This window comes from Marinitoga sp. 1135, assembly GCF_013363245.1.
Lineage (GTDB): Bacteria > Thermotogota > Thermotogae > Petrotogales > Petrotogaceae > Marinitoga > Marinitoga piezophila.
This window is the reverse complement of record NZ_LBEZ01000018.1, coordinates 57672-145013: the sequence shown is the minus strand read 5'-3', so window position 1 is coordinate 145013 and position 87342 is coordinate 57672. Positions and strand designations below refer to the sequence as shown.

Here is an 87342-nt window from a genome sequence, read left to right as displayed (position 1 = left end):
GAATCCAAATTGCAATAATCCTAAGAATCCACTCAGTATTCCCAATACTGCCTGTGTTTTGTAGCTTTTCCATATTAATATATCCCTTACCAGAAAATACAGGAATTTTTTTATTGTTTTCATGGTTTCACCTAGTATTTTAAATTTTTTAAAATATTACTTTTACCTAATTTCCTTGATTGGTTATAACAATCTTATCTATACGTCTCATTGATAAATATGTAAACAACCCAATCCATATTATCCCATAAATAAAAGCTTCTTTCGATTCTGTTAACCAGATCATATCTACTATGATTTTTAATATTTCATTTTCCTGAAATAATATCATTAAAATATTTGTTATTTTCATTATAACAAATATTATTCCAACTGATATAATACTTCCTAACATTAATTTTCCAGGTAAAAATGTGGTCATTAATATTGCAAATGATATGAATACTAATGTTTTTAGAACATTTATAATTATTGGAAAAATTATTTTTATTATTCCAGTATTTTCATTAAGTTCCATTGTTCCTAATGTAAAGGAACCCGTTATTATTCCTGCACTAACTGTTATTAAAATAAACGCTATAAAAAATTGTATAGTTATAAAAAGATAAAAATTGTATAGCCTATTTAGTATCCATTTTCTTCTGCTTTTACCACACAACAAATGTGTTAAAAATGTTCCTTCTACATATTCTATGTTAAAAGCTAAATCGGCTAACATCAACATTAATATTGGAATCAATAATTCCTGAGTATTAGATATGAAATGCATACTTATCGCTAGCCCACCAGCCACCTGACCTTTAATTATTTTTCCACTTGCTTTTAAAATAAAGACTGTTAATATACCTACAATAACATATATTGATTGAATAATTATCCAGTGTTTATATTTGAATAAAATTTTCATAAAATCACCTCTTTTTCTATTACTATATCCACGAGGTTTTTATAAATTTCAGGATTTGTTCCAGCGATTATACATGTCTTTCCTTTTTCTTTATAACTTTTAAGGATTTCTAACAATGTATTGATTCTTTTTTGATCAAGGGCAAGCTCTGGTTCATCCCATACCAATAGTTCTGGTTCATTTATTAATGAAAAGGTTAGTTTTGCTATTTTCCTCATTCCATGCGAGGATTTTTTGTATTTCCTATTAAAATCTATTTCCCAGAGTTTTTCATATTTTTCTATTTCTTTTTTTGCATATTCATATGTAAGACCTTTTTCTTTTGCAAAATATATTATATTTTCTTTTAAACTCAACTCTTTATATAATCCCATACCATCAACTACCATTCCCACGCTTTTTAAAACTTCTGGTTCCTTATATGGTTCTTTTCCTAAAATTTTTATTTTTCCATTTTTAGGTTTAATTATTCCTCCAAGTAATTTCAGAATTGTGCTTTTTCCGGAACCATTTGAACCTTTTATATAAACAAATTCTCCTTTGGTTATCATCATGGAAAATTTTTCAACAATTTTTGGTCCATCATTAAAATGAAACTGAATATCCTCCATAACAACTACATCCATACTTTCACCTCATATATATTTTTATAAATAGTGTTTTAAATTTTTTAAAAGTCTTTTTTTTGGCAAATCACCTTTACCCACAGATTAATTATATAGAGTAGGTAAAGGTGAAAAACATAAATAGTAATAAAATTATATAAATAACTTTGGACTTATTATTTTGTATTTACTTTAACTTCAAACTTTCTATTATTTAAAACATTATTTTTAATCCATAATGAAAGCTCGTTTTTTAATGTCCATTTATATTCACTACATCTTTTTCCAAGAGTATCACCATCTTCTGGAAATAGTATTCTATACGGACATCCACCATTACATAATGGCAAAATACTACACTCACTACATTCTTTTATATCCAATGGATCAAATGCCATCCATTTAATATATCTTGAATAATTTGTTATGCCTTCACTTACTGTTCCAATACTTTTTTCTTTTTGTCCAACTTCATTCCAGCATTTATATATATTTCCATCTGGATCTATAACAAATGAGTTTTTCCTTACAGCACCACAACTTCCAAAAGTTAAAACTGGATAGTTAGATAAATAAGAATATTCATCTTTTTCTTTTATTTTTAAATATTTCAAAGCAAATTCTTCTATATGAAAACAAGTTTTAGCAAAATTATTGTGATGAATATTGTCCAATGAAACAGGCGCTATGTATGGATGAATATTTAAATTTAACTTTTTTAATTCTTCTAACAAATCAGGAACTTTTTCTTCATTAGTTTTATCCATATTAATTCTAACTAATATTCTTTTAAAATATTGAGAGATGTTTTTTAAATTATTTATAATAATATCATAAGATTCCCCATTTTTATGTGGACGACGAATATCATGAATTTCTTTAGGTCCGTCTAAAGTAATCTGAATTGTTTCTACATTACAGTTTTTAGATAATATTTTTGCATATTCCTCATTTAAAAGATATCCATTCGTTATTATTGAAGATTTAAATTCTATTTTTTTATTATCTAATAGTTTTTTTATTTTCTTTGATAAATATTCTATTATCTCGATATTAAGAAGAGGTTCTCCTCCATACCAATTAATATGCAAAAATCGAATATTAGGTGTGATTCTTTTGTCGATAAAATCAAAAACTTTATCAGCCGTTGATTTATTCATATATGATTCTTGCTTATATTCTTGCTGATAACAATAAAAACATTTAAAATTACAATCTAATGTAGGAGCAATTGTTAAAGATAGGTTGTTTTGTAAAAATTTTGCTTCCCAATTTTTTAGTTTAACATAATTCTTTTCATCAAAATCTTCAGAAACTATATACAAAGCCTTTTTTAATTCATAAAAAACTTCAGGATATAATTTCTCTAAACTCTTGAAATCTTTTTTTATTAATATTTCATATGATTCATTTTTTAATTCGCATAACCCATTATTTAATGCATTATATGCATATATTTTATTTTGTATAACAAAAAAAGTTAAATATCTTCCAATTCTCATACTCATATGTCTCACCCTTTAAGATATACAAAGATTATTTAATGTACATATATTACGCATATATGCTTTGAACAATCTTGAGTTGTGCAATTTTGAACAAAACACCAATTTCCACACCAATCAATTCCGCATCCTTCAACTATATTTTCATCATTATTAATGGGTTCTATAATCCATAACATAAATAACACCTCCTAAATTCCTTGATCTACAGCTTTACAAAGATTAGAACCGCAAACGGGTGGTGAAAAATGACATGAATAAATCCAGCTACAACTATGCGAAGGATTATTACATGGACAATTTGTATAACAAAAAACTAATAAACAAAAACAACCTAATTCATCACCTTCATCTACGGGTTTCATTATCCATTCCATTATTACACCCCCACTAAGATCAAAATTACTATTTTAAATATTAAAAATGCTTTTATGGTATAATTTCATAGTAAATAAATACTAATAATTTTTCTCTGACACCAGGATAAAAACAGCCGACTGAAAAATTTAAATTTTTGATATAATATCTACGTAGATATAAAATAGAAAATAGATTTTAGTTGATTACTCAGAAAATTCAATTTGGATTTGAGGATTGATTGAATTTGTTGAAGAGTAATCTTCTTCATCTCCTGCAAATACAATACCCGTTAATAATGAAACTATAATTAATGTTATTACCAGAAATTTTTTCATTTATGCCACCTCCGATATGAATTTTACTATTTCTAACATGATTTTCAAGTGTTACCACAAAGTTAACAGGTTGCTGTTTATCAGGATTTATTTTAAATATTAGATTTAATTATTATTACCATATAATTTGTAACATTACTTGTGAAGTATAAAATATCTTTAAATAGTTTATTTTATCTTGTTTTTATTTTTATTTCACATTTTGATAATTAACAATATTTCTAAAGTTAAGAAAAGGTAAATATTGTAACAGTTTATAAAGGTGATTAATTATGAATATTAATAAATTGTTTCTCAAAAACATTGTAGAGATAATTGAATATGGAAAATTTTCTATACCTATTATTAATTATTTTGAAAATAATAATAAAGATATTTCTTTAAAATATTATTTTCACTTATTAAAATCAAAATGGAAAAAAGATTATTATTCTGCTATTGAATATGCAAATAAAGTTATTTCAACAACAACAACAATATTGAGGGAACTTGCAAGATATGAACTCGTATTAATTTATTCAAGAATGAAGAATTTTGATAAATCAAAAGAAATTTTTGTTTTGTTAAAAAACAATATAAGCAATATTTCTCCCTATGTAAGAAAAATAATTATACCTGGATTAAAAGCTTTAGCTGAAAAGTTAAATCAAGATTTTGAAGTTCTGAAATGTTATGGTGATTTATATGAGGAAAGTTATGTTCAAAAAGCAATAATTGAATATTCAAAAGCCAGGAAGTTATTAAATGAAAATAAATATAATAAAGCTTATAACTATTTTATTAATGGTTTTTTATATGCCAAAAAATTTAATCATCCTTCAATGATATGTGCAGGTTTAAATTCTGCTACCTGGTGGATAAGAAAGAATAATAAGAAAAAAGCATTATATACTGCAAATTTGTTGGAGTATTATACTGGTTATTATTTTGAGGATTTTAATTATATGTATAATTGGTTCGATACTATTATGAATATAAAAATATTGAATAATGATATAAGAATATATGAAATTGAAAATATTTATAGATATTCAAAGAAAAGTTCGAATGTAAAAGCATCTCTTGAAAATAATCAATACCCTGACTTTAAAATTGAGAAATATACATTAAATAAAAATTTGAGTTATTTTATATATAAAAAGAGCAAAAAAAGATTGAAAACTAAAGATATAAATTCAAAAAATCTAAAGGATTTCATTCATAAATATAAATTATCATATAAGAAAACATATCCAATTGAAATAAAAAATGAGTTGTATAAGATGCATATAAATAAAACCTTTAAGGAAAATACAATTAAATTTAGAAAACAAAAAGAAGTAAATATTCCTGTATTATTTTTTTCAACATATACAGCATTAATAGAAAAACCATTTTTTACAAAGAGTCATATTTTAAAATTGATTTTTGAAGGAGATAAAGATAAAATCATTAAATACCTCTCAAGAGATTATGAGAAAATGTATTTTTTTAACTTAATACTTTCTGAGTTTAATGTTAAAGAAGCTGAGAAAAGGTTAATGAATCCTGTGGATTTTGAGGAAATAAAATCTGATGTATCTCCATTTTTTATAGCGAGAAAAAAACTCATCACTGAGCTTTTTAAGAAGTCGAAGAATTTTAAAGACTTTGTTCTTCATTATTTTGAGCTCAGTGATGAGGAAATGAGAATATTTGATGTGTTTTTAAGAAATTGCGTTCGATACGATATTAAATGGCCCATTACTCCTTATCCAAAAGGAAAGGTTCGTGATTTTGCCCTTAAATATGGTTTAGGCTATAAGCGTGTTGCTCTTGGTTATTACTCTTTTGAAGATGATGAAAGAGCTTTGATTGATGAGATTATTGAGAGGTTTTTAAAATAACCCTTCCAGAATTTCTGGAAGGGTTATTTTTAACTTCTCAAATTTTTTTATTCCCATGAAATAAGTAACTTGTGAATTTTCTTTGTTTCCTTTACAATTAGATATATTGTAAGGCAGAGTAGAAATATTGGTATCCCAGCGCCTATGAAATGATATAAAAATGACGAATCAAAAAGCCAGTCTATAAATTTGTCTTTCATTGAAGGATTTTTTAATGACGCAATATAAAGATTTCCAAGAACAAAAATTCCCATTGTTAATCCCAGTGTTATACCTTCAAGCATAAAGACTTCTTTCCCATTTAATATATTTTTTTGAGACAAATCTCTTTTTGGGTTAGATAAATAAAGTTTTATACCAAGTATTGACGAATATATTAGAATTAAGGTTATTGGAAATACGCTATAAAATATTATAGTAGATGATTTTTCCATTGTTATTATAATAATCGCCAGAGCTATATATTCCAGAACAAAAATTATTACCGGTATAGCAACTTTCGAAAAAACTAATTCCTGAGATTTTAAAGGATATAATTTGGGATTTGGCCAAATTTTTCCTTCATAAGATAACGCATAAATAGCAATCATTGCTGCGTACATTCCAGATAGCATTATAAATATTGTTCCTATCATTTCAAGAGAATCAGATGTAAAAATCATTATTAGTGGCAAAAAGATAGGATATAAAATTAAAAAGAATGTCTGTGAATCTCTAAATAACAATTTGAAATCCTTTTTGAACATTGGAAATTTTGAATGTTTGAAATTTATTTCTACACTTTTCTTTTTCTTTTTTGATTTATTTGAAGAACTAAATTCTATTTTATCTGAAATTTTATAGATAAAGTATCCCAATATAAATGTAGCCCCATATAATATAGCCATTGAAATTAAATCGCCATTCATAGCTTTTAAGAACCATGTATGAGGCCAGAAATCATTTAAAATAATATTCAGTATCTTTTTAATAACATCCACAAAGTAATTCATATCCCTTCCAACACCTATTGATGGCATCATATTAACGCCACCTACATATAAGAAGATATTTATAAAATACATTATCATTGTCCATCTTTTAGCTGAGGTTTTTGTAAGATATCTTGATAGTATGGAACCAAACAAATTTGCAATAAAAAGCAACAATAATATATACCCAATACCAGATAAAATTGTAAAAAAGATATTTGTTTCTCTTAATATGGCATATATAACAAATACAGGTATCATCATACCTATTGGAATTCCAGCCATTATAAAACTATCTACAGCACTGGCTACATATATCTCAAATCTTCTTACCGGCATTACCAGTAATAGCTGAGTAATTTCACTTTCAAAGAGATTCGCAACTATTGCAGGAGCGTAATTTAAAACAAACATAAATCCCATTGTAAGAAACCAGCCACCAAATATAAGGTCTAATAAATTCCATGTAGTTTCTATTCCAAGTTCAGATAGAGGAAAATTTAAACTTTTAAACATCATATAAAATATTGGAGCAAGCATTCCACCAAATAATATTGGCGGGAATAAATATGCAAGTAATGCGCTCCATGGCCCTCTTCTTTTAATAATACCTTTTTTATTTTTTCTGGGTCTTACTTTATTTTGATATGAATATTTTAATATTAACCATATTTTGCTTTTCATTTTTTCACCCCATTATAGCTCTTTTATTATGTCATCCAATTCCCCAGCACCTGTTAATTCGAGGAATAAATCTTCAAGTGATTGTTTTTCATCTGTTTCAGATAAATGCTTTAATTCTTCCAATGTACCTTCGGCTATAAGTTTTCCTTTTGAGATAATCCCTATTCTATCACACATTTTCTCTGCTATTTCTAAAATATGTGTTGTCATAAATATGGTTGCACCTTCTTTAGCATACTTTTCTATTAACATTTTTAAAAGTTTTGCCGATTTTGCGTCAAGTCCAACTGTAGGCTCATCAAGGAATATTACTTTCGGTTTTCTCATTAATACAGAAGCCACCATTAATTTTTGTTTCATACCATGTGAATAATCTCCTATAAATGAATCGAGATAATTTATTTCAAATATTTCACATATTTCGTCAAATCTTTTTTTTGCTTCTGTTTTATCCACTTCATATATATTCATTATGAATTCTATAAATTCTGTTCCTCTAAGATTTTCGTACATTCTTGGTTCATCTGGAACTACTCCTATATTTGCTTTTATTTCAATTTCTTTTTCTTTCATGTTCATGTTCAATATTTCAACTTCACCACTTGTAGGTCTTAAAGTACCTGTTAGCATTCTTATAGTTGTTGTTTTTCCTGCTCCATTTGGTCCAAGAAATCCATAAATTTCTCCTGGTTTAATATTAAGACTTACATTATCAACTGCTGTAAAATCTCCAAATTTTTTTACTAAGTTTTTTGCTCTTATCACTAATTACACCCCCAGAATTTATTAAAATCCAAATTTTTCTTTTAATTCATGCAAATAGCTTCTTCCTATCTTTAACTCTGTGTTTTTTAAATCATTTAATTCAACGATATATTCTCTTATAAATAATCGTTTGAATTTTTTTATATAATTTATTGAAACTATATAGCTTTTATGTATTCTTATAAATACTTCTGGATCTATTTCACTTTCTAGTTGCTTTAATGTTCTGTTGTAATAATATTCCTTATTTTTGGTGCATAAAAAGACGTATTTTTCTTCCGCTTTAAAATATACTATATCCTTTTCCGGTATTACCAGTATTTCATCATTATCTTTTACTGTAAAAATCTTCTGGTAGTTCGCTTTTTTATTTATGAATTCATCGATTTCAACAATTTTTTCTTTTTTAATTCTTGGTTTTCGTTCATATATTCTTTCAATTGAGCTTTTTAATCTTTTTAAATCAAATGGTTTTAATAAATAATCTATAGCATTTTCTTCAAATGCTTTTATAGCATATTCCTGATATGCCGTTATAAATATCACAAATGGTTCATAGGAAATGGATTTTAAAACTTCAAATCCATTTTTTCCAGGAAGATTTATATCTAAAAATACAAGTTCTGGTCTTTCTTTTTCGATAAGTTCAACGCCTTCATCTCCATCAAATGCTTTACCGCATATCTGTATATCTTCAAAATTTCCCAACATCTTTTCAAGCCTATTTGAAGCATGAATTTCATCTTCAATTATAACACATTTTATCATTGTTCATTCCCCTTTATATTTTTCATTAAAATAATCACTTTTACGCCAGAAGGTTTATTTTTTAATATTTTTACTTCAGCATTATTTTTATATATAAGATTTAATCGCTCTATTACGCTGTTTATTCCAAAACCATACTGAATATTTTTATGTGTTCCTGAACCATTATCCCAAATTTCAAGAAAAAGCGTATTTTTTTCTAAGTATGTTTTTATTGTTATGATTCCTCCTTCTTTTTTTGGAGATATTCCATGAATAACCGCGTTTTCAACAAAAGGTTCCAGAATAAATGGAGGAATTTTTAATTTTAATGTTTCTTTTGAAATTTCAAAATTACATTTTAATCGACTTCCAAATCTAATTTTTTCAATTTCAAGATATTCTTTTATCAAAGATATTTCTTCCTCTACTGTACAAAAATCCTTATCTGATGAATATAATACCTTTCTATATATATCTGAAAGGTTTATCACCACCTGTTCAACCTTTTCTGGTGATGTGTACGCAAGATCAATTATGGTATTTAACGTGTTAAATAAAAAATGCGGATTTAGCTTTGAACGCAATGCTTTTAATTCAGCTTTTAACTTTTCCTGTTTTAACTTTTCATTTTCCTCTATCTTATTTTTAAGCTTATAATATATTATTATCAAAAGTAAAGTTAATATCAATACAATTATGCTATATATTAAAAGAACATACTTCTCCGTAGAAAAAAAAGTATATGATAGCAATCTTGAAATGAGGTCTTCAGCAATAAATACCCCTGAAAAAAAGCTAAATACAAAAATAAGAATTTTTATTATACGTCTTAAAAATTTTATTTCTATTTTTACTGTATGAAACAACATTTCTGTTGAGATATAGTATATTACACCTATAGTTGTAACAAATAATTCCGTAATAATCAGACTAATTTGTATATTAAAATATGGCGTATAAAGATATATAAAATATGTAATTGATAAGGCTATTAATTGTGTTATCAACAAAACCTTTAATAATCGTCTATTTTTCATCATACACCCTTTTATAATATATAGAATTTTTATACTCTTTTAATTCGTTAAAATATTTTTGAGATTTTATAGGAGAAACTTTTTTATATAATATTCCCAATTTATATAGTACTTCTCCAAAGTCATACCTTTTTAAAAATTCTTTCTTTTCCTGAACTCTTAAATATATGTATTCAAAATCTTTTAATGAAATTTCATGTGCAAAATTATATTCGGATATATCATATGCTGTTTTTGCACGAATATATCTATATGTTAAATTATCAAAATCCTCTTCTATTACATGTTTCATTTCAAGCATCCCGGTATATATATAATAATATTTTAAAGGTAAGAACCATTCATATTTTGCTTTTTTTACCAATAAGCTTCCCCTGATTTCTTTTAAAATAGCATATGAACAGGTATCTATTATTTCACTGTTTAACTCAAGCAATTTATCTATTAGTGATATATTTAAATCATTAAAATTCTTTATGTAAAAATCTTCCAGATCCTTTATGTATTCTTTTTTAAAAGGATTACTTTTAAGATTATTTTCTATTTTTTCAAACTCTTTTTCAATTGGAGTTGAAAAGGTAATAATATTTATCAGATATATAATTAAAAATATATAAATATTTTTATTTTTCACTTATCCATCCCCTTCTAAAATCCCCACATTACACCTGCACCTATTGTGTAATAATAATAATTAGTTGGTAATGTATCTTTTAAATTATATGTATTTTCTATTTTCCAGCCATCTGATGAAAAGCCATATATAAAATTACCATGTACTATTATACTAAAAAATTCAGCAAGATTTAAATATATTTTAGCCTGTGTATTTAATGCAAACATATCTGTATTTAAAGATACTATATAAGGCACTTTTTGAGGTGAATTTACGAAATCATCTATAGTATTTGCATCTCCATCAACAAATTTTTTTATTGCTATTTCGCTTCCACCAAATCCCAGACCAACTTCAAAAGATAATATTTTAAATGGATTTAAATGTGTTCCGAACATAAAGAAACCCTGATTTATACTAATTTCATATTCGCCTGTTCTTAAACTACCAGATTCACCCTGGCCTCCAATATAAATTCCATTTGCAATTCTTCCTGCACCACTGCCACCATATAATACCATTCCTCCATTAATTTTTAAATCATTTAAAGGTATTAATTGTTGCAACGAGCTTTCTGGAATAAACTGTATCTGGGAACCTCCCCAACCAAAATTAAATGCGAAAATTATACTGGTAGAAAGAATCATCATTAAAATTATTATATTTTTTTTCATAGAATTCACCTCTTTAATATTTTTTTATTTTTCCCTTGAAATCAATTATTCCGGGATTTTCTTTTTTTACATATATAATTAAATTATTTGAAATTTCATTACTTTCTAATCTACGAATTCCATCCCACATATCAAGATAATATATTTCACCACTAAGTGTTGTTGATGAAATTTTTATATTTTTTAAATTTTTACATTTAAAGTTAAGTTTAACACTTGTTCCATCTATATATAATTCATGTACATTTATTTCCCCTTCAACACTAATAGTTGTTCCATCAAGATCTATTAAATCAGCTGTTATTAGAGTATTTAAAAATTTTAAAGATGTTGTATCCATATATATCTTTTTGGTTTTAATATAACTGTTGATTATAGAAACGCTTGTTCCATCCACTTTAAATTCTGTATTGTTATTAATTTCAAAATCTCGAAATTTGATGTTCATAGAATCAATATCAAAAAATTCTGTATTTAACTTTCCATATATCTCTGCTGAAGCTGTATCTATAATTACATTTTTATATCTTTTTTTAGTCCCGATAACAATTTCAATAATGTTCTGACTTCCAAATAATGACGGGTTACTACTTCTTACTTCAACCATATTTTCTTTTTTCACAAGTATTATTTTATCTGAAAAATATATTTTATTACTTTCGGGATCAAATTTTATCCTAACCGCTGGATAATTAATCTTTATAATATCTATTCCATTAATTTCAATTGATTTATTCGGTTGTATTACCTGAGAACTCACATTATAATTTTCCAGATTAAAAGAGAAAATCATTAATATTAATGCTGTTATCGGAAATAAAAACCAATATTCTCTGATATTCATTTTGTTCCCTCCTTAATATAAGGAACCAATTTCAAGAAAGACAGAAATATCATACCATTTTAAAAAGTTATTCGTTTCACTGCTATCTCTTACTATATACAATGAAGGATCATCTTCAAAATACCATCCAGATTGAGAATATCCAAAATTATATGCTCCCTTTAAAAATAATCCAAAATGTTTTGTAAAATAAATATGCATTCCCATTGATGGAGATAATATATAATAATCTTTCGAAAGCTTTATATAATGAATAGCAGTATTATTTTTAAAATCTTCTAATGTCTTCCCACCATCAACTACTTTTAGAAAACTTTGAGTGTAATGTCCTCCTAATATCCCAAGATCCACTCCTATTTTGTTAAATATATTAAAAATATATCCAACTTTTCCTCCTTCATAAGATATTTGAAGACTATTGGTATTATTTTCCATATCCATAGTTCCTTCAATACCAAAATAAAATTTATCTACATTCATCCTAAAACCATACAAAGGATATAATACTCCATCATGTAAATCAATTGAATTATCAGGACTTTTTATTTCTGATACAGGAATATACGACATTCCCAAATAAAATCCACTGCTTCCTCCAAATACGATAAGTGATAATAAAAATATTATAATCAATAACCACTTAGGCTTCATTTTATCACCTCCACAATTACTATAATATATAAAAAATATTTTTAAAAACTTTTTCTGATATTCTGTCATTTATTGGAATAAAATTATTTTATTTCTTTTTATTCTGTCATAATACATAAAAACCGGTTTTATCACAACCGGTTTTTATGTGGAATTATTTACACTAACTTTCCTATTTCAACAACTGGAAGACTTATAGCTTTTTTTAATTCTGGAATATTTTCTTTTTTTAATGTAACCAGCACACATGTCGAAGGTCCTGCGCTTTTTGATAAATCTATTTTTATGTTTTTATTAAAAACAAATTTGTATTTCCCTGATTTTTCAATTTCCTTTATTTCATGAGTTATTCCTTTTGAACCAACTGGTATCATCTCATGCACAAATTCCAGATTTCTTATTTTTAATATATCTTTGATTGTCACAATATCCCTACTTTTTAGCACTTCTTCTCCAACACGCGGAATTCCAATTGCAACGCAATAATCATTTTTATTTGATACAAATTCTATACCTTTATTGGCAATTCCTATAATTGTCACACCTATTCCGGTTTGAACGGTAGGAAAATTTTCTTCGGTACTGCCTGTTATAATATTTTCTTCAATATTTATTTCCTTTAATAATTTTTTTATTCCATTTATAATCTTTTTTCCTGTATTATTCATTTCAACAGAAAGAGTATTAACTACAACTATTGGTTTAGCGCCATAAGAAATAATTTCAGCCATTGCAACATGAGTAGCATAATATCCAACTATTTCAGGTTCTGTTTTTACTATATCAAATTCTTTATCACCTACTGCCCCTGAAGAATCGCAGGCTATTACAAGTTTTTTATTTTCCATATCAATAATAGTTAAATCTCTAAATTTTTTTATTTTCATTTTATATTCACCTCTATATATTTTCCATTTTCACATTGTATCTCCCACATTTTATCAATATCCCAATTATATATTTTTGTTAATATTACTCTAATTACACCAAGATGAGTAACTATTAGATATGTCTTATTTGCACCTTTTTCGATGCTTTTCAGGAAATAAGAAATTCTTTCATTAAAATCTTCAAAACTCTCACCTTCAGGAAATTTAAAGGTTTTATAATTATCCAACCATTGTTTACATTCATCAGGAAATTCTTTTTCTATTTCCTGAAAGGTTTTGCCTTCAAAATTTCCAAAATTAATTTCTCTTAACTCTTCATATACTCTTATTTTAATTCCTTTCTGTTCAGCAATTGTTTTTGCAAGATTATATGCTCTTGGCAATGGGCTGGTAAATACCCTATCAACAGGTATTTTTTCCAATTCTTTTACTATATTTTTCATCTGTAATTTCCCTTTTTCAGTTAATGGATAATCTTTCCAACCATTAAATATACCTTTTATATTTGCTACTGTTTCTGGATGTCTTAGCAATAATAATTTCATTAATTTACTCCTAATAAAATTATATATGATAAAAATAAATATATTCCTTGAGATGATTCTATAATTAATCCTGCTATATCTCCTGTTATTCCGTTTATTCTTTTTTCGATATACTTTAAAATCATATACGAAAATATGTATGTTCCTATAACGGCAAAAATTAATTTTATGTTTATGAAAACAGCTACTAAAATTACCATTAAAAATGAAATTATGGATTTTTTTAAATCACAATTGTCTATAAAAATATTTCCTAATCCATCTTTTTTGCCTGCATATGTTGTTATTGAGGATATAAATATAAGCACACTTCTACTAACCATAGGCATTATAATTACAGAATATGTTGAATAATAACTCATAAGGATTTCAAATCCCAAAACAATTAATAGCCCAATCACTCCAAATGTTCCTATTCTACTGTCTTTCATAATTTCAAGAATTCTTTCTTTTTTTCTATTGCTAAACAGCCCATCAAAACTATCTGCAACACCATCAAGATGTATTCCACCTGTAATCCATATATAAAAAATCCATGTAAAAAATATCACTATACTTTTATCTAGATAATTTGATAGTCTTAATATCAAAAACATCATTATACCTATAAATAATCCTACAATTGGAAAAAATATTATTCCCTTTTTAAAGTACTTTTCAGAAAATTCAAATTCATATTTTATTGGTATTCTTGTAAAAAAGGTTATTATAAGAATTATCCCTTTCATAATATCTTTCATTTTTACACCCCTATTTTAATTTAAGTGGTATACCTGAAATAGTGATATATACTTCATCTGCTCTTTTGGCTATATATTGATTCACTCTTCCTGCAATATCTCTGAAAATATTTCCAGACATATATGCCGGGACTATACCCATTCCCACTTCATTTGTTACTATTACTATATATTTATTATATTTTCTCACTAAATCCAATATAACCTCAACTTCTTTTATAATCTTTTCTTCTATATTTTCAAGCTTTTTATAGTCAATGTTTTCAAAATCTATCTTTTCATCCATTAAAATATTGGTTATCATTAGAGTAATGCATTCAAAAATAATCCCATTTGCATTTAAGAATTCTGGTTTTCTCTCAATATTTTCAAAGTTTTTGTATTGTTCTATTGTTTTCCATGTTTTTGACCTCATTTCCTGATGTTTTTTTATTCTATCTTTCATTCCTGCATCAAAAGGTATTGCAGTGGCTATATATAAGATATTTTTATATTTTTTGCTTATTATTTCCTGCGCAAATGTACTTTTTCCACTACGAGCTCCGCCTGTAATTAAAATAATTTTGGCCATTTTTCACCTCTTTATTTTATTATTAACTCATTTATTTTTCATTTAATCAACTAATATTATATCATGAATATTCAGTTTATGTATATAATATAAAAAATCCCGAGAATAAAATATTCTCGGGATTTATGTTAATTGTTATTATTACTCTTCTTCTTCAACAACATCTCCGTATTTTTCTTCTGCTTCTACTTTAGCTTTTGTTACTTCTTCTACTGCATCTACAACTTCTTCTTCTGCTGCTTCTGCTGCAGCTTCTTCTCCCATTCTTCCTTCTCTTCCTTCGATGTATGCATCTGCAATTTTTGAAGAAATTAATTTTATTGCTCTAATTGCATCATCGTTTCCTGGAATTACTATATCTATTGGATCAGGATCACAGTTTGTATCAACTAAAGCAATGATAGGAATACCTAACATATTTGCTTCAGCAACTGCAATTTGTTCCTTTCTTGGATCGATTAAGAATAATAAGTCAGGAATTCTTTTCATTCCTCTTAAACCACCAAGGTTTTTGTCAAGTTTTTCGTATGTTTTCTTGATTTTACTCTGTTCTTTTTTAGGTAATTTTTCAAATTCTTCTGAATTTACAAATTCATCTAATTCTTCTAATTTTTTAATTCTCTTTTTGATTGTTGGGAAGTTTGTTAATAACCCACCTAACCATCTGTTATTTACGTAGTATGCTCCTGCTCTTTTTGCTTCTTCAGCAATAATTTGCTGTGCCTGTTTCTTTGTACCAACGAACATAATAACCTTACCTTCTGCTGCTTGATCTCTTACAAATTCGTAAGCTTCTTCTACAGCCTTTAATGATTTTTGTAAGTCAATGATGTAAATGCCTTTTCTTTCTGTGAAAATATAAGGTTTCATTTTAGGATTCCATCTTCTTGTTCTGTGACCGAAGTGAACACCTGCTTCTAATAACTGTTTCATGCTAATAACTGCCATTTAAAAACACCTCCATTTTGGTTTTTACCTCCGCCGTTTTTCTGGCTTCCGACCCTTTTAAGGGCACCGGGGAAACCATATACCCGGCGTGCGAGGTTAATCTATTTTAATTCTTTCTGATTCCACCCATAATCCTTCTAAATCATAAAATTCTCTTGCTTTTTCACTAAATAAATGAACAACTATGCTACCGCCATCAACTATAATCCAATCTGTTATTCTATCTCTATCGTAATATAATAATTGATGATCATTTTTCTTAAACTCTTCAACAACAGCTTCTTTTATTGCATTTAAATGTGTTTCTGAATTTCCTGTTGCAATTATAAAGTAATCAACAAGAAGAGGGCTGTTTTTCATATCCAATACTTTTATATTTATTCCGTCTTTTTCATCAATTACTTTATATATTTTTTTTGCCAATTCAAAAATTTCCTCTTCTGATTTTATCTTCACTAATTTTCACCTCCATTACTCTACTGTAACACTTTTGGCAAGGTTTCTTGGTTTATCAGGATCTAACTTCCTTAATACTGCTACATAATATGAGAATAACTGTATAATCGGCGCTATTACTAATGGATATAACGCTTCTTCTGCTTCTGGTACAAATAGATATTCATTTGTAAGTTCTTTTATTTCGTCATTTCCTTCTGTTGTTATTGCTATTATATTTGCGTTTCTTGCTCTTGATTCCATTAAGTTTGATTTCATTTTTTCATATAATGAGTCTTTGGGTATTATTGCAAATACTGGAAATTGTTCATCTAATAATGCTATTGGTCCATGTTTTAATTCTCCTGCCTGATATCCCGCTGCATGTATATAACTGATTTCTTTGAGTTTTAACGCTCCTTCTAATGCTGTTGGATATCCAAATCCTCTTCCTATATACATCATGTGCTGATAATTTACATATTCTCTTGATAGTTCTTTTACTTTTTCTGCATTTTTTAATACTTCTTCATATATTTCTGGCATTTTTTCTATATCTGATAATATTTTTTCTATTTCTTCTGTTAATCCTTCTGTTATTTCTATTATTTTTGCACCCAATGCATATAATATTGCTATTTGTGCTGTATATGTCTTTGTTGCTGCTACTCCTATTTCTGGTCCAGTATTCATGTATATTGCACCATGTGATTCCCTTGGTATTGTTGATCCAAATACATTGCTTATTGTTACTACTTTACTTCCTTTTTCTTTTGCTATTCTTATCCCTTCTAGTGTATCTATTGTTTCTCCTGATTGGGATATTGCTATTACTAATGTATTTTCATTTACATGTGGATTCATGTACCTGAATTCTGAGGCTACTTCTATATCCACGTCTATTTTTGAATATCTGTTCATGAAGTATTTAAATGCTAATCCTGCATGATAACTTGTCCCACAGGCTACTATGAATATCTTTTTTAAATCTTTTTTTATGAATTTTTCTAATTCTTTTATTTCTGATATTATTGGTTTCCCATTTTTTATCCTTCCAGCTATTGCCGATTTTAATGCTTCTGGTTGTTCAAATATTTCTTTTAACATAAAGTGTTCGTATCCGCCTTTTTCTGCTGCTGCTTCATCCCAATCTATGTGTACAGGTTCCTTTTCTATTTTTTCACCATTTACGTTATAAAATTCTATCTTTCCTGGTTCTAATACCGCCATTTCATTGTCATTCATAAAATATACGTCTTTTGTATATTTTAATATTGGTGTCACGTCTGATGCCAATAATGAATAATTTTCATTATGTGCAACTACTAACGGACTTCCTTTTCTAACTGATACTATTTTCTTTTCTTCAGCATGTATTACTCCTATGGCATATGCCCCATCTAATCTTTTTATTGCTTTTAATACCGCTTCAAATAAATCTCCCTCATAATATTCTTCGACTAAATGCGCTATTACTTCTGTATCTGTTTCTGATTTAAATTTATGTCCTTTTTCTTTTAATTCTTCCCTTAATTCCTGAAAGTTTTCTATTATTCCATTATGAACTAATGAAATTTTTCCTGTACAATCTGTATGTGGATGTGCATTTTCATCTGTTACTCCTCCATGCGTAGCCCACCTTGTATGTGCGATACCTATATTTATTTCTTTTTCTAATTGAGAGTTTAATTCTTTTCTTAGATTTTCTATTTTCCCTGTTTTTTTAACAAGCTCTACCTTCCCATTATTTGAAAATGCTATTCCTGCAGAATCATATCCTCTATATTCTAATTTTTGTAATCCATTTATTATATCCTTTACTTTTGCTTCTTTTTTCCCTACAAGTCCCACAATTCCACACATTTTTAATTCCTCCTATAACAATTCCTTTATCTTTGACACTATATCTTCTTTCACTGCTTTTTGAGCTACTTTTAGTGCATTTGCAATGGCCTCAGAATCAGAAGAACCATGTGCCTTTATAAGTATTCCGTTAATCCCTAAGAAGAAGGTTCCTCCGTATTGTCTATAGTCAAGACTGGATTTTAAGCCTTTTAATGCATTTTTCATTAATAACGCACCTATTTTTGCAAAAAATCCACCTTTTGATATTTTTTCCTTTAATTCAGAAAGAATATAATATGCTGTTCCTTCTACTGTTTTTAAAACAGTATTTCCAGTAAAACCATCTGTAACTATTACATCTACATTTTCTTCAAAAATGTCTCTTCCTTCAACAAATCCATCATATACTATTTTTGAATCTTCTTTAAATATTTCTGAAACTTCTTTAACCAATTTTGTTCCTTTTTCCTCTTCGGTTCCTATATTTAATATTTTTACTTTTGGATTTTCTATTCCCAGAAACTTTGCAAAGGCAATTCCTTCTTTTGCCAACGAAACAAAATGTTTTGGTTTTAATTCTGCATTTGCTCCACCATCAACAAGAACTCTTACCTTTCCTTTTTTTCCAGGTAATGGTATTACCAATGCTGGTCTATCAATTCCCTTAATTCTACCACAAACAAATGTTCCCGCTGCCAATAAAGCGCCTGTACTTCCAGCACTAACAAATGCATCTATTTCACCATTTTTCATCATTTCATTACCTATATAAATAGAACTTGTTTTTAGTTTTAATACATCTGTTGGTTTGGTATTATTGGTAACTGTGTTTTCTGCTTTTATAAATATAAATTTTTTATGTAATTCTTCTGGTATTTTTTCTTTTAAACTTTGATCTCCCCCAATTAAGTATACAGAATCGACAAAGTTATTTTTTAATGCAAAAATCGCGCCCTCAAGTGTAGCGTTGGGCGCGTTATCTCCACCAAATAAATCCAAGCCGATTCTGGCTTTTTCAGGCATTATTATTCTCCTATTTCTAAGATCTGTTTTCCGTTATAGTATCCGCAGTTTAAACATACTCTGTGGGGGAGTTTTGGTTCGCCACAGTTTGGACATTTTACTACATTAACCTTTACTGCTTTGTATAAATTTGCTGCTCTTCTTCTGTGTGTTCTTGCTCTTGATGTTTTTTGCTTAGGTACAGCCATTTATAATCCCTCCTAAAATTTATTTATTTTTATTATTCTTCGTCGCCAAATATATCAAGCAATTTAGCCATTCTTGGATCTATATACTGCTCTTCATGTTTATGATCTGGATTTTCGTTTAAATCTATCCCGCATATTGGACATAATCCTTTACAATCTTCTTTACACAATGGTTTTTCTGGAATTTCCATCATTATTGCTTCTATTATCCTATCGGTTATATCAACCTTCATATCAGAATAGAATATTATGTTATCCAGTGTTTCCAATTTTTCATTTTTGGTGAATATATCCTGAAGCCTATCGTCTATATAATATGCTTCTATCTCACCATTTATATCCTGCTCATATTCTTTTAAGCATCTTGAACAGACAAGTTTTACAGTTGTTTTTAGATTACCTTTTAATATATATCCCTGAGATGTTTTTGTTATATCAAATTGTATTTTTATAGGTTTTACTATATCCACTACACCTTCTGGTGTATCTAATTTTTCCCATGTTATTTCAAATGTATATTCTTCTTTTTCTTCTATTTTATCAAGATCATATATTAATTTTTGGTCATGTAATTTATCATTTAACATAAAATAACACCTCGCGCTTTATTTTACGACAATATCTTTTAATATATAACAAGAGTATGTTAATTTTCTGTTATAATTTTTCTATATTGACAATAGCTTTTTTAAAATCTTCTGGTAATGGTGCCACAAATTCCATCCATTCACCGGTTCTCGGATGAAAAAGACCTAATTTTAATGCATGAAGCATCTGTCTTTTTATTCCATATTTATAATCTTCATATGCTTTACCATATACTTCGTCACCAAACAATGGATGCCCAATATATTTAAAATGTACTCTTATTTGATGCGTCCTTCCTGTTTTAAGGTGTATCCATGCAAGCGACGCTTTATCTCCAAATTCTTTTATTATTTTATATACCGTAATTGATTCTTTTCCTCCCGGCACAACCGCCATTTTTATTCTTATTTGAGGATGTCTCGCAAGTGGTTGATTTATTTCACCCTGCTTTTTCTTTAAAATACCTTTTACCAAAGCTATATATGTTTTTTTAGTTTTTCTATCCTTAAACTGAGCACTTAGCGATTGATGTGCTCTATCATTTTTAGCAACTACAATTGCACCTGAGGTATCTTTGTCCAGTCTATGAACTATACCCGGTCTAATTTCTCCGCCTATTCCCTGTAAATCTTTGCAATGATAAAGTATAGCATTTACAAGTGTTCCACTAACCTTATTTGCAACTGGATGAACTATCATTGAAGGTGGTTTATTTATTACTATAATATCTTTGTCTTCATATATAATATTTAAAGGTATGTTTTCAGGTAACACCTCTATTGTTGGTGGTTTATCTGGAACTTCTATTGAAACCACTTCACCATTTTTTACTTTATATGATGGTTTTTTCAGTTCTCCATTTACTATTATTTGCCCCTGTTTAATAGCTTTTTGAACATATGTTCTTGATATCCAATCAGGAACCTTTTCCACTACAAATTTATCAAGTCTCCACCCATCTTCTCTATTAGTTACCAGGAAGTTTTCTTCCACGTATAATTTCTCTCCTTTTTTATAAAATATATTGCCAGTAAAATACCTCCAATTGTAACAAATGAGTCAGCAACATTAAAAACTGAAAAGTATTTTACACTAAACATATCAACAACATATTCAAATCTTATTCTATCATAAAGGTTTCCCATAGCTCCCCCTATAATAAAAACCGTGGCTATGTCAAATAATAACGACTTGTTATTATTCATATAAATTTTTCTATAAATATATATAATTGTCACAATTATCGTTGAAACTAATCCAAGATAAAAGGAATGGCCTTTTAACATTCCAAACGCCATTCCTGTATTTGTTACATATGTTAATGTTATATAATCTCCTATTATCTCTATGTTTTTTCCAATAAGATATTCTCTGGCAAGTACTTTTGTAATTTGATCTAAAAACAAGATTATAGGTATTAACCAGTCCAAGTTTAATCACTCACTTTTTGATAGAAGAACGGTTCAATTACTTCGAGGCCAAGACTTCTATAATTAAAAATTCTTTCTGTTGAACCAACGAATAACACTCCACCTTTTCTTAATGAAGCTGCAAAATTTTTATATAATCCATTTTTAGCTTCCATATCAAAATATATTACAACATTCCTACATACAATAAGATCAAGATTTTTTTCAAATGGATCCATTAATAAATTATGTTGTTTAAATACAACTCTTGATTTTATTATTGGAGATACTTCATATGAATCAGGCCCAACCTTTTTAAAGTATTTATTCTTTAGATCTTCTGAAATATTCACGAGCGATCTTGAAGAATAAACTCCTCTTTTAGCTTTTGCAATAACAAATTTATCAAGATCTGTAGCCATAACTTTTATGGTTTTTGGCGCTTTTAATTCTTCAAGTATTATGGATAATGTGTACGGCTCTTCACCTGTTGAACAACCTGCACTCCATAATTTGGTTTTTGATCCACTTTCTTTCATTAAACGCGGTAAAACATTTTTCTTTAAATATTCCCATTTTTCTGGATTTCTGAAAAATTCTGTAACGTTTATTGTGAGTTTATCAAGAAATTCATCCCATTTCTTAGGATCTTTTTTTAAGTCATTGAAATATGTTTTATAATCTTTATAAGAATATTTCCTCATAATCATGTCTATTCTTCTTCTAACCCTATGCTGTTTATAACCCCTTAAATCAAGTTCAAAATGTTTCGCTATGTTGTCCAATAGCCATTTATATTCGTTGTCATCATATGGTGATGTGTAAAGGCTTTTTTCGTTCATACTTATTCCTCCTACATTTCTAAATTAAAAGTAATTCCATAAACCTTTTTAGGCAGTATTGTAAAATATATTCTATCTTTTATTATTGGAATATTTATTTCAAATTTTCCAGAATTTATATTAAAAAATTCACTGTATATATTATTTTCATTTTTGGACAAAAATGTATATTTTAAATTTATATTTTTATTTATGATTTCTACATCTATCTCTTCTTTTGAAAAACCTATCATCCATGTATTTCCAACTACTAAAAAAATTCCATAATTATATTTTTTATTAATTGAATTTGAAAAAAAACCCACTTTAAGTTCAGATCCATTATAATAATATCCAATTGCTAATTCAGAAAAATTCGATGAATTTATCCAGTAATAAAAGTTGTTTTTTCCATTATACAAATTTAATCCCAACATTCCATTTGAAACTACATATGCCACTGGATATTTATAAAACGCATTTTCGAAAGTTATTATAAACGATTCATTTGCCCATTTAAAATAATTATAATCATCAAAATTTGGATTTTTATATTTATACTTTATACTAAAACCGGGTTGTGAGAAATCAAGATATTTTAAAACTTTGTTTAATTCAGAAACTTCAATATTATTTTCAAAATTTTCAGCCTTTAAATCTATATAAAAACTTAACCCGGCAACATATAAGTCTGTTGCTTCAAATGTAAAGTCAAATGTTGTTCTCAAATCACCATTATTTTTATATGTAAATTGTATGTTCTTTGAAAATGTAATTATTCCTAATGTTATCATTATTATTATAACAGATATTCTTTTCATTTTGACTCCTCATTTTATTTTTATTAAAAATAAAGGGGCATAGATGCCCCTGAATTATTGAAATTACATTTTTTGTGCTAATCTTTCCATTTCTTCATCATCAATTTCAAAATTTGCAAATACTTCTTGAATATCATCGCTATCTTCAAGAGCATCTATTAACTTTAACATTTTTTCAGCATCGCTACCTGCTATCTTTACTGTATTTTTAGGAATATATGTTAATGATGCTTTCACTGTAAAGCCTTTATCTTTTAATGTATCTCTTACCTGAACCATATCTTCTGGTGCAGCTATTACCTGTATTGTTTCGTCTTCTATAACATCTTCTGCTCCCGCATCTAAAGCTTCCATCATAAATTCGTCAAGATCTGCTACTTCTTCTTTTGGAACTGTAATCATAGCTTTTCTTTCAAAATTCCATGCAACAGCTCCACTTTCAGCAAGACTTCCTCCATTTTTTGAAAGAATATGTCTTACTTCTTGAGCAGTTCTGTTTTTGTTATCTGTTAATGCTCTCATTATTATTGCTACACCTGCAGGACCATAACCTTCATACATTATTTCTACATAAGAATCTGCATCTGTTCCTCCAGCACCTTTTTTAATTGCAGCTTCAATCTTATCTTTTGGCATATTTGCATCTTTTGCTTTTTCAATAGCTGTTCTCAATCTTGGATTTGCTTCTGGATCATCTCCACCTTCTTTAGCAGCAACTGTTAATTCTCTGATTAATTTTGTAAAGATCTTTGACCTTTTTGCATCCTGAGCTGCTTTTCTATGCTTTATATTTGCCCACTTGTTGTGACCTGACATAATAAAACCTCCTTATACTTTTGATTTAACTATCATTATTGTAGTATCATCGTGTTGTGGCGCCCCGCCAACAAATTCATCGAGTTTCTTTATAATTCGTTCCAGCGTTTCTTTAGAACTTAATTCTCTCGACTTAACGAATAATTCCGTGAGTCTCTCTAATTCAAATTCTTCTTTTTCCATATTTCTTGCTTCAGTTATACCATCTGTGTAAATAGCTATATTAATTTCATTCTCATATTCTAATGTTTGACTTTCAAAGAAAAAACCATCCATAATTCCAACAGGCATATATTCAGCTTCAAAACTAAGTAATTCTCCGTCTTTTATTATCAATGTCGGATTATGCCCACAATTTATCATTTCCAGTTTCTTTTCTTTGTAATCAAGAATAATGAATATTGCAGTAACAAACCTATCCTGCGGAATTTCTTTTGAAATGTAATTGTTTAATTTATATACTATAGTTGTTAGATCGTTATTAGACTCCAGTTCGTGCCTTAAAATAGATCTAAATGATGTCATAATCAATGCTGCAGGTACGCTTTTACCTGAAACATCTGCAAGAACTAAAAATGCCTTGTCATCATCCATTTTTACAACATCATAATAATCTCCACCTATATCATATGCTGGTCTATAAAATGCATGAATATCCACATTTTCAAATTCCGGTAAAGTTTTTGGAAGTAATGATTGCTGAATCTCCGAAGCTATTCTCAACTGTTCTTCTAATTTTTCCTGTTCAATTTTTTTGTTTAAGAAATCTAAAGTATCATAACTAAAAGCTATTTGTTCCGCAACAGATTCCATTATTTTTCTATTACCTGCTGTAAATAATCCTTTACTTGAACCATAAAAAAGGAAGAATCCCCATACTTTCATTCTGGATTCTATTGGTATAAACATTATAGGTACTTCTTCATGAGTTATTGGATGTTTTTCAAGAATTATAGGTTTTATTTTACCTTCGGCATTTAAGTAATCTATTATTTGAACTGTTTTTTCAAAATCCAATATGGTAAAATCAGCATGCAGTATACTAAAATCTTTTCGTGGAGGAAAATCGGAAAATTCTCCCACAATAATATCATTATAGCTTATTATATCTTTAATTCTTTTTATTATACTTTCCATCGAACCATGTGGATCTAATGTTTCATTTAAAATTTTACCTATATCAAGAACAGCGGTTAATTCTTCATATAGTTTGGATAACTCTTCAACCTGTGCTTCAAGTTGAAGCGAAAATTCCTCTAATTGCGTTCTATAACTTTCCCCTTCTTCAAAAAGCACATCTATCAAAACTTCTATACGTTTTTTTATTTCTTCTAAATCTTTGGGTTGATCTTCTTTTTTATAATATGCCAGCTTTTCGTTTAATTTGTTATATATTTCAAGTCCATACTGGGTACTTTTATCCATTTCCCCCCACCGCCTGTTTTATTATATCCACTATATTTTTAGGGCTAAATGGTTTTGTTGCAACTTTAAAAGCTCCTAATGAAAGAGCTAATTCCTCATCTTCTTCCCCACCTTTTGCTGTAAGAACAAGTATTGGAAGGGATATATTTTCTTCTTTTAATTTTTTTAAAACAGTAAAACCATCCATTTTGGGCATCATAATGTCCAAACATACTGCATCAGGTTTTAATTCTTTTATTTTTTGAAGTCCTTCTTCACCATCCCTTGCTTCGTGAACTTCAAAACCTTCTTTTTTAAAATTAAAATTTAATATTTTTCTCAACACATCAGAATCATCTACTATAAGGATTTTTTTACTCAATTTTCTCCCCCCAAATCGCATCATATACTATGGGATAAAACAAAAAGTCTTCTTTTGTATCGGAAAAAGTTTTCCATATATTATATACTTTATTGTACTCCTGTTTATATTTTAACACATAAATCCCTTTTTTGTTTATATAATATTCAAAATCAATAAATCGCTCTTTCATTTTGTTATATTCTTCAATAAATTTATCGAACAAATTTCTGGAAAGATAAACCCTGAAACTGTAATATTTTATTTTTATTTTAAAGTTATCCTCCACCTTTTTATAATCTAATAATCTAAATCCTTCTGACATAAAATCATTTAATCTGGAAAAATCATATTCTTCTATTGTATTAAGGGTTACATATAAGCTTCTATTTATATATCCCAGAGGAATAGCCTGGGCTATACTCATTTTTGGTTTTGAATGAAAACCTTTTGTAAATTCCATTTTTATTTTAGCACGTCTAAAGATACGTTCTATTTCTTCCAGTGTATCATTATGCGAAATATAAGCAGATTTCCCGGATTTCTTAAATCTCAAAAGATATTTCAAGTTCCCACTCCCAATATGATATAATATTAATAGCGTTTTTATTATATACTACTTTTATTAAAAAGTCTTTAAATATGGAGGAATATGCTTTGAAATATTTTTTTTCTGGTGTTATTGTCTCATTACTTATCAGTATTATACTACTTGGATACTCTTATTCTATATATAAATCACGTTCTATTTTTTCTATAAACAATAATTATAATACATATCTCTTTTCTGACGGAAATGAAATATTTCCACCTAAGTTTAAGTATATTGAGTTTAAAGATATTCCCGTAGATTTAACTTTTATATTATTATGGTCAGAAGATAGGGATTTTTATGGACATCCGGGGTTTAATTTAAAAGGGTTTACAAGAGCTATTATAACAAATATTTTGCACGGAACTTCATATGGCGGAAGTACCTTAACCCAACAAATTGTTAAGAATATTTATCTAACAAGAAAAAAAGTTATTACCAGGAAAATTATAGAAATATTCATCTCTTTCTGGGTTGAGAGAAATTACACAAAAAATGATATACTTGAAGCTTATATAAATACTGCTTATCTTGGTAATGATATAAATGGATTTGGCGCTGCAGCCAAAAGATACTATAATAAAGAACTAAAAGACTTAAATATGGCTGAAATTTCTGTACTCGTTGGAATATTAAATGCACCAGAATACTATAATCCTTATAAACACCCATTAAAAGCAAAAAAACAGGGACTTATTATACTTGACTCACTATTCACAAATAATTTTTTATCAAAAGAAGAATATAAAAATTATACTCAATTGTTAAATGAAATGACCTTTAAAAAACCTGATTTTGATGATAATAACTTACAACTTGTTCTTGCAATAAAGGAAGAAGCCGATAGATTGGGTATTAAAAATGGTGGGTATATTATTAAATCTACTATTAATAGAGATTTATTTGAAACAGTAAAAGATACCTGGGATGCTTCAAAAAATGCTATTTTATTAAATAACAAAACCGGAGAAATAATTTCTTTTTTTGGCAGCCAATATGATGTTTTTAAATCAAAACGTCAAATCGGTTCTAATATAAAACCTTTTTATTATTTACTGGCAATAGAAAAAGGTTTTTCTCCGGAAACTCAATTAATAGATGAACCTTTAAAAATTGGAAATTGGGCTCCTAAAAATTTTGAAAAGACATTTAGAGGCAGTGTATCTCTCAAAGAAGCTTTGATTCATTCTATTAATATACCTTCAATACAATTATTTCTAAAGCTTGGAAATAGTCCAACCGAATCAATAAAAATTGTTGAAAACTTTCTTAAAAATGAAATTGGTATGGACGCATATTATCCTGATGATATTACTATTTCTCTTGGAACTATTGAAAGTAATACCTACAATATAGCTCGCGCTTTTACAATATTCCCTAATTTTGGATTAATACCTAAAATTTATATAATCGATGAAATTATGGATAAAAACGGAAATGTTATTTATAAAAGACAACCTAAAATTGAAAGAAAGATTAAAACCATTTCTAATACTTCTTATAATACAATGAATAAACTATTAAAAGAGGTTGTTGAAGAAGGAACTGCCAGAAATTTATTTGCGTCTAAAAGAGATTTTTATGGAAAAACAGGAACGGCTGATAACTCTGTTTGGTTTTCTGGATTTGACGGAAAGATAACTATATCCACAAGAGTTGATGGAAAATTCTTATTATCAACAACACACGCAATACCAGCCGCCAGAAAGATTTTAGGAAATTATTATTCATATAATTCATTTGCACATGTCCCATATTATTATTTAGAATTAAGCAATAAACAGAATGATTCATTAACAACGTTTTTATCTACAAAATTTAATATTTCAGAGTTGAGATATAGTAAATCAGGATATATAAAAAATATTCAAAATTATGAATTCCTATTTCCAGATTACTATTATAAATCAAACAAATTATTAAACAAAGATAGTAATCCTCATATTTTCGAATATGAAAATATTCCTAACCAAACACAAATAGACAAAGATTCAACTGATATATTATTCATGGATACAGAGTTTCCTGATTTATATTTTAAAATTAGAAGGTGATTTTATGAAAGACTTTTTTAATCCTGGCGAAGTAATTTTAAAAGAAAATGAAACGTATAATTTTTGTTATTATATTATCTCCGGAAAGGTTATGACTTCTTTAAAAAACAACGAATTACAGCCAGGTGATTTTATAGGTACAATGAGTTTTATTACTGGAAAACCTTTGCTTGAAAGTTATATAGCAAATACTCGGGTTGAAGTTTTAAAAATAAGCAAGGAAACGCTTATAAAATTAATTGATGAAAAAGAATTCGAAAAATTTTTTGAGCATATTTCAAATCTTTACATAAATTTATTTTATAAAAGTGTTTTTGGAGTTATTCCTGATATTTCAGAACTTTTAAAAATGAAAGCTCGCGCCCTTAATAAACGCGATGTATTGGATGATTTAATTTTAGATGAAACAGACGCATTATTATCAGAATTAGATCAAATCTTAAATGCCGGTGAAATATTTGAAACTGAATTGCCGGATGATCCTGATGTTGCAGCTGAAAGTTTTAAGGCTTTATTTGATAAAGATAATTTAGACCTTCCCGGAATAATAGTATATACAACAAATTATATAAGAAAGAATTTAAGCAATAATGTATTGTGTGAGGACTTAATATATGCTTTTGAGAAATCAATAGAAATAGAAGACAGAGCGCTTGTAAAATATTTTTTATATCTATCTACCATTTTTTGTAAAGATAGAGAAAGAATACAGGAAATTTTAGAAGAATACCTTGAAATATTGCGTTTCTGGGGGATTCCTTCCTGGGGAGAAATGTTAATTAGAATAGAAAATTATGAAATGTATCTTAACTTATTTAATAAAAAGAATGAAGGTGAATAATCATGGAAGTTTCTTTAATTACAAACCTTTCAAAAGAAGTTCAGGAAATTGCATATATACAAAGCGGCGTTGTAATTTCTGTATTAAAATATGGAAATGATGAAAAGATGGGGCAGGTATTTTGCGAAGATGATTATTTTGGTCTTGATTCATTAATTTTTGGATTAAATATTATTGATTATTATAAAGTTGGAAAAACTCGTTTTAAAAAAGATTCTTATTCTTTATTTAGAGACCTTTTAAAGGATCCAAATTACATGGAACAATTCTTTTTTAATTTAAAAATAATCTTTATGGAAATAGCTTCTTTTATGAAAAAACCAGAAGAAGAAATATTATTATTAAATTTAAAAAAATTACATAATAGAAGTCAAAAAATAAAAGGATTACCCAAAGAATTTGTTTTAACATATATTTCTCAGGATAAAATACAAAAATTACTATCCAGCGAGCTAATTACTGAAGATGAAGAATTGTATTATTATAATCCTAAGTAAATCACACATATTTAACCTTCATTGTTTTTTAAAACATCTAATTGCACGTAACCTGAAAAAAATGACATTGAAATTTTTTTCATTTTTGCGATAAACTTAAAGTACGAAAACTAAAAAGGATGGTGAACTCTGTTGGGAACAATGAAGGCTATTGTCAAAAAAGAACCTGGAAAAGGATTTTCGCTTGAAGAAGTTGAAATTCCTGAAATTAAAGAGCCAAATGATGTAAAGGTTAAAGTTTTAAATGCTTCCATATGCGGAACTGATTTACATATCTGGAAATGGGATGAATGGTCACAGCAAAGAATTAAAACTCCACAAATTGATGGTCATGAATTTGTTGGTGAAGTTGTTGAAGTTGGTCCTATGGTAAAAGGATTAAAACCGGGAGATATTGTTGCTGCAGAAACACATATTCCATGTGGCGTTTGTAAACAATGTAAAACTGGTAAAATGCACATATGTAAAAATATGCAGATATTAGGTGTGGATAGAGACGGTGTTTTTGCAGAGTATGTTGTAGTACCTGAAATTGTGTTATGGAAACTTGATCCATCTATACCAAGAGAGTTTGCTTCTGTTATGGAACCCCTTGGAAACGCTATACATACAGCTACTGCAGTTGATTTAAGAGGAAAAACCGTTTTAATTACAGGTGCAGGTCCAATTGGAGTTATGGCTGTTCAGGTTGCAAAGGTATCTGGTGCTGCTACAATAATAGTAAGTGAACCTTCAGAATATAGAATGAATATGGCTAAAGAAATGGGAGCAGATTATATTATAAACCCTCTTGAAGAAAATCTTGTAGAAGAAGTTATGAAATTAACAAATGATGATGGCGCAGATGTTTTACTTGAAATGTCAGGTAATCCTAATGCTTTAAATCAAGGAATAAATGCTTTAACTAATGGCGGAGATGCTGTTATACTTGGCGTTTTTCCAACTAATCCTGTTCCATTTGAAATGAATACTGCCGTATTTAAAGGTATAAATATACATTGTATTACAGGAAGAAAAATGTTCGAAACATGGCAAATAGCATCAGAATGGCTAAGAACAAAAAAACTCGATCTTTCAAAGGTTATTACACATGTATTACCAATGGAAGAATTTGAAAAAGGTTTTGAAATTATGAATTCTAAAAAAAGTGGTAAAATAATCCTTAAAATCTCTGAATAAGGGGGAGAGAAAATGAATTTCTATGAACAACTTGTAGCTGAAATGAATGAATTAAAGGAAAATGGATTATTTGTAACTATTAGAACACTTGAAAGTGCTCAGGGTGCATGGTTTGAAGTTGATGGAAAAAAAGTTTTAAATCTTTGTTCAAATAATTATCTTGGTTTCGCGAATAATGAAAGAATGAAAAAAGCTGCTATAGAAGCAATAGAAAAATATGGAGTAGGTCCTGGTGCTGTAAGAAGTATTGCAGGTACAATGGATATACATACACAACTTGAGAAAGAACTTGCTGCATTTAAAAAAACTGAAGCAACTTTAGTTGTTCAATCAGGATTTAATGCTAACCAGGCAGTTATTCCTGCAATTACAACTAAAGATGATGCAATATTATCAGATGAATTAAACCATGCAAGTATTATAGACGGTGTAAGATTATCAAAAGCAAAAAAATACGTATGGAAACATAAAGACGTTAAGGATCTTGAAGAAAAATTAAAAGAAGCTAAAGAAGCTGGAGCAAGAAGACTCTTAATTATCACAGATGGTGTTTTCAGTATGGATGGCGATTTAGCTCCATTACCAGAAATTGTTGAAGTTGCTGAAAAGTATGATGCTATTGTTATGGTTGATGATGCACATGGAGAAGGAGTTCTTGGTGAAAGTGGAAGAGGAATTGTAGACCATTTCCACCTACACGGAAGAGTTCATATAGAGGTTGGTACTCTTTCTAAAGCATTTGGTGTTGTTGGAGGCTTTGTAGCTGGTAAAAAGGAATTAATAGACTATTTAAAACAAAAAGCAAGACCTTTCTTATTTAGTAGTTCATTATCCCCAGCAGAAGCAGGCGCTGCTCTTGAAGCTGTAAGAATACTTGTTGAAAGCGGAGAAGTTGTAGAAAGATTATGGGATAATGCAAAATACTTCAAAGAAAAATTAAATGCACTTGGGTTTGACACATGGCATAGCGAAACACCTATTACACCTGTAATGTTATATGATGCAAAGGTTGCAAAAGAGTTTAGTTTAAAACTCTTTGAAGAGGGTATTTTCGCTCAATCAATTGGATATCCTACAGTACCAAAAGGATTAGCAAGAATCAGGGTTATGATTAGTGCAGCACATACAAAAGAAGATCTTGATTTCGCTGTTGAAAAATTTGAAAAAATCGGTAAAGAATTAAATATTATAAAATAAATAAAATAGCAATGCCTTTGGCATTGCTATTTTATTATAATTTTAATCATCTTCTTTCAACATGTGATAGAGATAAATAACTTATAAAAAAGGCTATAATTGTAAATCCGACCATAATGAATATATCTTTTTGAATCATAGAAAGATTATAATTTAATAAAGCTACTTTTCTTAAAGAATCTATGGAATATTTTATAGGTAATGCATATGACCATTTATACCATACAGATTCCTTAGGAATGGAGATTAATACATCGCCAAATAAAATCATAACTCCAATAAATATAGCGAGCATAAATGTTGTTGTTCTTGTAGTTTTGGCAATAGATGCTATTAACAGCCCAAAAGTAGCAAACATTATTACATTTAATGTTATTAAAATTACTAAATTAATTTCACTCCCAGCAAAATTTGTTCCATAATGTTCAAAAACATACCAGGTTATAAAACTTGAAATTAACCCAAGAAATACATATGTCAATAACTTATATACTGAAAATTCCCAGATTTTAAGCCCATTTGCTCTATATATATCAAGTAATCCATTTTCTCTTGTTTGTGAAACAGATATACCAATTCCTCCCATTGAAAATATCAATATTAATACGAGTATTGATGATGGAGCTAGCATATCCTGAAAATCCAATGATGCACCTTTAACATTTTTTAAAGATCCATCTTTTATATCGGGGATCTTTATGGTAATTTCCGGAGGTACTCTATCCTTATCTACTGAAATACCTCCTTTTAAAACAAATTGCGTTGTTGAACCAACTGAAATTTCAGGAATTCCTGCCAATTCATTAAATAATGCTTTTACCACGGTATAAATAGCAACACTGCTATTTAAATCGTTCGGGTTGGGAACAATTATTAATTGTGTTTTTTTGTAATTCTTTAAATCATTCATAAATCCTTTTGGAATAATTAGAATTGAATCAAATTTATTTTCTTTAATGGCTTCTGTCATCTCTGTTTTAGAGGAAAGCTGTACAGCATCTTTCCATTTAAAAAATTGACTTAAAAACATAAATCCAAATTTACCCAAAAATGAATTATCCTCATTATAAACAGCAATTTTATAATCTGCCAGCATATTTTCTGGAAACAAATTAGAACCAAGATATGCTAACAAAAACGGAATTAGAATTATTGATATAATAAATCCTTTATTTCGAAAAATTTTTATGAGTTCATATTTCATCAGGCTAAATATTTTCATTTTTTTCCTCCTTCTAATTTGACATCATCTTTTTATATTTTATCAAAATTTTTTCACACTTCCAAGTATATTTTATGATATAATGTTAAAGAATTTAAATATAGGAGGTTAAAGTTATGGATTTTAAAAACCTTACTGTGGTAAACCACCCTTTAATCAAACACAAACTTACAATTATGAGAAACAAAAACACCGGTCCAAAAGAATTTAGAGAATTATTAAATGAAATAACTCTATTATTAACTTACGAAGCAACAAGAAATCTGCCAACAATAGATGTAGATGTAGACACACCTATTCAAACAACAACAGGTCAAATGGTTGAAGATAAAAAAATCACCATAGTTCCAATATTAAGAGCAGGTCTTGGTATGATGGATGGTATTTTAAGCCTTGTACCAAATGCCAGTATAGGTTTTCTTGGAATCTATAGAGATCCTGAAACCTTAAAACCTGTAGAATATTATTTAAAATTTCCACCATTTACAGAAAATCACTATGTTTTCATAGTTGATCCAATGCTTGCAACAGGATTCTCAATTAAATATGCCATTAAAAAAGTTAAAGAATTTGGAGTTAAAAATATTATTGTTATGTCATTGTTAGCCGCTCCAGAAGGAGTTAAAAATGTAGAAGAGGAACATCCAGATGTTAAGATTTTTACTGCTGCAATGGATGAAAAATTAAATGATCACGCATATATTATCCCTGGACTCGGGGACGCTGGAGATAGGTTATTTAGAACAAAATAAAAATTAAATTAAAATAAGGGGTTTTAAAACCCCTTATTTTTTATATTTTATTTTATTAAGCCAGCTTTCAAATAATTTTTCCTCACTTATTTTATCGTTTAAATATTCCACAAATTCATTGGAAAAAAATTCATATAATATATAATCTGTGTTTTTATCTATTTTAACTGCATCTTTTAATTGTGAGGCTACAATATTTCCACTTTTCTCCAATCTTTCTATTAACCCTTTATTTGGCATCAGTGTACTGTTATATTCATAAAACTTTTCTGCAACATAATTAGAACCCAAATACTCAAATGCTTTCTCGGTATATTTATTATCTTTCAATAATACCCATTGCTGCCCACCCATAGGTGAAAATCTTCCAGAAAATCCACGAGGTGTATAATAAACTTTAAAATCTTTACCTTTTTCTCTTAAAGTTGAAAAACTCCATGGACCATTAAATATTATTTTTACATCACCAGAAATAAACATTCTCATCATTTCTTCATAAAAATCCGAACACACTCTCGGAATTAAACCATTTTTGTAATAATATTTTATTCTTCTTGATATAGAAATAAAATTTTCCTTATCGGCATTTTCCGTCAAAAAATTCCTATCATTACTTCCATATAAAACACTCATCCACCACCCAGAAACATATGGAATATAAACTGCATATTGCATAATTTTATCTTTATCAAAACCTTTATCCTTAATTGTCTTTCCATTAATATCTACAGTATTATTTTCAATAAAATCAAAAAAATCATTAATAGTTTCTGGCGGTTTTATTTTATCATTCGCATCATAAATCATTACAAGCGTGTCCACTGCCTGCAATACAGGTTCTGATTTTACATATTTTTTAAACCACTCCGGCATTTTTATATCAACACGTGCAATATCAATATTAATATTTTGTTTTATCATTTCCTGAATTCTTGAAAAATGGCCGGAAAAAGGAACTCTTATTATATTAAATTTAATAAAATGAAACATCTCATAATGTTTTAATATTTTTTCTAATCCTATTATTTCTTCTTCAGACATTTGAGTTACAATATTTATATTTTTTCTTGGATATAATATATATACCCCTATTAATACTAAAATCAGAGCTATTCCAAGAATTTTTTTCATTCTTTTTCCCCCATGTTTTTATACAGGTTTCTAATTTTATCTATGTTATTCACAAAAATCTCAACTATTTTCGGATCAAAATGTTTTCCTTCACCGCTCATAATTATTTTTACACCTTCTTCAAATTCAAAAGCTTTTTTATACGGTCTTTCTGATAACAAAGCATCAAACACATCACAAACCGCTACTATTCTTCCTTCTATAGGTATTTCTTCTCCCTTTAATCCTTCTGGATACCCACTCCCATCGTATTTTTCATGATGATATAAAGCTATTTTACTTGCCATTTCAAATAATTCATCATCAACCTTTTTTAATATTTCATATCCTATTGTTGTATGCTTTTTCATTATTTCAAATTCGTCATCATCTAATTTTCCGGGTTTTTGCAAAATTGAATCAGGAATACCTATTTTTCCAATATCATGTAATTGTGCAGCATAATAAATCATTTCTACCTTTTTTTTATCTTCAAATACCTCTTCTGCAATTATTCTTGAAACTTTTCCTACTCGTATTATGTGGTTTCCTGTTATTTCATCTCTAAATTCCGAAATATTTCCAAGGAGTTTTAAAATTTCCTGAATAAGCTTCTTATTTTTTTTCATATATTCTATATTTTGCAAAAACATCATAAATAATGTTTTCCCTATATCATCTATTTCTTTTATATTTGTCTTAGGCACTTCAAATTTTGTATCTTCACCATGAATTAATTTTTCTCCTATAATCTTTGATTTTTCAGAAAATTCTTCTATATTCCTTCTAATTTTTTCATAATGTGATTTTTCTATATAAAAAACAATTATAAATATAATAAGTAATATAGCAATCCATTGTATAGAAGTTTTTATAATATAATCCCATATATGCACATTAATATCTATTAATAAATAAAACGGATAATATGTAAATGTATCATTATTAAATCTCGAATAATAAAATGCATCACCTATTTTTACCAAACCTTTTAAATTAAGATTTTTATCTTTTAAATTTACGTTTTTTTCTATGTTAGAATAAATTATTTTTTTATTATAATCTACAACCATAAAATTCTCTTCAAACTCTAATTTCCTTGCCACATTTTTTATTATATTTGGAAGAAAAACTCTTTTTACATAGTAACTATCATTAACTTTATAAAACGTAAGCAGTTCCTTATCTTTAATTACCGAATATCCACCTAAAGATCCCACATCTTTTAATGCATTTTCAATATTATTTTCTACTATTGAGACCTTTTCAGCCTTTTCGGTTAATAATTGATTATTTATTTCTCTTGTAATTTCTGTAAAAAAGAAATTTGATATTTTATCGTAAATTTTTTCCTTATAACATGTTTCTTTTCTTATATTCATGTATATATTCGGTGGCAGTAAAAGAAGCATTATCAAAAATAAAAATATTAAACTCATTCTATCAAATAGCTCTCTTACTGAGTACTCTCTTCTCATTTTTATACCCCTTCAAAATAATATATATACGCCTCGTGATTTCCATTTATTATTTTCTTTTTATTCTTTGCTTTACTTCCAAAAAAATCTTCAAATTCTTCATGTGAAGTAATGATAGTATATTTAAAATCAGGATATTTTCTTTTTAAATATCTCATCTGTTCATAGATTTTTTCTGCATGATCTTTATCCTTTAATCTATCGCCATACGGCGGATTTGTAATTATATGTCCTTCTTTATAATCAAGATTTATACTTTCCATATTTGCTTTTACAAAGGTTATATATTTATTTATATCAAAATTTCCAGCATTTTTTCTGGCAATTTCTATCATTTTATATGCTTTGTCATAACCATATATTTTTAACTCTTTATTATAATCAATTTCTTTTAATAACTCTTTTTTCATTCCATCAAAAAGATTTGAATTAAAATTATACCAGTCATTAAATGAAAAATCTCTATAAATTCCCGGCGGAATATTTAAACCATACAATACACCTTCAATAGGAATTGTTCCGGAACCACAAAATGGATCTATTAAAGGATATCTTCTTTTCCATCCACTTTTTAATATCATCGCCGCTGCAATTGTTTCTCTCAATGGCGCTTCGCTCACATATTTTCTATATCCCCTTTTGTGCAAGCCATCTCCTGAAGTATCGAGCGCCAAGGTTACTTTATTGTTTTTTATATATACCCTTATTTTATATACGCCTTTTTCTTCATTATACGTGTTTATTTTATATCCTTTTTTTAAATTTTCAATTATTGATTTTTTTACAATTGATTGAATTGTTGATTTATTATATAACTTTGATTTTGAGCTTCTTACCTTGTCAATAATTATTTTTCCATTTTTTGGTAAATACTGTTTTAAATCAATATCCAAAATTCCATCAAATAATTCGTCAAACGTTTCTGCATAAAATTCTCCTATTTTAATCATAACTCTTTCTGCAGTACGCAATAAAATATTTAATTTATAATAATCATATTCTTTACCATAAAATTCAACAATTCCATTATTTGCATTTTTTAATTTATATCCCATTTTTTTCAATTCATTTGAGAGAATTTTTTCCAAACCTATTGAACATAACACCATATATTCCATAATATCACCACACTTAATTTTTTCTATATTATAACATATTTCTTTGTAAAAAGTATGGTAAAATAGCTATTTTTATGTTATAATTATTAAGTATCAACGTTTAAAAGGAAATATATAAAAAATTTACTTATTTTAAGGGAGGGACACCATGAAATTCATCGGCAAGGCATTGTTGTACTCATTTATCGCACTTCTAAATGCCGGATTAATCTGGACTATATTTATTTTATCTGGATTGGGAAATTACGGTCTGGCAGTTGTTATTGCAGCATTTACTATACTCGCAAATATTGCAATATTTTCAAAAAAAGGATACCCATATCGTTATACCTTACCTGCAATGTTTTTCCTATTTATTTTAACAGTATACCCTATTTATTACACAGTAAAAACTGCTTTTACCAATTATGGAACAGGACATTTATTTACAAGAGATCAGGCTATTCAAATTTTATTGGAAGATCCAAATTATTTATATGAACCACAAAATGGTGAAAATTTTAATTTTAAAGTATTTGTTGTTATGAAAGATTTTAAACCAACAGAAGATTTTTTAATACTTTTATATAACGATGATAAATTACTTTTAGCACAAAAACCTTCTGAAATAAAAACAGATGCAAAGGGAAATACCAAATTAGCAGTTTCAGAATTATATGAAATTTCTAAGGATAAATTAAAAGCAAATATTAATGGCGAAATTTATACAGCATTCACAAGAATCGCTATAGACGAAACCTTCAAAGAATTGCCTTTAGAAAAAAAGGCCGAAGAAATTATAGGATTTGAAACGGATTCTGGAAAGAAATATGTATATTTTTATTCACCTATAGACAGAGAAACTTTCAAAAATGCCGCGTTTTATAATTCTGTTCTCAGGCAAAAGTATATAGGAGCTCTTGAATTAAAAACACCAGAAGGAAAAAGTTACAGACTGTCTTCGAGATACATATATAAGAAATTTAATGAATCGTATAGAATATATGAATTAAGAGTCAAACCTATATACAAAAATAATAAAAAAACATACAAAACTATTATATTTAATACCAGAACCAATAGGGAATTAGTAGAAAAAGATGGTGCTTTCTGGGATTATAATGAGAACGGAAAATTAGAAAGACTTATAGGTTATTCGCATTTTGTGGGAGCATATCAATTCAAGCGTATAAAAGATGACCCAAAGATTTCCGGTCCATTTCTTAAAATCTTTGGTTGGACATTTACTTATGCAGCTTTAAGCGTGTTGTTTAGTTTTATTATAGGTATGATTCTGGCTTTAATGCTTAATGATAAAAATATGAAAGGTAGAATATTATATAGAACTCTTTTAATAATACCCTGGGCAGTTCCGGCATTTATTTCTGTATTAATATGGAGAAACGGCTTTTTCAATGAAACATATGGTATATTAAACAGATTTGTTATTACAACGTTGGGACTGGAACCTATAAAATGGTTAAATGACCCATTTTGGGCAAAGGTAGCTGTGTTGATTGTAAATACATGGCTTGGATTTCCATATATGATGACAATAACCTTAGGTGCTTTACAGAGTATTCCAGATGAACTTTATGAAGCAGCTTCTATTGACGGAGCAACACGTTGGACACAATTTAAAAAGATTACTTTACCATTATTAATGGTTTCCCTTACACCTTTACTTGTAAGCAGTTTTGCATTTAATTTCAATAATTTTGTTAATATATATTTGTTAACAGGTGGTGGCCCTGCAATGCCAGGAGCAACAACACCTGCAGGTTCAACAGATATACTCATCTCATATACATATAAATTGGCTTTTGAAGGTTCTCGAGGTCAGGATTTTGGTTTTGCAAGTGCTATTTCAATATTAATCTTTGCTATAGTATCCGGTATTAGTTATTTCAACTTTAAATTATCCGGTGCATTTGAAGAGGTGAGCAGATAATGGCTATGATACAGAAGAAAAATTATATATTAAGACATATATTTCTTATTATAATCACTATAATTGTGCTTTTCCCTTTAGTTTGGGTTGTTACAACATCTGTAAGACGAGATAATGCAGCATTTTCTCCAAAATTATTTTCATCAAGAATTACATTTAATTATTATAGAGATTTATTGTTCCCAAAAGCTACTGTTCCGGAATTAATAAAAGATATGAACAGTACTGCACATTTTATCGGTGAAAATTCTTCTCTTTCATTTGATGAAGCCAGAGAAAAGTTAAATACACAAATCTCTGATTTTGAAACATATATATCAGAAACAAAACAATATTTCGAAGATATAAATTTAAGATTTGAAAATATCCTTACTAATATTAACTCAAAATACTCAAATGAAATATTAAATGACATTAATACTGCAAGAAATAATGAAGTAAAAAATCTTTCCGAAATTGAAAAAGAATTAGTTAGGGGAATGGATTTATCAGAAATAAATGAAAATATATCCTCTTTAAAAACTAAAATCAATGAATATTTGAAGCTTAGAGATGAAGCAAGAACCATATTAAACAAAATCTCTATAACTCCAAAAAATAAAACATATATATCTAAAACTTTTGATACAATATATGGCTTAAAACCAGGCTATACGCTCTGGAACATAAGAGTATATAAAAAATGGAAAAAGTTACAACCTGATAATTCAGAATTACAAAAATTACCAGCGATTATAAAATCACTATATGCAAATTGGAAGGATATTACTAAAACAGCTGAACAAGTTGATGATTACTTTGCAACTCTTGAAAATGAAAAATACGGTAATGAGCTTTCAAAACTAAAAGATTATGAAAGTAAAATTAGTTCTTTACAGAAAAAATCAAATGAATTATCTTCAAAAATTAGCGAAAAGAATAAAGAAATATTAAAATTAAATGGTGACTTAAATGCATTATTGGAAATCTACGCTCCATATGGCGAAAAACTTTCCTCGGCAGTTGATATATTTAAAAAGTACAATTTAAAGGAAAAAAAGATTTATACATTGGAAATGCAAAAATTAATGGATAATGCAAAATATCTTTCAAATGCATTTACTACAATAAATGAAAATTTTGTATTATTCGATGATTTTAAAGAATACAAAACCTACATTGAATCATTTGCCAGTTCTTTCATATGGATAAATGATAATGCAGTAAAAATTTATTCAAATAAAGATGTGGAATTTTTAAATCCCGCATATAAAACAATTACAGGTGTAATTGAAGCTATTAATCCAACAATAAAAACCTTTGAAAATCTTGTTTTAACCTTAGCAACGAATATAAAAGAAGCTGAAACATTGGATAGCGAGTATTCAAGGATAAAAACTGAATTAGAAAAATACAATAATGAATATAACACTTTATACAATTCTCTTAAAACTGAATTTGATAAATTTGATAAATTAAAGAATTATGGCGAATTATTAATGGTAAAGGAATTTATAAACGCTGATGTTAATAATTATGAAGAAGCACAATTTATTTCAACGTTATTAAATTCTAAAATATTTAAATACTACAAGCCAGATAAGAAGGATATAAACATCTTCACATTAAAAGAAAATATTGAAGAAGCCAATGAAAAATTCCAGAAAAGTCTTGTTTCATTTAATAAAATAATAGAAGAATTTGAATCACAATTAGCAGAGTTGAAAAACAATTCTGATGATTACTTAAAATTAAATTATGGTGGATATACAGCAGATATTTTGCCTATTATGCAAATTTCATCTATATACAACTCAAAATACGGTCCTGCAAAGGCTGATCTCTCAAGATCCTCAAGAATTGTATCAGACCTTTCTGATTCTGTAAAATATAAGGCTTTAAAATCAGATTTAAGAAAAATAGATGGAAATATATATAATCTACTTGACAAATGGAATCCAAAGCAAAGAAAGCCTTTCTTAAGATGGCTCATGAACTCTATAATCGTGGCTGGAATTACTGCAATACTAACAGTTTTAATGACAGCTGTTGCAGCTTATCCATTTAGTAGAATGAGATTTAAAGGAAGAAAAGAAGGGTTATTATATTTAATGCTTATTCAAATGTTCCCTGCAATTATGTATATGGTTGCATTATATGGAATCCTTAAATTCATGGGTGATTATTTTGGATTTATAGGTCTCGATACGTTATCAGGGTTGATATTTGTTTATCTTGGTGGTGTTGCATTTAATATGTGGCTTATAAAAGGGTATTACGATACTATTCCAGATTCTCTTGAAGAATCTGCCATGATTGATGGCGCTACAAGATTCCAGACTTTCTGGTTAATTGTATTGCCTCTTGCATCACCAATTTTAGCAGTTGTAACTATATTATCATTTATGGGAACATTCAATGAATTTGTTATGGCAAGAATAGTTCTTGCAAGTGAACAGAACTTCACATATGCTGTCGGATTACAAACATTCTCATCAGGTCCATTTGAAACTGAATGGGGTCTATTTACAGCAGCAGCATTATTAGGTGCAGTTCCAATGGTTATTCTATTCCTTTCCATGCAAAAATATCTTGTAGGTGGATTAACTCAGGGTTCAGTAAAAGGATAATTCACATAACATAAATAAATCCCCGTGTAATTACACGGGGATTTATTTTATCAAATTTGATATCATTTTTCATTGCTATTTACTGTTAAATATTTTTCAATATCAATAATCTTTCCCAATTTAGTTATGTCATCATCATGTGTAGAAATTATAGCTATTTTGTTTTTGAAAAACTCGTTTAATCTATCCAATATTTTTTGTTTTGTTTTTTTATCAACTCCGGTTAAAGGTTCATCAAGCAATATTACTTCTTTTTCTTTAGCTATTAATGTTCTGGCAAGTAATATTCTTGATTTTTGCCCCCCGGATATATTTTTCCCATTTTCTTCTAATTCATAATCTAAATCAAAATCTTTTAAATCTAAAATTTGTAAAATCCTTTCCACTTCTTTTTTATCTATATCTCTTCCAAGAGATATATTTTCATATATACTTTCTTTAAATATATAATCATTTTGATTCATATATGCAGTTTTGTTTAATATACTTTCTTTTAATTCTTTGCCATTAATTCTTATTTTACCATCTAACAACGGAAGATTCCCCACTAATACCTCAAAAAATGTAGTTTTTCCACTACCGCTTTTTCCTTTTAATATAATCACTTCATTTGATTTTGCTTTAAACGTTAAACCTTCTATTATTTTTTTATCCTCATATCCATAACCCGCTTTATCAATTTCCAATGATTTTATACTCTCATTAAACTTTTCTATTTCATTTTTTTGTGAAATATCTGTAATTTTTTCTATTTCATTTTTGGTTGGAATGCTTATATATTCCTGTAAAATTTTTTTGGTTGACAATGCTTTTGAAATTTCACCTGTTATTAATGATAATTGCGATGCAATTATCAATATTGTTCCTGAATAACTCATTATCATCTGAAAGGTTCCAAAGGTTATTTCTCTCTTTATTAATTGATTAATTGATATTATTAAAATCAATACAAACGCTGTATTTCTAATAAATTCAGGAAACATATTTATATATTTATGATTAATTGAATATGCTTTTTTTGCTTTTTGAGTATAGCTTCCAAACCTATTATTCAATTTAACATCAAAAAAATGTTTTATCTTATTAAACAAATATAGATCAACCCTGGCTTTCAATAAATTTTCTGTATATGCTTTTATTTCCCTTTCTTCATTTCTTAATTTTTCAAAACCTTTTGAATTTATTTCCCAGGCTTTTCTGAAATACATAAATACTACTATTATATAGGCTATTAAAATTACTGTGTAAACCTTATTTATCTGGAACATTATATAACTTGATAATATTATATATATTATAGACAAAACACTTAAAACAATTCTTGGATTCATTATTGATAAAAATGTTTCTATATCAGTAAATATTATTGCCTGTATATATCCTATTCCATTTTTAGATATCTCCTCTCTTTTGTTTTCTATAATATTTTTTAATATTCTTTTTCTTAATTCCTTTTCAGATAAAAGTTGAGAATATACAGATAAAACCTTTGAAATTGATTCTGATAGTTCTGATAATATATAATATAAAAATAGCATAATTATCAAATTTAATTCAAAATTTTTATTTTGAATTACTCCATCCAGTATTTCTTTTATTTGCATTGGAACCTTCACCTGAAAAATCATACTTGATACTCCAAATATTACTGAAATAAAAAAGAGAAACAGATTTTTATATCCAACATTTTTTATAATTTTCCACATACTCTCACCCTAACTCCAATATTTTGTCAGCTTTAGTATCAAGGATATGATCATGAGTTATTACTATACACATTTTCTTCTCTTTTATTTTTTCCAATATCTCAATTATTAATTCTTTATTTTTATTGTCTATATTTACAAATGGTTCATCAAAAATTACTATTTGAGAATCGTCTATTATAGTTCGCCCAATTAATACACGTTTTAATTGTCCTCCTGAAATATTTTCTCCGTTAAAATCTATTGTATAATTTACATCTAAATCTTCTAAGCCCGTTTTTCGCATTGTTTCTTTTATTTTCTCTTCTTCATGATTTCTTCCAAAATCTATATTTTCTTTTATTGTTCCTCTAATATGATAACTATCCTGCATCAAAACCTTTATATTTCTTTTCAGATATTCCGGACTAACCTCTTTTATATTTTTCCCATTTATTAATATATTTCCGTATTCTGGCTCAAAAAATTTTAATAGAATTTTTATCAATGTACTTTTTCCTATTCCACTTTTTCCTCTTATTAAATATAATCCTGGCCCTGAAAATTTAAAATCTAAATTTTCAAATATTTTATTCTTCCCATTATATCCAAATTTTAATTTTTCAACTGCAATTTCAGGCTTTTCTATATAATCATTTCCTACTATTTCATAAGTATTTTCCGTAGAAATTTCCTCTATTTCTTTAACTTTTTCTCTACTTACTTTTATCTTTTTAAATTCGTTTAATAAGAAATATAATACTTCTGGTGGATCTGTTATATCTTCTTTAAACTGGAAAATCATAAAATATGTTCCAAGAGTTAAAATTCCAGTTTTTATGTCATTTACCAATAAATATACCATCATTACATTATATATTACTGTTGATATTGAATTTAAAAGATTTCCAAAAACATATTTTATATAATATTTCATTTGCTCTTTTATATTCTTAATTTCATGTTTTTCCTTTAACTTATAGAAGCTATCAAATATATTATATTGGTATATAACCTTATTTCCAGAAATAAAATCCAGATAATGATCCATAAGATTTTTATATGCATTATTTATTTCGTCATACTTTATTTTATGAATAATATATGAATTTATTCCCAATACTGCTAAATATATCAATGATATTAAAAAATATTTTAATCCGGCTATATACCAGATTATTCCAAAAGCTATAAATGTTTTTATTAATCTTGCATATAGCATTGCAAAGAATATCTGTGTTGGTTCAACTACATTATATGAATCATCAAATATTATATTTATTAATTTTCCATTTTCATGTTTTTTGTTTTTATCATATAATCCCTTTAATATTAAACTTTTTATTTTCTCAGTATAAAAATGTGGCCATATATGCCTATTCTTCACTCCAAAATATAACAATAACATCAACTCAATAAGCACCATTGCTGAATAAATATACGCTCCGTACAATGCCTTTTCAGGACTTTTTATTGACATATCTATTATCCACTTTAGTAATAAGGGAATTGCTATTCCATATCCTACTCTCAATAATATTTCTAATACAAATAATATATTATTTTTTGTTTTTAGTTTCATAACTCACACTCCTATTTCCAAAGTTATTGCTTCCTTCAGATAATCTTTTTCACTAAATTTTTGATATAATATCTACGTAGATATAAAAAGAGAAAAATAGAAATAGATTATTTATTATTCAGAAAATTCAATTTGGATTTGAGGGTTGATTGAATCTGTTTTATATTCATCATCATTATCTCCAGCAAAAACAATGTTTGCTGACATTAGTAGTAAAATAACAAATAAGGTTATTATTTTTTTCATTTTTTAAATCCTTCCCCCCTTTTATGTGTTTTATTTTTCAAGACACTAATATTTTACCAATTCTAACATGGTTTTCAAGTGTTTTTTCTAAAATAGAAATCCTCTTTTTATCAATGTTTTAGGATTTGCATTTGTTAATTTTATTATTAATCCATTTTCGTTATTTTATTGTAACAATCTAAAAAAATAATTTTATAGCGATTATAAGAATCTAATACATTTATTTTTTTTTTGAGAATTATTACGAATCAAATAGGGAGAACAGATGTAAAAAAAGAGTTACAAATTATTTGAGGTGTTTTTAATGAAAAAAGAAATTTCTCTAAAATCGATAATTGATATTATAAATTTTGGTTATTATTCTCATCCTTTAATTAACTTTTTGAGTTTAAACATATCAGATGTTTCTGTACAATATTATTTTTTATTGTTAAAATCAAAATGGAAAAAAGATTTGAAATCCGCAATATTTTATGCGAATAAAGTTATTGCAACAACAACAACAATATTAAAAGAATTAGCAAGATTTGAACTCATTTCTTTGTACTATAAAATAGGAAAATCTGATTTAGCGAAAAAAGAAGTTATTATATTAAGAAACAATTTTGAAAACCTTCCAGCTTATGCAAGATGTTTAATATTACCAGGATTGAATCTATTTAATAAATCATATAATATAACTAATGATTTTAAAATATATTCTGATAATTATGAAAAAAATAATGTAGATAAGGCTATTTTAAAATATTCTCATGCAAGAGAACATATTAAAAATGAAGAATATAATAAAGCATATGAATTATTCATAGAAGGTTATTTTCTTGCAGAAGACTTTCCACATCCAACTATGATGTGTAATGGTTTAAATGGTGCTGCATGGTGGATGAGAAATGAAGATAAAAAGAAGGCTTTAATTCCTGCAAATTTACTTGAATATTATATTGGCTATTATTTCGATGATTTAAATTATACCTATAACTGGTTTGATACGATTTTTGAGGTATATAAAATAAATAAGTCTTTAAATTTATTTGATATTTCATCCGTTGTTATGAATTATAAGAATAATGTATCTTTTGAGATTAAATCTGATTTTGAAGAGGTTTATAATAATAAAAGCTTTTTCAGAAATAGAAGTTTTAAAAAAATTATCTCTCATAATTTCAGAGATAACCTTTCCATCATAGAAAAAATTAAAAATCATAAAATCCCAATATTATTCTTCTCAGCATATACAACATTAATAGAAAAACCATTTTTTACAAAGAGTCATATTTTGAAATTGATTTTTGAAGGTAATAAAGATAAAATCATTAAATTCTTTTCTGCTAATTATGAGAAGATGTATTTTTTTAATGTTATGATGAGTGATTTTAATTTGAAGAAAGTTGAAAGAAGATTATTGAATTCTGAAGATGTTGAAGATTCGGAATATAATATTTCACCATTTTATTTAGCAAGAAAAAAACTCATCACTGAGCTTTTTAAGAAACCAAAGAACTTTAAGGAATTTGTTTTTAATTATTTTAAGCTCAGTGATGAGGAAATGAAAGTTTTTGATATGTTTTTAAGAAATTGTGTTCGATACGATATTAAATGGCCCATTACTCCTTATCCAAAAGGTAAGGTTCGTGATTTTGCTCTTAAATATGGTTTAGGCTATAAGCGTGTTGCTCTTGGTTATTACTCTTTTGAAGATGATGAAAGAGCTTTGATTGATGAGATTATTGAGAGGTTTTTAAAATAACCCTTCCAGAAATTCTGGAAGGATTATTTTTATTGAATTATCTTAATTCACTTTCGATGGACTTTCAAAGTTTGTTTTTATAAACCACACATTGATTTTTACTCCATCTATTTCTTCTATTTCATGTTTGAAATCTTCTATTGCTTCTGAATATATCACAAGCCAGCCTTCTTTTAAGCCACTTCTTTTTAAATATTCCACTAATTGCTTTTTCGATTTTTCATATTCATTTCCTGTTAGATTTGCTTTTATTTCTATTAGATATTCTCTATTATTTAGATTTATTAATAAATCTATCCTTCCTCCTCCTACCTGTGTTTCTGGATATACCTTTCCTTCTGCTGCTTCTACATATAAGCTTAAGAATTGGTCTAAGTTATATTGATATACTCCTTCATAATAATTCCTTCCTTTGAACATTGTCGCTCCTCTTAATTTGATATATTCTGTATATCTTTCGAGTAATTTATTTAAATCAAGACTTCCGTCTTTTTTTATGTATGGCTTTATTGTATCATTTATTGTTGCCATATAGTTTTTTTCTCCGTTTATTTCCGGCATAAATCTTGTATATAATGCTTTGTAGTATAATGGTACTCTTACACAGCATTTACCTCCACAATTATCTATTACTCCGTGTTGATATAGAAAATTTATTCTTTTATCGTATATTGAAAATTTTACTTTTCCAGGCTCAAATAGTATTTTCATTATTAATTCCTTTTCTTTTTCTGCTTTATGCAATATATTGGCTATATTTTTATCAATATAGACATACATATAATCTTCAAGTGTCTTTTCAAAATGCTCCACTGTTATAATCTTTTCACCAGGAGCTTTTTTAGTAACTAAATCGTATGCAAGACCATTGGTTAGTCCAGGTTGCCCTGCTGCGTTATGCCATATTAATTCTTTTACTTTTTCATCGAATATTTGCCCTGTTTCTTTTTCATGTTGGCTTAATAAATCATATACCTGTTCTTTTGTAAAGTATGGTACTTCCATATGTTCTGCTATGTTAAATGGACTTGCATTGTCTTCCAATACTCCGCTTAAATAACTTACACTGATTAATATTACACTTCTGAGTTTATATCCATGTCTTGAATGATATATTTCTCTTATTACGTGTAGAAATTCATTCATTAATGTTTCGTTTAACCTTTCAAATTCATCTATCATTAAAATTACATCTTTTCCAAACTTTTTATTTATGTCCATTATATACTCATCTAATTCACTTATAGCTGATATTTTTTTTGGTTCAAAATCTATATCCATATTAAACTTAAAAAAATTCTTAACCTTTTTATTGAAGTTTTTTATAAACATCTCTTCTGTTTTTATTCTTCCAAAACTTTCAAATGATATAAATATTGGCAAATATTTCTCTTTTACTTTTTCTACAATATCCATCAACAATGTGGTTTTTCCACTCTGTCTTGGTGCAGATACTGTAAAATATCTCCAGTTTTCTATATGATCAAGCGCTTCTGCCATTATATCCGGTCTTTCAACATAATAACATGTTTTCTTATCAACTGGTCCTGACGTACAAAATGTTCTCATCGTTCCACCTCCGCTTCAATTATACCATATCAAAACAAAATGAGGCTTTCGGCTTATTTTGTTTGTATATAAATCTTTTTATATAATATGTTATGCTATAATTTACTTGAAGTTTATTCGACGAATATTTTTTATAAAAATTCTAAAATTAAATATTCTTCAGGAAGGGGAGAATAAAATGAAAAAAAAGTTTATTATCATTTTTATGATTTTAATATCTATCAACATTGTGGCTTTTTTTTCTAAAGTTCCATCTCCTTTTAGAGTTTCTTCATATAAAAAAAATACATATGTATTTATTCTCCTGGATAAATTTTCCTGGGAAAGCAATGATGATTATTATTTTCGATTTGGATTTTCAATTGAAGATTTTAATCTTCCAAATGAAAATGGCATCTATATAAAAAAAGACTTTCAAAATATATTTGAGTTACCTATTGACCTTTTAATAACACTGGGAGGTTATTTTGATTTTTCTGCTGATTTTGGTAATTTTATTGTAAGTTTAATGAGTTATAATGCATATACTTTTTTTCATCGCCATAATTCAAAATATATAAATATTAATATTGGAACAGAGCTTGAAAATACTATTTTTTCTCTTGGACTGGAAATAAGAAAAATTTATGATGTTAATTATAATACTTTAGAAATAATGAAAGAATATGAACCTATTTATACAGGTTATGGTACTTTTTCCTTTAAACTTAATTATGAAAATTATATTACTGTAGAATTTTCAAAACCTTTTTTTTATGAAGAAGATATACCGCTTTTTGATTTACATCCTATGATTTTTATTCATTTTAATAAAAAACTCTTTATAAATAATGAAAACAATGTTGAGATTTTAACAGGAGTTAAATGGATGGAAAATTCTTTCAAAGTTAGAACTGGTTTTTTAATTAATTTATAGGTGCTTTATACATAATATTAAAGCGAGTGTGATCCAATGAAAAGAATTATCTTATTTGTAATTATAATAAAATTGTTTTATATTATTTCATTTGGAATATTTATAGATTTTCACGAGCCATTTATTGAAGAATCTTCTTTTCGTTTGGCATATGGATTATCAACTCAATCAGCGCTTATAAAACTTTATTATGAATTTGATAAAAAAATAGAAGGCGGAATAATTCTTTCTAATAATGATAGCGATACTTATCAAATAACTTATTTTTTATATGGTAGCAAATATACTCTTTTTAATATTCCGCTTAATATTGCAATTGGTTATGAAGATTTTGTGGAGAACGATAATATTATGAATATGTTTTCTATTATAATTGGAAGAAAAGAAGATTTTTATTCATTATACGGAGGATTAAAAATAAGTCATTTTGATTTATTATATTCATATTCTGTATATTCTGTCAAACTCGTTGAAGATTTATTTTTAAATATTGGAATATCATTTGAAAATAAATTTGAAACTTTTAATTGTTTTGTTGGTTTTTCTATTTCTGAAGAAAACAAAAGTACACAAAAATTTCAGGCATTTTTTTCTACAAATAAAATAGATAAATTCCAATATGAATCAGATATTAATTTATTCAAATAAAAAAATCGTGCGGTTTTCCGCACGATTTTTTTATTTGATTTTGGTGGAGGCGGCGGGAGTCGAACCCGCGTCCGAAAGTAGAGTAAGCCGGACGTCTCCGAGCGCAGCCTGTGTTTTGCTTTCGCCTGGCGTTCGCCCACAGGCAGGCTAACGCCAGACTATCTCCCTGAATTGTCCCCGAAATCCCGGGAGAATGGATTTCAGGTAAGGGCCAATTTTATGACGCCCTTGCTAACCGCTCGGCCCCAACGGTTAGAAGGACGGCTGCGTTATATTATATTAAGCAGCTAATGCGTAATTTTCTTCGGCAATTCTCTTTTTGACCGATTGTTTTACGTGGTTACAGTCTTCCACGGCTCGCTTTCCGACTTACTCTACCCCCGTCGAAACCGTTTCGCCCCCGATACAACGCAATATTATATCATAAATTGTTTTATTTTTCAAAGAGTTTTTTCAAATTTTCATTATATGGTGGTCTTACAACGCCTTTTTCTGTAATAATCGCTGTAATTAATTCGTTTGGTGTAACATCAAAAGCAGGATTATAAACTTTTATTTCTTCAGGAACCATTTTTGATTTATGACAATACCTAACTTCATCGTGTGATCTTTCTTCAATTGGAATTTCATTTCCTGTTGGTGTATCAAGGTCTATTGTAGATAATGGTGCTGCCACATAAAATGGGATTCCATGCTCTTTTGCAAGCACTGCAACTGAATATGTTCCTATTTTGTTTGCAGTATCTCCATTTGCAGCAATTCTATCTGCACCAACAATTACAGCATTTATTTTTCCCTGTTTCATTACCCAACCGGCCATATTATCGGAAATTAATGTTACATCAAATCCGTCTTTATATAACTCCCATACTGTAAGTCTTGCCCCCTGTAGATATGGTCTTGTTTCATCAGCATATACCTTTATATCTTTTCCCATATCCCTTGCGCCTCTGATTACTCCAAGTGCCGTTCCATAATCTACTGTAGCAAGGGAGCCTGTATTACAATGGGTTAAAACGGTATCTCCATCATTTAATAACTCGCCACCAAATCTCCCCATTGTTTTATTGGCTTCTATATCTTCAAATGCAATATCAAGAGCTTCTTTTTCAATTAATTCAACAATATTTTCTTCATTTTTTATTTCATTTAGTCTTTTTTCCATTCTTTCAAGAGCCCAGAAAAGGTTTACCGCTGTAGGTCGTGTGTTGGCAAGTGTTTTTTTAACCTCTTTCATTTTTTCTTCAAATTCTGGCTTACCTATAAATTCTTTTACGCCAAGAACATATCCAAAGGCTGCAGAGGCTCCTATTGCAGGAGCACCTCTAACAACCATATCTTTAATTGATTTTGCAACTTCTTCATATGTTTTACAGGTTACATATTTTTCTTCTAATGGTAAATATCTTTGATCTATTAATATGAATTCTTCACCAGTCCATTCCATGGACATAGTTTTTAACTTGCTCATTTTTCTTCATCCTTTTCCACTTCAGCAATTACCTTTTTAGCTAATTGAACATATGGAGCTACATGTTCTGGTTTTCCAAAGTATGCTGCAGGCTTTCCGTTATCCATATTTGTTCTTATTTCTTCACTAATTGGTATTTCTGCTAAAATTGGAAGATTATATTTTTCTGCCAGACTTTTTGCACCGTTTTTACCAAATATGTAGTGCTTTGTATGGCAATTTGGACATTCAAAGTATGCCATATTTTCAACAAGTCCCAATACTTTTTTGTTCATTACTGTAAAGAAATTAATTGCTCTTTCAACATCATCTTTTGATACTTCAGAAGGTGTTGTTACTATAATTGCACCATCAAATCTTTTTAACATCTGCATTACTGTTAATGGTTCATCACCTGTTCCGGGAGGTGCATCAATAACGAGATAATCTAAGTCTTCCCATTCAATATCGTTAAAGAATTGTTTTATAGTTCCTGTTTTTATCGGACCTCTCCATACTATTGGTTTTCCTGATTCCGGTACAAATTGAGAAACTGATATAACTTTTATTCCATTTACTTCTGGCGGTAAAATCTTTTCTCCAACCTGGTATGGATGATCTTTTTCTGTTCCACCAAGCATTCTCATTACGTTTGGACCATGCATGTCAATATCCATTAATCCAACCTTTCTTCCTTCGAGAGAAAGGGCTACAGCTAAATTTACAGCTATTGTAGATTTTCCAACTCCACCTTTACCACTCATTACCATTATTATGTGTTTGATATTTTTTAAATCATCCTGATTTGGTAAATTAAATTGAATTTTTTTATCTGCCATATTATTCCTCCTCAACAATTATCTCATATGTAACTTCTGCCACACCTTTTACAGTTGCAGAAGCAGAGCAATATTTTTCCTGAGATAATTTTACTGCTCTTTCTAATTTTTCCATTGGAAGATCTTTTCCTTTAAAATAATATTTGATATTTATTTTTGTAAATGCTTTTGGATGATCTTCTTTTCTTTCTGTTTCTAATTTTACTCTTAAATCTTTATAATTTACTTTCATTTTCTTTAAAATCAATGCTACATCTATTCCTGTACATCCACCAATTCCTGCTAAGAATAATTCAAGAGCTCTTGGCCCTGTATTTGCTCCTCCAACTTCAGGCGAGGCATCTATTATTACATCGTGTCCAGAAGGTGTCTTAGCTACAAATTGCATTCCACCCATATGTTTTAATTCTAATTCCATATTTAATACCTCCTGTTTTAAATATGATTTTTTCTGTCATATATATTTATATTATACATATATTGTGATTAATTTTAAATAACATAAAAATTAAGAGTTAAAAAAACTATAAAATATTATTTTGTTGGTAAATATAAAATTTTGATGTATAATTATAAGATGAACGTTATTATCCAGGAGGTTGAAGATGAAAAGATATTTATATATTTTTATAATAATTTTATTGGCAAGTATAAACATATTTGGTTCGCCTGATACATTTCAGGTTGTTGATAAGATCCCCGTTGGCGAAAGAACCTTTCATATAGACATTTATGGGAATTATGCTACAATTTGTAATTATAGTGGAACAGCTAAAGTAGTAGATTATGTAAATGGTGACACTGTATTGTATGTGGACAACGGAATACTTTCAATTCCAATGGCGGGATATTATATTAATAATTATCTATATGTTATAGACAACGGCGACCCTTCAATAAAGGTTATTAATAAATGGGGAAGTTTGAGCAGGAAATTAAAGCTTTACGCGAGACCTATTAATATGAAATATTCAAATGATAAATTTTATATTACTACAATTAATCCTTATGGTTTATATATAATAGACAAGCAAAAGCTTAAAATCGATAATTTTTATAAATTCCCTGTACGTGCTCCTTTTATTTCAATTATAGATGATGACATTATGGTTCCTATGTATGAAAACGAAAAGGATGACATTTTAAAAACTTATAAATTGCTTTTCGATCTTTCAAAAGAAGATTTTATAATAAACTTAAAACGTATTTTGTTCCCTATTGATATTGTAAAATACAATGATTATTATTATTTAGGTGAATATTTTGAAGGTGGAATTTTTGAATTTTCTGATAATTATCAAAAAAAGATCGCACAATTTGGAAAAAATCTTACGAATATAGGAATTTTCAATGATATGATTGTAGGTAATTCCCATTACGGCGGATTGTATTTTTATTCTTTTAAAGATAAAAAGATTAGACATATCCTAAAGGATATTCCTATTGTAGATTTTGCTTATAATAAATCAAATGACTTTTTATTTGCTATTTCTCATATTACAGGAGAATTTTTTGTAATTGATAAAAACCTCAAGGTGTATGAAAAACTAAAGATTGGAGATTATCTTATAGATATAGAGGTCCCAACAGATAATATAATACTGGTATTGGATACGGAAAATAAAACTCTTAATATTATAAGAAGGTTTTAATTAAATCCAGATGTTCGTGATGAGATGCGTTTAGCATTAATAAAAATTTACTTTGGAAAATCTCAAAATCAAAATCATTTAGCATTGCTATAGGATATAATATATCTTCCTCATTTGAAAAGAAGAGATTATATTTATAGTCTATAGATTTAAATACCCTGAAATTTTTCTTGTTTTTATATAAAATCACGGGAGTTCCCAGATATAATGATAATATCCCACCATGTAATCTATCAGAAATTACAAATTCGGATTTTAACATTTCATCTATTATTTTACTTTCATCTGTTATTGGAAAATTCATATTTATTTCTTTTTCAAATTGTTCAAAAAACTCATATGCATGTATGGAATCCTGAGATTTATTAAATACTATAGGGGTAAGTCTTTCAACTTTTAAATCTTTTAGTATTTTCACTATTTTAGACCAGTTTCTTTTGTTTTTTATTACTATAGAAACATGACCTTTTTGCGGATCACGCTTAAAGATTGTATTTTTATACTTCAAAACACCTATATCCACGCCATATGCAAAGTTTCTAGAATATCTTTTTGCATATCTATAACTGGTTTTATCTCTTAAAATACCATAGAGATTTTTATATTTTAGAATTTTAGGTAATCTTCTTAATGCTGATTTGTGTTTAAAATGACCAAATCCCTGTGAAAAAAATACTATATTTTTTTTATAATGTTTTGCTATGTTTATTATAAATTCATAATACCAGAAACTTCTAAGAGAAGTCTCTGTTTGAAGAAGATTCCCTCCTCCAAATATAATTAAATTACTTTGATTTATTGTTTTTATTATACCTGGAATATCAAACTTTTCCACATTTGTAATTTTAAAATTTTCTTTTTCTAACGGTTTATCAGAAATAACATATATTTCTCCTATAAAACCTGATTCTTGAAGAAGATATAATGTTGATTCAAATAACATTTCATCTCCAAGATTCCCATGACCGTAATAACCTATAAGAAAAATTTTTTTCATATTTTTCTCTCCTTAGGGATTTTTTATGTATATATAGAATTATAATTCAGGAGGCGATTAAAATGTTTGTAAAAGACCTTGCATTAAATATTATACCAAAATCTCTCGATGCAGTTTCTGTTAGGCAGAGAGTTTATTCTCATAATATAGCTAATTATAACACACCCGGTTATAAAAGAAAAGACGTCTCCTTTGAAGAAGAGTTAAGAAAAGCTCTTGGAGATAGTAATGAAATAAAACTTAAAACTACAAATCAAAAACACTTAAAAAATATTCCAGATTTAAATGAAGTGAGTTATAATATAATCGAGGACAAATCAAGAAGCAATAGAGAAGATGGAAACAATGTTGATATTGACGTTGAAATGGTAAAAATGATGGAAAATACTTTACAATACAACGCTTTAACAAGGTTAATAAATTATAGATTTAATGATTACAAGACAGTTATAGGAGGCATTAGATAATGAATATAAACGCATTTAAAATAATGGATATTGCAGCAAGCGGGATGACTGCAGAAAGATTTAGATCAGAAGTTATATCAAATAATCTTGCTAATGCCAACACCACAAGAACAGAAAATGGTGGACCATATCGAAGAAAGATTGTAACCTTTAAAGAGGTTTTAAATAAAGAAAAAGCAACAAAGGATGAGCAATTATCTGGCGTAAAAGTCGGGAAATTGGCTGAGGATAAAAGCCCTTTTAGACTTGTTTACGATCCCGGACATCCTGACGCTGACGAAAACGGATATGTAAAGTATCCAAATGTTAATGTTTTACGTGAAATGGTCGATTTAATTACAGCACAGAGAGCTTATGAAGCAAATGTGGCTGTGGTGAATTCGGCAAAATCAATGTTTAATTCTGCATTATCTATTGGTCGTGGAGCATAGTTAGGAGGTGCAATAAATGATTGAAAAGGTACCAGGTATTTCAGGAATAAATGGAATTAATAATATAGCACGGACGCAAAAAAAGGATCAAACAAAACAGGGAAATCTCAATTTTGCAGATATCCTTAAAAACGCTATTGAAGATGTTAACAAAACGCAAAAGGTGGCTCAACAAATGAGTGCTGATTATGCAGCTGGTAAAATTGATAACATTCACAATGTTATTATTTCTGCCGAAAAGGCTTCTTTATCTTTAAAACTCACAACCGAAGTTACTAACAAGATAGTTCAGGCTTACAAAGAAATTATGAGAATGCAGATTTAATAAGTGAGGTTATTCGATGGAAAGATTGGAAAAAATTATTTCAATGGTTGATACTTTTTTTGAAGAGAATCCAGATGCATCATTTGATGATCTGGAGGATTTTCTTGTCAAAAATTTTGACAAAGAATCCATAGAAGAATATTTTCAACTACTTGGTGAAACAATGGTTAATCTTGAAAAAAAATTAAAGGATCCGGTGGTGAAAATGATGGATAATGAAATGGAAGTAAAAATAATTAAAAATCCTGATGAAGACTTATTAAAAAAACTGGATGTAGAAAAATGGCCAATTTGGACAAAGGAAGCTTCAAAATTTGATTGGTATTATGATGATTCTGAAGTTTGCTATATCCTCGAAGGTAAGGTAAAAGTATATACTGAAAACGGCGAGTATTTAATTGAAAAAGGTGACCTTGTACGATTTAAAAAGGGATTATCCTGCACCTGGGAGATTTTAGAAGATATTAAAAAACATTATAATTTCGGAATAAATATATAAGGCTCGAAAAATTCGAGCCTTATTTTATTATTTTAGCCACGTAATTTTAAATTTATTCTTTTTAATTCTTTATCCATATCAAGTATTTCTACATTTACTATTTGGTTTATGCTCACAACTTCTGAAGGATGTTTTATGTATTTTTCAGACATATTTGATTTGTGTATTAAACCATTTTCTTTTATTCCCAAATCTACAAATGCTCCAAAATCTGTTATATTTGTAACTCTTCCCTGTAAAATCATTCCAACCTTTAAATCATCAAAGGTTAAAACATCTTCATACAATAATGGTTGAGGTAATTCATCTCTTAAATCCCTGCCTGGTTTTTGTAATTCTGTTATTATGTCTTTGAGCGTATATTCCCCTATTTCAAGTTGTTCGGCTAATTTTTTTAATTCATTTTCACCATAATATTTTTTTAACTTTTCTCTTAATGTTTCTAATTTTTCTGAATTTAATATATCTTCTGGTTTAAAACCTAAATATTCTAATAATTGTATTGTTTTTTCATAACTTTCAGGATGAATACCTGTAACTTCAAGCGGATTATTCCCATCAAAAATTCTTAAAAACCCTGCTGCCTGTTCAAAAGCTTTAGGACCAAATCCTTTTACTTTTAATAATTCCTTTCTTTCTTTGAAAAATCCATTTTCTTCCCTGTATTTTACAATATTTTCCGCAAGTTTTGGTGTAATACCTGAAATATATTGTAATAATGCTGCTGAAGCTGTATTTAAATTTACCCCAACAAGATTCACAACATGTTCCACTGTATTTTCTAACTTTTCTTTTAGCAACTTTTGATTCATATCGTGCTGATATTGACCTACGCCCAATGATTTTGGATCTATTTTTACAAATTCTGCAAGAGGATCCTGAATACGTCTTCCTATACTTATGGCTCCCCTAACTGTGACATCTAAATCTGGAAATTCCTTAGCTGCTAATTTTGATGCTGAATATACAGAAGCTCCGGATTCATCTGCAAATATATATTTAAGACCAAGATTATGTTTTTTTACAACATCTACTATAAAACTCTGTGTTTCTCTTGAGGCTGTTCCGTTTCCAATTACTATAAGGTTTAGATTATATTTTTTTATAAAATCCAATACTATCTTTTCTGATTTTTCAAATTCATTTTGCGGCGGAACGGGATATATTGTTGCATTTTCCAGAAATTTGCCAGATTCATCAAGAGCTACTACTTTACATCCTGTTCTATATCCAGGGTCTATAGCAAGAACTCTTTTGTTTTTCAACGGTGGGGTTAATAATAGTTCCTTTAAATTCTTGGAAAACAATTCTATTGAAGATTCTTCAGCTCTTTGTGTAAGTAAATTTCTTACTTCATTTGAAATAGACGGAAAGAGCATATTTTTAAAACCATAGTCAAGTCCTTCTTTTATTATTTTATTGTTTTCCTCGTATTTTGTAAGATAGAATTTGTAGAGTTTTTCTATATATTTTTCTTCCAATGAGAGTTTTACGCTTAAAACACCTTCTTTTTCCCCACGATTTATAGATAAAACCCTATAATTTGGTATTTTTCTTATTTCTTGAGAAAATTCATGATACATATCGTATTTTGTCTTTTCTTCTATGAACTTTTTCTTTTTATTTGATTCAATTCTTCCATATTTTAATAAGTCATCTCTTAAAATTTTTCTTATTTTTTCATTATGAGCAAAATATTGACCTATAATATATTTTACTCCTTCAAAAACTTCTTCAACGCTTTTTACTTTATCATTTATGTATTTTTGAGCTTCCTGCTCAATATTTTCAATTTCCTCGGAAAGTAATTTCTTTGCAAATGGTTCTAAACCATTTTCTATTGCAATATCAGCCTTTGTTTTCTTTCTCTTTTTATATGGCAAATATAGATCTTCTACTTCACTGAGTTTTTTAGCCTGTAATATTTTATTTTTTAATTCTTCTGTTAATTTTCCCTGCTCTTCTATTGATTTTAAAACACTTTCTTTTCTTTTTTCAAGATCTGTATAGTATTGGAATAATTCAGAAATTTTTCTTATGATTTCTTCATTTAAATTTCCTGTTGCTTCTTTTCTATAACGACTTATAAACGGTATTGTGTTTCCATCATTTAAAAGATTTACCGTATTTTTTACCTGCCAATCCTTTATTTTTAATTCTTCGGAAATATTTTTCAATATATCCATTCTATCACTCCCTTAAATTAATACCATGTAATTAAAACAGGGGATTTCTCCCCTGTTTTATTTAATTATACAATTATAAAATTAATTTTCTTCTGTATTTTCTTCTTTTTCTTTTTGCTTTTCTTCGAAGTTTTCAACTTCAACTATTTCTACTTTTTCCTTTAAGAAATCTGCAACCTTTTTGCTTAAGATATCCCACATAAGATTTCCTAAAATTTCTGCATTTGAATAAACAATTTCTCTTGCCTTGTCATGAGGAATTCTCCACATATGAGCAAATGAATGTATAGCTTCGCTTAATTCTTTTTCTTCAACCTTTAAATTATTATCTTCTGAAATTTTGTTAATTACTGTCATTTCCTTAATTGATCTTATAGCCTGTTCTTTTAATTCATCAAGATATTTTTCTTCTCCACCGTATTTTTCCACTTCTTCATCGTATTTTCCGCTATTTTTAACTCTTTCAAGAGTTTTTTCAACAAAATCTTCTATTGTTTCCTCTGATACATCTATATCAACATACTTGTGTAATTCTGCTAATATGTAATTTCTTACATAATCTTCCTTCCATACTTTAAATGATTCTGCTCCTTCTTTTGAGAGCTTTTCTTTTAATTCAAGAACTGAATTTACTTCGCTGTCTAATGTTTTTGCTATTTCATCTGTTAATTCAGGTACTATTCTTTTATAAACTCCTTCAACATTGATTTTATACACGTATTTTTTGTCTTCAAATTCTCTGTTTATTTCAACGTAATCTCCCTTTTTCTTTCCAACAAGATCCTGAACCATAGGTCTTTTATCTTCTTCGTATAATACATATTCGCTTTCTTTATCTTTATATAATTCTTTTCCGTCTTCTGTAACTACTGTATATTTTACTTTTACAAGATCATTGATCTCTGCTGGCTCTTCTTTTTCTTCAAGAATAGGATTTTCTTCTAATAAATCCTTTATTCTTTCTTCTACAAATTTTTCTACAACTTCTTTTTCTGTTGGGACCTCTACTTTCATTTCCTCAAATTTCATTGATGTAATTTCAGGATGCTCGTGAACTAATACTTCAACTTCTGCAAAATCATTATCAAGAGCAAATGATTCAATATATGGACCAAATAAAATCTTATCATCTCTAAATTCTTCTTCAACCTGATCTAATAATATTTCTCTAACCATTTCAACAAAATCTTCACCAAATTTGATTTTCATAACTTTCTTAGGCACTTTACCTTTTCTGAAACCATGAAATGTATATCTCTGGTTTAATTCTCTAACAATCTGGTCTTCTGCTTTTGTAATATCGCTTTTGTCAAATTTTACAAGATATCTTTTTACGTTTTTGTCTGTAGATAATACTTCTTTCTGCATTTTCAACACTCCTTTTCTTATTTTGATTTATATATACTGATTATATTATACTTGCAAAATACTTTAATACTGTTAAAATTAAGTCAAATTAGGATTTCAGATAAGTAATAAATTTAATAAGAAGAAATATATTTTCTTTTGATTTTTTATAGAAAAAAAGGTATAATATGTATATAAAAAATTATTTCTGGTAGGGGGAAAAATTCATGGGGTAAATAATAAAAGTATTCGGGATATTTTATTTAAACAAAATCTGTTTATTATTATATCTATTGTTCTTGTTGTAGTAATCTTATTGCTATTTTCAATGAATATTATCTTTAAAAAATTATATACTTCAACAGTAACCAAAACATTAAATTCAATCACTTCTTTTTATAACTCTCAAATCCCGTTGCTAGATGTTTATAGTTTAAAAGCCGAAGAAATGACAGAAGTTATACTAAAAGAAGTTTTAGACGTATTTATAAATAATCCTGAAAATTTTAAAAACTTTTTTCAGGAATATAAATTTAACAAATTCAAAAACAATCCTTTTGTAAAGGACATAAACTATTATATTATCAATAAAAATGGAGAAATAATCGAGACTGATTATGAACCTGATCTTGGATTAAATTTGGCAAAAAGAATTCCTTCATACTGGAAGTTTATTCAAAAAAAGCTAAGTAAAACAGATCCATATATTAGTATGCTTTCTTTTGAAGTAAAAACAAACTTTCCAAGAATGTATGCTTATAAGACTTTAGATAACGGAAATATTTTCGAGCTGGGAATATTGTTAAATGAAAATTCTGTCCCTATATTCTTTAAAACAATTTCTGTTTTGAACTTTAATTTTATACAAAACATATATACTTATAATATAAACTATACGCCTTTCTCAAGCAAGTTTCCTTTATTAAGCAAAGAAGAGAAAAATATTTTTGAAAATTCTCCTGTTAATACTGGAAAAGTTAATGATTACACTATAAGAGAATTATCAAACTGGAAAAAAGCTTATATCTACTTCAAATGGTCTCCACCAACTATAAATAATAGAAAGTTTAATTTTGTTGTTTTAACAAAAGTTGTAATGGATTTTTCTGAAATAATGACCTTAAAAAATCTTGTGGAAATTTTATTTATTATAATAACCTTTTCTGTTGCTATTATTGTTCTAATATTTAGTTACAGAAATGCTTTACGCGTAGAAAAACCTATTACAAATTTGATAAAAAATATTGAGGATGGCAATATTGGTAAAATCGATGATCATACCGGTGTTAGAGAAATAGATACTCTTATAAAATATTATTCGCATATAACAAAAACATTGGCGCAGAAATTAAGTGAAGAAGAAAGGGAATTTTCAAATCTTAAAAGAAAACTTGAATCAATGGAAAAAGAAAAAAACTTACTATACGATATGGCTTTAAAAGATACTTTAACAAAGCTATTTAATAAAAAAGGTGCAATGAATATAATTACTAAAATAATTAAAAATCAGGAAAGTTTCTGTGTTATTTATCTTGAAGTCGACAATTATTACCTTGTAAAAGATTCATTAGGAATAGAAGAAGCTAATGATATGATTTTAAATCTTGTGGATATCATGAAACAAACATTTAGAGATAGAGATTTTGTTTTCAGATTTACAGACTCTGAATTTGTAGTAGTTTTAAGATTTGTTAATCTGGAAATTTCTCAACGGGTTTTAAAAAGATTTGTTGATGCCATAAAGAAATTTAATATTACTACTGATGCCAAATACAAAATTTCAATAAGCTACGGTTTAATTGAATACAAAAATCAGAATATTGATAATTTATTTAAAGATGCACAGAAAAAAATGAAAGAAATGAAAGAATTAAAAAAGAGCCTGTTAAGAAAGATGAAATCTTCTAAACAATAAAAAATATTATCACCTAAATTAATTTTAAATTGAGGGTTGGTGTAAAATGGATTTAATACCTTTTTACGAAAAAGGGAATACAAAAGTATTTTTATTTATTCTTCCTCCTTTTGGCGTAAACACTTATGTTATTGACGATGATAATACATTGATTATAATTGATCCAGGAAAAGGAAATGATATAATATTTCAATTTTTTAATCCTGAAAATTATCCAGAAAAATATATTCTGATAACTCATGGCCATTATGACCATATTGCTGGTCTGGAAATACTAAAAGATAAAGGATTTAAAATTTTGGTTCCACATAAAGAAATAAGTTACTTAAACGATAGTTCTAAAAATCTAAGTTATATGTTTGGTGTTGATTTTAAATTAAACATTAATGTTGAAACACTTTATGAAGGTTATTATAAAATTGGCAATTTAAAATTTCTTGCAAAATATTTTCCGGGACATACTCCTGGTTCAATGATTTATGACTTTGGTAATTTTATATTTACCGGAGATTTTATGTTTAGTGATTCAATTGGCAGAACTGACCTTCCATATGGCGATGAGAAAATGATGAAAAGATCCATTTCCATATTTAAAGAATTTATAAAATCAAAAAAAGATACCACTATAATAATGCCCGGCCATATGAATATCTGTTATCTTGAAGAATTAAAAAATGACAATATCTTTTTAAAATATGGAGGTTAGAAAATGATTGAAAGGTATTCCCTATCCCCCTTAAAGGAATTATGGTCAGAAGAAGAAAAATACAAAAGATGGCTGGAAATCGAATTAGCAGTTATTGAAGCTTTTGAGGAAAAAAATATTGCACCAAAAGGTACTGCTGAAAAAATTAGAAAAAAAGCTGTTATTGATGTCGAAAAAATTCTTGAAATTGAAAGTGTAGTAGATCATGATGTCATTGCCTTTATTAAATCTATAACAGATGAAATGGGTGATGAAGCAAGATTCTTTCATAAAGGATTAACCTCTTCAGACATAGTAGATACAGCCTGGTCTTTGGGATTAAAAAGAGCTGGAGAAATAATTTTAAAAGAAATGTATACATTAGCTGATATTTTAAAAGATAATACTGTTAAATATAAATATCTTTACACTGTAGGAAGGTCTCATGGTGTTCATGCAGAACCAACTTCTTTTGGTTTAAAGATGCTTTCCTATCTTGCTGAATTAAATAGAAATATTGATCGTTTAAAAAATTCTATAGATAATATTTCATTTGGAAAATTAAGTGGTGCAGTGGGAAATTACGCAAATATTGATCCGGAAATTGAAGAAATTGCTCTTAATAAATTAGGATTAAAGCCAGAAACTGTTGCTACACAGGTTGTTCCAAGAGATAGACATGCTGAATTTCTTTCAACACTTGCTTTAATTGGTGCCGGAATTGAAAGAATTGCAATAGAGATAAGGCATTTACAAAAAACTGAAGTACTTGAAGCTCAGGAACCTTTCAAAAAAGGACAAAGAGGTTCATCAGCAATGCCGCACAAAAAGAATCCTATACTCTGTGAAAGACTGACCGGTATGGCAAGAATGCTCAGAAGTTATACTGTTGGAGGATACGAAAACATTGCACTATGGCATGAAAGGGATATTTCTCATTCATCTGTGGAAAGAGTATTTCTTCCTGATGCAACATTAATTGCATATTATATGGTGAAAAAAACACAATATTTAATGGAAAACTTAATTGTTTACGAGGATAGAATAAAGGAAACCTTTCAAAGATCATATAATCTTGTTTATTCGCAAAGAGTGTTATTAGCTTTGATTGATAAAGGTTTAAGCCGTGAAGAAGGTTATAAATTCGTTCAAAAATATGCTCTTGAAGCATGGGATAACAGAAATGATTTTAAAGAAATATTATGGAATGACGAAAAAATACGTTCCTTATTTTCAAAGGAAGAGTTTGATAAATTATTTACTCCTGACTATTATCTTAGAAATATTGACGCCATATATAAACGTTTTGGGTTATAATAAATAAAAGCGCGGATTAATCCGCGCTTTTATTATTATTTTTTCGCAATTGATATTCTTACCATGTTCTTCTCAATTTCTGCCTGGACTTTTGCTTTTTCAACAGAACTTTCTGCATGATTTAATTTTTCTTTTGCAGCTTCAATTGCTTTCATTGCAGTCTCTACATCTATTTCATCAGGCCTTTCGGCTGCTGTGGTAAGAACTATCATCTCTTTACCGTCCATTTCAAGAATTCCGCCATGAACAGCAAATACTTCTTCTTTTCCATCTTTGTGTCTTACCTTTAAAGGAGCTACTTTTAATTTGGCAACAATGGGCAATCTATTTGTTAAAACACCCATGCCACCTTCTATTGTTGTAAATTCGGCATATTCTGCTTCAATTGTTGTTTTTACTCCTTTGGGGGTTACTATTTTTAAATCAAACATTTTACCCCCTCCTTAAACTTTTATTCCCATATTCTTTGCCTTTTCCAATGCCTGTTCTATTGTACCAACCATATAGAATGCCTGTTCAGGAATATGGTCGTATTTTCCTTCTAAAATTTCTTTAAATCCTTTTACTGTGTCTTCAACTTTTACATATTGACCTTCAATTCCAGAGAACTTTTCTGCAACAAAGAATGGTTGAGTTAAGAATCTCTGTATTTTTCTTGCTCTTTGAACTGTAAGTTTATCTTCTTCTGATAATTCTTCAATACCAAGAATAGCAATAATATCCTGTAAATCTTTATATCTCTGCAATACCTGTTGAACACCACGAGCAACACTATAATGTTCATCACCAAGAACTGCCGGATCAAGAACCTTTGATGTTGAATCAAGTGGATCAACTGCAGGATATAAACCTAATTCTGCAATTTGCCTTGATAAAACAATTGTTGCTTCAAGATGTGTAAATGTTGTTGCTGGAGCAGGGTCTGTAATATCATCTGCAGGAACATAAACAGCCTGAACAGATGTAATAGAACCATCTTTTGTAGATGTAATTCTTTCCTGTAACTGACCAACGTCAGTTGCAAGTGTTGGTTGATAACCAACAGCTGATGGCATACGTCCTAAAAGAGCAGAAACCTCCGAACCAGCCTGAACAAATCTGAAGATATTATCTATAAATAATAATACATCTTTTTTCTGAACATCCCTAAAGTATTCAGCCATTGTCAATGCTGTTAAAGCTATTCTAAACCTTGCTCCTGGTGGTTCGTTCATCTGACCGAATACAAGAGCTGTATTTGGTAAAACTCCTGATTCTTGCATTTCAAGCCATAAGTCATTACCTTCCCTGGTTCTTTCTCCAACACCAGCAAAAAGTGAAAGCCCTTTATGTTCAATAGCGATATTTCTTATAAGTTCCATAACAAGAACTGTTTTACCAACACCTGCACCACCGAAGAAACCTATCTTACCACCTTTTGGGAATGGTGCAAGAAGGTCAATAACCTTAATACCTGTTTCAAGTATTTCAATTTCTGTTGATTGTTCTTTTAATGTTGGTGGTTCCCTATGAATTGGCCAATATTCTTTTGCATTAACATCGCCTCTTTCATCAATTGGATCACCAAGAAGATTGAACATTCTACCAAGTGTAGCATCACCTACAGGTACCTTAATAGGTTCTCCTGTATCTACAACTTCAAGCCCTCTTTTTAAACCGTCTGTAGAATCAAGTGCAACACATCTAACTGTATTATCACCAATTAATTGTTCAACCTCTAAAACAAGTTTATGATTAGTATATGGATTTATAACTTCAAGTGCATTATAAACTTCTGGAAGTTTACCTGTATCAAATTTAACATCCACAACGGGGCCTATGATACTAACTACTTTTCCTATATTTTTTTCCACTTATTACACCCCCAAAAATTCTTATTATTCTTCTTGCAATGCCTGTGCTCCGTTTACTATTTCGATTAATTCCTGTGTAATTGAAGCCTGTCTTGCTTTATTATAAGCTAATGTGAGCTTTTCGATTAAGTTCTTTGCATTATCTGTAGCATTATGCATTGCATTTTTCCTTGCATATAATTCACTAATCTTTGTTTCATACAAAATCATATACATTTTTGATAAAAGATATAAATATGCAGCTTCTTCAAATAGTTCTTTTGAATCTGGTTCATATTCATATCTTGATTCATTTTTACCTTCAAAAGATACAGGAAGCAAATCAACTATTTCAGGTTTTTGGACAAGGGCATTTTTAAATGCACCATATACTACTTTAACCTTTCCTATACCTTTTTCTTCAATAATATCAATTATATCATCAAGAACATATTCTGCATTTTCCTGCGTAGGAACATCGTATAGTTTGGTTCTGGATAATATTAATTTGCCTGTTTTTTTAAGTTCTATTTCACCTTTTGTTCCAATATTTACAAAACCAACAAAATCTTCTGTTTTATTTGCTAAGTTCATAGCTTCCTTCGCTAATTCCATAGGGAATGCTCCGCACAACCCCATATCTGGTGTAACTGTTACTATTAAAGTGCCAGGCTTTTTTGATGTATATATACTATCTTCAACAGGAGATAATTTCTTTATAACCTTTTCTGCATAATATGCATAATCTTTTAATGCCTGAATATCTTTTACAATCTTGTTGGCTTTTGCCGCAGCAACCATTTCCATTGCTTTTGTAATTTTCATAGTTGACTGCGTTGAAGCACGCCTTTGTTTTAATATTCTAAGTTTTCCACGACTCATGGCCTTTCACCGCCTTAAGCCTGAAAACCCTGTTTAAAGTCTTCAATAGCTTTTCTTAAGTCTTTTTCAAGTTCATCATCAATTTTCTTTTTAGTTTTTATTGCTTCTAAAATAGAAGGTCTATTTGATTTTAAGAATTGTAAGAATTCTTTTTCAAATTTTGATATGCTTGATGTTGGTATATCATCAAGATATCCATTTACACCAGCAAATACGACTGCAATCTGATCTTCAACATCCATAGGCATATATTGCCCCTGTTTTAACAGTTCAGAAAGCTTTTCACCTCTGATTAACTGTTTCCTTGTTGATTCATCAAGTTCTGTTGCAAATTGCGCAAATGCTTCAAGTTCACGGTACTGTGCAAGATCAAGCCTCAAACTACCAGCAACCTGTTTCATAGCTTTAATCTGTGCAGCACCACCAACCCTTGAAACTGATAAACCAACATTAACAGCTGGTCTTTGTCCTGCATAGAACAATGATGGTTCAAGATAAATCTGTCCATCTGTAATAGAAATAACATTTGTAGGAATATATGCAGAAACATCATTTGCCTGTGTTTCGATTATAGGTAATGCGGTTAATGAACCTCCGCCATATTTTTCATTTAATCTTGCTGCCCTTTCCAATAATCTGGAATGCAAGTAAAATACATCACCTGGATATGCTTCACGTCCTGGTGGTCTTCTCAAGAGCAATGAAAGTTCCCTATAAGCTGCTGCGTGTTTTGAAAGGTCATCATATACAACAAGTGCATCTTTTCCATTAAACATGAAATATTCGCCCATTGCACAACCTGCATATGGAGCAAGATACAATAATGATGCTGGATCACTTGCACTTGCTACAACAACTGTTGTATATTCCATTGCACCATGTTGCTCAAGTTTTGCAACTGTTCTTGCAACAGATGATGATTTCTGACCTACTGCAACATAAATACAGTGAACGCCTTTACCTTTTTGGTTAATGATTGTATCTATAGCTATTGCTGTTTTACCTGTTTGTCTATCTCCAATAATTAATTCCCTTTGACCTCTTCCAATAGGAATCATTGTATCAATAGCTTTTAAACCTGTCTGTAATGGTGTATCAACAGGCTTTCTTAATACAACACCTGGAGCTTTAAATTCTATTGGTCTTGTATTTTTAGCATTAATTGGACCTTTTCCATCTAAAGGCTGTCCCAATGGATTAACAACTCTTCCTAATAATTCTTCTCCAACAGGAACTTCTGCAATTCTTCCTGTTCTAACAACTTTGTTTCCTTCCTTAATAACCTTATAATCACCAAGTATAATAATACCAACATTATCTTCTTCAAGGTTTAAGGCTATACCATCTATTACTTCACCTTCATCTGTATGGATTTCCACAAGCTCACTTGCCATTGCATCTCTTAACCCATATGCTCTGGCAATACCGTCACCAACCTGGATAATCCATCCAACTTCTTTTATTTCACCTGATTCATATGATTTAATACGTTCCTCAATTACCTTTTCAAGTTCATCAGGATTTATTCTCAAAACAAATCACCCCCGCTTGGAAGCGTACTCGCGTCCGATTTTTTCCAGTATTCCTTTTACTGAATAGTCAAATACTTTGTCTTCAAGTTGTAATTGCATACCACCTATTAATGATTCGTCTATTTCAGAATCTAACTCTGCTGTTCTACCGGTTTTTTTATGTATTAATCCTCTTAATTCTTCTATATTTTCTTTATTTAAGGCATAAGGTGTTATAACCTTTACCTTTACTACTTTTTTTAGTTCATTGTTTTTTTGTTCTAATAAAGTAAAAATCATTGGCAACATTAATTGCCTCTTCTTATAAACAATAGCTCTAATAAACTTATTAAAATCAACATCATCTATCTCTGCTGTTTTTGCTATCTCCATAGCAATATAATCCTTTGGAAGCAAAGGATTACCTATCATATCAGCAAACATATGATCATTTTCAATTTTTTCAACTATTTTCTTTATAGCATTAACATATTCTTCTAACTTATCCAATTTATTATTTTTTGATAAATATTCAAAAAAAGCATCTACATATCTTGTTGCAACTGAAATTGAAGCTTTCATAACTTTTCACCCTTATCCAAAGCTTCAAATGCTCTTTTAATTATTTCTTCGTTCACTTTTTCATCGATATTTTTCTTTAAAATCATTGATGCAATTGCAATTGATAATGAAACAACTTTATTTTGTATATCTTTATATGCTTCTTCTTTAATTTCAGCTGCTTCTTTTTCTGCTGCAGAAATTATTCTGCTTTTCTCATTCATTGCATCTTCTTTAGCTTTGGCAATTATATCTTTTGCAAGATTTTCTGCATCTTTTATAATATCTTCTTTCTTTGCTCTTATCTCTTCAAGCTCTTTATTTGCCTGAGCTAATTTCTCTTCAGCTTCTTTTCTGAGTTTTTCAGATTGATTTAACTCACTTTCAACTATTTGCCTTCTTTTCTCTGCAATATCAAAAAATGGTTTGTATAATGATACCCAGAGAAAATATAATAAAACAAAAAATCCTGCTAAATTAACCAATGACGTAAAATTTATATCTAACATTTACTTGCACCCCCTTTTATGGGGATTACTACCCCGAATATATATTATGGTAAAACGATTAACATCAATAATGCGATAACCAATGAATATAAACCTGTTGATTCTGTAACAGCCATAGCAAGCAACATTCTTGTTGTTAATGTACCAGCCATTTCAGGTTGTCTTGCCATAGCATCCATAGCATGAGCACCAACATTACCTTCTCCAACACCTGGACCTACAGCACCAATACCCATAGCTAAACCTGCACCAATAAATTTACCCATGTAGTATAAACCTGTACCTAATGCAGCTTCACTTCCTGATTTTACAATTTCCTGTGCTACCTGTTCAACAGCCATTTAAATCTACCTCCTTAAAAAGATTTATTGTTGATACAAAAATTATTCTTCAAGCAATGATCCCATATATGCTATTGCAAGCAACGAAAACACAAAAGCCTGTATAAATCCAACAAATATTCCAAAAAATCCCCATAAAAATACAGGTAATACAAAATATTTAATCATATAACTGATGATTAATACAAGAATACCTCCACCAAATATATTACCAAACAACCTTAATGAATGCGAAACTGGTTTTGCTATTTCTCCAATAAGATTCAAAGGAAATAACAAAGGTGTTGGTTCAAAAAACATCTTTATCCAGCTACCAATACCTTTAGCTTTAATTGCAAAGATATGACTTATTACCAAAACCATTACAGCAAATGTTCCATTTGTATTTAAATCTGATGTTGGAGTATACCATGTGTCTGTCAAAATTCCAAATTTTATACCTTCTTCCGTAGGAGCTACATTTATACCCGGAAAACCTGAAAGTAAATTAGCAACAAGAATAAATAAAAATAGTGTTGTTGAAATAGCAAATATTGCTTTTCTATATCTTTGATTTGGAACAGCGTCTTCCACTAATTCCCAAAAGTATTCCAGCAAAGCCTCCACTATCGATTGTTTCTTGTTTGGAATTAATTCAAATTTTACACCCGCAGCAAAAACTATCAATAATAAAATAATAAGTCCGGACATAATTAATGTCATTGGATTAATAGTATTCCAAAAAGAGGGTGTATCTCCAAACGTATAAGTCCATCTTAATCCTACACCTTCCAAATTAGCTGAAGGAAAAAAGATGAAATTTACAAGCCCTAATCCTAAATAGATCAGGAATAAAACAAGAAGTGTTTTTTTCTGACTTTCAGACATAATATATTCCTCCCCGTTATTTTGGTGAAAGTAGTGCAGCTATTTTCATATTTAATAATCCTAAAAATGTTAAAAACAATCCTACCTCAGAAAAAAGTGCTCCAACAAGTAATATTATACCAAAAAAAATATATCGTATAATATACCCTTTTGGAAATTTCTGTTTGCCGTTGGTTACTATTTTTTTAATATCTTCAACTATCATTAAAATTCCAATTACGGCTCCAAAGCTCCCCCAAAAAATCCATAATGATTTCAAACCAAAAAAAACAAACAAAATTACGACTTCTCCCAGAGAAAGGATTCCTATTTTAATCGCTATTTCCTTCATTTTTTCCAGTAGTTGTTTGTCTATTTCTTTGTTGTTTAAATTCATTATCCTGTTTTTCTGCCTCCTTCATTAATTCCATTATCCCTTGATATAAACCAGAAATAATACCTAAAAACAAAAAGATTATCTTCCACACCTCTGCATGTGTTATGGAAGATAATATATATCCTATTATGTAGCCAACAAATATATTTGCCAATACAGTTAAAGCAAAAAAATATACCAGATTAAGTTGCGCAAATATTTTAATATCTACTCCAAATTTATCTCGCCTTCTCATATCGCGCTTTTTAATACTACAAAAAACTCTTCAGAATACTTTCCTTCTATTGTTAACGGGAATCTCAAAGAAACACCATCTTTAATAAAGATAATGTTATTTCCATGCATAATCGAAGGAGGAGTAATATTTATCTTATAACCAAGCTGTTCAAGATTCACTGCTATCGCTCCGGATATCATATTTCCAAGTTCTCCTAAAGCACTTAAACTCATTTCATCAAGTTTTTCAACAGGCATTCCCATCATCATCTTAGAAACAACCGCTCTTGCTGATTCTTCAGAAAGACCTATATGAATATTCCCGTGTAAATCCCCTATAAAACCTATGGTAACAACAACTTCATAGGATCTTCCCTCTCCTTTATCAACAACAGGTTTCTGGATAGCAATATCCATATCATTTGTTGCCATCTTAAATGTTTTTGAGAAAGCATCGAGAATAGAATTAATTACTTTTACATTCATAGTATTCCTCCTTTAACTTATTCATACATATTATACTATAATTTTAATAAAATTACAATAATATCAAAAATAAATTTTATTAATTATAATTAGCCATTCTAACTATACAATATCTCCTGCATATGATATAATACTGTTAAGACGATTTGAATATTAAATATGAATTATAAATATTTTCTTTCATTTTAATATTTCAGGGAGGGAGAATTATGCGAATAGGAATTTTAACTGGTGGTGGAGATTGTCCCGGTTTAAATGCTGTTATTAGAGGTATTGTTAGATCTTCAGGCGAAGGTTATGAAATTTATGGAGTTTTAAACGGATGGAAAGGTATGTTATCAAAAGATGTTATGAAACTTGATAATGAAGATGTAGAAGGTATTCATATTTTAGGCGGAACTATTCTCGGAACTGCAAGAGTAAACCCATTTAAAAGAGAAGAAGATAGAATGCTTTTAGAAAAAAATTTTAAAGAACTTGGGTTTGACGCTTTAATAGCCATTGGCGGTGATGATACCTTATCAGTTGCTGCTAAACTTTCAAGTTTAGGATATCCTGTAGTTGGTGTTCCTAAAACTATAGATAATGATGTTTCAAATACAGATTATACTTTTGGTTTTCATACCGCTGTAAACGTTGGCGCAGATGCCATTGATAGATTGCATTCTACTGCGAAATCACATCAACGTGTAATGATTGTTGAACTTATGGGAAGAGAAGCTGGCTGGATAACCATTGAAGCTGGACTTGCGGCAGGAGCTCATTTAATTTTGATTCCAGAATTTCCAATGACTATAAATGAAATTGTAACATATGTCAATAGAAGAATGAAAAAAAATAGATATATGATAATAGCTGTAGCAGAAGGATTTAAACCAACAGAATTAGAAGAAGTGGTTGCAGATAAATCAACAATAGATGCCTTTGGACATATTAGATTGGGTGGTGTAGCTCATTATCTTGCAGAAATAATAGAACAAAAAACAGGTTATGAAACACGTTCTGTAGTTCTCGGTCATCTATTAAGAGGCGGAACCCCAACTGCATTTGACAGAATACTTGGAACAAGATATGGCGTAGAAGCTATGAATTTAGTCAAAAAAAGAGATTTTGGAAGAATGGTTGCATTAAAGGGAAATGAAATTATCTCCATCCCATTGGAATATGGTGTAGCAACCAAAAAACTTGTCCCTTTTGAATATTATAAACTTGCTCAAATTTTCTTTGATTAAAGATGTTAAATTATCAATATGAGGTGGAACTATGAATTATGCGGTAACAATTGGTACTTTCGACGGCGTACATAAAGGTCATCAGGTAATTTTAAAAAAAACTCTGGATTATGCGGAAAAACATCAATTAAAACCCAAAGCATATATAATGAAATATCCGGCTTTACATCATTTTTCCAATGATTTTGTTGGATTAATTTACCCATCATATAAAAGAGAAGAAATTTTGCAATCTATGGGTTTTGAAACAGAAGTATTTGAACTTCCAGATGTCATCAACATTACTCATGGAGAATACCTGGATTTTCTTTTAAATAATGGAATGAAATGTATAGTATGCGGAGAAGATTTTACATTTGGTAAAGGTAAAAAAGGAGATATAAATTTCCTTCTCGCAGAAAGACATAAGAAAGATTTTATAGTGGAAATAATAAACGATATAAAAACTTCAGAAACACGTATTAGTTCAACATTTATAAGAAGGTCTATACAAAATGGAAGAATTGAAGAAGCAAATAAGTTACTCGGAAGAAACTGGACATTGGAAGGCCCCGTATATGAAGATAGGCATGTTGGATTTAAACTGGGATTTCCAACAGCAAACATTGATATTAGATATAAAGAAAAAATTATTTACCCTAAATTTGGAGTATATCTTGTATATGGCGGGGTAAAAAATTCACCATACAAGTATTTCGGTCTTATGAGCGTTGGAATGAGACCAACCTTTAATCTGGATATAAAAGAACCAAAGGTTGAAATATATTTCCTTGATTATTTTGGTGATTTATATAATAAAGTCATTGAAGTTGAAGTTTTAAAATTCATGAGAGAAGAAATGAAATTTTCATCTGAAAAAGAATTAATCAGTCAAATGATAAAAGATGAAGACAATGCAAGAAAGTTATTGTCACAATTCCAAAACTAAAATTTCTTAACTATTGATTATTATAAAAAATCCTGAGAGAATTAACAACTCTCAGGATTTTTTTATTGAAAAAGATATTTTTTTTTGATATAATATTGTACAAGTTTGTTAAAAATATAATTTATTAACAAAAAAGGAGGGAAAATGTGGAATTTTATGATTCAAATGAAAAAAAAGATATTTTTTACTTCTTTGCTATTTTTCTTATGGTTTTGTATTCAAATATTGCATTATATATGCGTCTTCCTTATGGAAATGGCATTTTGAATTTTATTACAATATATATACTCTTTAAAAGCATAATCTCATTTACTAAAGAAGATGATTTATATTTTCTTAGAATAGATATCAACAGCGTACTAGAAAATTTTAAGGATACGAAATTGCTTTTGCTGATATTGGCATTAACGCTAATTCATGTTTTACATAATATTAAATATAACATATATGTTTTTTATAACAAATCCTCTATTATTTTTGCAATTATCCTAATTTATTTTCTATGTATAAAATTACGTGATGATATGGAACATGCATATCCAGACAGTATTATATCACCATTCTTAATAGCTTTCTTTGCATCATTATTTGTAAATGGGTTGAAACTTACAAACAGTTCATTTTATTTTTCATTTAATAATGTTTTATTCACAGGATATATATATTCCTTTGTATTTTTTCTTTTGATGTATTATATTATAAAAAGATCCGATCATATTTATTGGGCACTTATTATTTATTTACTATAATCTTTTACAAGGAGGAATACTATGTGGAAAACAAAATTTATTTTAAATCTTTTAATCGTTGCTGCAATATTCTACCTTATATGGCTAAATACAGAATATAAACTTAAACTACATGAATCTAATATATTTGGAAAAATGTACAATTGCATAAAAAACAACTACTATCCAGAATTAACAGATGAAGAAATTGATGATATGTTATATAATGCTATACAGGGACTTCATACAAAATATAGCGATTTTATAAAATCCAATAAAGATTATGTTGATCTCGCATCAGATTATGCATATAAACTGGGTTTTACAGGAAAATATAATTTTAAAAAACAGGCAGTAGAGGTATCAGAGGTCTTTTTCGGTTCAAAGGTTTATAAAGAAGGTTTGCGTTCAGGAGATTATATAATAGCAATTAACGGCAAAGATGTTAGAAGAGATGATATTCCCTCATTCGAAAACACGGAAAATTTTACAATAACTGTTTTAAACAAAAATCGAGAAACATTTAACATTTCCTTTTCAAAAAGGACGGGTTTTTATAAAATGATGGATACAAAGGTCATTAAAGAAAAAGAAAAAAAATTTTTGATAATAAAAATAAACTATTTTGGTGAAGGATTATTTGAAGGATTTAATGATTATATTAATCTTGCAATTGAAAGAAAAATCGACAATATAATTATTGACTTAAGAAATAATCATGGTGGTTCTTTAAATGAAGCTCAAAAAGTCCTTTCGCTTTTATCTCCTCAAAATGTATTTTATAATATAAAACTTAAAAATAATTATTATATGCTCAGTCGAATTCAAAATATCAAATACAGAAAAGAATTAAATAATAAAAAAATAGTTGTAATTGTAAACAGATTTAGCGCTTCAGCTTCTGAATTGGTTGGATTATATCTCAGGGATAATAACCTTGCAACTGTTATTGGCGAAAGAACTTATGGAAAATCTGAAATTTTAAATACATTTTCTCTTGATGAAAATAGAAAAATAATAATACCTGTAGGACAATATATATCTTTAAATGGCGAAAATATTTCAGGAAAAGGTTTTGAACCAAACATAAAAATCGAAGATCCTTATTTTGGTATAATATATGAAAATATCAGAGAACCAGAAGAAGATCTTTTATTAGAAAAAGCTATTGATATTTGTTTAAAAAATCCCCCTTCATTATCCTGAAGGGGGAAAATTTATTTTTCTTCCTCATTTATTTTCAAAATTGCAAGAAATGCATTTTGAGGTATTGTTACCCTACCAATTTGGCGCATTCTTTTCTTACCTTCTTTTTGTTTTTCAAGCAATTTCATCTTTCTTGTTATATCTCCACCATAACACTTTGCAAGAACATCTTTCCTATATGCTTTAATTGTGGATCTTGCAATAATTCTTCCATCTGCTTTTGCCTGTATTGGAATTTCAAACTGATGTTTTGGGATGAGATCCTTTAATTTTTCTACCATTTTCTTCGACATTTCATATAATTTACTTCTATGTGCAATAAACGACAACGCTTCAACTGGCTCTCTATTAACAAGTATTGTAACCTTTAATAAATCAGATTTTCTAAATCCTATTAATTCATAATCCATTGAAGCATATCCGCGGCTAATCGCTTTCATTCTATCAAAGAAATCAAAGATTATTTCGCCAAGTGGAACTTCAAAATGCATAACTACCCTATCTTTACCAGCATTTGATACAGAAACAAATTCTCCTCGTTTTTCATTTTGAACTACACCCATTAAACCGCCCATATATTCTGTTGGTGTAATAATATCAAGTTTTACATATGGTTCATATACTTCTTCCAATAAATCCTGATCAGGAAATTGTGTTGGATCATGAATTTCTATTTCTTCGCCATTTTTCAATTTAGCCTTATAAACAACATTTGGAGCTGTTAATATAATGGCTAATTCAAATTCTCTTTCTATTCTTTCTCTTACAACATCCATATGTAATAATCCAAGAAAACCACATCTAAAACCAAATCCAAGCGCAGGTGAATGTTCAGGATTAAAGGTTAAAGCAGCGTCATTTAATTTTAGTTTATCAAGCGCTTTTCTTAATTCTTCATAATAATCTGGAACACCAGGATATATACCTGCATATACCATAGGTTTCACTTCTTTATATCCTGGCAATGGTTCATCTATTGGATCTGTTGCACTTGTTATGGTATCACCTACACGTGCAAGCTCAACCTCTTTGATTCCTGCGATTATATATCCAACTTCACCAGCAGATAATGAATCTGTTTTTTGCATTTCGGGATGGAATATTCCAACTTCAACAACTTCATATGTTTCTTTATTTGACATAGTCATTATTTTATCGCCAGTTTTAACTGTTCCTCCATATATTCTCGTATATATGATTACTCCTCTATATTTATCATACTTTGCATCAAATATCAAAGCCTTTAACTTATCTTCACTTGTTCCTTTGGAGGTAGGAGCTGGAATTCTCTTTATAATCTCTTCAAGTAGCTCTTCAACACCTTCACCTGTTTTTCCGGACACCTTTAACGCGTCATCTGCTGAAATACCTATTAAATCTTCTATTTCAGCCAATGTCTCTTCAACATTGGCATTTGGCAAATCGATTTTATTGACCGCAGGAATAATTTCAAGATCATTTTCTATTGCAAGATATGTATTTGCAACTGTTTGTGCTTCTACCCCCTGAGATGCATCAACGAGCAACACTGCTCCTTCACATGCTGCAAGACTTCTTGAAACCTCATATGTAAAATCAACATGCCCCGGTGTATCTATAATATTTATTTCATAGGTATTTCCATCTTTAGCTGGATACATAATTTTAACAGGTTGTGCTTTTATTGTAATACCTCTTTCCTGTTCAATATCCATCATATCAAGATATTGGTCATGCATTTTACGATTATCAATGCTTTTTGTTATTTCAAGTATTCTATCAACCAATGTTGTTTTACCATGATCTATATGCGCTATAATACTGATATTTCTTATCAATTCAGGATTATACATAACTTCACCTCCGTCTATTACAACAATGAAAATTTTCTATATTATATCAGAAAAGTTTTTCAAATTTGCTAATATGAAAATTAAAATTGTGATATAATTCTTCTTGGTGGAGAATTTTAAAATTTATTATATCAGGAGGTGCCTCATGAAAAAAAATATTTTAATCTCTCTTTTACTATTGTTATTTATCACTTCATTTTCCATTAATTATGAAATAACCAATAATTATCTCGAATTAAAAATACCGTTTTGGAGTACTAAAAATCAAAATCTTGGAATATCAGGAAAATATCCATTCTCTTACGATTTACACTTTCCAACACTTGGAACATATTATACTGGCTCCAAAGAATTTTATACATATCAAAAAATATTCTTTAAAAAAATAAAATTAAAAATCGGCGAAAGAATTTTTGATTTTGGAATAAAATACGATATAGAAAACAATTCTCCAGAAATTTTTTATTCTATAAAAAAATACTCCAATCAACTGGCAATGAAAAGCTTCTCATATTCATACAATTCAGTATTTAAAAACGGAAGTGAAACACGTAATCTTTCTTCTTCTAACATATTAGCAGCTACTATATTAAAGCTCACCACATATTCAAATAGTTTCAAATATAAAAATACAGATTTTTCTGTGTCAAATTACTCAGTATATGCACAAAGATACATGAAAATACCTTTTATTCTAGGTGAATCCTCTTTAGGTATTTCGCTGAGTTTACCTGTTGGAATATTAGAAAACAAGTATTTTTCTGGATTTTGGGGATACGGAGTTTTATATTCTGAAAATAATTATTATCCTTATTTCACATTTCAATCACCATTTAAAATAGATAAAAGCGAATATTATATTGGCATGCAGATGAAGATGTCCGAAGATGCTGGGTTCTTATTGTATCTAAGCAAAAACGATATTAAAAATCCTTTAAGCATAATAATAACCAATAATGGATGGTGTTTCTTCATTGAATACTAATAAAATTGGATTATATATACATATTCCATTTTGCAAATCAAAATGTTTATATTGTGATTATCCCATGACAACAAATTTAAATATTCAGGATAGATATTTTGAATCGCTTTTTAAGGAAATAGATTTATATAAGGACAAAAATCTGAAAATCGAAACTCTTTTTTTAGGCGGTGGAACACCTACTTATGTTGATATAAAAAATATAGAAAAATTATTTAAAAAATTATCAGATTCTTTCAATTTTCAACCTGACGAAATAACTATTGAAAGCAATCCTGAAATTCTTACTGAAGAATTATTACATACATATTTCTCACTTGGTATAAATAGACTGAGTATTGGTGTGCAAACTTTTGATAATGAAATCTTAAAAAGAATGAATAGAAAATACAACAACGAAGTTATACAGGAAAAGTATTATCTTGCTAGAAGGTATTTTTCAAATATAAATTTTGATTTTATCTTAGGATTACCAGGAGATAACTGGAAAAGTTTAGAAGAAAATATTAAATATATAGAAAAAATGCAGCCTGATCATGTCTCATATTATATTTTTGATAGCGATCATGAAACTCCACTTCGGAGTTTACTAAACAAAGGAAAACTTTCATTACCTGATGATGCATTTATAGAAGAAGGTTATGATTTTGTTATTTCTGAACTTTCAAAAGTAGGTTATCAACGTTACGAAATTTCCAATTGGGCAAAAAATAATTTTGAATGTAAACATAATCTAAAATACTGGAATAACGAAAATTATCATGGTTTTGGAATTTCTGCCGGTGGTCATATTGGCAATATAAGATATACAAAAACATGGATATTGAAAGACTATATGGAAAAATTAGCAAACAATGAAATTCCATATGATTATTATGTTCAAAATGAACCTTTAAATGAATTAACAGAAGAATTATTTATGGGATTAAGACTTATAAAAGGAATAAGCGTTAAAAATTTAGAAAAAAAATACGGAGATTTATTTTTAAAATTCATCAAAAATTTGAGTACTGAGGTATCTGATATGATTATTGTTGATGATTACGTCAGATTAAACGAAAAAGGCCTGGATTTATCTAAAATGGTATTTGAAAAAATACTGGAAGTGAGGGAAAATATATTATGAGTTTAAGGGATAGGGTAGATGAATATATAAAAAAAAATAAATTATTGGAAATAAGTTTTCCTGAAAAGAAAAATATTGAAGATTGGGACAATTATTTTATGAAAATAGCTTTTCTTGTTAGTGAGAGATCATCGTGTACCCATAGAAAGGTTGGAGCTGTAATAGTAAAGGATAAACGCGTATTGGCAACAGGCTACAACCAGCCACCATCAGGTTTTCCTCACTGTGATCAAATTACCTGTATCAGAGATGAATTAAATATAAAAAGCGGTGAACATCAGGAAATATGTTATGGATTACACGCTGAACAAAATGCTTTAATGCAGGCAGCAAAATTCGGAATTTCAACTGACGGTGCAACAATATATGTAACTCATCAACCATGTTCTGTTTGCGCAAGGCTTATAATAAACGCCGGTATTAAGCGTGTAATATATGGTGGAGATTATCCAGATTCATTAACAAAATTATTTTTTAAACTTTCAAATATTGAATACAGGCTATTCCAATTAAAATAAATCGGAGGTGCGGCATGCCTACTCAAAAGTATTTTCAGTATCTCAGAAAAGATAGACTTCCAAATGTATGGTGTCCAGGCTGCGGAAATGGTATAATTATGAAATCTTTTATTGAAGCAGCTGCTAATTTAAACCTTGATAAAAATAAGGTTGCTGTTGTTTCTGGTATTGGTTGTTCTTCAAGAGTTACAGGATATTTAGATTTTAATACTCTTCACACATTACACGGAAGAGCTATTCCATTTGCTACAGGTGTAAAGCTTGCAAGGCCTGATCTCGAAGTTGTTGTAATGGGTGGAGATGGTGATATGCTCGCTATTGGTGGAAATCATTTTATACACGCCTGTAGAAGAAATATGAATCTAACAGTAATACTATTTAATAATACAATATACGGCATGACAGGTGGTCAATATTCGCCAACCACTCCTCATGAAGCAACTGCTTCAACAGCACCATATGGAAATGTTGAGCGCTCTTTTGATCCTGTTCAAATGGCTATTGCTTCTGGTGCTACCTATGTTGCAAGAAGTACAGTATATCATTACATGCAAAGCGTTAAATATATAGAAAATGCTATAAAACACAAAGGTATGTCTGTTGTTGAAATAGTATCAAATTGTCATACTTACTATGGAAGATATAATGGAATGTCAAAACCAACACAGTTTATGGACTACTTTAAAAATAATGCTATTACAATAAACAAAGCAAAAGATATGTCAAAAGAAGAATTGGAAGGAAAAATAGTAATTGGAGAATTCCATAAAGATGATGCTAAAAAAACCTATTTAGACTTATACGCAGAAATCTCTGCTAAATTAGGTGGTGTTGCTAAATGAAATTAAGAGAACCTTCAAGCATAAGAATTAGCGGTATGGGCGGTCAGGGTAATATTTTAATGGGATTAATACTTGCTGAATCATTGGTAAAAGAAGGGTATTGGGTTGTTCAATCTCAACACTATGGTGCTCAGGTTAGGGGAGGTTTATCATTTTGTGACGTTCTTTTTTCTGAAGAAACCATAGATTACCCTAAAGCTGAAACATTTGATGTATTATACTTAATGCATGATATTGCATTTTCTCATCTTTCAAAAGTTAAAAATAATGGTATCATATTCTACGACAGCTCATATATAAAAGCATTACCTCAAACTGTTGCAAGGGTAACAAAAAAGATTATTCCAATTCCTGCTTCAAAATTAGCTTATGAAAAATTAGGCAATTCAAATGTTGCTAATATGATAGGTTTAGGGGCAATTGCTAAAAATTGTGGCATTGTTAGCCTTGATACATTAGTAGAAGTAATGAAAAAGAGAGTTAATGAGAGATTTTATGAAATAGATGAAAAAGCATTAAAGATTGGATATGAATTCGTCGAAAAGAAATATGAAATAAAAAATAACGGACATTCAGTAGGAAGAGGTTTTTAATGAGAAAATTTTCAAAAAGTTTAAAATTTGCTATCCAGGGATTATTTGAAGTTTTTACAACCCAAAGAAATTTCAAAATACAAACTACATTTGCATTATTGGCTTTTATATTGGCTATTATATTAAATCTTGATGAAAGTCAGATACTATGGATATCTCTGGCAATATTCATGGTACTTATCCTTGAAACAATTAATACACTTGTAGAAAAAATGATGGATTTAATGCATCCAGAATATAATGCAATTGTTGGTATTATAAAAGATTTAGGAGCAGCTGCGGTATTAATCGCAGCTACTTTTTCTATTGTTGTTGCAGCTGTAATATTCGGTGGCAAAATGTTTAATTGGCCTCCCAAATATGGTATAATTATAGGTATACTATTCATTTTATTTATAATTATCGGCAGCATCCTGAAAAAAAGGGAGGGATAACAATGGATGATAAAGTAATTAAAATATTAATAGTAGACGATTCTGGATTCATGAGAATGGTTTTAAAAGATATTATTGAAAAACAAAAGGATATGAAGGTCGTTGGAATAGCCAAAACAGGTCTTGAAGGTGTTGAAAAGGCTATTCAATTAAAACCAGATGTAATTACAATGGATGTCGAAATGCCGGAATTAAACGGTCTTGAAGCTGTAAAAATAATTATGAAAAAAAGACCTACACCTATTATAATGGTTAGTAGTTTAACTTCAAAGGATTCTGAAATTACAATTGAAGCACTGGAAAATGGCGCTGTAGATTTTATACAAAAACCTGCCGGAAGCGTTTCATGGACATTCAGGACTGTTGCTGACGAATTATTGGAAAAAATAAGAAATGCTGCAAAGGTTGATGTGACTAAAATGACTATGAGAAGGATCAAACCTAAAAAACCAAGAATATCAACAATGTTAAGAGGACAAAAGATTGTTTTAATTGCTTCTTCTACTGGTGGCCCAAGATCATTAGATACAATTATTCCTAACTTACCAAAAGGGATAAATGTTCCGGTGGTTGTTGTTCAGCACATGCCTCCAGGATTTACCAATTCTCTCGCAAAAAGATTGGATAAGATTTCCGAATTGCATGTAAAAGAAGCTGAAGACAATGAAGAATTAAAACCAGATACTGTATATATTGCACCTGGAAATTACCATCTTGGTTTAAAAGCTTCCGGAAGCAAGGTATATACATTCCTTGATCAATCAGATAAAATAAATAATGTTAGACCTGCTGCAGATTTTACATTTGATCTTGCCGCAGAAATTTATAAATCAAATATAATTGCCGCAGTATTAACAGGAATGGGTAAAGATGGTGCAAAAGGTGCATTTAAAATTAAACATTATGGCGGAAAAATAATTGCTGAATCAAAAGAAACCTGCGTAGTATATGGAATGCCTAAAGCTGTTGTCGAAGAAAATTATGCAGATTTTGTTCTTCCAAATTATGAAATAGCAGATAAAATCGTAGAGTTGTTGGGAGGAAAATAATGAAAAATCGGATTTTTTTAATTATTTTAACATTATTAATTACAACTATATTTTCTGTTAATACATACACATACACAGTAAAATCTGGCGATTCTCTAGAACTAATTGCATATAAACATAATATTCCCTTATCATTAATTGTTGATTATAATCCCGAACTCGCTTATAAGAAATATATATATCCAGGACAAAAAATTAAAATCCCGGAAGAACCTGTTTTTATATATACAGTAAAATCTGGTGATAATCTTTCATATATTGCCAAATCGATGTTTACAGACTTAAATCTCTTAATAAAATACAATCATATAACAAATCCAGAAAAAATATATGTAGGTCAGAAATTATTAATACCTTACAATTATCTTGGATTATCCTACAATAAAAAGGTTACTGTTTCATGGCCTGTATGGGGAGAATTAACCTCACCTTACGGTTGGAGAATACATCCAATTTACCACGAAAAAAGATTTCATAGTGGAATAGATATAGCTTTAAGCGAAGGATTACCTATATTTTCTTCTATAACCGGAAAGGTTGTAGAAGTAAAAAAAGATAAAGGTTATGGAATATATGTAAAAATAAAGGCTGGAAAACATTATTATATATTTGCACACATGTCCAGAGCGGATGTTGTTCCTGGAATAATTGTTAAAAAGGGTGAATTAATTGGAAGAGTTGGAAGTACAGGAATATCCACAGGTCCTCATGTTCATTTTGAAGTAAGAACACTTGATGAAAAGAGCGTAAATCCTATGATCTTTTTACCAGGAATGAAGTTTGCACATGTTGAAATAGATAAAAACTATATGGGTGGCGAGTAATGCATGAATTATAATAAAAAATTACCTCTTTTAATTTTCCTAATAATTATATTTTCAATACAATTATTTTCAAAAGACTTGTTTTTACAATGGAAAAAAGTAGATAGACTTAATTACATTGAGGAAAATGGAAAGATTTTCCTCAATGTTTCTTATTTAAAACATCTTGAATACGACGTAATTTCTACATCTGAAAATCTATTAATAATAAAATTTCAGGATACATGGTCAGCAGTTGTATTTCCAAATGCACAAATTGCCATATTGAATTCTTCTGAATCACTAACACTAGACAAAAATAATTTTAAATATATAAATAAAAATTATTATGTTGAATTAAGCACATTAGCCCAAATTGCAAATCTTGAATATTTTACTAATTCAAAGGGTTATTATTTAAATTACAACCTTGCAAAATTAAAAAGTATAGACGGCTTTTTAATGAATGAAAGATTGCGTGTTATTATGGAATTTTCAATGAAACCGGAAAAATATGAAGTATATTCGCTCACATCTGCACCGGGATATTTAATAAAAATATATGGTGCTGAGATTCCTGAAGTTTCCTTTTCAAAAACATATAACAATAAATTCCTAAAACAGATAAAAGCCATGCAACATTCTAAAAAAGAAATATGGGTAACCATAATACTTGGTGCCGAAGCAAAAAAATATACCAAAATCACAGAAAACGGAAGAATTATTCTTGATATAGAATTAACAGAAAAATTCACTGCACCTATAGTGGTTTTAGATCCCGGACATGGAGACTTTGATCCTGGTGCTCTTGGATATCTTGGAACGAAAGAAAAAGATGTCGCTTTAAAGGTTGCATTAAAAACACAGGAATTATTAAAAAATAAAAATATAAGGGTTTATCTCACAAGAAGCTATGATAAATTTGTAGAATTATATAATCGTGCAAAATTTGCAAATGATGTTGGGGCAGATTTATTTGTAAGTATACATCTCAATTCATATCTTGAAAATCGAAGTGTTCGAGGTTCGGAAATTTATTATTTCTCATTTTCAAACGATAAATACGCCAGAAAAATCGCAAGGAAAGAAAACCTCGACATGAAAAAAAATAAGGATATAATAGAATCAAGAGTTATAGAAAAGAAAAATTCAATTCCAGAAAGCAAAAAATTTGCAGAATTATTAAGAAAACGCATCAAAGAAAACAACATTCCTTTTAGATCCATACATGCAGCTGAATTTGCAGTACTGGCATATACTAAATGCCCGGCAGTATTATTTGAACTTGAATTTCTTTCAAATCCAACAGTAGAAATAAGCTTTAAATCCGGTGTATATATAGATTTGTTCGCTAAAATAATATCAGACAGTATTCTGGAATATTTTGGATTAAAATAATGAGGCTGTTAAAGCCTCATTATTTTATTAATTGCAGCAATTTTTCTTCATTTTTTCGCCAATATACTGAGGTTAGATTGATATTTTGATAGAAAAATAATACACCTTCAAATCACTAATAAAGATTACTTAGATATAAAATATATCAAATTCTCACGTGGTTTTATATTTCCCACCGGATATTCTTTCCCTCTAAAAACTTCATTTAATACTTTTATTTTTTCTTTTCCAGAAATTAAAAAAACAACGTTTTTACTATTATTTATAGTATTATATGTAAAGGTTATTCTTGGAACTAATGGATTTGCATTTTTTGGTATAACATAATCAATATACTTATTATTTGAAATTTCAATATCTGGAAAAATTGAGGCAACATGTCCATCATTCCCCATTCCCAAAAGAATTAAATCAAATGAAACATCTTTATCTTTCTTCTCAAAAAATTTCAATATTTGGTTTTCATAATCTTCTACACATTTTTCAATAGGTTCGATTTCTGTTCTTATTCTAAAAATATTTTTTGGGGGAATATCTATTTTTGAAATCAACGTTTCAAAAGCCATTTTATAATTGCTATATTCATTTTCTTTATCCACATATCTTTCATCACCAAAAAATATATATACATCATTCCAGTTTATTTTTAAATTATATTCAGATGCCAGAATTTGATACAGTAATTTTGGAGTATTGCCCCCCGCTAAGACCAGAGAAAAATACCCCTGTTTTCTTATATAATAATCATAAAAGTTAAAAACAGTTTTTGCAGTTTCAAAACTCATTTCATTTATATTTTCGTATTCAAATATTCTCATTAAAACCTCCAAATCCTCTTCTAAGAGTAGTAATTACCTTATACTTCTATTAAATTATATCATATCATCTCAAAATAAATAAATAGTTTTTATATAACTCACAATACGTTATTTTATCTTTAAAAATATATATGCTATAATAAATAAAAACTTTAATACAAGCATTGATTTTATTATTTATTAGTAGAGGTGATACGATGAATTTTTCTGAAA

General features: G+C 28.6%; 93 protein-coding genes, 1 other RNA gene and 1 pseudogene (1 of these 95 cut by a window edge). 34 read left to right on the top strand and 61 right to left on the bottom strand.

Features of this window, described 5'->3' with window-relative positions; genetic code table 11:
* The 7 genes and pseudogenes from XO10_RS10810 to XO10_RS10730 all read right to left on the bottom strand — a co-directional run.
* Positions 1–123: pseudogene (locus XO10_RS10810) on the bottom strand (ABC transporter permease); the annotation flags it as partial.
* Positions 124–166: 43 nt separating this feature from the next.
* The gene (locus XO10_RS10515) at positions 167–907 is read right to left on the bottom strand and encodes a hypothetical protein (protein ID WP_217671692.1); all 741 of its coding nucleotides are present in this window, start codon (positions 905–907) and stop codon (positions 167–169) included.
* Positions 904–1533 carry an ATP-binding cassette domain-containing protein gene (locus tag XO10_RS08245; RefSeq protein ID WP_175421385.1) on the bottom strand — a complete coding sequence of 210 codons (630 nt, stop codon included), beginning with the start codon at positions 1531–1533 and terminating at the stop codon, positions 904–906. The genes XO10_RS10515 and XO10_RS08245 overlap by 4 nt, the downstream gene beginning before the upstream one ends.
* 155 nt (positions 1534–1688) lie before the next feature.
* A complete protein-coding gene (locus XO10_RS08240; protein WP_175418473.1) occupies positions 1689–3020 on the bottom strand; it encodes a radical SAM protein in 1332 nt (443 codons plus the stop codon).
* A gap of 32 nt (positions 3021–3052) precedes the next feature.
* Positions 3053–3196, bottom strand: coding sequence for a hypothetical protein (locus XO10_RS08235; RefSeq protein WP_175418472.1), 144 nt, complete (start codon positions 3194–3196; stop codon positions 3053–3055).
* A 12-nt stretch (positions 3197–3208) separates the two neighbouring features.
* A complete protein-coding gene (locus XO10_RS08230) occupies positions 3209–3394 on the bottom strand; it encodes a hypothetical protein (protein ID WP_175421384.1) in 186 nt (61 codons plus the stop codon).
* A 186-nt stretch (positions 3395–3580) separates the two neighbouring features.
* On the bottom strand, positions 3581–3712 hold the full coding sequence (locus XO10_RS10730; protein ID WP_014295644.1) for a hypothetical protein: 132 nt from the start codon (positions 3710–3712) through the stop codon (positions 3581–3583).
* 272 nt (positions 3713–3984) lie between these two features.
* Here XO10_RS10730 and XO10_RS08225 point away from each other — a divergent pair, with 272 nt between their 5' ends.
* Positions 3985–5577 carry a hypothetical protein gene (locus XO10_RS08225; protein WP_175421383.1) on the top strand — a complete coding sequence of 531 codons (1593 nt, stop codon included), beginning with the start codon at positions 3985–3987 and terminating at the stop codon, positions 5575–5577.
* A gap of 47 nt (positions 5578–5624) precedes the next feature.
* Here XO10_RS08225 and XO10_RS08220 read toward each other — a convergent pair whose 3' ends face one another.
* The 26 genes from XO10_RS08220 to XO10_RS08095 form a co-directional block, all read right to left on the bottom strand.
* Positions 5625–7232: a hypothetical protein gene (locus tag XO10_RS08220; protein ID WP_175421382.1), complete on the bottom strand. Its 1608-nt coding sequence runs from the start codon at positions 7230–7232 to the stop codon at positions 5625–5627.
* A gap of 12 nt (positions 7233–7244) precedes the next feature.
* Complete coding sequence (locus XO10_RS10725) at positions 7245–7997, bottom strand: ABC transporter ATP-binding protein (protein ID WP_014297115.1); 753 nt, start codon at positions 7995–7997, stop codon at positions 7245–7247.
* A 21-nt stretch (positions 7998–8018) separates the two neighbouring features.
* Positions 8019–8765, bottom strand: coding sequence for a LytTR family DNA-binding domain-containing protein (locus XO10_RS08210; protein WP_014297114.1), 747 nt, complete (start codon positions 8763–8765; stop codon positions 8019–8021).
* Entirely contained in the window at positions 8762–9784 is a 1023-nt protein-coding gene (locus XO10_RS08205; protein ID WP_075780692.1) for a sensor histidine kinase, read from the bottom strand. The genes XO10_RS08210 and XO10_RS08205 overlap by 4 nt, the downstream gene beginning before the upstream one ends.
* Positions 9774–10418 (bottom strand): hypothetical protein, encoded by a 645-nt coding sequence (locus XO10_RS08200; RefSeq protein WP_014297112.1) that lies wholly within the window; start codon positions 10416–10418, stop codon positions 9774–9776. Before XO10_RS08200 ends, XO10_RS08205 begins: the two co-directional genes overlap by 11 nt.
* A 14-nt stretch (positions 10419–10432) precedes the next feature.
* A complete protein-coding gene (locus tag XO10_RS08195) occupies positions 10433–11074 on the bottom strand; it encodes a hypothetical protein (RefSeq protein ID WP_014297111.1) in 642 nt (213 codons plus the stop codon).
* 13 nt (positions 11075–11087) lie between these two features.
* Positions 11088–11918 (bottom strand): hypothetical protein, encoded by an 831-nt coding sequence (locus XO10_RS08190; RefSeq protein WP_014297110.1) that lies wholly within the window; start codon positions 11916–11918, stop codon positions 11088–11090.
* 12 nt (positions 11919–11930) lie between these two features.
* Positions 11931–12569, bottom strand: a complete 639-nt coding sequence (locus tag XO10_RS08185; RefSeq protein ID WP_075780691.1) for a hypothetical protein — start codon at positions 12567–12569, stop codon at positions 11931–11933.
* 158 nt (positions 12570–12727) lie between these two features.
* Positions 12728–13456 (bottom strand): AIR synthase related protein, encoded by a 729-nt coding sequence (locus XO10_RS08180; protein WP_075780690.1) that lies wholly within the window; start codon positions 13454–13456, stop codon positions 12728–12730.
* Positions 13453–14004, bottom strand: a complete 552-nt coding sequence (gene cobC / locus XO10_RS08175) for an alpha-ribazole phosphatase (RefSeq protein WP_175418471.1) — start codon at positions 14002–14004, stop codon at positions 13453–13455. Before cobC ends, XO10_RS08180 begins: the two co-directional genes overlap by 4 nt.
* Positions 14004–14744 carry an adenosylcobinamide-GDP ribazoletransferase gene (gene cobS, locus XO10_RS08170; protein WP_175421381.1) on the bottom strand — a complete coding sequence of 247 codons (741 nt, stop codon included), beginning with the start codon at positions 14742–14744 and terminating at the stop codon, positions 14004–14006. The genes cobC and cobS overlap by 1 nt, the downstream gene beginning before the upstream one ends.
* A 10-nt stretch (positions 14745–14754) precedes the next feature.
* On the bottom strand, positions 14755–15315 hold the full coding sequence (gene cobU, locus XO10_RS08165) for a bifunctional adenosylcobinamide kinase/adenosylcobinamide-phosphate guanylyltransferase (RefSeq protein ID WP_014297105.1): 561 nt from the start codon (positions 15313–15315) through the stop codon (positions 14755–14757).
* A gap of 141 nt (positions 15316–15456) precedes the next feature.
* Positions 15457–16263, bottom strand: coding sequence for a 30S ribosomal protein S2 (rpsB, locus tag XO10_RS08160; RefSeq protein ID WP_014297104.1), 807 nt, complete (start codon positions 16261–16263; stop codon positions 15457–15459).
* Between the two features lie 96 nt (positions 16264–16359).
* Positions 16360–16719 (bottom strand): ribosome silencing factor, encoded by a 360-nt coding sequence (rsfS, locus tag XO10_RS08155; RefSeq protein WP_014297103.1) that lies wholly within the window; start codon positions 16717–16719, stop codon positions 16360–16362.
* Between the two features lie 15 nt (positions 16720–16734).
* Positions 16735–18561 (bottom strand): glutamine--fructose-6-phosphate transaminase (isomerizing), encoded by a 1827-nt coding sequence (gene glmS / locus XO10_RS08150; RefSeq protein WP_175421380.1) that lies wholly within the window; start codon positions 18559–18561, stop codon positions 16735–16737.
* A 12-nt stretch (positions 18562–18573) separates the two neighbouring features.
* On the bottom strand, positions 18574–19566 hold the full coding sequence (gene plsX, locus XO10_RS08145; RefSeq protein WP_175421379.1) for a phosphate acyltransferase PlsX: 993 nt from the start codon (positions 19564–19566) through the stop codon (positions 18574–18576).
* A 2-nt stretch (positions 19567–19568) separates the two neighbouring features.
* Positions 19569–19754 (bottom strand): 50S ribosomal protein L32, encoded by a 186-nt coding sequence (gene rpmF, locus XO10_RS08140; RefSeq protein WP_014297100.1) that lies wholly within the window; start codon positions 19752–19754, stop codon positions 19569–19571.
* A gap of 32 nt (positions 19755–19786) precedes the next feature.
* The gene (locus XO10_RS08135) at positions 19787–20341 is read right to left on the bottom strand and encodes a DUF177 domain-containing protein (protein WP_014297099.1); all 555 of its coding nucleotides are present in this window, start codon (positions 20339–20341) and stop codon (positions 19787–19789) included.
* Positions 20342–20411: 70 nt separating this feature from the next.
* Positions 20412–21335 (bottom strand): RluA family pseudouridine synthase, encoded by a 924-nt coding sequence (locus XO10_RS08130; RefSeq protein ID WP_014297098.1) that lies wholly within the window; start codon positions 21333–21335, stop codon positions 20412–20414.
* Positions 21314–21772 carry a signal peptidase II gene (lspA, locus tag XO10_RS08125; RefSeq protein ID WP_014297097.1) on the bottom strand — a complete coding sequence of 153 codons (459 nt, stop codon included), beginning with the start codon at positions 21770–21772 and terminating at the stop codon, positions 21314–21316. Before lspA ends, XO10_RS08130 begins: the two co-directional genes overlap by 22 nt.
* 2 nt (positions 21773–21774) lie before the next feature.
* Complete coding sequence (locus XO10_RS08120) at positions 21775–22593, bottom strand: protein-glutamate O-methyltransferase CheR (protein WP_014297096.1); 819 nt, start codon at positions 22591–22593, stop codon at positions 21775–21777.
* Positions 22594–22604: 11 nt separating this feature from the next.
* Positions 22605–23393, bottom strand: a complete 789-nt coding sequence (locus tag XO10_RS08115) for a hypothetical protein (protein ID WP_175418469.1) — start codon at positions 23391–23393, stop codon at positions 22605–22607.
* Positions 23394–23456: 63 nt separating this feature from the next.
* Entirely contained in the window at positions 23457–24209 is a 753-nt protein-coding gene (locus tag XO10_RS08110) for a YebC/PmpR family DNA-binding transcriptional regulator (RefSeq protein WP_014297094.1), read from the bottom strand.
* Between the two features lie 12 nt (positions 24210–24221).
* On the bottom strand, positions 24222–25634 hold the full coding sequence (locus XO10_RS08105) for a PP2C family protein-serine/threonine phosphatase (RefSeq protein ID WP_014297093.1): 1413 nt from the start codon (positions 25632–25634) through the stop codon (positions 24222–24224).
* Complete coding sequence (locus XO10_RS08100; protein WP_014297092.1) at positions 25627–25995, bottom strand: response regulator transcription factor; 369 nt, start codon at positions 25993–25995, stop codon at positions 25627–25629. Before XO10_RS08100 ends, XO10_RS08105 begins: the two co-directional genes overlap by 8 nt.
* A complete protein-coding gene (locus XO10_RS08095; protein WP_014297091.1) occupies positions 25988–26542 on the bottom strand; it encodes a TIGR03936 family radical SAM-associated protein in 555 nt (184 codons plus the stop codon). The genes XO10_RS08100 and XO10_RS08095 overlap by 8 nt, the downstream gene beginning before the upstream one ends.
* 89 nt (positions 26543–26631) lie before the next feature.
* Between XO10_RS08095 and XO10_RS08090 the strand changes: the two genes are divergently transcribed.
* The 5 genes from XO10_RS08090 (at position 26632) to XO10_RS08070 (ending at position 32334) form a co-directional block, all read left to right on the top strand.
* Complete coding sequence (locus tag XO10_RS08090) at positions 26632–28620, top strand: transglycosylase domain-containing protein (protein WP_014297090.1); 1989 nt, start codon at positions 26632–26634, stop codon at positions 28618–28620.
* A 4-nt stretch (positions 28621–28624) separates the two neighbouring features.
* The gene (locus XO10_RS08085) at positions 28625–29461 is read left to right on the top strand and encodes a cyclic nucleotide-binding domain-containing protein (RefSeq protein ID WP_014297089.1); all 837 of its coding nucleotides are present in this window, start codon (positions 28625–28627) and stop codon (positions 29459–29461) included.
* 2 nt (positions 29462–29463) lie between these two features.
* Positions 29464–29958 carry a hypothetical protein gene (locus XO10_RS08080; protein ID WP_014297088.1) on the top strand — a complete coding sequence of 165 codons (495 nt, stop codon included), beginning with the start codon at positions 29464–29466 and terminating at the stop codon, positions 29956–29958.
* Between the two features lie 141 nt (positions 29959–30099).
* Positions 30100–31137 carry an L-threonine 3-dehydrogenase gene (tdh, locus tag XO10_RS08075; RefSeq protein WP_014297087.1) on the top strand — a complete coding sequence of 346 codons (1038 nt, stop codon included), beginning with the start codon at positions 30100–30102 and terminating at the stop codon, positions 31135–31137.
* Positions 31138–31149: 12 nt separating this feature from the next.
* Positions 31150–32334 carry a glycine C-acetyltransferase gene (locus tag XO10_RS08070; RefSeq protein WP_014297086.1) on the top strand — a complete coding sequence of 395 codons (1185 nt, stop codon included), beginning with the start codon at positions 31150–31152 and terminating at the stop codon, positions 32332–32334.
* Positions 32335–32380: 46 nt separating this feature from the next.
* Here the strand turns inward: XO10_RS08070 and XO10_RS08065 are convergent, their stop codons facing one another.
* Positions 32381–33556: an ABC transporter permease gene (locus tag XO10_RS08065; RefSeq protein WP_014297085.1), complete on the bottom strand. Its 1176-nt coding sequence runs from the start codon at positions 33554–33556 to the stop codon at positions 32381–32383.
* A 116-nt stretch (positions 33557–33672) separates the two neighbouring features.
* Between XO10_RS08065 and upp the strand changes: the two genes are divergently transcribed.
* Positions 33673–34308: a uracil phosphoribosyltransferase gene (gene upp, locus XO10_RS08060; protein WP_014297084.1), complete on the top strand. Its 636-nt coding sequence runs from the start codon at positions 33673–33675 to the stop codon at positions 34306–34308.
* Positions 34309–34341: 33 nt separating this feature from the next.
* Here upp and XO10_RS08055 read toward each other — a convergent pair whose 3' ends face one another.
* From XO10_RS08055 to XO10_RS08045, 3 genes are read right to left on the bottom strand one after another with little or no spacing between them, the layout of a single operon-like run.
* Entirely contained in the window at positions 34342–35439 is a 1098-nt protein-coding gene (locus tag XO10_RS08055) for an extracellular solute-binding protein (RefSeq protein ID WP_014297083.1), read from the bottom strand.
* Positions 35436–36896: an HD-GYP domain-containing protein gene (locus XO10_RS08050; protein WP_014297082.1), complete on the bottom strand. Its 1461-nt coding sequence runs from the start codon at positions 36894–36896 to the stop codon at positions 35436–35438. Before XO10_RS08050 ends, XO10_RS08055 begins: the two co-directional genes overlap by 4 nt.
* 2 nt (positions 36897–36898) lie before the next feature.
* On the bottom strand, positions 36899–38014 hold the full coding sequence (locus tag XO10_RS08045; protein WP_014297081.1) for a class I SAM-dependent RNA methyltransferase: 1116 nt from the start codon (positions 38012–38014) through the stop codon (positions 36899–36901).
* A 148-nt stretch (positions 38015–38162) separates the two neighbouring features.
* Between XO10_RS08045 and XO10_RS08040 the strand changes: the two genes are divergently transcribed.
* Together XO10_RS08040 and XO10_RS08035 are read left to right on the top strand one after the other, a co-directional pair.
* Positions 38163–39944, top strand: coding sequence for an ABC transporter permease subunit (locus XO10_RS08040; RefSeq protein WP_014297080.1), 1782 nt, complete (start codon positions 38163–38165; stop codon positions 39942–39944).
* On the top strand, positions 39944–42553 hold the full coding sequence (locus XO10_RS08035) for a sugar ABC transporter permease (protein WP_175418468.1): 2610 nt from the start codon (positions 39944–39946) through the stop codon (positions 42551–42553). Before XO10_RS08040 ends, XO10_RS08035 begins: the two co-directional genes overlap by 1 nt.
* 62 nt (positions 42554–42615) lie before the next feature.
* On the opposite strand, the gene XO10_RS08030 is transcribed toward XO10_RS08035, so the two are convergent.
* From XO10_RS08030 to XO10_RS10720, 3 genes are all read right to left on the bottom strand, one after another.
* Positions 42616–44259 (bottom strand): ABC transporter ATP-binding protein, encoded by a 1644-nt coding sequence (locus XO10_RS08030; protein WP_175421378.1) that lies wholly within the window; start codon positions 44257–44259, stop codon positions 42616–42618.
* Between the two features lie 4 nt (positions 44260–44263).
* A complete protein-coding gene (locus tag XO10_RS08025) occupies positions 44264–45820 on the bottom strand; it encodes an ABC transporter ATP-binding protein (RefSeq protein ID WP_175418467.1) in 1557 nt (518 codons plus the stop codon).
* A gap of 114 nt (positions 45821–45934) precedes the next feature.
* The gene (locus tag XO10_RS10720; RefSeq protein WP_014297076.1) at positions 45935–46066 is read right to left on the bottom strand and encodes a hypothetical protein; all 132 of its coding nucleotides are present in this window, start codon (positions 46064–46066) and stop codon (positions 45935–45937) included.
* Positions 46067–46370: 304 nt separating this feature from the next.
* On the opposite strand from XO10_RS10720, the gene XO10_RS08020 reads away from it, so the two are divergent.
* Positions 46371–47813 carry a hypothetical protein gene (locus tag XO10_RS08020; protein ID WP_175421377.1) on the top strand — a complete coding sequence of 481 codons (1443 nt, stop codon included), beginning with the start codon at positions 46371–46373 and terminating at the stop codon, positions 47811–47813.
* A gap of 42 nt (positions 47814–47855) precedes the next feature.
* Here the strand turns inward: XO10_RS08020 and XO10_RS08015 are convergent, their stop codons facing one another.
* Positions 47856–49382 (bottom strand): AAA-like domain-containing protein, encoded by a 1527-nt coding sequence (locus XO10_RS08015; RefSeq protein ID WP_175421376.1) that lies wholly within the window; start codon positions 49380–49382, stop codon positions 47856–47858.
* A gap of 178 nt (positions 49383–49560) precedes the next feature.
* Here XO10_RS08015 and XO10_RS08010 point away from each other — a divergent pair, with 178 nt between their 5' ends.
* Positions 49561–50298 carry a hypothetical protein gene (locus XO10_RS08010; protein ID WP_014297073.1) on the top strand — a complete coding sequence of 246 codons (738 nt, stop codon included), beginning with the start codon at positions 49561–49563 and terminating at the stop codon, positions 50296–50298.
* 36 nt (positions 50299–50334) lie between these two features.
* Positions 50335–50946: a hypothetical protein gene (locus tag XO10_RS08005; protein WP_175418457.1), complete on the top strand. Its 612-nt coding sequence runs from the start codon at positions 50335–50337 to the stop codon at positions 50944–50946.
* A gap of 41 nt (positions 50947–50987) precedes the next feature.
* Here the strand turns inward: XO10_RS08005 and ssrA are convergent.
* The 4 genes from ssrA to XO10_RS07985 form a co-directional block, all read right to left on the bottom strand.
* Positions 50988–51348: a transfer-messenger RNA gene (gene ssrA, locus XO10_RS08000) on the bottom strand.
* 31 nt (positions 51349–51379) lie between these two features.
* A complete protein-coding gene (gene mtnA, locus XO10_RS07995) occupies positions 51380–52417 on the bottom strand; it encodes an S-methyl-5-thioribose-1-phosphate isomerase (protein ID WP_014297071.1) in 1038 nt (345 codons plus the stop codon).
* Positions 52414–53235: an Mrp/NBP35 family ATP-binding protein gene (locus XO10_RS07990; RefSeq protein ID WP_075780672.1), complete on the bottom strand. Its 822-nt coding sequence runs from the start codon at positions 53233–53235 to the stop codon at positions 52414–52416. Before XO10_RS07990 ends, mtnA begins: the two co-directional genes overlap by 4 nt.
* Position 53236: 1 nt before the next feature.
* Positions 53237–53653, bottom strand: coding sequence for an OsmC family protein (locus tag XO10_RS07985; RefSeq protein ID WP_014297069.1), 417 nt, complete (start codon positions 53651–53653; stop codon positions 53237–53239).
* A gap of 187 nt (positions 53654–53840) precedes the next feature.
* On the opposite strand from XO10_RS07985, the gene XO10_RS07980 reads away from it, so the two are divergent.
* Positions 53841–54887 carry a hypothetical protein gene (locus tag XO10_RS07980; protein WP_075780671.1) on the top strand — a complete coding sequence of 349 codons (1047 nt, stop codon included), beginning with the start codon at positions 53841–53843 and terminating at the stop codon, positions 54885–54887.
* Here XO10_RS07980 and XO10_RS07975 read toward each other — a convergent pair.
* Positions 54871–55884 carry a polysaccharide pyruvyl transferase family protein gene (locus XO10_RS07975; protein WP_014297067.1) on the bottom strand — a complete coding sequence of 338 codons (1014 nt, stop codon included), beginning with the start codon at positions 55882–55884 and terminating at the stop codon, positions 54871–54873. The two genes, XO10_RS07980 and XO10_RS07975, sit on opposite strands and share 17 nt — an antisense overlap.
* Before the next feature lie 62 nt (positions 55885–55946).
* Here XO10_RS07975 and flgB point away from each other — a divergent pair, with 62 nt between their 5' ends.
* From flgB to XO10_RS10805, 4 genes are all read left to right on the top strand, one after another.
* Positions 55947–56351, top strand: coding sequence for a flagellar basal body rod protein FlgB (gene flgB, locus XO10_RS07970; protein ID WP_014297066.1), 405 nt, complete (start codon positions 55947–55949; stop codon positions 56349–56351).
* A gap of 5 nt (positions 56352–56356) precedes the next feature.
* Positions 56357–56782 (top strand): flagellar basal body rod protein FlgC, encoded by a 426-nt coding sequence (flgC, locus tag XO10_RS07965; protein WP_041639029.1) that lies wholly within the window; start codon positions 56357–56359, stop codon positions 56780–56782.
* A 16-nt stretch (positions 56783–56798) separates the two neighbouring features.
* Positions 56799–57107, top strand: coding sequence for a flagellar hook-basal body complex protein FliE (gene fliE, locus XO10_RS07960; RefSeq protein WP_014297064.1), 309 nt, complete (start codon positions 56799–56801; stop codon positions 57105–57107).
* Positions 57108–57327: 220 nt separating this feature from the next.
* Positions 57328–57606 carry a cupin domain-containing protein gene (locus XO10_RS10805; RefSeq protein ID WP_041639028.1) on the top strand — a complete coding sequence of 93 codons (279 nt, stop codon included), beginning with the start codon at positions 57328–57330 and terminating at the stop codon, positions 57604–57606.
* Between the two features lie 32 nt (positions 57607–57638).
* Here the strand turns inward: XO10_RS10805 and XO10_RS07950 are convergent, their stop codons facing one another.
* Together XO10_RS07950 and tig are read right to left on the bottom strand one after the other, a co-directional pair.
* Positions 57639–59792 carry a Tex family protein gene (locus XO10_RS07950; protein WP_175418456.1) on the bottom strand — a complete coding sequence of 718 codons (2154 nt, stop codon included), beginning with the start codon at positions 59790–59792 and terminating at the stop codon, positions 57639–57641.
* Between the two features lie 81 nt (positions 59793–59873).
* Positions 59874–61160: a trigger factor gene (tig, locus tag XO10_RS07945; RefSeq protein ID WP_014297061.1), complete on the bottom strand. Its 1287-nt coding sequence runs from the start codon at positions 61158–61160 to the stop codon at positions 59874–59876.
* A 295-nt stretch (positions 61161–61455) separates the two neighbouring features.
* Between tig and XO10_RS07940 the strand changes: the two genes are divergently transcribed.
* From XO10_RS07940 to purB, 3 genes are read left to right on the top strand one after another with little or no spacing between them, the layout of a single operon-like run.
* Entirely contained in the window at positions 61456–63054 is a 1599-nt protein-coding gene (locus tag XO10_RS07940; RefSeq protein ID WP_175421375.1) for a GGDEF domain-containing protein, read from the top strand.
* A gap of 46 nt (positions 63055–63100) precedes the next feature.
* Complete coding sequence (locus tag XO10_RS07935) at positions 63101–63760, top strand: MBL fold metallo-hydrolase (protein WP_014297059.1); 660 nt, start codon at positions 63101–63103, stop codon at positions 63758–63760.
* Between the two features lie 3 nt (positions 63761–63763).
* The gene (gene purB, locus XO10_RS07930) at positions 63764–65056 is read left to right on the top strand and encodes an adenylosuccinate lyase (RefSeq protein WP_175421374.1); all 1293 of its coding nucleotides are present in this window, start codon (positions 63764–63766) and stop codon (positions 65054–65056) included.
* A 35-nt stretch (positions 65057–65091) separates the two neighbouring features.
* On the opposite strand, the gene atpC is transcribed toward purB, so the two are convergent.
* The 11 genes from atpC to XO10_RS07875 are packed head-to-tail and all read right to left on the bottom strand — an operon-like array spanning position 65092 to position 72637.
* The gene (gene atpC / locus XO10_RS07925) at positions 65092–65487 is read right to left on the bottom strand and encodes an ATP synthase F1 subunit epsilon (protein WP_014297057.1); all 396 of its coding nucleotides are present in this window, start codon (positions 65485–65487) and stop codon (positions 65092–65094) included.
* Between the two features lie 12 nt (positions 65488–65499).
* Positions 65500–66909, bottom strand: coding sequence for a F0F1 ATP synthase subunit beta (atpD, locus tag XO10_RS07920; protein ID WP_014297056.1), 1410 nt, complete (start codon positions 66907–66909; stop codon positions 65500–65502).
* Positions 66910–66933: 24 nt separating this feature from the next.
* A complete protein-coding gene (gene atpG / locus XO10_RS07915) occupies positions 66934–67770 on the bottom strand; it encodes an ATP synthase F1 subunit gamma (RefSeq protein WP_014297055.1) in 837 nt (278 codons plus the stop codon).
* Between the two features lie 14 nt (positions 67771–67784).
* A complete protein-coding gene (gene atpA / locus XO10_RS07910; protein ID WP_014297054.1) occupies positions 67785–69302 on the bottom strand; it encodes a F0F1 ATP synthase subunit alpha in 1518 nt (505 codons plus the stop codon).
* A gap of 6 nt (positions 69303–69308) precedes the next feature.
* Positions 69309–69863, bottom strand: coding sequence for an ATP synthase F1 subunit delta (atpH, locus tag XO10_RS07905; RefSeq protein WP_014297053.1), 555 nt, complete (start codon positions 69861–69863; stop codon positions 69309–69311).
* Positions 69860–70351 (bottom strand): F0F1 ATP synthase subunit B, encoded by a 492-nt coding sequence (gene atpF, locus XO10_RS07900; protein WP_014297052.1) that lies wholly within the window; start codon positions 70349–70351, stop codon positions 69860–69862. Before atpF ends, atpH begins: the two co-directional genes overlap by 4 nt.
* Positions 70352–70395: 44 nt before the next feature.
* Positions 70396–70692, bottom strand: a complete 297-nt coding sequence (locus XO10_RS07895) for a F0F1 ATP synthase subunit C (protein WP_014297051.1) — start codon at positions 70690–70692, stop codon at positions 70396–70398.
* 42 nt (positions 70693–70734) lie between these two features.
* A complete protein-coding gene (gene atpB / locus XO10_RS07890) occupies positions 70735–71559 on the bottom strand; it encodes a F0F1 ATP synthase subunit A (RefSeq protein WP_014297050.1) in 825 nt (274 codons plus the stop codon).
* Between the two features lie 16 nt (positions 71560–71575).
* Complete coding sequence (locus XO10_RS07885; RefSeq protein ID WP_148265164.1) at positions 71576–71935, bottom strand: hypothetical protein; 360 nt, start codon at positions 71933–71935, stop codon at positions 71576–71578.
* Positions 71871–72170 (bottom strand): AtpZ/AtpI family protein, encoded by a 300-nt coding sequence (locus XO10_RS07880; protein ID WP_014297048.1) that lies wholly within the window; start codon positions 72168–72170, stop codon positions 71871–71873. The genes XO10_RS07885 and XO10_RS07880 overlap by 65 nt, the downstream gene beginning before the upstream one ends.
* Positions 72167–72637: a chemotaxis protein CheX gene (locus tag XO10_RS07875; RefSeq protein WP_014297047.1), complete on the bottom strand. Its 471-nt coding sequence runs from the start codon at positions 72635–72637 to the stop codon at positions 72167–72169. The genes XO10_RS07880 and XO10_RS07875 overlap by 4 nt, the downstream gene beginning before the upstream one ends.
* A gap of 209 nt (positions 72638–72846) precedes the next feature.
* Here XO10_RS07875 and XO10_RS07870 point away from each other — a divergent pair, with 209 nt between their 5' ends.
* The 4 genes from XO10_RS07870 to XO10_RS07855 all read left to right on the top strand — a co-directional run bounded on the left by XO10_RS07870 (position 72847) and on the right by XO10_RS07855 (position 76731).
* A complete protein-coding gene (locus XO10_RS07870) occupies positions 72847–73869 on the top strand; it encodes a 6-phosphofructokinase (RefSeq protein ID WP_014297046.1) in 1023 nt (340 codons plus the stop codon).
* Between the two features lie 31 nt (positions 73870–73900).
* The gene (gene ribF / locus XO10_RS07865) at positions 73901–74797 is read left to right on the top strand and encodes a riboflavin biosynthesis protein RibF (RefSeq protein ID WP_014297045.1); all 897 of its coding nucleotides are present in this window, start codon (positions 73901–73903) and stop codon (positions 74795–74797) included.
* Positions 74798–74943: 146 nt separating this feature from the next.
* Positions 74944–75546 carry a hypothetical protein gene (locus XO10_RS07860; RefSeq protein WP_014297044.1) on the top strand — a complete coding sequence of 201 codons (603 nt, stop codon included), beginning with the start codon at positions 74944–74946 and terminating at the stop codon, positions 75544–75546.
* 21 nt (positions 75547–75567) lie between these two features.
* Positions 75568–76731, top strand: a complete 1164-nt coding sequence (locus tag XO10_RS07855; RefSeq protein WP_175421373.1) for a S41 family peptidase — start codon at positions 75568–75570, stop codon at positions 76729–76731.
* Positions 76732–76742: 11 nt separating this feature from the next.
* Here XO10_RS07855 and lepA read toward each other — a convergent pair whose 3' ends face one another.
* Positions 76743–78563 (bottom strand): translation elongation factor 4, encoded by a 1821-nt coding sequence (lepA, locus tag XO10_RS07850; RefSeq protein WP_014297042.1) that lies wholly within the window; start codon positions 78561–78563, stop codon positions 76743–76745.
* A 145-nt stretch (positions 78564–78708) separates the two neighbouring features.
* Here lepA and XO10_RS07845 point away from each other — a divergent pair, with 145 nt between their 5' ends.
* From XO10_RS07845 to XO10_RS07805, 9 genes are read left to right on the top strand one after another with little or no spacing between them, the layout of a single operon-like run.
* Positions 78709–79548, top strand: a complete 840-nt coding sequence (locus XO10_RS07845) for a hypothetical protein (RefSeq protein ID WP_014297041.1) — start codon at positions 78709–78711, stop codon at positions 79546–79548.
* The gene (hemW, locus tag XO10_RS07840) at positions 79538–80674 is read left to right on the top strand and encodes a radical SAM family heme chaperone HemW (RefSeq protein ID WP_171814213.1); all 1137 of its coding nucleotides are present in this window, start codon (positions 79538–79540) and stop codon (positions 80672–80674) included. Before XO10_RS07845 ends, hemW begins: the two co-directional genes overlap by 11 nt.
* A complete protein-coding gene (locus XO10_RS07835) occupies positions 80671–81192 on the top strand; it encodes a dCMP deaminase family protein (RefSeq protein ID WP_175418454.1) in 522 nt (173 codons plus the stop codon). Before hemW ends, XO10_RS07835 begins: the two co-directional genes overlap by 4 nt.
* Before the next feature lie 14 nt (positions 81193–81206).
* Positions 81207–82034 (top strand): 2-oxoacid:ferredoxin oxidoreductase subunit beta, encoded by an 828-nt coding sequence (locus XO10_RS07830; RefSeq protein ID WP_014297038.1) that lies wholly within the window; start codon positions 81207–81209, stop codon positions 82032–82034.
* Complete coding sequence (locus XO10_RS07825; RefSeq protein ID WP_014297037.1) at positions 82031–82627, top strand: 2-oxoacid:acceptor oxidoreductase family protein; 597 nt, start codon at positions 82031–82033, stop codon at positions 82625–82627. The genes XO10_RS07830 and XO10_RS07825 overlap by 4 nt, the downstream gene beginning before the upstream one ends.
* Positions 82627–83061, top strand: coding sequence for a diacylglycerol kinase family protein (locus tag XO10_RS07820; RefSeq protein ID WP_175421372.1), 435 nt, complete (start codon positions 82627–82629; stop codon positions 83059–83061). Before XO10_RS07825 ends, XO10_RS07820 begins: the two co-directional genes overlap by 1 nt.
* A gap of 2 nt (positions 83062–83063) precedes the next feature.
* Entirely contained in the window at positions 83064–84110 is a 1047-nt protein-coding gene (locus XO10_RS07815; protein ID WP_014297035.1) for a chemotaxis response regulator protein-glutamate methylesterase, read from the top strand.
* On the top strand, positions 84110–84934 hold the full coding sequence (locus XO10_RS07810; protein WP_014297034.1) for a M23 family metallopeptidase: 825 nt from the start codon (positions 84110–84112) through the stop codon (positions 84932–84934). The genes XO10_RS07815 and XO10_RS07810 overlap by 1 nt, the downstream gene beginning before the upstream one ends.
* 3 nt (positions 84935–84937) lie before the next feature.
* Positions 84938–86311 carry an N-acetylmuramoyl-L-alanine amidase gene (locus tag XO10_RS07805; protein ID WP_175421371.1) on the top strand — a complete coding sequence of 458 codons (1374 nt, stop codon included), beginning with the start codon at positions 84938–84940 and terminating at the stop codon, positions 86309–86311.
* Positions 86312–86436: 125 nt separating this feature from the next.
* Here XO10_RS07805 and pgl read toward each other — a convergent pair whose 3' ends face one another.
* Positions 86437–87129, bottom strand: coding sequence for a 6-phosphogluconolactonase (gene pgl / locus XO10_RS07800; RefSeq protein ID WP_014297032.1), 693 nt, complete (start codon positions 87127–87129; stop codon positions 86437–86439).
* A gap of 197 nt (positions 87130–87326) precedes the next feature.
* Here pgl and XO10_RS07795 point away from each other — a divergent pair, with 197 nt between their 5' ends.
* A protein-coding gene (locus tag XO10_RS07795) for a methionine synthase (protein WP_175418452.1) crosses the window boundary here: on the top strand, positions 87327–87342 show its 5' end (the start). It continues 554 nt past the right edge of the window; 16 of the gene's 570 nt are visible here — the first part of the coding sequence; its start codon is at positions 87327–87329; its stop codon lies beyond the right edge, outside the window.

Bases quoted from the DNA above. Each gene is read 5' to 3' on its own strand.
- XO10_RS07870 (WP_014297046.1), top strand. From the start codon at position 72,847: ATGCGAATAGGAATTTTAACTGGTGGTGGAGATTGTCCCGGTTTAAAT.
- XO10_RS08180 (WP_075780690.1), bottom strand. From the start codon at position 13,456: ATGAAAATAAAAAAATTTAGAGATTTAACTATTATTGATATGGAAAAT.
- XO10_RS08030 (WP_175421378.1), bottom strand. From the start codon at position 44,259: ATGTGGAAAATTATAAAAAATGTTGGATATAAAAATCTGTTTCTCTTT.
- XO10_RS07990 (WP_075780672.1), bottom strand. From the start codon at position 53,235: ATGGCAGATAAAAAAATTCAATTTAATTTACCAAATCAGGATGATTTA.
- XO10_RS07830 (WP_014297038.1), top strand. From the start codon at position 81,207: ATGCCTACTCAAAAGTATTTTCAGTATCTCAGAAAAGATAGACTTCCA.
- lepA (WP_014297042.1), bottom strand. From the start codon at position 78,563: ATGTATAATCCTGAATTGATAAGAAATATCAGTATTATAGCGCATATA.
- XO10_RS07985 (WP_014297069.1), bottom strand. From the start codon at position 53,653: ATGGAATTAGAATTAAAACATATGGGTGGAATGCAATTTGTAGCTAAG.
- XO10_RS07935 (WP_014297059.1), top strand. From the start codon at position 63,101: ATGGATTTAATACCTTTTTACGAAAAAGGGAATACAAAAGTATTTTTA.
- cobU (WP_014297105.1), bottom strand. From the start codon at position 15,315: ATGGCCAAAATTATTTTAATTACAGGCGGAGCTCGTAGTGGAAAAAGT.
- XO10_RS07810 (WP_014297034.1), top strand. From the start codon at position 84,110: ATGAAAAATCGGATTTTTTTAATTATTTTAACATTATTAATTACAACT.
- XO10_RS10805 (WP_041639028.1), top strand. From the start codon at position 57,328: ATGGAAGTAAAAATAATTAAAAATCCTGATGAAGACTTATTAAAAAAA.
- XO10_RS08045 (WP_014297081.1), bottom strand. From the start codon at position 38,014: ATGGAATATATGGTGTTATGTTCAATAGGTTTGGAAAAAATTCTCTCA.
- XO10_RS07815 (WP_014297035.1), top strand. From the start codon at position 83,064: ATGGATGATAAAGTAATTAAAATATTAATAGTAGACGATTCTGGATTC.
- XO10_RS08080 (WP_014297088.1), top strand. From the start codon at position 29,464: ATGGAAGTTTCTTTAATTACAAACCTTTCAAAAGAAGTTCAGGAAATT.
- ribF (WP_014297045.1), top strand. From the start codon at position 73,901: ATGAATTATGCGGTAACAATTGGTACTTTCGACGGCGTACATAAAGGT.
- XO10_RS08190 (WP_014297110.1), bottom strand. From the start codon at position 11,918: ATGAATATCAGAGAATATTGGTTTTTATTTCCGATAACAGCATTAATA.
- XO10_RS07880 (WP_014297048.1), bottom strand. From the start codon at position 72,170: ATGAGAAGGCGAGATAAATTTGGAGTAGATATTAAAATATTTGCGCAA.
- glmS (WP_175421380.1), bottom strand. From the start codon at position 18,561: ATGTGTGGAATTGTGGGACTTGTAGGGAAAAAAGAAGCAAAAGTAAAG.
- XO10_RS08195 (WP_014297111.1), bottom strand. From the start codon at position 11,074: ATGAAAAAAAATATAATAATTTTAATGATGATTCTTTCTACCAGTATA.
- XO10_RS08040 (WP_014297080.1), top strand. From the start codon at position 38,163: ATGAAATTCATCGGCAAGGCATTGTTGTACTCATTTATCGCACTTCTA.
- atpH (WP_014297053.1), bottom strand. From the start codon at position 69,863: ATGAAAGCTTCAATTTCAGTTGCAACAAGATATGTAGATGCTTTTTTT.
- XO10_RS08025 (WP_175418467.1), bottom strand. From the start codon at position 45,820: ATGAAACTAAAAACAAAAAATAATATATTATTTGTATTAGAAATATTA.
- XO10_RS07895 (WP_014297051.1), bottom strand. From the start codon at position 70,692: ATGGCTGTTGAACAGGTAGCACAGGAAATTGTAAAATCAGGAAGTGAA.
- XO10_RS10515 (WP_217671692.1), bottom strand. From the start codon at position 907: ATGAAAATTTTATTCAAATATAAACACTGGATAATTATTCAATCAATA.
- atpG (WP_014297055.1), bottom strand. From the start codon at position 67,770: ATGAGTCGTGGAAAACTTAGAATATTAAAACAAAGGCGTGCTTCAACG.
- XO10_RS08070 (WP_014297086.1), top strand. From the start codon at position 31,150: ATGAATTTCTATGAACAACTTGTAGCTGAAATGAATGAATTAAAGGAA.
- XO10_RS07855 (WP_175421373.1), top strand. From the start codon at position 75,568: ATGTGGAAAACAAAATTTATTTTAAATCTTTTAATCGTTGCTGCAATA.
- XO10_RS07980 (WP_075780671.1), top strand. From the start codon at position 53,841: ATGAAAAGATATTTATATATTTTTATAATAATTTTATTGGCAAGTATA.
- rpsB (WP_014297104.1), bottom strand. From the start codon at position 16,263: ATGGCAGTTATTAGCATGAAACAGTTATTAGAAGCAGGTGTTCACTTC.
- XO10_RS07835 (WP_175418454.1), top strand. From the start codon at position 80,671: ATGAGTTTAAGGGATAGGGTAGATGAATATATAAAAAAAAATAAATTA.
- cobC (WP_175418471.1), bottom strand. From the start codon at position 14,004: ATGAAATTATTATTGCTAAGACATCCAGAAACAGTAGCAAATATAAAA.
- XO10_RS08115 (WP_175418469.1), bottom strand. From the start codon at position 23,393: ATGAAAAGAATATCTGTTATAATAATAATGATAACATTAGGAATAATT.
- XO10_RS07805 (WP_175421371.1), top strand. From the start codon at position 84,938: ATGAATTATAATAAAAAATTACCTCTTTTAATTTTCCTAATAATTATA.
- tdh (WP_014297087.1), top strand. From the start codon at position 30,100: ATGAAGGCTATTGTCAAAAAAGAACCTGGAAAAGGATTTTCGCTTGAA.
- XO10_RS07875 (WP_014297047.1), bottom strand. From the start codon at position 72,637: ATGAATGTAAAAGTAATTAATTCTATTCTCGATGCTTTCTCAAAAACA.
- XO10_RS08020 (WP_175421377.1), top strand. From the start codon at position 46,371: ATGAAAAAAGAAATTTCTCTAAAATCGATAATTGATATTATAAATTTT.
- XO10_RS07885 (WP_148265164.1), bottom strand. From the start codon at position 71,935: ATGAATTTAAACAACAAAGAAATAGACAAACAACTACTGGAAAAAATG.
- XO10_RS08225 (WP_175421383.1), top strand. From the start codon at position 3,985: ATGAATATTAATAAATTGTTTCTCAAAAACATTGTAGAGATAATTGAA.
- atpB (WP_014297050.1), bottom strand. From the start codon at position 71,559: ATGTCTGAAAGTCAGAAAAAAACACTTCTTGTTTTATTCCTGATCTAT.
- XO10_RS08065 (WP_014297085.1), bottom strand. From the start codon at position 33,556: ATGAAAATATTTAGCCTGATGAAATATGAACTCATAAAAATTTTTCGA.
- XO10_RS07820 (WP_175421372.1), top strand. From the start codon at position 82,627: ATGAGAAAATTTTCAAAAAGTTTAAAATTTGCTATCCAGGGATTATTT.
- XO10_RS08185 (WP_075780691.1), bottom strand. From the start codon at position 12,569: ATGAAGCCTAAGTGGTTATTGATTATAATATTTTTATTATCACTTATC.
- XO10_RS10730 (WP_014295644.1), bottom strand. From the start codon at position 3,712: ATGAAAAAATTTCTGGTAATAACATTAATTATAGTTTCATTATTAACG.
- XO10_RS08010 (WP_014297073.1), top strand. From the start codon at position 49,561: ATGAAAAAAAAGTTTATTATCATTTTTATGATTTTAATATCTATCAAC.
- XO10_RS08005 (WP_175418457.1), top strand. From the start codon at position 50,335: ATGAAAAGAATTATCTTATTTGTAATTATAATAAAATTGTTTTATATT.
- fliE (WP_014297064.1), top strand. From the start codon at position 56,799: ATGATTGAAAAGGTACCAGGTATTTCAGGAATAAATGGAATTAATAAT.
- XO10_RS08015 (WP_175421376.1), bottom strand. From the start codon at position 49,382: ATGAGAACATTTTGTACGTCAGGACCAGTTGATAAGAAAACATGTTAT.
- XO10_RS08120 (WP_014297096.1), bottom strand. From the start codon at position 22,593: ATGAACGAAAAAAGCCTTTACACATCACCATATGATGACAACGAATAT.
- XO10_RS07845 (WP_014297041.1), top strand. From the start codon at position 78,709: ATGAAAAAAAATATTTTAATCTCTCTTTTACTATTGTTATTTATCACT.
- XO10_RS07975 (WP_014297067.1), bottom strand. From the start codon at position 55,884: ATGAAAAAAATTTTTCTTATAGGTTATTACGGTCATGGGAATCTTGGA.
- XO10_RS08055 (WP_014297083.1), bottom strand. From the start codon at position 35,439: ATGAAAAAAATTCTTGGAATAGCTCTGATTTTAGTATTAATAGGGGTA.
- XO10_RS07825 (WP_014297037.1), top strand. From the start codon at position 82,031: ATGAAATTAAGAGAACCTTCAAGCATAAGAATTAGCGGTATGGGCGGT.
- tig (WP_014297061.1), bottom strand. From the start codon at position 61,160: ATGCAGAAAGAAGTATTATCTACAGACAAAAACGTAAAAAGATATCTT.
- XO10_RS08135 (WP_014297099.1), bottom strand. From the start codon at position 20,341: ATGTTAAATGATAAATTACATGACCAAAAATTAATATATGATCTTGAT.
- upp (WP_014297084.1), top strand. From the start codon at position 33,673: ATGGATTTTAAAAACCTTACTGTGGTAAACCACCCTTTAATCAAACAC.
- rpmF (WP_014297100.1), bottom strand. From the start codon at position 19,754: ATGGCTGTACCTAAGCAAAAAACATCAAGAGCAAGAACACACAGAAGA.
- atpF (WP_014297052.1), bottom strand. From the start codon at position 70,351: ATGTTAGATATAAATTTTACGTCATTGGTTAATTTAGCAGGATTTTTT.
- XO10_RS08235 (WP_175418472.1), bottom strand. From the start codon at position 3,196: ATGTTATGGATTATAGAACCCATTAATAATGATGAAAATATAGTTGAA.
- XO10_RS08240 (WP_175418473.1), bottom strand. From the start codon at position 3,020: ATGAGTATGAGAATTGGAAGATATTTAACTTTTTTTGTTATACAAAAT.
- cobS (WP_175421381.1), bottom strand. From the start codon at position 14,744: ATGAAAGATATTATGAAAGGGATAATTCTTATAATAACCTTTTTTACA.
- XO10_RS08085 (WP_014297089.1), top strand. From the start codon at position 28,625: ATGAAAGACTTTTTTAATCCTGGCGAAGTAATTTTAAAAGAAAATGAA.
- XO10_RS10720 (WP_014297076.1), bottom strand. From the start codon at position 46,066: ATGAAAAAAATAATAACCTTATTTGTTATTTTACTACTAATGTCAGCA.
- XO10_RS08110 (WP_014297094.1), bottom strand. From the start codon at position 24,209: ATGTCAGGTCACAACAAGTGGGCAAATATAAAGCATAGAAAAGCAGCT.
- atpC (WP_014297057.1), bottom strand. From the start codon at position 65,487: ATGTTTGATTTAAAAATAGTAACCCCCAAAGGAGTAAAAACAACAATT.
- XO10_RS08210 (WP_014297114.1), bottom strand. From the start codon at position 8,765: ATGATAAAATGTGTTATAATTGAAGATGAAATTCATGCTTCAAATAGG.
- mtnA (WP_014297071.1), bottom strand. From the start codon at position 52,417: ATGAGCAAGTTAAAAACTATGTCCATGGAATGGACTGGTGAAGAATTC.
- flgB (WP_014297066.1), top strand. From the start codon at position 55,947: ATGTTTGTAAAAGACCTTGCATTAAATATTATACCAAAATCTCTCGAT.
- XO10_RS08205 (WP_075780692.1), bottom strand. From the start codon at position 9,784: ATGAAAAATAGACGATTATTAAAGGTTTTGTTGATAACACAATTAATA.
- XO10_RS08105 (WP_014297093.1), bottom strand. From the start codon at position 25,634: ATGGATAAAAGTACCCAGTATGGACTTGAAATATATAACAAATTAAAC.
- XO10_RS08230 (WP_175421384.1), bottom strand. From the start codon at position 3,394: ATGGAATGGATAATGAAACCCGTAGATGAAGGTGATGAATTAGGTTGT.
- plsX (WP_175421379.1), bottom strand. From the start codon at position 19,566: ATGCCTGAAAAAGCCAGAATCGGCTTGGATTTATTTGGTGGAGATAAC.
- XO10_RS08050 (WP_014297082.1), bottom strand. From the start codon at position 36,896: ATGAGAAGAGAGTACTCAGTAAGAGAGCTATTTGATAGAATGAGTTTA.
- XO10_RS08245 (WP_175421385.1), bottom strand. From the start codon at position 1,533: ATGGATGTAGTTGTTATGGAGGATATTCAGTTTCATTTTAATGATGGA.
- XO10_RS08035 (WP_175418468.1), top strand. From the start codon at position 39,944: ATGGCTATGATACAGAAGAAAAATTATATATTAAGACATATATTTCTT.
- pgl (WP_014297032.1), bottom strand. From the start codon at position 87,129: ATGAGAATATTTGAATACGAAAATATAAATGAAATGAGTTTTGAAACT.
- XO10_RS08220 (WP_175421382.1), bottom strand. From the start codon at position 7,232: ATGAAAAGCAAAATATGGTTAATATTAAAATATTCATATCAAAATAAA.
- XO10_RS07950 (WP_175418456.1), bottom strand. From the start codon at position 59,792: ATGGATATATTGAAAAATATTTCCGAAGAATTAAAAATAAAGGATTGG.
- purB (WP_175421374.1), top strand. From the start codon at position 63,764: ATGATTGAAAGGTATTCCCTATCCCCCTTAAAGGAATTATGGTCAGAA.